119 protein-coding genes (2 of these 119 only partly in view) are annotated in these 115,343 nt (G+C 33.1%); 71 read left to right on the forward strand and 48 right to left on the reverse strand.

From position 1 onward, the window contains the following. Positions 1 to 5, forward strand: the 3' end of a protein-coding gene (locus tag OZP15_RS08595; RefSeq protein ID WP_281335871.1) for a DEAD/DEAH box helicase. It extends 2,995 nt beyond the left edge of the window; the window shows 5 of its 3,000 coding nt (coding positions 2,996–3,000); the start codon falls outside the window, past its left edge; its stop codon occupies positions 3 to 5. An 88-nt stretch (positions 6 to 93) separates the two neighbouring features. Here OZP15_RS08595 and OZP15_RS08600 read toward each other — a convergent pair whose 3' ends face one another. The 5 genes from OZP15_RS08600 to OZP15_RS08620 form a co-directional block, all read right to left on the reverse strand. After that, positions 94 to 255 carry a hypothetical protein gene (locus OZP15_RS08600; RefSeq protein ID WP_269225076.1) on the reverse strand — a complete coding sequence of 54 codons (162 nt, stop codon included), beginning with the start codon at positions 253 to 255 and terminating at the stop codon, positions 94 to 96. A gap of 75 nt (positions 256 to 330) precedes the next feature. Further along, positions 331 to 504, reverse strand: coding sequence for a hypothetical protein (locus OZP15_RS08605; protein WP_086440623.1), 174 nt, complete (start codon positions 502 to 504; stop codon positions 331 to 333). 168 nt (positions 505 to 672) lie between these two features. After that, positions 673 to 1,200, reverse strand: coding sequence for a PIN domain-containing protein (locus OZP15_RS08610; protein ID WP_269225077.1), 528 nt, complete (start codon positions 1,198 to 1,200; stop codon positions 673 to 675). After that, positions 1,184 to 1,927 (reverse strand): ImmA/IrrE family metallo-endopeptidase, encoded by a 744-nt coding sequence (locus OZP15_RS08615; RefSeq protein WP_281335872.1) that lies wholly within the window; start codon positions 1,925 to 1,927, stop codon positions 1,184 to 1,186. Before OZP15_RS08615 ends, OZP15_RS08610 begins: the two co-directional genes overlap by 17 nt. Next, complete coding sequence (locus OZP15_RS08620) at positions 1,914 to 2,255, reverse strand: helix-turn-helix domain-containing protein (RefSeq protein ID WP_269225079.1); 342 nt, start codon at positions 2,253 to 2,255, stop codon at positions 1,914 to 1,916. Before OZP15_RS08620 ends, OZP15_RS08615 begins: the two co-directional genes overlap by 14 nt. Positions 2,256 to 3,829: 1,574 nt before the next feature. Here OZP15_RS08620 and OZP15_RS08625 point away from each other — a divergent pair. Continuing rightward, positions 3,830 to 4,252 (forward strand): DUF6943 family protein, encoded by a 423-nt coding sequence (locus OZP15_RS08625; RefSeq protein ID WP_281335873.1) that lies wholly within the window; start codon positions 3,830 to 3,832, stop codon positions 4,250 to 4,252. Between the two features lie 22 nt (positions 4,253 to 4,274). Then, positions 4,275 to 4,454 carry a hypothetical protein gene (locus tag OZP15_RS08630; RefSeq protein ID WP_103725652.1) on the forward strand — a complete coding sequence of 60 codons (180 nt, stop codon included), beginning with the start codon at positions 4,275 to 4,277 and terminating at the stop codon, positions 4,452 to 4,454. Between the two features lie 246 nt (positions 4,455 to 4,700). On the opposite strand, the gene OZP15_RS08635 is transcribed toward OZP15_RS08630, so the two are convergent. Genes OZP15_RS08635 through OZP15_RS08645 form a run of 3 tightly spaced genes read right to left on the reverse strand, consistent with a single transcriptional unit; the run spans position 4,701 to position 6,085 of the window. Then, positions 4,701 to 4,919 carry a hypothetical protein gene (locus OZP15_RS08635; protein WP_269225082.1) on the reverse strand — a complete coding sequence of 73 codons (219 nt, stop codon included), beginning with the start codon at positions 4,917 to 4,919 and terminating at the stop codon, positions 4,701 to 4,703. Between the two features lie 12 nt (positions 4,920 to 4,931). Then, complete coding sequence (locus OZP15_RS08640; protein ID WP_269225083.1) at positions 4,932 to 5,327, reverse strand: DUF5675 family protein; 396 nt, start codon at positions 5,325 to 5,327, stop codon at positions 4,932 to 4,934. Next, the gene (locus OZP15_RS08645; RefSeq protein WP_269225084.1) at positions 5,327 to 6,085 is read right to left on the reverse strand and encodes a hypothetical protein; all 759 of its coding nucleotides are present in this window, start codon (positions 6,083 to 6,085) and stop codon (positions 5,327 to 5,329) included. Before OZP15_RS08645 ends, OZP15_RS08640 begins: the two co-directional genes overlap by 1 nt. A gap of 267 nt (positions 6,086 to 6,352) precedes the next feature. Between OZP15_RS08645 and OZP15_RS08650 the strand changes: the two genes are divergently transcribed. Both OZP15_RS08650 and OZP15_RS08655 read left to right on the forward strand, forming a co-directional pair. Continuing rightward, complete coding sequence (locus OZP15_RS08650) at positions 6,353 to 6,556, forward strand: hypothetical protein (RefSeq protein ID WP_269225085.1); 204 nt, start codon at positions 6,353 to 6,355, stop codon at positions 6,554 to 6,556. Between the two features lie 451 nt (positions 6,557 to 7,007). Then, positions 7,008 to 7,442 carry a cupin domain-containing protein gene (locus OZP15_RS08655; protein WP_281335874.1) on the forward strand — a complete coding sequence of 145 codons (435 nt, stop codon included), beginning with the start codon at positions 7,008 to 7,010 and terminating at the stop codon, positions 7,440 to 7,442. 60 nt (positions 7,443 to 7,502) lie between these two features. On the opposite strand, the gene OZP15_RS08660 is transcribed toward OZP15_RS08655, so the two are convergent. From OZP15_RS08660 to OZP15_RS08670, 3 genes are all read right to left on the reverse strand, one after another. After that, a complete protein-coding gene (locus OZP15_RS08660; protein ID WP_269225087.1) occupies positions 7,503 to 8,543 on the reverse strand; it encodes a GMP reductase in 1,041 nt (346 codons plus the stop codon). A 225-nt stretch (positions 8,544 to 8,768) separates the two neighbouring features. Further along, positions 8,769 to 10,001: a BamG family beta-barrel-assembly machinery protein gene (gene bamG / locus OZP15_RS08665; RefSeq protein ID WP_281335875.1), complete on the reverse strand. Its 1,233-nt coding sequence runs from the start codon at positions 9,999 to 10,001 to the stop codon at positions 8,769 to 8,771. A gap of 1 nt (position 10,002) precedes the next feature. Next, entirely contained in the window at positions 10,003 to 11,325 is a 1,323-nt protein-coding gene (locus OZP15_RS08670; protein ID WP_281335876.1) for a DUF4270 family protein, read from the reverse strand. A gap of 227 nt (positions 11,326 to 11,552) precedes the next feature. Between OZP15_RS08670 and OZP15_RS08675 the strand changes: the two genes are divergently transcribed. From OZP15_RS08675 to OZP15_RS08730, 12 genes are all read left to right on the forward strand, one after another. Further along, the gene (locus tag OZP15_RS08675; protein ID WP_281335877.1) at positions 11,553 to 12,368 is read left to right on the forward strand and encodes a DUF6268 family outer membrane beta-barrel protein; all 816 of its coding nucleotides are present in this window, start codon (positions 11,553 to 11,555) and stop codon (positions 12,366 to 12,368) included. Positions 12,369 to 12,379: 11 nt separating this feature from the next. Next, a complete protein-coding gene (locus OZP15_RS08680) occupies positions 12,380 to 13,378 on the forward strand; it encodes a Kelch repeat-containing protein (protein ID WP_281335878.1) in 999 nt (332 codons plus the stop codon). A gap of 106 nt (positions 13,379 to 13,484) precedes the next feature. Further along, on the forward strand, positions 13,485 to 13,775 hold the full coding sequence (locus OZP15_RS08685; RefSeq protein ID WP_269225091.1) for a DUF4907 domain-containing protein: 291 nt from the start codon (positions 13,485 to 13,487) through the stop codon (positions 13,773 to 13,775). A gap of 108 nt (positions 13,776 to 13,883) precedes the next feature. Then, complete coding sequence (locus tag OZP15_RS08690) at positions 13,884 to 14,852, forward strand: sensor histidine kinase (protein ID WP_269225092.1); 969 nt, start codon at positions 13,884 to 13,886, stop codon at positions 14,850 to 14,852. A gap of 1 nt (position 14,853) precedes the next feature. Further along, positions 14,854 to 15,570: a LytR/AlgR family response regulator transcription factor gene (locus OZP15_RS08695; protein ID WP_269225093.1), complete on the forward strand. Its 717-nt coding sequence runs from the start codon at positions 14,854 to 14,856 to the stop codon at positions 15,568 to 15,570. A gap of 85 nt (positions 15,571 to 15,655) precedes the next feature. After that, positions 15,656 to 17,272, forward strand: coding sequence for an ABC-F family ATP-binding cassette domain-containing protein (locus OZP15_RS08700; RefSeq protein WP_281335879.1), 1,617 nt, complete (start codon positions 15,656 to 15,658; stop codon positions 17,270 to 17,272). A gap of 436 nt (positions 17,273 to 17,708) precedes the next feature. Next, positions 17,709 to 18,248, forward strand: a complete 540-nt coding sequence (pyrR, locus tag OZP15_RS08705) for a bifunctional pyr operon transcriptional regulator/uracil phosphoribosyltransferase PyrR (RefSeq protein WP_269225094.1) — start codon at positions 17,709 to 17,711, stop codon at positions 18,246 to 18,248. Between the two features lie 6 nt (positions 18,249 to 18,254). After that, positions 18,255 to 19,181: an aspartate carbamoyltransferase catalytic subunit gene (locus OZP15_RS08710; RefSeq protein WP_281335880.1), complete on the forward strand. Its 927-nt coding sequence runs from the start codon at positions 18,255 to 18,257 to the stop codon at positions 19,179 to 19,181. A 29-nt stretch (positions 19,182 to 19,210) separates the two neighbouring features. Next, the gene (locus OZP15_RS08715; protein ID WP_269225096.1) at positions 19,211 to 19,543 is read left to right on the forward strand and encodes a ribonuclease Z; all 333 of its coding nucleotides are present in this window, start codon (positions 19,211 to 19,213) and stop codon (positions 19,541 to 19,543) included. A gap of 71 nt (positions 19,544 to 19,614) precedes the next feature. Next, positions 19,615 to 20,520, forward strand: a complete 906-nt coding sequence (locus OZP15_RS08720; RefSeq protein ID WP_281335881.1) for a ribonuclease Z — start codon at positions 19,615 to 19,617, stop codon at positions 20,518 to 20,520. A gap of 186 nt (positions 20,521 to 20,706) precedes the next feature. Next, a complete protein-coding gene (gene pdxH / locus OZP15_RS08725) occupies positions 20,707 to 21,351 on the forward strand; it encodes a pyridoxamine 5'-phosphate oxidase (protein WP_269225097.1) in 645 nt (214 codons plus the stop codon). A 428-nt stretch (positions 21,352 to 21,779) separates the two neighbouring features. Beyond that, positions 21,780 to 23,042 (forward strand): nucleoside permease, encoded by a 1,263-nt coding sequence (locus OZP15_RS08730; protein ID WP_281335882.1) that lies wholly within the window; start codon positions 21,780 to 21,782, stop codon positions 23,040 to 23,042. Positions 23,043 to 23,137: 95 nt separating this feature from the next. Here the strand turns inward: OZP15_RS08730 and OZP15_RS08735 are convergent, their stop codons facing one another. From OZP15_RS08735 to OZP15_RS08750, 4 genes are all read right to left on the reverse strand, one after another. Continuing rightward, positions 23,138 to 23,533 carry a four-helix bundle copper-binding protein gene (locus tag OZP15_RS08735; protein WP_269225098.1) on the reverse strand — a complete coding sequence of 132 codons (396 nt, stop codon included), beginning with the start codon at positions 23,531 to 23,533 and terminating at the stop codon, positions 23,138 to 23,140. A 285-nt stretch (positions 23,534 to 23,818) separates the two neighbouring features. Next, entirely contained in the window at positions 23,819 to 24,187 is a 369-nt protein-coding gene (locus tag OZP15_RS08740; RefSeq protein WP_432419387.1) for a DUF1801 domain-containing protein, read from the reverse strand. 54 nt (positions 24,188 to 24,241) lie between these two features. Then, entirely contained in the window at positions 24,242 to 24,493 is a 252-nt protein-coding gene (locus OZP15_RS08745) for a hypothetical protein (protein ID WP_269225100.1), read from the reverse strand. A 289-nt stretch (positions 24,494 to 24,782) separates the two neighbouring features. After that, entirely contained in the window at positions 24,783 to 25,613 is an 831-nt protein-coding gene (locus tag OZP15_RS08750; RefSeq protein WP_281335883.1) for a hypothetical protein, read from the reverse strand. Positions 25,614 to 25,968: 355 nt separating this feature from the next. Here OZP15_RS08750 and rpsA point away from each other — a divergent pair, with 355 nt between their 5' ends. Further along, the gene (gene rpsA, locus OZP15_RS08755) at positions 25,969 to 27,747 is read left to right on the forward strand and encodes a 30S ribosomal protein S1 (protein ID WP_281335884.1); all 1,779 of its coding nucleotides are present in this window, start codon (positions 25,969 to 25,971) and stop codon (positions 27,745 to 27,747) included. A gap of 68 nt (positions 27,748 to 27,815) precedes the next feature. Here rpsA and OZP15_RS08760 read toward each other — a convergent pair whose 3' ends face one another. The 6 genes from OZP15_RS08760 to OZP15_RS08785 all read right to left on the reverse strand — a co-directional run bounded on the left by OZP15_RS08760 (position 27,816) and on the right by OZP15_RS08785 (position 33,975). Beyond that, positions 27,816 to 28,361: a chlorite dismutase family protein gene (locus tag OZP15_RS08760; protein WP_269225104.1), complete on the reverse strand. Its 546-nt coding sequence runs from the start codon at positions 28,359 to 28,361 to the stop codon at positions 27,816 to 27,818. Positions 28,362 to 28,455: 94 nt separating this feature from the next. Beyond that, positions 28,456 to 29,262 (reverse strand): ABC transporter ATP-binding protein, encoded by an 807-nt coding sequence (locus OZP15_RS08765; protein ID WP_281335885.1) that lies wholly within the window; start codon positions 29,260 to 29,262, stop codon positions 28,456 to 28,458. Positions 29,263 to 29,381: 119 nt separating this feature from the next. Then, positions 29,382 to 30,269: a nitrate ABC transporter permease gene (gene ntrB / locus OZP15_RS08770; protein ID WP_281335886.1), complete on the reverse strand. Its 888-nt coding sequence runs from the start codon at positions 30,267 to 30,269 to the stop codon at positions 29,382 to 29,384. 104 nt (positions 30,270 to 30,373) lie between these two features. Next, a complete protein-coding gene (locus OZP15_RS08775) occupies positions 30,374 to 31,594 on the reverse strand; it encodes a CmpA/NrtA family ABC transporter substrate-binding protein (RefSeq protein WP_281335887.1) in 1,221 nt (406 codons plus the stop codon). Between the two features lie 27 nt (positions 31,595 to 31,621). Next, positions 31,622 to 32,890, reverse strand: coding sequence for an alginate export family protein (locus OZP15_RS08780; RefSeq protein WP_269225109.1), 1,269 nt, complete (start codon positions 32,888 to 32,890; stop codon positions 31,622 to 31,624). Positions 32,891 to 33,276: 386 nt separating this feature from the next. Then, positions 33,277 to 33,975, reverse strand: a complete 699-nt coding sequence (locus OZP15_RS08785) for a Crp/Fnr family transcriptional regulator (protein WP_281335888.1) — start codon at positions 33,973 to 33,975, stop codon at positions 33,277 to 33,279. A gap of 176 nt (positions 33,976 to 34,151) precedes the next feature. Between OZP15_RS08785 and OZP15_RS08790 the strand changes: the two genes are divergently transcribed. The 3 genes from OZP15_RS08790 (at position 34,152) to OZP15_RS08800 (ending at position 39,774) form a co-directional block, all read left to right on the forward strand. Further along, a complete protein-coding gene (locus OZP15_RS08790) occupies positions 34,152 to 37,664 on the forward strand; it encodes a nitrate reductase (protein ID WP_281335889.1) in 3,513 nt (1,170 codons plus the stop codon). Positions 37,665 to 37,752: 88 nt separating this feature from the next. Beyond that, positions 37,753 to 39,180, forward strand: a complete 1,428-nt coding sequence (locus tag OZP15_RS08795) for a rubredoxin (protein WP_281335890.1) — start codon at positions 37,753 to 37,755, stop codon at positions 39,178 to 39,180. Positions 39,181 to 39,225: 45 nt separating this feature from the next. Further along, positions 39,226 to 39,774 carry an acyl-CoA thioesterase gene (locus OZP15_RS08800; protein WP_269225111.1) on the forward strand — a complete coding sequence of 183 codons (549 nt, stop codon included), beginning with the start codon at positions 39,226 to 39,228 and terminating at the stop codon, positions 39,772 to 39,774. 83 nt (positions 39,775 to 39,857) lie between these two features. Here OZP15_RS08800 and OZP15_RS08805 read toward each other — a convergent pair whose 3' ends face one another. The 3 genes from OZP15_RS08805 to OZP15_RS08815 form a co-directional block, all read right to left on the reverse strand. After that, positions 39,858 to 40,241, reverse strand: coding sequence for a hypothetical protein (locus OZP15_RS08805; RefSeq protein ID WP_269225112.1), 384 nt, complete (start codon positions 40,239 to 40,241; stop codon positions 39,858 to 39,860). A 91-nt stretch (positions 40,242 to 40,332) separates the two neighbouring features. Continuing rightward, on the reverse strand, positions 40,333 to 40,686 hold the full coding sequence (locus tag OZP15_RS08810; RefSeq protein ID WP_269225113.1) for a hypothetical protein: 354 nt from the start codon (positions 40,684 to 40,686) through the stop codon (positions 40,333 to 40,335). A 108-nt stretch (positions 40,687 to 40,794) separates the two neighbouring features. After that, a complete protein-coding gene (locus OZP15_RS08815; RefSeq protein WP_269225114.1) occupies positions 40,795 to 40,986 on the reverse strand; it encodes a YtxH domain-containing protein in 192 nt (63 codons plus the stop codon). A gap of 403 nt (positions 40,987 to 41,389) precedes the next feature. Between OZP15_RS08815 and OZP15_RS08820 the strand changes: the two genes are divergently transcribed. Together OZP15_RS08820 and OZP15_RS08825 are read left to right on the forward strand one after the other, a co-directional pair. Then, positions 41,390 to 41,935, forward strand: a complete 546-nt coding sequence (locus OZP15_RS08820) for a DUF1697 domain-containing protein (protein ID WP_281335891.1) — start codon at positions 41,390 to 41,392, stop codon at positions 41,933 to 41,935. A gap of 226 nt (positions 41,936 to 42,161) precedes the next feature. Next, the gene (locus tag OZP15_RS08825; RefSeq protein WP_269225115.1) at positions 42,162 to 43,061 is read left to right on the forward strand and encodes a patatin-like phospholipase family protein; all 900 of its coding nucleotides are present in this window, start codon (positions 42,162 to 42,164) and stop codon (positions 43,059 to 43,061) included. A 122-nt stretch (positions 43,062 to 43,183) separates the two neighbouring features. On the opposite strand, the gene OZP15_RS08830 is transcribed toward OZP15_RS08825, so the two are convergent. Further along, on the reverse strand, positions 43,184 to 43,675 hold the full coding sequence (locus OZP15_RS08830) for a phosphoribosylaminoimidazolesuccinocarboxamide synthase (protein WP_269225116.1): 492 nt from the start codon (positions 43,673 to 43,675) through the stop codon (positions 43,184 to 43,186). Positions 43,676 to 43,775: 100 nt separating this feature from the next. After that, a complete protein-coding gene (locus OZP15_RS08835; RefSeq protein WP_269225117.1) occupies positions 43,776 to 44,297 on the reverse strand; it encodes a DUF7935 family protein in 522 nt (173 codons plus the stop codon). Between the two features lie 48 nt (positions 44,298 to 44,345). On the opposite strand from OZP15_RS08835, the gene OZP15_RS08840 reads away from it, so the two are divergent. From OZP15_RS08840 to OZP15_RS08880, 9 genes are all read left to right on the forward strand, one after another. After that, on the forward strand, positions 44,346 to 44,873 hold the full coding sequence (locus OZP15_RS08840) for a DUF6155 family protein (protein ID WP_281335892.1): 528 nt from the start codon (positions 44,346 to 44,348) through the stop codon (positions 44,871 to 44,873). 111 nt (positions 44,874 to 44,984) lie between these two features. Then, positions 44,985 to 46,523 (forward strand): DEAD/DEAH box helicase, encoded by a 1,539-nt coding sequence (locus OZP15_RS08845; RefSeq protein WP_269225118.1) that lies wholly within the window; start codon positions 44,985 to 44,987, stop codon positions 46,521 to 46,523. 363 nt (positions 46,524 to 46,886) lie between these two features. After that, the gene (locus OZP15_RS08850) at positions 46,887 to 48,221 is read left to right on the forward strand and encodes a DEAD/DEAH box helicase (protein ID WP_281335893.1); all 1,335 of its coding nucleotides are present in this window, start codon (positions 46,887 to 46,889) and stop codon (positions 48,219 to 48,221) included. A gap of 80 nt (positions 48,222 to 48,301) precedes the next feature. Next, complete coding sequence (locus tag OZP15_RS08855) at positions 48,302 to 49,573, forward strand: NAD(P)/FAD-dependent oxidoreductase (protein WP_281335894.1); 1,272 nt, start codon at positions 48,302 to 48,304, stop codon at positions 49,571 to 49,573. Positions 49,574 to 49,703: 130 nt separating this feature from the next. After that, the gene (locus OZP15_RS08860) at positions 49,704 to 49,886 is read left to right on the forward strand and encodes a hypothetical protein (RefSeq protein ID WP_269225120.1); all 183 of its coding nucleotides are present in this window, start codon (positions 49,704 to 49,706) and stop codon (positions 49,884 to 49,886) included. A gap of 260 nt (positions 49,887 to 50,146) precedes the next feature. Beyond that, complete coding sequence (locus OZP15_RS08865; protein WP_269225121.1) at positions 50,147 to 50,452, forward strand: hypothetical protein; 306 nt, start codon at positions 50,147 to 50,149, stop codon at positions 50,450 to 50,452. A 3-nt stretch (positions 50,453 to 50,455) separates the two neighbouring features. Further along, on the forward strand, positions 50,456 to 51,229 hold the full coding sequence (locus OZP15_RS08870) for a protein NO VEIN domain-containing protein (protein WP_269225122.1): 774 nt from the start codon (positions 50,456 to 50,458) through the stop codon (positions 51,227 to 51,229). Next, the gene (locus tag OZP15_RS08875; protein ID WP_269225123.1) at positions 51,223 to 51,492 is read left to right on the forward strand and encodes a hypothetical protein; all 270 of its coding nucleotides are present in this window, start codon (positions 51,223 to 51,225) and stop codon (positions 51,490 to 51,492) included. Before OZP15_RS08870 ends, OZP15_RS08875 begins: the two co-directional genes overlap by 7 nt. Positions 51,493 to 51,612: 120 nt before the next feature. Then, complete coding sequence (locus OZP15_RS08880) at positions 51,613 to 52,662, forward strand: phospholipase D-like domain-containing protein (RefSeq protein ID WP_269225124.1); 1,050 nt, start codon at positions 51,613 to 51,615, stop codon at positions 52,660 to 52,662. Positions 52,663 to 52,980: 318 nt separating this feature from the next. On the opposite strand, the gene OZP15_RS08885 is transcribed toward OZP15_RS08880, so the two are convergent. Then, a complete protein-coding gene (locus tag OZP15_RS08885) occupies positions 52,981 to 54,210 on the reverse strand; it encodes a multidrug effflux MFS transporter (RefSeq protein WP_269225125.1) in 1,230 nt (409 codons plus the stop codon). A gap of 257 nt (positions 54,211 to 54,467) precedes the next feature. Further along, positions 54,468 to 55,205, reverse strand: a complete 738-nt coding sequence (locus OZP15_RS08890; protein ID WP_269225126.1) for an NUDIX hydrolase — start codon at positions 55,203 to 55,205, stop codon at positions 54,468 to 54,470. A gap of 347 nt (positions 55,206 to 55,552) precedes the next feature. Between OZP15_RS08890 and OZP15_RS08895 the strand changes: the two genes are divergently transcribed. The 4 genes from OZP15_RS08895 to fucP all read left to right on the forward strand — a co-directional run bounded on the left by OZP15_RS08895 (position 55,553) and on the right by fucP (position 60,175). Further along, positions 55,553 to 56,935 (forward strand): carbohydrate porin, encoded by a 1,383-nt coding sequence (locus OZP15_RS08895; protein ID WP_281335895.1) that lies wholly within the window; start codon positions 55,553 to 55,555, stop codon positions 56,933 to 56,935. Between the two features lie 45 nt (positions 56,936 to 56,980). Beyond that, positions 56,981 to 57,823, forward strand: a complete 843-nt coding sequence (locus tag OZP15_RS08900; protein WP_269225129.1) for a sugar phosphate isomerase/epimerase family protein — start codon at positions 56,981 to 56,983, stop codon at positions 57,821 to 57,823. A gap of 89 nt (positions 57,824 to 57,912) precedes the next feature. Beyond that, a complete protein-coding gene (locus OZP15_RS08905) occupies positions 57,913 to 58,806 on the forward strand; it encodes a carbohydrate kinase family protein (protein ID WP_281335896.1) in 894 nt (297 codons plus the stop codon). A gap of 55 nt (positions 58,807 to 58,861) precedes the next feature. Further along, positions 58,862 to 60,175 carry an L-fucose:H+ symporter permease gene (gene fucP / locus OZP15_RS08910; protein ID WP_269225130.1) on the forward strand — a complete coding sequence of 438 codons (1,314 nt, stop codon included), beginning with the start codon at positions 58,862 to 58,864 and terminating at the stop codon, positions 60,173 to 60,175. A 217-nt stretch (positions 60,176 to 60,392) separates the two neighbouring features. Here the strand turns inward: fucP and OZP15_RS08915 are convergent, their stop codons facing one another. Beyond that, on the reverse strand, positions 60,393 to 60,908 hold the full coding sequence (locus OZP15_RS08915) for a DUF2911 domain-containing protein (protein ID WP_269225131.1): 516 nt from the start codon (positions 60,906 to 60,908) through the stop codon (positions 60,393 to 60,395). Between the two features lie 176 nt (positions 60,909 to 61,084). Here OZP15_RS08915 and OZP15_RS08920 point away from each other — a divergent pair, with 176 nt between their 5' ends. Further along, complete coding sequence (locus OZP15_RS08920; protein ID WP_281335897.1) at positions 61,085 to 63,001, forward strand: DUF294 nucleotidyltransferase-like domain-containing protein; 1,917 nt, start codon at positions 61,085 to 61,087, stop codon at positions 62,999 to 63,001. 3 nt (positions 63,002 to 63,004) lie between these two features. Next, entirely contained in the window at positions 63,005 to 63,601 is a 597-nt protein-coding gene (locus OZP15_RS08925) for a 3'-5' exonuclease (protein WP_281335898.1), read from the forward strand. Positions 63,602 to 63,687: 86 nt separating this feature from the next. Here OZP15_RS08925 and OZP15_RS08930 read toward each other — a convergent pair whose 3' ends face one another. From OZP15_RS08930 to OZP15_RS08960, 7 genes are all read right to left on the reverse strand, one after another. After that, positions 63,688 to 64,695 (reverse strand): virulence RhuM family protein, encoded by a 1,008-nt coding sequence (locus OZP15_RS08930; protein ID WP_281335899.1) that lies wholly within the window; start codon positions 64,693 to 64,695, stop codon positions 63,688 to 63,690. A 574-nt stretch (positions 64,696 to 65,269) separates the two neighbouring features. After that, positions 65,270 to 66,745, reverse strand: a complete 1,476-nt coding sequence (gene ilvC / locus OZP15_RS08935; protein WP_281335900.1) for a ketol-acid reductoisomerase — start codon at positions 66,743 to 66,745, stop codon at positions 65,270 to 65,272. A gap of 50 nt (positions 66,746 to 66,795) precedes the next feature. Further along, on the reverse strand, positions 66,796 to 67,323 hold the full coding sequence (ilvN, locus tag OZP15_RS08940) for an acetolactate synthase small subunit (protein ID WP_269225137.1): 528 nt from the start codon (positions 67,321 to 67,323) through the stop codon (positions 66,796 to 66,798). 6 nt (positions 67,324 to 67,329) lie between these two features. Then, complete coding sequence (gene ilvB / locus OZP15_RS08945; protein WP_281335901.1) at positions 67,330 to 69,018, reverse strand: biosynthetic-type acetolactate synthase large subunit; 1,689 nt, start codon at positions 69,016 to 69,018, stop codon at positions 67,330 to 67,332. A gap of 82 nt (positions 69,019 to 69,100) precedes the next feature. Further along, complete coding sequence (gene ilvD / locus OZP15_RS08950) at positions 69,101 to 70,774, reverse strand: dihydroxy-acid dehydratase (RefSeq protein ID WP_281335902.1); 1,674 nt, start codon at positions 70,772 to 70,774, stop codon at positions 69,101 to 69,103. A 57-nt stretch (positions 70,775 to 70,831) separates the two neighbouring features. After that, positions 70,832 to 71,947 carry a 3-isopropylmalate dehydrogenase gene (gene leuB, locus OZP15_RS08955; RefSeq protein WP_269225139.1) on the reverse strand — a complete coding sequence of 372 codons (1,116 nt, stop codon included), beginning with the start codon at positions 71,945 to 71,947 and terminating at the stop codon, positions 70,832 to 70,834. A 64-nt stretch (positions 71,948 to 72,011) separates the two neighbouring features. Next, entirely contained in the window at positions 72,012 to 73,187 is a 1,176-nt protein-coding gene (locus tag OZP15_RS08960; RefSeq protein WP_281335903.1) for a 2-isopropylmalate synthase, read from the reverse strand. Between the two features lie 154 nt (positions 73,188 to 73,341). Here OZP15_RS08960 and OZP15_RS08965 point away from each other — a divergent pair, with 154 nt between their 5' ends. Together OZP15_RS08965 and OZP15_RS08970 are read left to right on the forward strand one after the other, a co-directional pair. Further along, positions 73,342 to 74,886 (forward strand): hypothetical protein, encoded by a 1,545-nt coding sequence (locus tag OZP15_RS08965; RefSeq protein ID WP_281335904.1) that lies wholly within the window; start codon positions 73,342 to 73,344, stop codon positions 74,884 to 74,886. 49 nt (positions 74,887 to 74,935) lie between these two features. Next, positions 74,936 to 75,505 carry a pentapeptide repeat-containing protein gene (locus OZP15_RS08970; protein ID WP_281335905.1) on the forward strand — a complete coding sequence of 190 codons (570 nt, stop codon included), beginning with the start codon at positions 74,936 to 74,938 and terminating at the stop codon, positions 75,503 to 75,505. 57 nt (positions 75,506 to 75,562) lie between these two features. Here OZP15_RS08970 and ettA read toward each other — a convergent pair whose 3' ends face one another. Genes ettA through OZP15_RS08985 form a run of 3 tightly spaced genes read right to left on the reverse strand, consistent with a single transcriptional unit; the run spans position 75,563 to position 77,842 of the window. Continuing rightward, positions 75,563 to 77,254: an energy-dependent translational throttle protein EttA gene (gene ettA / locus OZP15_RS08975; RefSeq protein WP_269225142.1), complete on the reverse strand. Its 1,692-nt coding sequence runs from the start codon at positions 77,252 to 77,254 to the stop codon at positions 75,563 to 75,565. Between the two features lie 26 nt (positions 77,255 to 77,280). Beyond that, positions 77,281 to 77,574 carry a type II toxin-antitoxin system RelE/ParE family toxin gene (locus tag OZP15_RS08980; protein WP_269225143.1) on the reverse strand — a complete coding sequence of 98 codons (294 nt, stop codon included), beginning with the start codon at positions 77,572 to 77,574 and terminating at the stop codon, positions 77,281 to 77,283. 1 nt (position 77,575) lies between these two features. Beyond that, positions 77,576 to 77,842, reverse strand: coding sequence for a type II toxin-antitoxin system Phd/YefM family antitoxin (locus OZP15_RS08985; RefSeq protein WP_269225144.1), 267 nt, complete (start codon positions 77,840 to 77,842; stop codon positions 77,576 to 77,578). 252 nt (positions 77,843 to 78,094) lie between these two features. Here OZP15_RS08985 and OZP15_RS08990 point away from each other — a divergent pair, with 252 nt between their 5' ends. Genes OZP15_RS08990 through arsB form a run of 4 tightly spaced genes read left to right on the forward strand, consistent with a single transcriptional unit; the run spans position 78,095 to position 80,628 of the window. After that, on the forward strand, positions 78,095 to 78,427 hold the full coding sequence (locus tag OZP15_RS08990) for an ArsR/SmtB family transcription factor (protein ID WP_269225145.1): 333 nt from the start codon (positions 78,095 to 78,097) through the stop codon (positions 78,425 to 78,427). A gap of 19 nt (positions 78,428 to 78,446) precedes the next feature. After that, positions 78,447 to 78,908, forward strand: coding sequence for a DUF6428 family protein (locus OZP15_RS08995; protein WP_269225146.1), 462 nt, complete (start codon positions 78,447 to 78,449; stop codon positions 78,906 to 78,908). A gap of 38 nt (positions 78,909 to 78,946) precedes the next feature. Next, positions 78,947 to 79,561, forward strand: coding sequence for an arsenate-mycothiol transferase ArsC (locus OZP15_RS09000; RefSeq protein WP_269225147.1), 615 nt, complete (start codon positions 78,947 to 78,949; stop codon positions 79,559 to 79,561). A gap of 2 nt (positions 79,562 to 79,563) precedes the next feature. After that, the gene (gene arsB, locus OZP15_RS09005) at positions 79,564 to 80,628 is read left to right on the forward strand and encodes an ACR3 family arsenite efflux transporter (protein WP_281335906.1); all 1,065 of its coding nucleotides are present in this window, start codon (positions 79,564 to 79,566) and stop codon (positions 80,626 to 80,628) included. A 91-nt stretch (positions 80,629 to 80,719) separates the two neighbouring features. On the opposite strand, the gene OZP15_RS09010 is transcribed toward arsB, so the two are convergent. Both OZP15_RS09010 and holA read right to left on the reverse strand, forming a co-directional pair. Next, positions 80,720 to 80,902 carry a CAL67264 family membrane protein gene (locus OZP15_RS09010; protein ID WP_269225148.1) on the reverse strand — a complete coding sequence of 61 codons (183 nt, stop codon included), beginning with the start codon at positions 80,900 to 80,902 and terminating at the stop codon, positions 80,720 to 80,722. Positions 80,903 to 80,930: 28 nt separating this feature from the next. Continuing rightward, positions 80,931 to 81,935, reverse strand: a complete 1,005-nt coding sequence (gene holA / locus OZP15_RS09015) for a DNA polymerase III subunit delta (protein WP_281335907.1) — start codon at positions 81,933 to 81,935, stop codon at positions 80,931 to 80,933. 101 nt (positions 81,936 to 82,036) lie between these two features. Here holA and OZP15_RS09020 point away from each other — a divergent pair, with 101 nt between their 5' ends. The 4 genes from OZP15_RS09020 (at position 82,037) to OZP15_RS09035 (ending at position 85,250) form a co-directional block, all read left to right on the forward strand. Next, a complete protein-coding gene (locus OZP15_RS09020; RefSeq protein ID WP_281335908.1) occupies positions 82,037 to 82,486 on the forward strand; it encodes a type I restriction enzyme HsdR N-terminal domain-containing protein in 450 nt (149 codons plus the stop codon). 45 nt (positions 82,487 to 82,531) lie between these two features. Beyond that, positions 82,532 to 83,317 (forward strand): hypothetical protein, encoded by a 786-nt coding sequence (locus tag OZP15_RS09025; protein ID WP_269225149.1) that lies wholly within the window; start codon positions 82,532 to 82,534, stop codon positions 83,315 to 83,317. A 35-nt stretch (positions 83,318 to 83,352) separates the two neighbouring features. Next, positions 83,353 to 84,339 carry a glycosyltransferase family 2 protein gene (locus OZP15_RS09030; protein WP_281335909.1) on the forward strand — a complete coding sequence of 329 codons (987 nt, stop codon included), beginning with the start codon at positions 83,353 to 83,355 and terminating at the stop codon, positions 84,337 to 84,339. 77 nt (positions 84,340 to 84,416) lie between these two features. Continuing rightward, entirely contained in the window at positions 84,417 to 85,250 is an 834-nt protein-coding gene (locus tag OZP15_RS09035) for an OmpA/MotB family protein (RefSeq protein ID WP_281335910.1), read from the forward strand. Between the two features lie 160 nt (positions 85,251 to 85,410). Here OZP15_RS09035 and OZP15_RS09040 read toward each other — a convergent pair whose 3' ends face one another. Next, positions 85,411 to 85,608 (reverse strand): hypothetical protein, encoded by a 198-nt coding sequence (locus tag OZP15_RS09040; protein ID WP_269225150.1) that lies wholly within the window; start codon positions 85,606 to 85,608, stop codon positions 85,411 to 85,413. Positions 85,609 to 85,722: 114 nt separating this feature from the next. Then, positions 85,723 to 86,385 (reverse strand): tRNA (5-methylaminomethyl-2-thiouridine)(34)-methyltransferase MnmC2, encoded by a 663-nt coding sequence (gene mnmC2, locus OZP15_RS09045; protein WP_281335911.1) that lies wholly within the window; start codon positions 86,383 to 86,385, stop codon positions 85,723 to 85,725. 273 nt (positions 86,386 to 86,658) lie between these two features. Here mnmC2 and OZP15_RS09050 point away from each other — a divergent pair, with 273 nt between their 5' ends. Then, positions 86,659 to 87,723, forward strand: coding sequence for a branched-chain amino acid aminotransferase (locus OZP15_RS09050; RefSeq protein ID WP_269225151.1), 1,065 nt, complete (start codon positions 86,659 to 86,661; stop codon positions 87,721 to 87,723). Between the two features lie 125 nt (positions 87,724 to 87,848). Here OZP15_RS09050 and OZP15_RS09055 read toward each other — a convergent pair whose 3' ends face one another. Both OZP15_RS09055 and OZP15_RS09065 read right to left on the reverse strand, forming a co-directional pair. Further along, positions 87,849 to 88,232, reverse strand: a complete 384-nt coding sequence (locus OZP15_RS09055) for a pyrophosphohydrolase domain-containing protein (RefSeq protein WP_281335912.1) — start codon at positions 88,230 to 88,232, stop codon at positions 87,849 to 87,851. Between the two features lie 324 nt (positions 88,233 to 88,556). After that, positions 88,557 to 90,593, reverse strand: coding sequence for a dipeptidyl-peptidase 3 family protein (locus OZP15_RS09065; protein WP_269225154.1), 2,037 nt, complete (start codon positions 90,591 to 90,593; stop codon positions 88,557 to 88,559). Positions 90,594 to 90,906: 313 nt separating this feature from the next. Between OZP15_RS09065 and OZP15_RS09070 the strand changes: the two genes are divergently transcribed. The 6 genes from OZP15_RS09070 to OZP15_RS09095 all read left to right on the forward strand — a co-directional run bounded on the left by OZP15_RS09070 (position 90,907) and on the right by OZP15_RS09095 (position 96,950). Beyond that, complete coding sequence (locus OZP15_RS09070; RefSeq protein WP_281335913.1) at positions 90,907 to 92,004, forward strand: SRPBCC family protein; 1,098 nt, start codon at positions 90,907 to 90,909, stop codon at positions 92,002 to 92,004. Between the two features lie 63 nt (positions 92,005 to 92,067). Continuing rightward, entirely contained in the window at positions 92,068 to 92,610 is a 543-nt protein-coding gene (locus OZP15_RS09075; protein WP_269225156.1) for an RNA polymerase sigma factor, read from the forward strand. A 33-nt stretch (positions 92,611 to 92,643) separates the two neighbouring features. Beyond that, complete coding sequence (locus tag OZP15_RS09080) at positions 92,644 to 93,057, forward strand: hypothetical protein (protein WP_269225157.1); 414 nt, start codon at positions 92,644 to 92,646, stop codon at positions 93,055 to 93,057. 6 nt (positions 93,058 to 93,063) lie between these two features. After that, positions 93,064 to 93,513, forward strand: a complete 450-nt coding sequence (locus OZP15_RS09085; protein WP_281335914.1) for a sensor of ECF-type sigma factor — start codon at positions 93,064 to 93,066, stop codon at positions 93,511 to 93,513. Positions 93,514 to 93,717: 204 nt separating this feature from the next. After that, positions 93,718 to 94,851, forward strand: a complete 1,134-nt coding sequence (locus tag OZP15_RS09090; protein WP_269225158.1) for a hypothetical protein — start codon at positions 93,718 to 93,720, stop codon at positions 94,849 to 94,851. A 137-nt stretch (positions 94,852 to 94,988) separates the two neighbouring features. Then, positions 94,989 to 96,950 carry a KUP/HAK/KT family potassium transporter gene (locus tag OZP15_RS09095; RefSeq protein WP_281335915.1) on the forward strand — a complete coding sequence of 654 codons (1,962 nt, stop codon included), beginning with the start codon at positions 94,989 to 94,991 and terminating at the stop codon, positions 96,948 to 96,950. A gap of 86 nt (positions 96,951 to 97,036) precedes the next feature. On the opposite strand, the gene OZP15_RS09100 is transcribed toward OZP15_RS09095, so the two are convergent. Both OZP15_RS09100 and glyA read right to left on the reverse strand, forming a co-directional pair. After that, positions 97,037 to 97,534, reverse strand: coding sequence for a GNAT family N-acetyltransferase (locus OZP15_RS09100; RefSeq protein WP_269225159.1), 498 nt, complete (start codon positions 97,532 to 97,534; stop codon positions 97,037 to 97,039). Positions 97,535 to 97,630: 96 nt separating this feature from the next. Further along, positions 97,631 to 98,905, reverse strand: coding sequence for a serine hydroxymethyltransferase (gene glyA, locus OZP15_RS09105; RefSeq protein WP_281335916.1), 1,275 nt, complete (start codon positions 98,903 to 98,905; stop codon positions 97,631 to 97,633). 108 nt (positions 98,906 to 99,013) lie between these two features. On the opposite strand from glyA, the gene fahA reads away from it, so the two are divergent. From fahA to argH, 15 genes are all read left to right on the forward strand, one after another. Further along, a complete protein-coding gene (gene fahA, locus OZP15_RS09110) occupies positions 99,014 to 100,297 on the forward strand; it encodes a fumarylacetoacetase (protein WP_281335917.1) in 1,284 nt (427 codons plus the stop codon). Between the two features lie 132 nt (positions 100,298 to 100,429). Next, positions 100,430 to 101,617 (forward strand): hypothetical protein, encoded by a 1,188-nt coding sequence (locus OZP15_RS09115; protein ID WP_281335918.1) that lies wholly within the window; start codon positions 100,430 to 100,432, stop codon positions 101,615 to 101,617. Between the two features lie 436 nt (positions 101,618 to 102,053). Further along, positions 102,054 to 102,695: a GNAT family N-acetyltransferase gene (locus OZP15_RS09120; protein ID WP_281335919.1), complete on the forward strand. Its 642-nt coding sequence runs from the start codon at positions 102,054 to 102,056 to the stop codon at positions 102,693 to 102,695. Positions 102,696 to 102,744: 49 nt separating this feature from the next. Continuing rightward, positions 102,745 to 103,944, forward strand: coding sequence for an argininosuccinate synthase (locus tag OZP15_RS09125; RefSeq protein WP_281335920.1), 1,200 nt, complete (start codon positions 102,745 to 102,747; stop codon positions 103,942 to 103,944). A 36-nt stretch (positions 103,945 to 103,980) separates the two neighbouring features. Next, positions 103,981 to 104,397: a hypothetical protein gene (locus OZP15_RS09130; RefSeq protein WP_269225160.1), complete on the forward strand. Its 417-nt coding sequence runs from the start codon at positions 103,981 to 103,983 to the stop codon at positions 104,395 to 104,397. A gap of 49 nt (positions 104,398 to 104,446) precedes the next feature. Beyond that, a complete protein-coding gene (gene argC, locus OZP15_RS09135) occupies positions 104,447 to 105,424 on the forward strand; it encodes an N-acetyl-gamma-glutamyl-phosphate reductase (RefSeq protein WP_281335921.1) in 978 nt (325 codons plus the stop codon). 70 nt (positions 105,425 to 105,494) lie between these two features. Next, entirely contained in the window at positions 105,495 to 106,631 is a 1,137-nt protein-coding gene (locus OZP15_RS09140; protein ID WP_269225161.1) for an aspartate aminotransferase family protein, read from the forward strand. Positions 106,632 to 106,770: 139 nt separating this feature from the next. After that, the gene (locus tag OZP15_RS09145; RefSeq protein WP_281335922.1) at positions 106,771 to 106,950 is read left to right on the forward strand and encodes a hypothetical protein; all 180 of its coding nucleotides are present in this window, start codon (positions 106,771 to 106,773) and stop codon (positions 106,948 to 106,950) included. Next, entirely contained in the window at positions 106,947 to 108,143 is a 1,197-nt protein-coding gene (locus OZP15_RS09150) for a glutamate-5-semialdehyde dehydrogenase (protein WP_269225162.1), read from the forward strand. The genes OZP15_RS09145 and OZP15_RS09150 overlap by 4 nt, the downstream gene beginning before the upstream one ends. 211 nt (positions 108,144 to 108,354) lie before the next feature. Next, complete coding sequence (proB, locus tag OZP15_RS09155; RefSeq protein ID WP_281335923.1) at positions 108,355 to 109,116, forward strand: glutamate 5-kinase; 762 nt, start codon at positions 108,355 to 108,357, stop codon at positions 109,114 to 109,116. Between the two features lie 2 nt (positions 109,117 to 109,118). Then, complete coding sequence (locus tag OZP15_RS09160; protein ID WP_281335924.1) at positions 109,119 to 110,069, forward strand: N-acetylornithine carbamoyltransferase; 951 nt, start codon at positions 109,119 to 109,121, stop codon at positions 110,067 to 110,069. After that, positions 110,059 to 110,844 carry an acetylglutamate kinase gene (argB, locus tag OZP15_RS09165; RefSeq protein ID WP_281335925.1) on the forward strand — a complete coding sequence of 262 codons (786 nt, stop codon included), beginning with the start codon at positions 110,059 to 110,061 and terminating at the stop codon, positions 110,842 to 110,844. Before OZP15_RS09160 ends, argB begins: the two co-directional genes overlap by 11 nt. Before the next feature lie 85 nt (positions 110,845 to 110,929). Then, the gene (locus OZP15_RS09170; protein WP_281335926.1) at positions 110,930 to 112,000 is read left to right on the forward strand and encodes a M20 family metallo-hydrolase; all 1,071 of its coding nucleotides are present in this window, start codon (positions 110,930 to 110,932) and stop codon (positions 111,998 to 112,000) included. Positions 112,001 to 112,031: 31 nt separating this feature from the next. Next, on the forward strand, positions 112,032 to 112,409 hold the full coding sequence (locus tag OZP15_RS09175; protein WP_269225163.1) for a VOC family protein: 378 nt from the start codon (positions 112,032 to 112,034) through the stop codon (positions 112,407 to 112,409). Between the two features lie 59 nt (positions 112,410 to 112,468). Further along, on the forward strand, positions 112,469 to 113,749 hold the full coding sequence (argH, locus tag OZP15_RS09180; RefSeq protein ID WP_281335927.1) for an argininosuccinate lyase: 1,281 nt from the start codon (positions 112,469 to 112,471) through the stop codon (positions 113,747 to 113,749). 97 nt (positions 113,750 to 113,846) lie between these two features. Here the strand turns inward: argH and ytxJ are convergent, their stop codons facing one another. Further along, the gene (ytxJ, locus tag OZP15_RS09185) at positions 113,847 to 114,236 is read right to left on the reverse strand and encodes a bacillithiol system redox-active protein YtxJ (protein WP_269225164.1); all 390 of its coding nucleotides are present in this window, start codon (positions 114,234 to 114,236) and stop codon (positions 113,847 to 113,849) included. A 146-nt stretch (positions 114,237 to 114,382) separates the two neighbouring features. Here ytxJ and clpB point away from each other — a divergent pair, with 146 nt between their 5' ends. Next, positions 114,383 to 115,343, forward strand: partial view of an ATP-dependent chaperone ClpB gene (clpB, locus tag OZP15_RS09190; RefSeq protein WP_269225165.1) — the beginning only. The gene runs 1,646 nt beyond the window's last position; 961 of the gene's 2,607 nt are visible here — the first part of the coding sequence; the start codon lies at positions 114,383 to 114,385; the stop codon falls past the right edge of the window.

A 115,343-nucleotide genomic window follows, 5' to 3' on the forward strand; every position in this document is an offset into this window, starting at 1 on the left:
CTTGAGTACTATTATAACTTAATTACAAGCCTAATCTTCATACATTTTATAAAAAAAAGCAGTTTTACTTTGTGTAGAACTGCTTTTTTAAAACTATTTAATTGCTTTAGCAACTAATCCAACGGCAATAAACAAACCTGCTGTGATTGCAATAGCTTCCAAAACTTCTGCAGCTTCATCATAAACTGTAATACAGTTATTTTTGAAACAAACAGTTGCTTTTTTTACAGGTTTAAATCTTATAATGTTTGACATAAAAATTATATTTTATCGATTAAACAAAAGCATAGCACTAATAGTGCTATGCACCTAACTACTCTGGAAAAAGAATTACTTCTCTTTCGTAACACCTTTAAACGGTGTGCCATCCTGCTTAACATCCATAAAACGACCAGTATCAGCATCACGCTTTACCCACTGTTCTGTTTTTGGATTATAAGTCTGGCTACGGTCTTTAACCGCACCATTTCGATGACCATCACCAACTTTACCATTTTTTGCCATTGCATATATGATTTAGTGCAACCAAACAATTTGAAATTGAGGTGTTTGGCTAAAAACCCAAGGAATAATTAGGTAATAAAAAGAATTCTATTACTTTTGCAGAAGAAATCAAATACCCTCCAAAGTTTTAATTTCAACTGACCGAAGCGCTATTCCAGTTTGCTTCGGTTATTTTTTTAATTTTTCATAAGCTGTAATACTATCTATATTACGAATTAGTTTACTGTCTTTTAATTTTACTTCTTTTATAAAATCATCGCATTCTAATTCGCTCATAATCTTTAATTTATAAGCCTCTAACAAAATATCCATTGTGGTCAAGTAAACAATATTATACTCCTCACAATACAGTCTAATATCTTTTAAATTACTACTTGCTATATAATCATTTGTATTTCTTGCAACCGCCATACAAGCAGCTTCTCCATTACCTACAATTTTTTTAAGTCTTGAATATTCTTTAATTATTTCAATTTTATTAGGTATTGGTATCACATCAATTTTTGTGTATTCAATAAAATTACCTACAGGTATTTTATTGCTAGGTCTTGCCATCAATTCTTCAAAAACTTTGTCAAGAATAACAAACCGACCAGGAAATATTTTTGGCAAAAGTAATTGCTTACCTGCTTTTATAAAATGGATAATGACATCACAATCCAATAATATTTTTGGATCATTAGATTTCTTTGTCATCTTCCTTATTATTTAAATTGTCAATATCAATATTAATATCAAACATTAATGAGAGATAATGACTTTCCGAAATCTTATCTTTATCAAACAATTCTTTTGCTTTTATTCCATAATTTCCAACAACTTTAAATTCGTCAGTTTTACTATACAATCTATCCGAATATCCGTGTTCAATAGCACTTTTTTTAACATCATTTTTATAATTAGAATAATCCGTTCGCAGCAAACCTATTTTATCTAATCGTATTAAAAGTGCGGTTCTTGAGACACCAAAGTATTGTTCTAATTTGATAATTGTTGCCAATGAGATTTCTCCACCCCAAGCCAACTCTTCTTCTGGAATTTGTTTTATTATTCCAACTTCCGGCATTAAAAAATAGGAACTAAAAATATCCGCATTATATTCCTCTCTATCTTTCTTATCAAACTTCCCAGTTTTACACATTTTAAAACTAAAACCTTCTTGAATAAATAAATGATACAATTCGTGTCCAATAGTAAAATGCTGTCTACCGATAGGGTTTTTAGTATTAATCATCATAAAATTACTGCTTCGAGTTCGCAATGCCATTCCAGAGAATTCTCCATTCAATGGTTTAAAAACAGTTAGCACATCAAGTGATATTAATAATTTTTCAAAATCAATAGCACTATCATCACTGATACCGCATTGACGCCTAAATTTATTGGCCCTTACTTCTAGTATTTTATCATTAAATGCTACCATACAAATTATTAATCTTCAAATAGTTTTTTACAATTTTACCAAAAGCCGCCATATTATCCATATCATCATTATCCATATCGTCTTTTCTAAAGGCAAAAACAACTTCGGCAAGTGCATCATCAACATTATCAACAAAAAAGACATCTAATTCAACACCAAACAAATCTGATAATCTCTCTAAAACATCAAGTGGAATTTCTCTACTTTCATTTTCATAAAAACTTATCATTTCTCGTTTTATTCCTAAATAATTTGCGACTTTATCTTGTGTGTATCCATATTTTTCTCGCAAACCTTTTATTACTAATCCTGTTGTTGCTTCCACCATTTTTTAAATTATAAGGTTAAGTAATCAGTTTCAATCTTCAAATTATGTTACAAAGATACATATTTTTTTTAAATTACATATAATTGTACAAAAAGTTATTCATTGAAATATTTAAAACTGAATATTTAAAAACAACCCATTATCTCATTCAGCTGCACAAAAATTGCTCCTAGTCCAAATATTCCTAGCGTCAATGCTGCCGCTTGCTTCATTTCACTAATTCCATTTGTAAAAACGAGAATATTCTTTTTTCGTTCGGTTATAAAAAGACGTTTTACATTTCATAAGCCACTCCTTTGCCAACGCTCCAAAAGTTTTTGTACGCCCTAGAACGTTTACGGTTCGAAAGAAAATTTACTGGTAGGGCAACAAAAACTTTCCCCAAGCTGTGTTACATAATTGAGTATTATAATTCATTACAAAGCTTTGTTATTGTTTTTTTGTTTTTGCAATGAAGTTATAATATCATTTATGTAAAACAGCCGCCACACCCAACGCGCAAGGGGTTTGCTCCAGGACAACTTTTTGAGCAGCTCCCATCGCATCACCCAGCCGCTCAAAAAACCGTCCTTCACAAACCCCAATCATCGCTTCGATTCAACTTTATTATTAAAGAGAATATTTTATTTTCATAAGAACGTATCAATAATGGTTTTAGCAACAAACCGCATAAATCGGTAGTGTTTGCATTGCTTTTGTAAGTGCCAAAAATAGCAGTAACTTTTTCTATAATTTACAAATTTTTATTTTGCTATTTTCGGCACCCACAAAACCAAAAATGCCAGCAAGAGTGTGATTTTTTATTTGCCAGAAAATAAGAAGTAATTGTTTTCACGATGGCCAAGATGCCATAGCAATTTCATAGCACATTCTTTGGTAACCGAAAATTTAATTATTCCAAGAACGTTTGTGGCATCAAGCCATCATAAAAACAATCAGAAACACCCCAGTAAGCAAATAAAAAACCACACACTTGCCTGCGCTTCTGCCTCATCGCACTCGGAATTATCTTTTCATTGTTTTTGTAAGTATTGAAAATCACTTGAAACTTTTCGATAAGATTAAAAATATTGGAAAAGTGATTTTCAATACCCACAAAATCAAGTACAAGAAAGAGTATGAAATTTTAAAGCAGAAAAATAATAGGAATGGATTTGATATTTCTTTTTTCTGCTTTAAAATTTCATACCCTTTCTGAAGAACTTCTATCTTCCGAATCAACTTTTTTAGCCCCCATTTCATAAGAAGTTTATCGGTCACGAGGAAAATAAAAAAATAAATAAAAAGAAAGTAAAGGTAAGCTCCAGTTTCAAGAAAAGAAAGTTCAAGCCCTACGGGTTTTCAATAAAATCTCCACCCTACGTTTTCGTTTCGCTTCAACATTTGCTTTAAATCAAATCCACATTTCCGAACAACTTTATCGTAAAAACCCGGGTAGTATTTTTTTGAAAAAACTTGCTTTTCTTGAAACCTCCACTTGTGAGATGACTTTCTTTTTTTTTCTTTTTTTTCTTTTAAAAAATTTCATAAGCTGCTTGTGGTAGCAAGGCGAATCATTTTAAAAAACCGAAAGTATGCTAAATTTTATCATTAAAACACACCAAAAAAATACGCTTTACACCAAACCCCATTTGTTTATACTTAACAAAGGGATGAACAGCGGTAAGCCACAAAAAGAGCCATTTACGAACAGTTTTGTAGTCATTTTTCAAAATGAAGAAGATTGTGAAAGTTTATATTTTGTGGCTTACAGCTTATGGAAAACCAAGTTTTGGCATCCTTTTTTAGTGGGTTCGGTAATTCCATTTTTACGCCTTCCAAATTTTTCAAAAGAATTCAATCTAAAAGCCAGTTTGATGATGCAGGAACACGAAGAACATCAAAAAAATATTGCAGCTCTTAAACTTTTGGAGAGAAAAGAAAAGCAATTTCACGAGAACATCAATCTTATCAATGACTTACGCAAAACCATTTTATACAGGTATTGCAGAAAATAATTATGAACTTAAATCAAAACTTATGAAACTATTTATTTTGTACCAAACCGACAATTGGAAGTCCAAAGCATCAAGAGTGTGTTTTGGAGTTTTCGACACCAGAGCCAAAGCTATTGACAGCGCAAAATGGCAAGAATTATACAATCACAATTCAGAAGTGGTAGTTTTAGAAGTTACGCTTAATCTATTTGAAGAAGTTTAATTTTTAGCCACAAAAAAAGCCCATTCCTTGCGGTTTGGGCTTCAATATGGTCTAATCCAAAGGTCACCACAACTAGAATTAGACTATTTTTTGTGCTTCTTGATTAAAATTTTGAGTACTAAAGATATTGTAAAACTAACAATCGCACCAACAGTAGCTAATACAATTGTTTTCAAAACATCCTCCGAATGTAAATTCGGTAAAACACTCAAAAATGTACCGCCAGCGGTACCAATTACAGTCGAATTACTGTGTTCCATCGGCTTTTTCGGTTGTCAATTGGCTAACTGCCGAAATAACACCTCCAGCAACCGCCAAATAACCTGCTACCGATGTAATAATGACTGGCAACGCAATTGGTGTTGCTAAAACAGTTCCGCCAACGGCGGCCAATGCCAAACCAATATTTCGAAGCACTTTGAAAAATTTTGGAGTTGGAGCTTTCGCTCTTTTTATTACATTCATAAATTAATGAATTTAAGATTTAACAATCAATTCAATACTTTCGCCTTTATCCAAAGCTTTATAAACCAATTCTTTTAATTTAGCAAAAGCTTTTCGAGACATCAGCCCTAAACCTGGTCCAGAAAGTTTCGTTACTGGAGCAATACAACCATTCAATTCTAATAAAGCATTATTGGCAGGATGAAATAGAATTAGACTTCTGTTTTTTACTTTCAAAACCTCCAAATGCCATTGAAATTTCTTGCTGTATCGTTTTTTTATCAAATATTTCCCTTCCGGAATGCAGGAAACTTTCGTTTCGTTATTTTTCCAAGGCAATTCAATGGTATTACAGGTGAATTTACCCTCGCATTCGAGTCTACCATTCGTTCCATCGGGGAAATAAGTTCTAGTTATCGAGAAAACCATTATACACCGCTATCTACTTTCACAATCGATAATGGATTGTAAGAGCCATTTTTTAACGCATACATTTGACCATTTACCTCTTGGTAAAACTCCACTCCCAGAGCCAAAAACAAAGGTTTGGTACTGGCAGGAGTTACAGGATTTGAATGATTAATAGCAACCGAAGGATTGATATCCCAAGGCAAAATAGCCGTTTCTGAATTGGAAGCAACAAAAGTTTCAGCTTCAAAATCAATTTCTGCACCTGCAGAAATAACTTTATAATGAGTAGCTCCACTAGGTGCAGCAATCATATTCAAAGGAACAAACGAAGCTAAATCAACAATAATATCACCCGTTACACGGTTGATAGTTGCCACAAAAGGAGCAAACAAGGTAGTCCCTAGTTTTCCACCAATGTTGAATTCAAAACCTGCTAAAAGTTCGGCTTCGCCATCAATTATATTTCGCAACCCTCTAACACTAGTGGTGTCAGCTTGGATAACTTTAACCATTTGTTGCGTCAAACGACTAACCATTCTACTGTCCGCAGAATTCAAAAGCAAGGCTCTAAATGCTGTTCTCAAAATCTTTCCAGCTTTTCCCGCTCGACCAAATTCAGAACCATTTTCACGTGTTCTTTGAAACGCAGGATCGCTCGCAATTCTGCTCGCATCAATGCCGCCTTTTTCACGTGCCAAATGACCATCTTTGGTTTTGTAAAAAGTAATATCTCCGATAGTACCTTTCAATTTAATTATGCCTTTCTGTCTTGCCATAATTTCTAAAATTTAGATTAATAATTACTCTAAATCATCTTTCTGTTGCAACATCTTCCGATTGATTTCGAAACAAATTTTAAGCTATTTCAGAACAATAAAAAGGGGGAGGTGTCCGATATGTCCTAAAACGACACAAATGACTCAATAGAGCATTAATAATCATTATTGAACGTCTTGAAATAATGATTAAATTGCACTAGTTTTAAAAAGAGACAGCAAGCTATCAGAAGTATAGCATAGCCTACTCAAAGCTATAGATAGAGTATGAAAATACAAATTAAGAGAATATGTATCTATCCAAAAGACATTGAACGCATCACAGGCAAGAGTTACAGACAAAGCGCTCGAATGTTGCAAGCCATCAGAAAGAGCCTGAATAAGCTTGAAAATGAGTTAGTAACCATTGAAGAGTTCTGCCAGTATGCAGGTTTGAAAATTGAACAAGTAGAACCGCTAATTTTTGGATGAAAAGAAGAAACCAAAAAATAGAGAATAAATTTCCCTAGAATACCCAACTAGTTTAATAACTAGTTCATTTTTTAGTATGAATTAATTGTAGATACATTTGGTCAATACCTTATTAATCAGTAAATTTACATTATAAGATTTAGTGATATTTGTATCTGTTTAAGGAGCAAAATCGAGCCCCTTATGTTTTAGACTAATATATTTTGCTATATATCAACGCATTGAGGATTAAGTTCTAATCCCTCATCGCCCACAAAAAACTCCTTAAGCAATTAAGGAGTTTTTTTTTGCTTTTTTTTAATTCCAGTGTTCAAAAAAGGCGATCAATCCTAAAACCTGTGGAGTGATGAAAATTAAGCATAAATATTAGTTAGTTTAAAATGGAAGAGTTCTAATTGGGCAATCCCAAAAAAATCATTTAATTTAGCTTTCTCTATTAAATAATTAAGCCATGAAACTAACTCCAATTATTAAAATTTTATTTCTCTTTTTGATTGTAAATCAATCGGTTTTGTCTCAAGAATTGAATGTTGAAAAAGAAAAATATACTATCGAAAATTGTGTCAATCATTTTGAGTTAGACAAAGCTATAAAAACCAAAGTTGGATACCAATATTGGTTTATTGATAAGAATTTTATTGATGGAAATACTATGAAGTTGAGTGTTGTGGGGCCTGGTTTATCCACACATCCGCCACACAAACACGTTGAAGAGGAGTTCTTTTTTATTATTGAAGGTACCGCTACTTTTTATTTAGACGGAAAAACAGTAACGGCAGGAGCTTACACCAGTTTCTATTGTCCATCGAATGTGGAACATGGAATTAGCAATGCAGGAAATACGGAATTAAAATATTTGGTATTAAAAAAATATGAAAAGAAATAGATAATAGAACTAACACAAATTTTATCAATATTTAGATTGATAAAATTTGTGTTTTGAAATTTATTTATTGAAAATTACATTCTCTTGTTCTAAAACTCGAATAAAAGTAGTTCTCTTGGTAAGTTCTTTTAATTTGGATGCACCAACATAAGTACACGTACTTCTAATGCCGCCCAAAATATCTTTCAAGGTTATACTAACATTGCCTTTATATGGAATCTGAACTGTTTTTCCTTCGCTGGCACGGTATTCAGCCACACCACCAACGTGCTTGTTCATGGCTGTTTCTGAACTCATTCCATAGAATTTTTTATATTTTTCGCCTTCAATTTCAATTAATTCTCCGCCACTTTCGGTATGACCAGCGAGCATTCCGCCCAGCATTACAAAATCGGCTCCTGCTCCAAAAGCTTTGGAAACATCGCCAGGTGTGGTGCATCCACCATCGCTAATGATGTGTCCACCCAAACCGTGAGCGGCATCGGCACATTCGATAATGGCAGAAAGTTGCGGATAGCCCACACCTGTTTTTACCCTAGTAGTACAAACAGATCCTGGACCAATACCTACTTTTACAATATCAGCACCAGCGAGTAATAATTCTTCGACCATTTCGCCAGTGACTACATTTCCGGCAATAATTACTTTGTCGGGATATTGTTTACGGGCTTGTTTTAGAAAAAGCACAAAATGTTCTGAATAGCCATTGGCAACATCAATGCAAATGAATTTCAGTTGTGGATTTTGGTCGAATATTTCGCCCATTTTTTTGAAATCATTTTTGCTAGTTCCTGAACTTACAGCGATGTAATCCTGAATATTTTCGGGAGCATTTTTCATGAAATACGTCCATTGATCTACTGAATAGTGTTTGTGAATGGCTGTGAATAAATTTTCTTTTGACAATGTTAGTGCCATTTCAAAAGTACCAACAGTATCCATATTTGCCGCCATAATGGGAACACCAGACCATGTAACGGAACTATGCAAAAACTTAAACTCTCTGGATAATGAAACTTCCGATCTACTCTTCAAAGTAGAGCGTTTGGGTCTTATCATAACATCTTTAAATCCTAATTTGAGTTCGGTTTCTATTCGCATAATACTATTGTTTTTAATGTCTAACAAATGTATTAATTTAATAAAAATTAGAACAGGAATTATCCTTAAAAGTTTGTTGATTATTTAATTGTTTTTCAATTATAAAACAATTTGATGCGAATAATTTATTTCAATTTAGTTTTTGTTAGTTTTTATAGAAATTAAAAAGAAGGTACGAAAACGAAATTTCAATACTTTTTTATGATTTTGGATTGGATTTATTTCCTATTCGAACTTACGTTTTACAAACCAAATTGCTTCTAGACTTAAATTGATACCAATAGTATGATAATTTTCTTTTATCAAGCTGTTGTTGGTTGTTCCTTTTTGACCATAAGAATAAGTAATATTTAATAACGAATGGGTGTAATCTATAGGTATTCCAACGCCTAAACTGAACGATTTATTGATGATATTGTTATTGTTTATAGAGAGAAATCCATTATCGTAATTGGCTCCTGCAAAATAATGGATTTTGTCACTATAATAGATGCTTTTTTCCTTTTTTACATAAGATAATCCCAAAGCAAATTTGTCTTGATTTTTGAATTCGCCATAGAAATTAGTTTGATTCGTACCGTTCCAAAGGCTTTTTTCATAATCAAAAGTAAGGTTGAATTTTTTGTTGAATCTTTTACTAAAACCTACTCCAAATTCAAAAGGCAAATAATAATCTGTTGCATCATCGGTTACTGCGTCCTCTACATATTGAGTTTCGGTTTGGTTAGAGGTGGTTACTGATTGTGTTTTGGAAGCCGAGATATGGGCAGGTGATTTTAAGGTAATTCCAAGTCTGAAAGTAGAATCGATTTTGATTTGATTGCCTAGTGTAAAACGAACTCCTTTGTAAAAATTCTTTTTGTCAATAGTAGTAATAGATTGTGCAACAGTAAAATCTCGGATGTCATTGATAGTCCCAAAAAATAACGAAGAACTCAATCCTAAAGTAAAATTTTCATGAATTTTATAGCCATACGAAAGATCAAAATTATTCAATCCGCCATTGCTTTTTGCGTCCAACGTATAATATTCATTGCTATTTGCAATAGGAATTTGATAATTTGAAATCAAATAAGTGGCACTCGAATAGGGTTTTAACGAAACACCAATTCCTGATTTTGATGTAATTGGAAAAGCGATAGCAATGTGCGAAAACTGGAAATTATTTCTTTTTTCACTATCCGATTGACTAACATAATTGGTTTGAATTCCTTTCATTCCAATATCAAAAAAGAAGCTATTTTTGCCAATTAAGCCTAAAGATGCTGGGTTTTTGTTATTGATAAAAGAGTCCGAAGGCAAAGCAATTCCTGATGATCCAATGGATGGAAGCGAACCAAAATCAGTTTCATACAAACTTCCTAAACCATAAATAGAATAAGGAGAAGTCGCTACACTTTGAGCCATCAAACTAGCATATGTTGTGAGAAACAGGATAAACCAAAATTTGTTTTTCATGCTAATAGGAGATATAATATATTTTTAATCTAATTTTATTTTCTGGATTTTTCTGATTCCCTAAAACGATTCGGTTTACGCCTTTAGAAATATTAGGAAATGTAAAAATCAAAGACGATTTGGTGCTAGTTGTTTTTTGCATTTCTTTGTATAGAAAAGCTCCTATGTTTATACTGTAACCAATGTTTTCGTTGAATTCGTCGGGTGTATTGTTCAACAAAGCCAATGCTGCAGAACCATCCGATCGGGTTAGGTATTTTGATATTCGATTCAAATTATCACTTTCATACACTTGCAAGGAATCTTTGATGGGAAACAATGCCGATGCACTATTTTTTATAGGTTTGATAATCAATTCAGCATCGACAATGACTCCTTTTTTAGAAATGTATTTCAATTGGTTGAGATACGGAAAATCAATTCGACACGCCAATCCAGTTCCTGATTGGATATAAGAACTATTGTTGGTCAAATTACTACTTAATTTATTTCTAGAATCAGGTAGGTTTTCAATTGCTGTACCAGTTCTATCCAATGTGATATTGTTGAATTGTTTGTCGATACCATTTAAGGTAAAATCCTTGGTCAAGGAATATTTAGAGTCACTATTGGTCTGTTTGTAATACAATCGCATCAAACTAGTTGTGGTATAGCCAATTGCACTGTTTGAATTTGAAGCCGAAGATTTAATCACAATTCCTTTGAAATAATCGTTGAATTCATCGGCATTGGTGATTTGGTTGTTTTTCAGTTTGGTAAACATATTTTTTCCAAAAGTGTCATCAATAGTGATATGAACCGAATCTTTTCCGATAGGTTTTGGATAAAAAGTTTTTGTGCCAATGCTATTGCTGCTGTGAATTAAAGTTGAATTGTTATAAAAACTATCATCATCCGTGTTGGGTTTTACTTTTTGAGTCAATTGATGAATGTTTATCGTTTGTTGCTTGGTCGTGTCACCATAATAATAACGATCGTATTTTAATATTACAGCTATCGAATCAAATACATAGTTATTGGTTTCAGTATCCGAACTGCTCGTTCCTATGTAATAACTATCGGGAGTGAGTTCCATATAACTTTCAGATTTTACTTTTCCTAGAATTGGATCCGTGTAATTGCCAATTAAAACCCGACTTTGACTGGAGGTTACCAAAGAATCAAAATTAATGGTTGACATTTCTACGGTCAAGGTATCAATCAAAATCACTTTGTTATTGACACTCAAATAATCAGAACCCACCACATATTCGCCCTCTAAATTGTCAGTTTGACAAGAGGTAAAAAGGGTTATGAAAAATAATAGGAACAAAATATACTTCATAATTTTTTTTCGCAAATCTATATCCTGAAGCTACATTTCGAACTATAATATATACTAGTGGCAAATATGTATCTACTGAATTGCCTTAAAACACTACAACACTTCAAAACATCTCTATATTTTACTGAACGATGATTTAAGCCCATTCATCTATTGAAACTAGCCAACCATATATATTCTTTTTTTGCGATTAGAAACCTAGATAGATTTGTTCCAATATTGATATAATGAAAATAAGGAATACAATAAAAGGGTTGTTTTTTTGTGTGGTTTTTAATTTGAGTGCTCAAAATAATCTTTCGGTAGCGTTGGGAGTAAATACGCAACCAACCGAAAATATAAAAGTAAACCAAGTCAATTTAGGCGTTGATTATAGTCAAACATTTGGAACAAAGTTTAAGATTGAAAATGAATTAAAATACAATTCAACGAACATCAATTATTTCAACACGGATTTTTATAATTCATCAACTGCTTTGAGTGAGATGAGTAACAGATTAAGGTTTAGTTATTTGAAATCAGATAAAATGAATGTGAATTTTGAAATAGAACCTTTTATCGCTAGTGCGAATAATTTAAAAATTTCGGATATCGATGTATTAGGAGCCTTGAATGTTGATTTGATTTTGAGTGCCAATAAAATCATAACAGTAGGAGCGAGCAGGAACAATATTTTCGGAAAAACACTGATTTTACCAACATTGGCTTATTATTATGAATACAGCAAAAAGTTGAATTTCGTTGTTGGATTTCCAGAAACCAAGATGAGTTATTCTAATAATAGCAGAAATGTCTTTGCTTTAAAAAATGAATTCAACGGAAGTTTGTACCAATGGAATAATTCCTCAAAAGCGAGTTTTTCGCAATTCACAACGACATTAGAATTCGAACGCAATATGGACAAAAATTGGTTTGTAAGTTTCAAAGCAGGCTATGATTTCAATAAAAAATACTTGCTTTTAGACAGCTATAACAATACAACTACTGATTTTAATATCAAAGACGGATACAATTTTGGAATAATAATTAAATATAAACATTAAAACAATACATTATGATTACATTAAAAAAGGCACTGGTATTTTCGATTATTCTTGTTCCGTTTTTATTCTCCAGTTGCACAGAAGATGATGATACCGATGATTTGATTGGAAATTGGATCGAAAAATCTTCCTTTGATGGACCAGCTCGATCCAGTGCGGCTAGTTTTATTATCGGAAATTTTGCTTATGTAGTAACGGGTTATACGGGCGATGTGTATCTAAACGATTTATGGGTTTATGATACTCAAGGCGATTTTTGGGAACAAAAAGCCGATTTTATAGGAGTTAAAAGAAGTTCGGCATCAGGATTTTCATTGGATGGAAAAGGATATGTAGGTCTGGGCTATGACGGAACCAATCGTCTAAAAGATTTTTATGAATACAATCCATCGACTAATACTTGGACTCAAAAAGCTGATTTTGCAGGTTCTGCACGTTATGGAGCAGTAGGTTTTCAGGTGGCGGGCAAAGGCTATTTTGGAACGGGTTATGACGGAAATTATCTAAAAGATTTCTATCAATACATTCCATCAACAGATACTTGGACACTTTCATCAGGTTTTGGAGGAAATAAAAGAAGAAATGCAACCGTTTTTGTAATCAACGACAAAGCGTATATTGCAACAGGAACAAGCAATAATGTCTTGCAAACTGATTTTTGGGAGTTTGATGGAAATACCGAAGTTTGGACTAAAAAACGAGATATTGACAGAGGAGATTCTGGAGAATACAATGAAGATTACGCTTTAACAAGAGCTAATGCAAGTAGTTTTGTAATGAACAATTTAGGATATTTGGCAACTGGAGATAATTCAACATCCGTTTGGCAATACAACCCTGATACTGATTTGTGGTTAGAAAAAACCTCATTGGAAGCTTCGGGAAGGATTGATGCTATTGGTTTTGCCATCAACAATAGAGGTTATATTATGTTGGGTCGTTCAGGAACAAGTTATTTCGACGATTTGCTTGAATTTAAACCTAATGATGAGCAAGTTGATAATGATTAATTAAATGCAGATTTTAGATTTTAGATTGCAGATTCTTCAAAATCAGATAAATTTGTATTTATTAGGCTGTAAATCTAAAATCTACAATCTGAAATATACTATCAAAATGAAATTATTAAAATTAATATTTGTTTTTTTACTTCTAGTTTCTTGCCATCAAAAACCGGTTTATGAGTTAGAATCGTTTCAAGTAGATGAAGGTTGGGGATACACCATTGCGGTTAATCATAAAGTTTTAATCAAGCAAACGGTAATTCCAACGCTCTCCAAACAAGAAAGTTTCAAGAGTAGAACTGATGCTTTGAAAGTGGGAAATTTGGTTCTCGAAAGGATTAAACAAAATTTATCTCCAACGATTGCCAAAAAAGATTTAATTTTATTAGAAATAGCCCTCTAAATGGATGTAACCTCGTTAAAAAATAATTCAAAAAACCAAATACTATTGCACAGTTGTATTTGGTTTTTTTTCATTCTAGCTTCCTTAATGCAGTTTTACGAAAGCCCAATGAAACTCAATAATGATTTCTTTGTCCAATGGTCAACAGGAATATTTTTATTCTATTTAAACTATTTTTATTTAGTACCTAATTTGCTTTTGCAAAAAAAACACCTTCAATTTTTTGCAGTTTTAATTCCTTTGATAACGTTATTTATCGTTTTTAGAACTCAATATTTAATGCCTGATATGCACGAAATGCAACATCCAAAAATGTTTGATGCACTTGGCAAAGAAATAAGATTTTCAAAGAACAAGCCTTTGTTTTTTAGGATAATGCCAGCAGTTTTCTATCTTTTGATTATTGCAATAAGTACGATTATTAGGGTTTTGTCTGAATACTTTAACAACCAACAACACAAATTATTTGTCGAATCCGAAAGAACTACCGCCGAACTGATTTATTTAAGAAAACAAACCAATCCTCATTTTTTATTCAATACCCTGAATAGTATTTATTCATTGGCACACAAAAAATCCGATTTGGTTCCCGAAGCCATTGTTACTTTATCAGAATTAATGCGTTATATGCTCTACGAAACCGATAATAAAACGGTTTTGTTAGAAAAAGAAATCAACTATATTCAGAATTATATTGAGTTGCAAAAATTGCGTTTGAATAATATTGAGAATATCTTTGTCAACATTCACGGTGATACTCGGAATAAATATATCGAACCTTTGTTGTTGATTTCATTTATAGAAAATGCCTTCAAATACGGAACGGATTATAAAGGAAATACCCGTGTGAAGATTAAAATCCAAATCGAAGGAAATAATTTAGATTTTTGGGTCGAAAACCGAATAGAAAAAAATGTCTCAGATCCCGAAAATTCAGGAATTGGAATCAAAAACATCAAAAACCGACTGAAATTATTGTATCCCGATTCGCATGCGCTTACCATTGTCGAAAAATATCAGAACTATTCGGTACATTTAAACCTGAAATTAGATCAAATTCAAACTGCAAATATTTAATATGAAATGTATAATTATTGACGACGAACCATTAGCAGTTGATTTGCTCAAAGATTTTGTGAGTAAAATCGAATCTTTAGAACTGGTCAATACCTTTAACAATGCCATTGATGCTATTGCTTTAATAAATAAAACAGAGGTAGATTTGATTTTTCTGGATATAGAAATGCCACATTTTACAGGAATCGATTTCATTAACGCTATCGATAAAAAACCATTGATTATTTTCACCACGGCTTATTCTAATTATGCTGTAGAAGGATTCGATTTTGGTGCTGTTGATTATTTAATAAAACCCATTCCATTCAACCGATTTTTAAAAGCAGTAGTTCGAGCCGAAAATATTTTTGCTCCTTCAGAACCTGTTCAAAATACAATTTCTCCAACTATTGCCACCGAAGAAACAAACGATTTTATGTTTGTTAGAGCTGAATATGAGAATATCAAAATCAATTATGCCGATATTTTATTCGTCGAAGGCCTGAAAGATTATGTCAAGATTTACACTACCGATGGTAAGTATATTCTAACCTTAATGAGTTTGATTAAGTTAGAAAATGCCTTGGCTAGCAAAGGCTTTTCAAGAATTCACCGTTCGTACATCATCAATTTGAAACACATCAAATCCATTCAAAAAAATAAAGTGTTAATTGCCGATAAACGTTTGCCAATAAGTGAAAGTTATAAAACTACTTTTTTTAATAAAATCAATTTGTAAAAAAATGAAAGAGAAAGCATAAATAAACGCTGTTTTAACAACACTATTTTTGTACTTTTGCACAAAATTTTACAAAAAACAATTTATGTTATCAATAAATAATTTATCAGTACAGTTTGGCAAAAGAATTTTGTTTGACGAAGTAAATACGGTCTTTACTCAAGGAAATATTTACGGTGTTATTGGAGCCAACGGTGCTGGAAAATCAACTTTTCTAAAAATAATTTCGGGCGAAATGGATCCTACTTCGGGACACATTCATTTAGAACCAGGAAAACGTATGTCGGTTTTAAATCAAAACCACAATATGTTTGACGAGCATACTGTACTTGAAACCGTAATGATGGGGAACAAGGTTTTGTATAAAGTAAAAACCGAAATGGATGCCTTATATTTAGATTATACAGATGAAAATGCTGATAGAATAGGAGAGTTGCAAGTACAATTCGAAGAAATGAACGGTTGGAATGCCGATTCGGATGCGGCTTCAATGCTTTCTAATCTTGGAATTACCGAAGACAATCACTATACTTTAATGGCTGATTTGGAAGGGAAAATGAAAGTTCGTGTGCTTTTAGCACAGGCACTTTTTGGAAATCCAGATTTACTGATTATGGATGAGCCTACCAATGACCTGGATTTTGAAACCATTGCTTGGTTGGAGAATTTCTTGGCGAATTATGAAAATACCGTAATTGTAGTTTCTCACGACCGTCACTTTTTGGATGCAGTTTGTACGCATATTTCCGATATTGACTTTGGTAAAATCAATCACTATTCAGGAAACTATACTTTTTGGTATGAGTCTAGCCAATTAGCGGCGAAACAGCGTGCACAACAAAACAAAAAAGCCGAAGAAAAGAAACAGGAATTAGAAGAATTTATTCGTCGTTTTTCTGCGAATGTCGCCAAATCAAAGCAAGCTACTTCTCGTAAAAAAATGATTTCTAAATTGAATATTTCCGAAATCAAACCATCAAGTCGCCGTTATCCAGCAATTATTTTTGACCAAGAGCGTGAGGCTGGAGATCAAATTCTGAATGTTGAGAATTTAAGTGCATCTATTGATGGAGAACTTTTGTTTAAAGGCGTTGATTTGAACATGGCAAAAGGCGATAAAATTGTTCTTTTCTCTAAAGATTCTCGTGCAACAACAGCATTTTATGAAATTTTGAACAACAATCAAACCGCCGATTCAGGTACTTTTGATTGGGGAGTTACTACCAATCAGGCTTATTTGCCAAGTGATAACCATTCTTTTTTTGAAAATGATTATTCTCTGGTAGATTGGTTGCGCCAATGGGTAAAAACCGAAGAAGAACGTGACGAAGTAAACATTCGTAGTTTCCTAGGAAAAATGATTTTCTCTGGAGAAGAAGCTTTAAAAACCTGTAATGTATTATCAGGAGGTGAAAAAGTACGTTGTATGTTGTCTCGAATGATGATGGAAAGAGCCAATGTTTTGATGCTAGACGAACCAACCAACCACTTGGATTTGGAGTCGATTACGGCTTTCAACAACTCCTTGAAAAACTATAAAGGTTCAGTGATTTTCACCACCCACGATCACGAGTTTGCTCAAACTGTTGGTAATAGAGTAGTGGAGTTAACGCCAAACGGAGCTATTGACCGTTATATGACTTTTGATGAATACTTGGATAACGAAGGTGTTCAAGAATTAAGAACCAAGATGTATTCTTAAAAGAATTAAAAATTGAGAGTTAAAAAATAAAAAAATCCGTTGCAATTTGTAACGGAATTTTTTATTTTGTAGAAGTTTTTACTTTCCTTTTATTTTGCTAACTACAAAAATTATAAGAACAATAATTGCTATTACCAGAAATATACCAACACTCATTCCTGCTTGAAATATATCACCAATAAGTTCGCAACTTGTAAATAATATCGAGACTAATGCTAGCATTAGTATTTTGGGTGCATAATGTTTCATAATAGCTGGATTTTAAAGGTTTGAATTAATTATAAATGTAAAATTATAGTAATGTTCAAAAAAGAATGTTACAGAATTCAGGAGTGTTTTTATATAATTTAGATTCTTATTAAAAAAATCTCGACTTTTAATTTATAATTCCTAACTCATAATTCCTATATTTGTATTCCAATTACAACACTTCATTATGAGTCAAAAAGTATTGCTCACTTCCAAAGAAGTCAATATCATTCTGCATCGTTTGGCCTGTCAATTGATTGAAAAACATCTTGATTTTTCGAATACTATTTTAATTGGTATTCAGCCACGTGGTACCTTTTTAGCAGAACGATTGAAAAATTTATTGGTACAAGAATATGGTATTTCTAATATTGCTTTAGGGTATTTGGACATCACTTTCTTTAGAGATGATTTCCGCAGAACCAACAAACCATTAGAGGCCAACAAAACTCAAATTGATTTTATCGTAGAAAATAAAAAAGTAGTTTTTATAGACGATGTTTTATATACTGGTCGAAGTATTCGTTCGGCATTGACTGCTATTCAGTCCTTTGGAAGACCATCAGAAATTGAATTATTAACACTTATTGATCGTCGTTTTAGTCGTCATTTGCCTATTCAACCTGATTATCGAGGTCGTCAGGTGGATGCTATCAATGATGAAAAAGTACAAGTGTGTTGGAAAGAACAAGACGGTGAAGATGCCGTGTATTTAATTAATAAATAATAGAAAATGAGCGAGTTAAGTGTAAATCATTTATTGGGAATTAAATATATCAACCAGAAAGATATTGACCTTATTTTTGAAACCGCCGATCATTTTAAAGAAGTTATTAATCGTCCGATTAAAAAAGTACCTTCACTTCGTGATATTACTATTGCCAACATCTTTTTCGAAAATAGTACCCGAACCAAACTTTCCTTTGAATTGGCTCAAAAACGGTTGTCAGCCGATGTAATTAGTTTTTCGGCAGCGCAATCTTCGGTTAAAAAAGGAGAAACGCTTATTGATACTGTAAACAATATTCTTTCGATGAAAGTAGATATGGTAGTAATGCGACATTCTAGTCCTGGTGCTGCACAATTTTTGTCTCAAAATGTAAAAGCAAGTATCGTGAATGCGGGTGATGGTGCACACGAACATCCAACACAAGCTTTGTTAGATAGTTATTCTATAAGAGAAAAACTAGGCTATGTAGGAGGCAAAAAAGTAGTGATTGTAGGTGATATTTTGCATTCGAGAGTAGCACTTTCTAATATCTATGCTTTGCAAATGCAAGGTGCCGAAGTAAAAGTTTGTGGCCCAAAAACATTAATTCCAAGGCATATTGAATCACTTGGAGTAAAGGTAGAGTCCGATTTGCGTACAGCATTAGAATGGTGTGATGTAGCAAATATGCTTCGAGTTCAAAATGAAAGAATGGATGTGAACTTTTTTCCATCTACACGTGAATATGCACAGCAGTATGGATTAGACAAGACCTTGTTAGATTCTTTAAATAAAGAAATTGTAATTATGCACCCAGGACCTATCAATCGTGGAGTAGAAATCACTTCAGATGTGGCTGATTCTAAACAATCCGTGATTTTGAATCAAGTGGAAAATGGAGTAGCAATTCGCATGGCAGTCATTTATTTGTTGGCATCCAAAATCCAATAATTTTAAACTATTCTTTGTAAATTAGCATAATGAAAGTAGATAAAAAAGGACATACAACCTCTATAAAAGATACTCAAGGCGATTTGGTTTCGTTTTTGGATAAAATAACTCACGAGTATAAAACTTTTGAGAAACAAAACTTAATTATTGACATTCAAGCCTATAAAACGCTTTCTGTCAAAGAAGTAAATAGTTTTTTACCACTTTCGAAAACACATAAAAAAAGCAAAAAATCATTTGTTATTGTAACTCAAGAAATCGATTTTAATGCTATTTCTGATAAATTAGCAGTGGTTCGCTCTTTGCAAGAAGCACACGACATTATTGAAATGGACGAAATAGAACGCGATTTGGGCTTTTAAAAAAAAGTTTATTTGTTTATTCGGTTATTTGTTTAATCGAATAACCGAATAAACAAATAACCGAATAAACTTTGAACTTAACTATCCTTGGCTGTTATGCCGCTACTCCTCGAACTTTTACCAATCCGACTTCACAGGTTTTAGAGATTAGAAATAGATTGTTTCTCATTGATTGTGGCGAAGGAACGCAGGTGCAATTACGCAAAAATAAAATCCGATTTTCAAAAATCAATCACGTATTTATTTCACATTTGCACGGCGATCACTTTTTTGGTTTAATAGGTTTGATTTCTACTTTTGCCTTGCTCAATCGAACAACAGATTTACATATTTATGGGCCAAAAGGCATCAAAGAAATTATCAATTTGCAATTGCGATTGTCTAATTCTTGGACTAAATACGGTTTGTTTTTTCACGAATTAGAATCCAAAGAAAGTGAAATTATTTTTGAGGATGATAAGGTAATAGTGAAAACAATTCCTTTGAATCATAGGGTTTATACCAATGGTTTTTTGTTTCAAGAAAAAATTAGAGAACGCAAACTCAATGTAGAAGCTGTTCAAAACTATGGAATTGAAACCTGTTATTATCAAAATATCAAAAACGGAAAAGACATTACACTAGACAATGGAAATGTTATTGAAAACGATAAATTAACATTCGATTCTGATCCACCAATGAGTTATGCTTTTTGTTCGGATACGGTTTATGACGAAAGTATTATTCCTGTTATAAAAGATGTTGATGTTTTGTATCACGAATCTACTTTCTTGGATTCGGAAGAAGCTTTGGCAGGAAAAACGATGCACTCCACAGCAAAAGAAGCAGCAACAATTGCTTTGAAAGCCAATGCAAAACAATTAATTTTAGGGCATTATTCCACTCGATACGAAAGTATTACCCTTTTTAAAGAACAAGCCGAAACCATCTTTCCGAATGTACTTTTGGCTGATGATGGAAAAAGTTTTGAGCTTTGATTAATAGCAACCCAATTGTTACAATACAAACTACTCTATTTGTCACGCTGTAAGCGTTTCAAAGCACTGTGAGCAATATAATTTAGACGCTTTAAGTGTGCAAATAACAAGAATAATACATTTGTGGGAAACTCTTTATATGAGAATAAGTTTGCTTATTTTTGCAACTTAAAGAAATATAACAATATGGAAGACTTAAGCAACTATAGAAAATCTTATGAAAAAAGCGAACTTTTGGAAACCAATATCCCCGAAGATCCAATTAATTTATTTAATAAATGGTTTCATGAAGTAGAGGATTTTGGTGGAGTAGAAGAGGTGAATGCTATGACGGTTTCTACCATTGGATTAGACGGTTTTCCAAAATCGAGAGTGGTTTTGTTAAAGCAATTCACTTATGAAGGATTTATTTTTTATACCAATTACAATTCCGAAAAAGGTAAAGCCATTGCTAAAAATCCTAATATTTGTTTGTCTTTTTTCTGGCATTCGCTAGAGCGTCAAGTTATTATCAAAGGAATTGCCGAGAAAACTTCTGAAAATATATCAGACGGTTACTTTGAATCCAGACCAGCTGGAAGTAAATTGGGAGCTATTGTTTCTAATCAGAGTGAGATTATTGCTTCGAGAGCTGTATTAGAGGATAATTTGAAACAACTGGAAAATGATTTTGAAAACAAAGATGTTCCAAGACCACAACATTGGGGTGGTTATTTAATCCGTCCTGTTGAAGTGGAGTTTTGGCAAGGAAGACCCAATCGCTTGCACGATAGAATTCGCTATCAATTACAAAAAGATTGTTCTTGGAAAGTAGATAGATTAGCTCCTTAAAGTTTTATTTTGTAAGTTTAATATTTATTAAATTTTAAATTTGTGTATTTCATCGATTTTATTTGTTTTTTAATCGATAAAATACCTATATTTGTCAAAGAAATTAAGAACAGAGATATAAAAGATTTTTGCCCTAAATCTACTTTACACTTGATTTGAAAATTTAAAGAGTTTGCCCCACAATCTACTTTAAACTTAACCTAAAAATTGAAATGTTGTTGAAGATTTAAAAGAGTTTGCCCCACAATCTACTTTAAAACTTAACCGACTAAATTTGAAAAGTAATTTTTTTTAATTTTGTTAATTAGTTAGAAAAACCATCCCGAAAAAGGGGATGGTTTTTTTTTGTTTTTTCATTTGAATATCTGAATTTAATGGTAGATTTACAAACAAGATGAAAAGCACTAAAATAAAGACTAAAAATGGGTATGAATATTAAGATTCGCTTGACAATAATGAATTTTCTCCAATTCTTTGTTTGGGGAATATGGTTGATTTCGCTAGGAGGATATATGGGACAAACTTTTGGTCCAATAGAAGGAGATAGCATTGGATTGTCGATAGGAAGAACGTATGGTTCTATGGGTTGGGCCAGTTTGTTTATGCCTGCCTTATTAGGAATTATTGCCGACAAATATTTTAGCGCACAAAAAGTTTTAGGAATTGCACACATCATTGGAGGAATTGCTATTTTCTTTGCTTCAAAAGCGACGAATTCAACCGAAATGTATTGGGTTATTTTTGCCACCAGTTGCTTTTATATGCCTACTATTGCATTAAACAATTCTGTGAGTTATGCCTTATTGAATAAATTCAGTTTTGACATTCAAAAAACATTTACACCCATTCGGGTTTGGGGAACGGTAGGCTTCATTTTGGCAATGTGGACAACCGATATAACCGATTGGAAATCCAATGCCAATCAATTTGTTTTTGCTGCAGTTGCAATGATAATCACTGGTTTGTTTTGTTTCAGTTTGCCTGATGTGCCAGCTGAAAATAAGAATACCAATCAATCGCTGTCGAGTAAATTTGGGTTGGATAGTTTTGTGCTTTTCAAACAAAAAAAATTAGCTATCTTTTTCGTTTTTGCCATGTTTTTAGGAGCCGCTTTGCAAATTACCAATATGTTTGGTGATACTTTTATTAGAGATTTTGGCTCCAATCCAGAATACCAAGGAACTTTTGGTGTAGAGCATTCTGTCTTTATTATATCGTTGTCTCAAATTTCAGAAACACTATTCATTTTGACCATTCCTTTTTTCCTAAAACGATTCGGAATCAAACAAGTGATGATGTTTAGTATGTTGGCTTGGACGTTGCGTTTCGCTTTGTTTGGTATTGGAAATCCTGGTTCGGGCGTAATTTTCTTGATTTTATCAATGATTGTTTACGGAATGGCATTTGATTTCTTTAATATTTCAGGTTCTTTATTTGTCGAAAAACAAACCGATAGCAAAATGAGAGCCAGTGCTCAAGGATTGTTTATGTTGATGACCAATGGAGTAGGAGCGATACTTGGCGGAGAATTTGCTGGAAGAACTGTGAGTTATTTTACCGTTGAAAACAAGGTGCAATGGCCTAATGTTTGGTTTTCGTTTGCTGGGTATGCCTTTGTAATTTTGATATTATTTGCTATTGTTTTTAAATACAAACATGATCCCGAGGAAGTGGATAAAGTGAGTCATTAAGGTTTTTTTATATTTCAAACCCGACAGGTTTCAAAACTTGTCGGGTTTTTTATTGCTGCATATAATAATGGTAAAAACCAACGTGGATTACTTCGTTAGTTTGCCTCACTCGGGAAGAAATCCACGTTATCGGATTGCAAATTGTTTGTTTCTCCCATTTTGCTGCATTCAACGGCACATTTGCGACAGGCTTCCGCACATTTTTTGCAATGCTCCATATGTGCATGTTTTTCACATTCGTCGGCACAAGCATTGCAAATTTCTGCACACAAGTTGCAAAATTTGTTTACAAAACCGATGGTGTGTTCGTCTGATCTTGCCATAAAAGCAGCCGCCATACGGCACATATCCGCACAATAACGATCCAGTTCAATACACTTGGCTTGCAGGATAGCATTGGGTTCGTTTGAACACGCTGTTGCACAATGTTCGCATTCAGCTGCACAGTCGTTACAGGCATCAATACATACTTTGAATTTTTTGTGACTCATCTTTTCTTGATTTAGTGTTGCAAATTAATTTTTGCAACGTCATAAAGGTGAGTCAATTAATGAGAATGAGTGTTGTACAACTTTAGAAATAACTAGTATTATTTACATATTTAAATTGCGAGTTTATAGCTATTTCAATGATAATCAACACAAGCCGTGAATAGTTTACTAAAATTGTAACGGCATATTGTAGTAGGGGTGTGTTGTAAAGTGGCTAAACTTCGCAGCAGTAAACAAGGTAAAACGGTTTAATGTTTGGTTTTTGTTTTATTGGGTGCTGCCCATTTATTCTTTGAGCTTTATGATGCCATTTCGATATAGGTCTAAAGCTTTTTGCAGAATAGTTTCAATTGTTTCTAGAGGTAAATCTTGGTTGGGATTCACTCTGAAAATCTTCATTCGCGAGCGGTCGCCTTTTTCTAATTTGGGGTGATCCAGATGATTTCCTTCTACCATTAAAATATAGGGTTCAGTTGTTTTTTTGTCTGTCCACAAATAACAAAACATCTTTTTCTTATAACAAAAACAAGGCATTCCGTATTTTTGAGTTTCTGTAATATTGTTGTCTTGAGCTAAAATGATACTACGCAAGGCTAACAAACAACTTTTGTTTGGTTCTTCTTTGTTGATATAAAAGTTGTAAAATTCATTAATCATAAACTTTGGGCTATGTAAAGCTGGCTACTTTGTAATTCTTGATGCCAGCTGTTATTTTGGAAGAAGGCTCTCAAAGTAAGTTTTGATTTTTATATGTGACTGGCTATCAAACTCCAGAAGATCATTTCCTTTACTATCCAAACAAGTTACTGTTACAGCATTCCTACCTAAGTTAGTAGTTGAAAAGAATGTTAAAATGATTTTATTTTCACTCCATTCCGGTTTCTTAAAATTTTTAAAAATGATTGAATTTCGAATTTTTCCTTCGTTTTGGATTTGCTCATTTCCAAGTGATAGCTTCATTTTATTTATGAACACTTCGACATTTCCATCGAATATAATGCTTAAGATTTTTGTAGGTTTTCCATTTACAGATCCAGAAGCTACTTTAATTCCAAATTCAAAAGGGACTAGAGTAGTTGAAGATGTGCTCGAATAAATTGTATTGGTTTGTGCGATACTTAACTGAATCGAAATTATGAATAGAAGTAGGAATAAGTTTTTCACTTGAGTATTTGTTTTGTTTATTGTTTAAGGTTATAGTGGCATATTGTTGTAGTAAGCATTCTAAAGAATCAGTATTAATCAAATTCTAAAATTTCAAAATTTTTGCTGTTTGAATCATTCCTGTTTTTGATGTAATATCCAATTCCATTTTTTTAATTTTCATATTAGCAGACATTTCCATGTCTATTTGATATTTAAGGTTGAAATTATTAATGATATCATAGAGTAACTTTCCTTTTCCTGTACCTGTTGCGTTCATAGGGAATTTACCCGTATTGGTTTTCATCGTAAAAACTTGTGAAATATCAAAATCGGCAATATTTTTTTGGATGCTTTCTAATTTATAAGTCGTGGTAATTGTCATTTCTAATTGCATACCTGCCATTGGGATAGACATTGGAGTATCTATAGAAAAAACGTCACCAACTTTAACGGTTCTTTCAGGAATGTTTATTTGAGAAAAAGTGGCTTGCATAGTTTGGAGCATACTTTTTTTAAATTCTTCGCTCAAACCTGGTGAAACTATAGAGTCTAAAGTAGGCATATTTCCAAGGGTTCCTTTCCCATAAATGATAGTTCCGCTTGGAATTACAATTTTATCATTACTATTTGTGGTCTTAACGAATTCAATTGTTAGAGGAAAATCTTTGTTTTCGGATAATTTTCCTGTTTTAAAAACAGATTCAATGACGGAATTATTATCAGTAATCATAGGGTTTTGCATGCCACTTTCTTTCAGTTTCTGAATAATTTCTGAATCTCCTGAATATTTCATTTCCAAATGGGTTGTTTGATCCATTGTTTGGTCGTATTTTGTCTCCGGATTGTATTGTACTTTTAGTTGAAATTCATTTTTGTTTTGAGCTACAGCTAATTGTGTTGCAACTATTAAAAGCAATAAGATTGTTTTTTTCATTTGTATAATTTGTTATTTGATTTCAAATCTAATAAAAAAAATAGTACAAAATACAGTTGTTTTTATTTGAATTTTGAAAATGTATCTTTTTGTTATTTATAACCTTTTTCAAAGTTTTGAACTTTGACAAAGGTGTGGAAAATTTAGTATTAAACCTTAAAGTATTTCGCTCCTAAAAATCAGTCCATTATCTGCTTATAATTATTTTGCAGTTCAAAATAAAAGAATTACTTTTGCACACCTTTTGGTGAAGAAGAGTTTCCTTTAGGTATCAACTAATTATACAAACAACTTCTGTTGTTTTCTATCACGTTATGAAACTCGAGAAAATGCAGAATACAAATTTTTAATCAGCATGTCTGAAATTTTAAAATCACAAGAAGAGTTTTTAGCAAATTTTAACTGGCACAACTTCGAAGAAGGTATTGATGCAGTAGATGAGAAAAACTTACAAGAATTCGAAGACCTAGTTTCAAAAACTTTTATCGCGACAGATCAAGAAGAAGTAGTTGAAGGTATCGTTGTTAGAATTACTGATAGAGACGTTATCGTTGATATCAACGCAAAATCGGAAGGTGTTATTTCATTGAACGAATTCCGTTACAATCCAGCATTAAAAGTAGGTGACAAAGTAGAAGTATTAATTGACATCCGTGAGGATAAAACAGGTCAATTGGTATTGTCTCACAGAAAAGCACGTACTATCAAATCATGGGATAGAGTTATTTCGGCTAACGAAACAGGAGAAATCGTTAATGGTTTTGTAAAATGCAGAACTAAAGGTGGTATGATCGTTGACGTTTTCGGAATTGAAGCTTTCCTTCCAGGTTCTCAAATTGATGTTAAGCCAATTAGAGACTACGATGTATATGTAAACAAAATGATGGAATTCAAAGTGGTAAAAATCAACCACGAATTCAAAAACGTTGTTGTATCTCACAAAGCGCTTATCGAGGCCGATATTGAAGTACAGAAAAAAGAAATCATCGGAAAATTACAAAAAGGACAAGTATTAGAAGGTGTTGTTAAAAACATCACTTCTTATGGTGTGTTTATTGATTTAGGTGGTGTTGATGGATTAATCCACATTACAGACCTTTCTTGGTCAAGAATCAACCACCCATCTGAAGTTCTTGAATTAGACCAAGTTCTTAACGTGGTAATCCTTGATTTTGATGATGAGAAAACAAGAATCCAATTAGGATTGAAACAATTAAACGCTCACCCATGGGATGCTTTAAATGCTGATTTAACTATTGGTGATAAAGTTTCTGGTAAAGTAGTTGTAATCGCTGATTACGGTGCATTTATCGAAGTTGCTGAAGGTGTTGAAGGTTTGATTCACGTTTCTGAAATGTCATGGTCAACTCATTTACGTTCTGCTCAAGATTTCGTAAAAGTAGGTGATGTTGTTGAGGCTGTTATATTAACTCTTGATAGAGATGACCGTAAAATGTCATTAGGTATCAAACAATTGACTCAAGATCCTTGGACTGATATTACTTCTAAATACCCAGTAGGTTCTAAACATACAGGTATCGTTAGAAACTTTACAAACTTTGGTATTTTCGTAGAATTAGAAGAAGGAATTGATGGATTAATCTACATTTCTGACCTTTCTTGGACGAAAAAAATCAAACACCCTTCTGAATTTGTGAATGTTGGTGAGAAATTAGACGTAGTTGTATTAGAATTAGATGTTGACGGACGTAAATTATCTTTAGGTCACAAACAAACTACTGCTAATCCTTGGGATCAATACGAAGATTCATTCGCAGTGGGAACTATCCACTCTGGAGAAATCTCTGAAATTGTTGACAAAGGAGCTACTGTAGAATTTGGAGATGATATCGTTGCTTTCATTCCTACTCGTCACCTTGAAAAAGAAGACGGAAAGAAATTGAAAAAAGGAGATACTGCTGATTTCAAAGTAATCGAATTCAACAAAGAATTCAAAAGAGTAGTTGCTTCTCACACTGCTATCTTCCGTGAAGAAGAAGAGAAAAACGTGAAAGCTGCTGCTGAAACTACTGCATCTGCATCTACTACAAACGCACCAGCTGCAACTTTAGGAGATAACAATGATGTATTAGCTGCATTGAAAGCTAAAATGGAAAAATCAGAGAAAAAATAATTTCTTGATTTTTTAATATAAAAAAGGCTGTCCGAAAAGACAGCCTTTTTTTGTGCTTAAAAATGAAATTACTTTTTCAATCGAATGTCAATTTCTCTATCGACATATTTCCATTCTTCGGTGTTTCGGAGGGTGTGTAAAAGTTCTTCAAAAGGATCGGCATCATCAGGAGCATACTCAAACCAAGTTAAAAAATCAAAGGGTTCGCCAATGTCTCTCGAATGGAATAACTTTCGAGCAATGGCGGGCAAATATTTCATACCTGTTTGGGTGTGTTGCGATTTGTTTTCCATTATTTTTCGGCGTTCGTCTTGCGCTAGATTCCACCAGTCTTCTGATTTTCGAATCGGAATAAAAGCAGCAAATGTGGCGGTAGGTCTGCCCAAATCTTCCTGAATAGCGACTAATTTTTCTTTTTCTTCTTTTTCGGTGTAGCGCAAATTGCTGACAATTCCTTTGAGTGTCCAGATTCCCGATTGTGATTGAACTAAATCTCCTTTTGTTTTGGTCAAATGAGAAACTGGGGGTAACGAATCTCCTTTTACTGTTTTCATACAGATAACTTCCCACTCACCAGATGTGTCACCAGTGAAATCAAAAATAGTATTCAACATAGATCAAAAATTAAGTTAAACAATATCAAAAATAGAAAACCCCATAATGCCATGTCATTATTGGGGTTTTCAGCTAAACAAAAATAATTAAAAACTAACTTTGATAGACCATTCCCATATCTTCGATAGAGAATTTGTCTGTTAATAGGTGCAATAATCGATCTCTTAACTCAATGTATTCTGGAGTTTTTACGATTTCGATTTTATTTCTTGGTCTTGGTAAATTCACTTCTACAATTTCTCTGATGGTAGAAGCAGGTCCATTATTTAAAACCACAATTCTATCGGATAAAAACAAAGCTTCTTCAATATCGTGTGTAATCATCACGATCGTTTTTTCTCTGTTGTTCAGGTTCCATAATTTCAATACTTCAATCTGCATCGAGCCTTTGGTCAAGGCATCCAAAGCACCAAATGGCTCGTCTAGCAATAATACGCCAGGGTTTATAGCAAATGCTCTGGCAATGGCAACTCTTTGTTTCATACCACCGGATAATTGTCCTGGTAATTTGTCTTTGTGTTCGAAAAGATTAACCATTTTCAGGTTTTTGATTACGATTTCGTGTTTTTCAGCTTTAGAACAATCCATAACTGAATCGACAGCCTGAAAAATATTTTGTTCTACACTCATCCAAGGCAAAAGGGAGTAGTTTTGAAAAACAATTCCTCGATCAGGGCCTGGGCCTTTTATGTTTTTTCCACCTAATTCTACTGATCCTCCTGTTGGAGTTAGCATTCCGCCAATAGCATTCATTATCGTTGATTTTCCGCAACCTGAATGTCCAATTATAGAGATTATTTCACCTTTTTTGATAGATAAATTAATATCTCTTACTGCAATATATTTTCCTTTTGGAGTTGGAAAAGAAATTTCCAAGTCTTTGATTTCTAAATAACTCATAGTTTTTTAATTTAAGATTGTTTAACTTTTAAATTGTTTAAAGTTGTTTAAAATGGTTTAAGATTGTTTAAAGTGAGGCAAACCCTTAAACCTTTAAACAATTTTAAACTTTTAAACCCTTACTTATAGGCAACTTTGTTTTCGATGAAAGTGAATATTCTATCAAATAGCAATCCTACGATACCAATGATGATGATGGCAGAAATTACTTTTTCTAGACTCAAGGCATTCCAGCTGTCCCAAACGAAGAATCCAATTCCAGCTCCTCCAGACAACATTTCACCGGCAACAATAACCAACCAAGCTACACTAATACTTAAACGTAAACCTGTAATAATATGTGGTAAGCTATATGGAATCAATATTTTAGTTACATATCTCATAGTTGAAAAACCAAAAGCTTTAGCAACATTTTTATGATCTTGAGGGATTGATGCAACACCAAAAGAAGTATTGATCAAAGTGGACCATAAAGAGGTAATAAAAACGATAAATACAGTTGCCATTCCGGTATCTTTGAAAACTACCAATCCGATTGGAAACCAAGCCAAAGGCGAAACAGGTTTCAATAATTGTACAATTGGATAAAATAATTGTTTGCAAATAGTACTGGCTCCAATTAAAATTCCTAATGGAATGGCTACTAGCGAACCTAATAAAAATCCAGAAAGTACCGTTTTGATAGAGTTGAATAATTGCAATCCAATTCCTTTGTCATTCGGTCCATAATCGTAGAAAGGGTCACTCAACATTTCTTTTAATACGGTCAATGTTGGTATTGGTCCAGGCAAAGCATCTTCAGTGTAAGCACTTAATGCTGTCCATAATCCGCCAAAAACTACTAATCCAATGATGGCAAAAAAAATGGATTTTGATTTTTCGATAAATGTGTTTAAGGCTAATTTCAGTTTGTAATTTTCTTCACCAGAAGTCTTTACGGTTTCTGTTGAATCATTGATGGATCTATCTAATGCATCCTCAATTGTTAGTGTGTTTTTTTCTGACATGGCAATAAATTTTAATTTAGTTTTTAATCTTTAATCTTTAATTCTGTTGAGTATCATTCGACTCCTCTTCATTAAGAAGAGGAATTCGATTGATATTTTTGTTTTTATTTTACTGTTTTTAAGTAAGCTGCTGGATTTGCTGGATTAAAAACTGTTTTGTCCATGGTAAGTGAAAACGGTTTCATATCGTCAGCAGGTACTTTTACTTTCATACTTGCAGCTACTTGTTTGTATAAATCGGTAAGAATTAATTTGTCGGCAATAGCTTTGTAATCAGGAGCTGTTTTTAAGTATCCAAAACGTACGTATTGTGCCATGGCCCAGATAGCATGTGATTTGCGTGGGAAGTTTACTAAACCACCTTTGTGGAAAGCCATTTGATCTCCTTTGTATATTTTTTTACCTAAATTGCAACCTAAATTGTATTCTCCATTTAATCGGTCTTCGATAACATCGTTGTTGGCATTTACATAAGGTGCTTTGCCAATAATATCAGCCGTTTTTTTACGATTTGCAGGAACGTCTAGCCACATACATGCTTCCATTACAGCTTTCATAACTTTAATCAAATCTGCTTTTCTTTTTGCACTAAAATCTTTGTTTACTACCAATGCTTTTTCTGGGTGATCTTTCCAAATATCTTGAGTTGCAATTTGAGTAAATCCTATTTTTTGCATTGCAGCTACACCTCCCCAAGGTTCTCCTACACAAAATCCGTCCATATTACCTACTTTCATATTAGCAACCATTTGCGGAGGTGGAATGGTGATAATTTTAGAAGTTTTTTGATTGATATTTGCTAATGCTAACCAGTTACGCAACCATAAATCGTGAGTTCCACCTGGAAAAGTCATGGCAAATGTTACTTCTTTTTCGGCTTTTAATTTAGAAGCTACCACAGGACCAGCTTTAGCCATATCTTTAAAACCTACTTTTCCACAAAAATCATTTGATAATGTTATGGCTTGACCATTGGTATTCAACATCATGGCAATTTTCATTTCTGAACCTGCTTTTCCACCAACACCAGTGTACACTGAAAAAGGCATAGAATACAAGCAATGCGCTCCGTCCAATTCGCCGGTCAAGATTTTATCTCTCACATTGGCCCAAGAAGATTCTTTGGTGACAATTACTTCTACACCATATTTTTTGAACAATCCTAATTCTTTTGCCATAACGATTGGCGAACAATCGGTTAGTGGAATAAATCCAAGTTTTATAGGTTCTTGGGCGTTTACTGTCGTGAAAGCTGTGCTCACTGCTACTGCCAAAACCAATACTGATTTTGTTAATGTTGCTATTTGTTTTTGTATCATTTTCATCTGTATAAAATTTAAAAATTTGTAGTATTATTTTTTTGTGGAAAAAACTTGAGGATTGATGTTTATCATCAAATATGCCCAGTTATTTGTACTATCGTTTAATCCTGTTCCTCCTTTTAAGGCAACCATTGAATCTGAAGCAAACATTTGAGAATATCCAGCAATTAAGGTAATGTCTTTGTATGCTTTGTAAACCGCAGTTACATCAATCTCTGTTCCTAGGTATGAATCTTGTTCTACACCAGCAGAAACAATTTTGTTAGGAGCTGAAAAAATGTGAGGAGCAACTGATAAATTCACTTTTTTGATTGGAAAATCTAGTTTTAATGTAATGTCACTCAAACCTACAGAATTAGCATGATTTCCCACATAGAAATAATCCATAAAACCGTTGAAGGCGTGGTTTGTACCAAATAATGGGGCGAAAGATTTTACAACTGTCGATGTTGAATTTTGATCTTTACCTGATAAGAATTCATATCCTAAAGTTGCTTTAAATTTTGGAGTAAATGCGTATCCTAAATTTACAGCTGCTTCCCAAGCTGATACAGTATTTTTGCCTATTTTACCAGTTTGTCCATATAAGCTATAATCAATTCCAAGTTTTTTTCCGTCATATTTAGCATAAGTTCCAAAAGTTTGGAAATAATTCAACCCTATTTCAGTTGGTGTTTTCAAGTATTCTCTTCCTACATTTATGGCTAATAAACTAAAATTTAGTTTTTTGATATTCGAATGATACCAAGCATATTGCATATCCTTAAAAATGTCTGTTGCATAAGGTGTTGCAGCGGCTACTTTGGCTTCTGAATTAGCATTCAATGCAAAACCTAAATCCAATTGACTTTTTGCACCTTTGTATTTGATTAAAGCAGCATCAAAACTACGACCTTGTGTTGCCCAATCTAGTCCACCTATTATTCTTTGGTTGTCATAAGACAAAGTTTGACGACCTAATTTTGTACTCCATTTTTCAGTGAATTTGTATTCTGCATACGCTTCAAAAGCAGCTACTCCATTTTTACTAGCAAGTGGTGTGGTATTTACATCTCCCCAGGTACTGATGTTTTGAAGTGAAAGTTTTACAGTTAATTTGTTGTCACCGTAATTCAAATTTACTCTAGAACGATTTCCTATAAAAGAAGTGTGTTCTGTTGTTGGTGTTATTAATGTACCAAATCCATTGGTGTACTCAAAACGAGGTCTAATTTGAATATCAGCTTTAAAATCCTGTGCCAATACATTTCCAGTGATTAATCCTAATAACGGTAGATAAATTGATTTTGTAATTTTCATAATAGTTCTTGTTTTTGTTTGTAATTGTTTTGATTAAGTATGAAGCAAATTTACGTAAGTATTAATACTTATATACTACGTAAAATACAGGTCAAAACAGTTTTTTAACACTAGAAAAAACGTAAATATGTTGGTTTTTTTTCTGTTTTATGGCAGAATTAAGACGTAAATAGTATTATTTCAGGTATTTACAGAACATAAATACCTAGTAATATATACGTACTAATGAGGGTTGGTTTTAATAAAAACAAAGATTTTAGACTTTAATAATCTAAAAAAATAGAATTATCTTGTAAAAAATAGAAGAATGTAGTCTTTTGGTCTTATAGACTACGTATTTTTTTTGGAAGAAGATGGGTAGAAACAAAGAATTTTGAGCTAGCAAACTATTTATGTTCTCTAATTTCGGCTTTAAGTTTATCTACTTGAAGTAAGCCAATTTTTTTGCCAACAGTTTTGATAAGTGCTTCTTTTTTTAGGCTTGAGAGTACACGTATGACTTGTTCGTCAGTAGTTCCAGCAAAATCAGCAATTTCTTTTCGGGACAAATCAAGCTCGATCACACCATTAGTTTGACCAAATTTTCGATGAATGTATAATAAGGTATCAATTACACGTTCTCTCACATTCATTTGAGCAATTTTTCGAATGTTATTCTCGCTTTTGTTTAATTCCTCAGCGTAAAAAAGCATTAGATCATAAGTAAATTCAGGGACAGTTTTTAAAATCTCGAGCATATCTTCGTTGCTAAAATTACATAACAAAGTGTCTTCCAAGGCATAAGCGCCAATAAGATAACGCTTGCTTGTACCAAAACCTCTAAAACCAACAGTGTCTCCTTCTTTAGTCAATCGAACAATTTGTTCTTTGCCGTGAATACCTGTTTTTACAGTTTTTACTTTTCCTTTAAAGATAAAATATAGTCCTTGAATTGGCGCACCTTCAATAATAAATTGGTGTGTTTTTTTGCAAATAAAACTACGTTTTTTAGCAATGTAAGTTTTCATTTGTTCCAAATGAATGTGTTTTTTGATAAAACAATTTTCGTTGGTACAACTCATGCAATTGGCTTGATCTTCTCTCATCGATAAAAAATTAATAATTTATAACCCGTGATTTACTCTCAAAAATTTATTTTGAACAAATTTATAAAAAAATATTCGTTTTATACGTATTTATACGTAAAAATACTTATTTTTACACTTTCAAAATAAAGTATTTGTCTATAAGTTAGACTTTCATCAATATTAAAGCAATTACAATGCAAAATTCAGAAATCAAATCTACCTGTTCCTATTGTGGTGTAGGATGCGGAATTGTAGTAACTAATGATGCTAAAAATGGAGTTTCCGTAACAGGTGATAAGGACAATCCTGTCAACAGAGGTATGCTTTGTTCAAAAGGAAGAAACCTTCATTATGTGGTAAATGATACTTCGGATAGAATATTGTATCCTGAAATGCGATGGAGTAAATCACATCCCATGGAACGTGTGAGTTGGGATCAAGGATTGGATCGTGCTGCTGCAGTATTTTCTTCAATCATAAAAAAACACGGACCTGATAGCGTCGGTTTTTATATTTCTGGTCAATGTCTTACCGAAGAATATTATCTGGTAAACAAATTAGTAAAAGGATTCTTGAAAACTAATAATATCGATACCAATTCTCGTTTGTGTATGAGTTCGGCGGTGGCGGGTTACAAGAAAACCTTCGGAGAGGATTCTGTGCCTATTGCTTATGACGATATTGAATTGGCCGATACGTTTTTGATTACAGGAGCCAATCCAGCTTGGTGTCACCCGATTTTGTTCAGGAGATTGGAACAGCACAAAGAGAAAAATCCAAAAGTAAAAATCATTGTTGTTGATCCTAGAAAAACCGATTCAGCTTTGGCTGCCGATTTGCATTTGCAAATTATTCCTGGAACTGATATTGTATTGTACCACGCTTTAGCAAAAAGACTAATCGAAAAAGGTTTTTCGGATATGGATTTTGTCGAAAAACATACAGAAAACTTTATTGCATATAAACAATTAGTTTTGGCAAGTTCTTTCGAGAAAGCTTCTAAAATTTGCGGTGTTTCTGTAGATGACATTAAAAATGCAGCAGATATCATTGGAAAAGCCAAAGGATTTATTTCGCTTTGGGCTATGGGATTGAATCAAAGTGCTATTGGTGTTGATAAAAATACTGCTTTACTGAATCTTTCTTTATTGACAGGTCATGTCGGAAAACCAGGTTCTGGTCCTTTTTCTTTAACAGGTCAGCCCAATGCAATGGGTGGTCGTGAAGTAGGAGGAATGGCCAATTTATTGGCGGTTCACAAAGAATTGGCTAATCCAACGCACCGTCAGGAAGTAGCTGAATTTTGGGGAGTGGACGGTATTTCTGAAAAACCGGGTTTAACGGCTACCGAAATGTTCGAAGCTTTGGAATCTGGAAAAATGAAAGCCATTTGGATTATTTGTACCAATCCATTAGTGAGTTTGCCCGATTCCAGAAGAGTAGAAAAAGCTTTATCGAATGCCAAATTCGTTGTCGTTCAAGACATTTCACACAATTCCGATACTTCAAAGTTTGCCGATTTATTATTACCAGCTGCAGGTTGGTTAGAAAAAGAGGGAACAATGACTAATTCCGAAAGAAGAATTTCGTATTTACCAAAAGGAATCAATGCACCAGGAGAAGCACTTTCAGATGTAGATATTTTGATGCGTTTCGCTAAAAAAATGAATTTTTCAGGCTTCAATTTCAATACTACCGAGGATATTTATAAAGAACATTGCTTGATGACTAAAGGAACCAATATAGATATTTCGTATTTGAATTACAGCCGTCTTAAAAACGAAGGTACCTTCCAATGGCCTGTTCCAGATTACGGACATCCCGGAACGCCTCGTTTGTTTGCCGATAAAAAGTTTTTTACTCCTTCGCAAAAAGCGATTTTCAATATTCCAACCGCTATCGAAAATACTTCGCCAGCACCGAATGATGAGTTTCCATTTATTTTGACCACAGGACGTATTCGTGACCAATGGCATACGATGACCAAGACTGGAAAAGTATCCCGATTGATGACACATATTCCGAGTCCTGTTTTGGAAATTAATCCAATTGATGCCTTCAAATCAAAAATTGAAGAAGGTGATATTGTTGTGGTAACTAGTAAAAATGGAACGGTTCAGGTAAAAGCAAAAGTTTCGGATACGATTCGCGAAGGAGTAGTTTTCTTACCGATGCACTGGGGAAAACAATTAGAAAATGATTTGAATCGAACGAACAACTTAACCAATACGATTATTGATCCTGTTTCGAAAGAACCAGATTTTAAATACACAACAGTTTCTGTAGTTAAATATGTTAAACCGTTTGAAAAAATAGCCGTTGTTGGAGCAGGGGCAGCCGCTTTCCGTTTTATTCAAAACTATAGAGAAATTAATAAAACTGATGAAATTATTGTTTTCTCTAACGAGGAAAACCCGTTCTACAATAGGGTTTTATTGCCAGAGTACATGACAGGCGAATTCACTTGGGAGCAATTGATGAAAATTAAAGAAGAAGCACTAGCCAAGTTGAATATTAGCATGTGCTCAAATGTTTCTATTGATAATTTGAATACAAAAGAGAAAACGATTTTGGATAACCAAGGCGTTTTGCACAGTTTCGATTCCTTGATTTTAGCAACTGGAAGCCGTCCATTTGTACCCGAAAACGCACAATTGCACTTACCTGGACGCTTCACCATGCGAAAAAAGAGTGATGCCGATCGATTGAAAGACTATTTGAACAGCACTAATTTACCAACAGAAGAGCAGCACGTAGTAATTGTTGGTGGTGGATTGTTGGGACTAGAATTAGCAGCAGCCTTAAAACATAAAAAAGTAAAAATCACCATAATTCAACGTGCTTCCCGTTTGATGGAACGTCAATTGGATCGAATTTCGAGTAAATTATTGGCCGAGGAAGTACAACTTCGTGATATTGCGATTTACTTTGATAATGAGGTAAGTACAGTATTCGAAACCGATAATGCAAACGAACTAGAAATTGCACTGAAAAGTGGTCGAATTTTGACAGCAAATGCTATTGTTTATACCATTGGGACTATTCCCAACATCGAAATTGCCAAAGAAGCAGGATTGGCTTGCGGACGTGGAGTGAAAGTTAACCAGTATTTACAATCTTCAAATCCTAGTATTTTTGCGATTGGAGAAATTGCGGAATTCAACAATCAGTTGTTCGGAATTACATCAGCTGCCGAGGAACAAGCTGATATTTTGGCTAACTTTATGGCGGGCGACATTAGCAGTTTCTACAAAGGTTCAGTTTTGATGAATATCTTGAAATTAGAAGACATCAATTTGTGTAGTATTGGCGAAATTGAAGCACCACAAAATGATGATTCCTATGAAGAAATTGTATTTTCTGATTTAGGAAAGCGATATTACAAAAAGTGTATCGTTAAAAATGACTTATTAGTTGGAGCAATTTTAATGGGAGATAAAGCCGAATTTGCCGAATTCAAAACTATGATTGAAAGCAAAATCGAATTGTCTGATAAGCGAAACAGTTTGTTAAGAGGCAGCTCTACCGCAAAACCAGTTTTAGGAAAATTAGTGTGTTCTTGTAGCCAAGTAGGTGCAGGAAATATTGAAGAATGTATCAAAGGCGGTGTGACCAACTTCACCGAGTTATGCAAAACAACTGGAGCAGGATTAGGCTGCGGAAGTTGTAAAACCGAAGTAAAAGAAATTTTATCAAAATGTAAATAAATAAAAAAGTGTTCAGTGGTCAGTATTCAGTGTTCAGAGAGCAACTGACCCCTGAATACTGAACATTGAACACTGAACACTATAGACTATGGAATTGACAAGATTAATAGTAAAGGGAGGCGTAATTTCACCAGGTGAATTACGAGAAATTGTAAATATGGCTTTGGATCAAGGATTAAAAGATATTTCTTTTGGTTCCAGACAAGATATTATTTTTCCAAAAGGATTTACAGCTATCGGAAAAGAAAAGGCTGGCAAATATCATTTTGTTTATCCCAATGAAAAAAGTGGAAACAATATTGTAACCTCTTATGTCTCGACAGATATTTTTAGAAATACACCATGGCTAACGGGGAATAAATTCCTATACATCTTGGAACAATTCAAGCAAAATCCTGCATTGAAAGTCAATATTACTGATCCAAATCAGCAGTTAGTACCATTGTTTACAGGACATATCAACTTTATAGCTTCACACCATGAAGATTATTGGTTTGTGTACATTCGTTTGCCAAAATGGGACAAAATGGAAATATATCCAGTCCTAATTTACAGCTGGAATATTGCCGAAGTGTATTATGCAATTGAAAAAGTCCTGCAAGAAGAACCCGATTCTGCAGATATGATTTTCCAATTAGTAAACGATGCTTTGGATACCAATAATAGAACAATTGACAAGCCGTTGAATATTCCGTTTTATCCTTTTCCGTATTATGAAGGAATGAATAGACTGGGAATTGACCAATATTGGTTGGGATTGTATTGGAGAAATAACCTTTACGATTTAGACTTTTTGAAAGAAATGTGCGATTTGTGTTTTGATTGTAAAATTGGTAAAATTTGTATCACACCTTGGAAATCGTTTATAATCAAAGGAATTCCAAAAGACCGAAAATTAGATTGGGAAAAATTTCTAGGCAAACGAGGAATTAACGTGCGCCATTCGTTATTAGAATTGAATTGGCACTTACCAGTAGCCGAAGAATGGGCTTTGAATTTAAAAACTTTTTTAGTGCGAACACTAGATCAGTTTGATATTAGTACTTACGGTTTGACTTTTGGATTATCTGAATATAACCGTGAGGGACATTATTTTACTTCGATTGTGGTAGAAAAAAATGATGCACCAAAAGATTTAGAATCAATAAAAATCAGAGCTACTTACAATGTTTTGTATGCCAAAAATTTTGATCCCAATACCAAAGAATACATCGTTCATGCTCAAGATGTTGATAAATTAGAATTGCCTAATATTTTGATTGAATTGAGTAGAAAATATTTTGAAGATTTAGGAAATTCAACCTTTGAAGTTAGTGCTACAACCATCAAAAAAGAAGCAAAAGAACAAGATATTCATCAATGTCAGGAATGTTTAACGCTTTATAACGCCGAATTTGGCGATGCAACCCAAGGTGTTGAAAAAGGAGTTTTGTTTGCTGATTTGCCAGAAGACTACGAGTGTTCGCTATGTGAATCACCAAAAAGTAATTTTATAAACTATCTAGAAAAAGTGTAGTTTTGTAAGCGCATTATTTTAAGAATTTCGAATAAAGAATCATTTATGAATACAACTTTCAAAACCGTAAGCTCTTCTCATATCACTATTTCCGAGTTAATGTTGCCTTCTCATACCAATTTTAGTGGTAAAATACATGGAGGTTACATATTGTCATTACTAGATCAAATTGCTTTTGCCTGTGCCTCAAAATTCTCTGGAAATTATTGTGTAACAGCTTCTGTAGATACGGTTAACTTTCTGGCTCCCATTGAAGTAGGAGAATTAGTAACCATGAAAGCCAGCGTAAATTACGTAGGAAGAAGCTCTATGATTATTGGCATTCGTGTCGAAGCTGAAAATATTAGAACTGGAGTAGTTAAGCATTGTAATTCCTCTTATTTTACTATGGTTTCTAAAGATAATGATGGTAAAAATGCCATGGTTCCAGGTTTAATTTTAACAACTTTAAAAGAAGTAAGCCGTTTTGAAAATAGCGTAAGACAACTAGATTTGAAAAAAGAACGAGAATACCAAAAAGGAATTGCCACTTTTGGATCAATAGAATCTATTTTGAGTTCTAATTTATATAATGTAAAAGTAGAGTTGGAGTAGTTCTGTTTAAGATTCAAAATCAATTTGTATAAAAAAATCCGTTTCAAAATTTTTGCATTTTGAAACGGATTTTTAATTTTTTTCTATTTCCTTTTTTTGTTCAGAATAAAACCCAATACATTATTTCCAATGGTTTTAATAGTTTGGGTATGATTAGAAACCACATTAGCAATGGCAAACTGAAGTACCGTTCCCAATACCCTTTTGATAGGATTGTGCGAGCTATGAATCAACAGTTTTTTGGAAACAAATCCAGTTGTCATACCAATAACATTGCTAACAATATCACTTTTTATTTCTGGAGAATTACTAACATCATGGACTAAATTTTTGATGATGTTGATAGGCTTTATGCTCTCGTAAGCAAGATTAAATTGTTCTTTCAAAAGCCTTAAATCAGTTTCGTATTGCTGTTCTTGAAGAATAATTAATTCGTTCAAAATATCGGTTTCGTTGGTCTTTTTCATATGTTGCTGTTTATTGTTTTTTATCGGTCATAGGTAATTCGCATATCATATTTAATGGTTGCAACCAATTATCAGTCATGCTCATTTCATATCAAATCTTTTTTGGTTTCATCATTTGTTTGATAATCGAATTGCTTACGGGATATTTTAACCATTGCTCCCTGAAAACACGAAGAATAATCGCCAGCAACAAATAAAAAGCTCCAATAACAAAGAAACCATAAAAGGAATCACCTAATAATTTGCCAATGTATAATGCCAAACCAATACTAATTATTACGACAGACAGTACAACGGTTAAAACAACAACTAATAATGAAAAAAGAGACGAAACTATCTCGGCAGTTTTATCAACCGCATTTAGCTTAAACAATTTTAAGGTTGTTTTACTGTAATCTTTTGCTCTGTCAAAAAGCGTTGCTATTGGTGTTGTATCGTCTGTCATAATGTTTTAATTTAATTGTTTAATGCAGCGTCGTTAATATCGTTTTTTACCTCGTCTAACTTTGCTTTTCCGTTATCGGCTAATTGTTGTGTCTCTGTTTTAAGCGTTTCAATTTTTCCTTTTACGGTCGGTATCAGCAAGATCATTAATTTTTGATTTTAAATCGCTTACACAATCATTTCCTTTGTCACGAATTTGTTGGAGAGTTACCGAACCTTTTTCATGTGCAAATAAAATTCCTAAAATTCCACCTATGGCAAGTCCTGCCACTGTTCCTAAAACTACTTTACCTGTACTCATAATTATTGTTTTTAAATTGTTGTTTGAATATGTAATTTACTATTGTAAAATTTCCTTTTAACTGCATTGACTTAATAATAACCAAATCAGTACAAAAACTAAAATGGTACTAAAGCAACCGCCTCCTAATTTTTTGGCACCATATCCGGCTAATAATCCTTTGAATATATTGTTCATCCTTTTTTGTTTTAAAATTATTGCTCTTTTTTTTATGTTAGTCCCAAATTAATTTCAATACTGTAAAGGTCAGATTCCTTACTGGATTCATACTTACATTACTTTTAAAAAAACTTGTATTATTCCCATGTTTTAGTTTCGGTTGTGTAAAGATTTATTGATCTCGTGTATCATAAAATTGTACAATCAATTATAACTAATATCTTCGCAAAAAAATAGAACAAAAATGACAACTCATCTCGCATTACTTCGTGGTATCAACGTTTCAGGTCATAATATGATAAAAATGGAGGCTTTGAAAACGACTTTAGAAGCTATTGGTTTCGAAAATGTGCAAACCTACATTCAAACCGGAAACGTTTTTGTGGATACTAATGAAGAAAATGCAGCAGCAGTGGGCTTCAAAATAAAACAGGAAATCTTCAAAGTTTTTGGTCATGAAGTTCCCGTAGTAGTCATTGGCAAAGCTGATTTAGAGGCCTGTTTTAAGAACAATCCTTTTTTGAAAGAAAAAGAATTGGATACCAAAAAACTATACGTAGCATTTATTTCTACCAGTTTAAAAAGCGATAGTATCAATGATTTGAAAATGAGTCAAGTCAAGCCTGATGAAGCCAGTATTGACGAAAGTAGAATCTATATTAAATATGCCGTTGGAGCAGGAAAAACAAGATTAGAACAAAAATACATTGAAAAAAAATTGAATGTTACAGCAACAATCCGCAATTGGAATACAGTAACGCAATTATTAAAAATGTATGAAGAACGATAGATTTGTTGTTCAAAATTAGTTCCTAAACAACACCTCTCAAAAAGTCTTTTTTAGAAAAACTGCTGCAAAACAAACTATTTATTTTTTGTCCGATACAATTGTTTGAGTATCATTTTAGGGCAAAAAATATAAATTACCAATCTATATTATTATTTTAGTGAGAAAATCAAATTAAATATTAATTTGCAAGTCAAAAATATTTTCTTGAAATAAAATAAAAACATAAATGAGAGCATTAGTAATTTCTGGAGGAGGAAGCAAAGGCGCATTTGCTGGAGGTGTAGCCCAATTTTTGATAGAAAATAAAAAGTATGAATACGATTTATTTCTAGGCACTTCAACAGGGAGTTTGTTGATTTCTCATTTGGCTTTAGGTAATCTTTCAAAAATCCATGATATTTATACGAATGTCGATATGGGGAAAATTTTCAATGTGAACCCATTTATTATCAAAAAACAAAAAGGAGTCGATATTGTAACCATCAATCACTTTAGTGTTCTCCGACAATTATTCAAAGGAAAAAGAACGTTTGGCGAAAGCAAAAATCTACTGAAATTAATCAAATCGAGTTTGCCTATCGAAGAATTCAATACTTTAAAATTCTCCAATAAAGATGTTGTAGTGACGGTTACCAATATTTCTAACAATGAAACCGAATACAAATCGATCAAGGATTTTACTTATGATGAATTTTGTGAATGGATTTGGATTTCAGGGAATTATGTTCCGTTTATGACCTTGGTTAATAAAAATGGGTATGAATATGGCGATGGTGGTTTTTCGAGTTTAGTGCCTATTCAAGAAGCGATTAATCGTGGCGCTACTGAAATTGATGTGGTGATTCTAGAAACCGAAACCAATATAACCAATAAAGTTATTGGACAAAATCCATTTTCATTGCTCATCGATTTATTTCGAATTACATTAGAACAAGTGGAAAAACAAAATATTACCATCGGAAAACTGTTGGCAAGAAACAAAGAAATTAAGCTAAATCTGTATTACACACCCACAAAATTAACCAATAACGCCTTGATTTTTAATAAACAAAAAATGACCGAATGGTGGGGAGACGGATTCAAATATGCGCAAGAAAGAAGTGATATTATGAGTGAAAATAAGTAGTAGGTTTTTATGTTTGAAGAGGTTAAATAATAAATTAAGACCATTTATTTTGTTTTGCTTATTCTTGATATTCTATTAATTCTAATTAACCAAATATCTTAATAGTTTAGCCTGCGTTATTTTTAAGACGCTAATATTCTTTCACTTTTCATTATAGCCAATGCTTTTTCTGTTTCGTTTGTTCCGTCATTTAATGAACCTGGAAGCATAATCAAACGTTTTTTTAATTTTCCATTTTCGTCTTCAAACGAAATTTCAAATCTTGAACGTGTCAATCCAACTTTTGCATTTATAAATTTCGCTCCTTTTATTTTATTTCTTTCTATTATTGGAGATGCAGAGTTATTTATACTTTTTATGATTCCATAAATTAAGAATGTTGCTAATAAACCAAAGAAAAAAACTGAAACATTTTCTCCTTTTTGAAAACTTGAATATGCTGAATTTAGTAAGAAAATTGAAATTACAGAATAAATTATTAAAGTTCTAGATATTCCATTTCCTACAGTTATTTTTGCAACATTTCCAATTATTCCTTCTCTTGTCAAAATTATTTTGTCTGGTAAAATATGACAAAATCCTGTTTTAGTTCTGAATGTTTTTTCATTTTCCATTTTCTAATTCATTAAAGTATTGCAATTATTATTGTTATTGAAAAATATTAAACTACACTAAAATCAGTATTGTATATTTTCTTTTGATAATTATACCTAACTACCACAATCTACTCACTTCATTTTTAATAAAAGCAAGAGCAGCACTACTTGGCGAAGGTTTTTCTATTAAGTCACTTAAGATCAATTCACGCAACTGGTTGGCGTCATTTACTTTTTCGTTTTTGGCAGCCAAACGAATCATTTGTATCGTAGCATTTTTAGCAGTCGTAATGATAGACCAACATTCATTGGTAACATAAATTTGTTGGGGCAAATTGTGTTCAAACTCCTGATCTACTTGCGCAATCACATAATTAGCATATTCATTTTTATTTTCAGAAATAGGAGTGATGCGAATTAATAAATGACTGGGATTAATGCGTTCCATCAAGAGTGTCATTCGTTCGTAAGCTTGCAATCGCAAGGGTAAAGTGTCTTTTTGATAATCTTTTTGAAGCAACCAACGGCGGGTATTTTGTTGGTCTTTAAAATAGGATTTGAATAAATAATAAGCCACTAATCCTGTAATAATGGCGGGAAATGTATAACTTGCTAATTCAATTAATTTTGTATAATCCATTTGTTATTTTTTTTAAAGCAAATACAAATAAACGAATAAACTTTTAAAATGAGCAAACGCGATTTAAAAAAATATTTAACAGGACTAAACAAACAACAACTTGAAGAACAATTGCTAGAGTTGTATGAAAAGTTCCCTGCCGTAAAAACTTATTATGACTTTGTCTTTAATCCAAAAGAAGATACATTATTACAGGAAAGCAAAATCAAAATTGCTAACGAATATTTCCCTCAAAAAACGGGCATAAAACCCAAAAGACCCAAAATGCGACGTTCCGTGGCTCAAAAATACATCAAGCATTTCATCGTTTTGGGTGTCGATCCTTTCATAATAGGCGATTTGATGTTGTATGCCATCGAAATTGCGCAAACCTTCTCGTCTGAACGTCATGTTCAAACGGAATTATTTTATAAAAGTATGTTCAATTCCTTCAATCAAGCCATTAAATTTATGATTGCCAACGGAATATTAGACGAATTCAAACCCCGAATTAATGCTATAAGCGAAGAAACAAGGCGACAAAAATGGTTCAACAAAGAAGAATTCGATGCCGTTATTGAGCGTTTCGAATATTGAAAAACCAGTTCCTATAATCGATTTTATTTAATCTTTCTACTTTATTTGTCATATAATTTGGTGTGAAAACTCTTTTTTAGGTGTATTTTTGCAAAAATCCAACAAATAACAATGTCTCAAAATACTTTAGAAATAGAATTAGAAGATAAAAAAGAACTGTATTCCTATCAAAAAGGCGATATCGAAGCCATTTTTGAGCGCATCGATAATGCACCAAATAATTATCATTTGTTGTACCAATTGCCAACAGGCGGAGGGAAAACAGTCGTTTTTTCTGAAATTGTTCGTCAATATTTGTCCAAGCACAATATGAAAGTGGTGGTTTTGACACACCGAATTGAATTGTGTAAGCAAACTTCAAAAATGTTGAAAGGCTTTGGTGTGAAAAATAAAATCATCAACAGTAAAGTAAAAGAATTGCCAGACCAAAACGATTATTCTTGTTTTGTGGCAATGGTAGAAACCTTAAAAAACCGTATCAATGACGAAAAATTGCATCTTGACAATATTGGTTTAGTAATTATTGATGAGGCGCATTACAATTCTTTTAGAAAATTATTGAGTTCTTTCAAAAACGCCTTTATCCTTGGGGTTACAGCAACGCCTTTGAGTTCGAATATCAAATTGCCAATGCACGAAAGCTACAACGAATTAATAGTAGGGGATACTATTGAATCCTTGATTGAAAAAGGCTTTTTGGCAAAAGCCATTACCTATAGTTATGACGTAGGTTTGACTTCTTTGAAAGTCGGAATCAACGGGGATTATACCGTAAAATCATCTGATGATTTGTACACCAATTTGGTAATGCAGGAAAAATTATTACACGCTTACACCGAAAAATCATTAGGCAAGAAAACCCTGATTTTTAATAACGGAATCAACACTTCTTTGTATGTTTATGAAACGTTTAGAGAAGCTGGTTACGGAATCCGACATTTGGATAACACTAGTAGCAACGAAGAGCGTAAAGAGATTTTGCATTGGTTCAAGCATACTCCAGATGCTATTTTAACTTCTGTAGGTATCTTGACAACTGGTTTTGACGAACCAACAGTAGAAACTATTATTTTAAACAGAGCAACCAAATCATTGACGTTGTATTTCCAAATGATTGGTCGTGGTTCTCGAAAATTACCTGGAAAAGACGAATTTACCGTTATCGATTTAGGAAATAATGCCGCTCGTTTTGGCTTGTGGAATGAGCCTGTCAATTGGCAACACATCTTCAAATCACCTGAATTTTATTTAGAAAACTTGCGTGACGATACCGAAATCGAATTGTATTTCAAATACACGATGCCACCAGAATTGCGTGCCAAATTTGCTAAAACCAAAGACGTAACTTTTGATGTAGATGAAGAACACAAATTGGCAATTGCTCAAAATTTACGTTCCAAAGTGGTTTTGGATAAATCGTTAGAACAACACGCTGCGATGTGTGTGGATAACACCGAAGAATTGCGTGATGCCAAAGAATTATTCAAGGAATTAGACCCAGACATAGAATGCCGTTTGAAGCGTTATGCCAAATGTTTGAGCCAATGTAGCAAAAACTATCGTGAATGGTTGGTGGACGATTACAAACAAAAACTGCAACTGCTAATTGGGAAGAAGTATCGTGAAAAAATTATGAATGAAGCGGATTAATTAGTGTTCAGTAATCAGTGTTCAGATTTCAGTTAGCACGTCAATTCGAGTGATTTTAAATAGTAATGCGACAGCTTTACTATTTAAAATTGTATCGAGAATCTTTTCAAAAACAACAATTAACCCGTTGGTTGTAATTATTAAAAATGTAAGAATTCCAAAAAGATATAAAATTTAAACACATAGAATCGTAGAAAAAAGAGTTGGATAGCCCAATTGTTGGGTTCACATAGCTATGTTTTTCTTTAAGAAAGTGAAACGCCTTTCAAAATTCACAAAAGCTATGTTTCTATGTGTTTAAAAATCATAAATTTTGAATTACACCCAACAGGTAACAATTTTATCAATTATTAAATCTAAAAAATGTCAAAAAAATTCTCTGATTTAGGAATTCAAGAATCCATTATAAAAGCACTTTCTGATTTGAAAATTGTTGTGCCAACAGAAATTCAACAAAAAGCCATTCCTTTGCTTTTATCCAATACTGATGTGGTTGGACTGGCTAAAACAGGAACAGGAAAGACAGCTGCTTTTGGTTTACCATTACTTCAATTAATCGATACTAAATTAACTACTATTCAGTCTGTTATTCTAGCTCCAACTCGTGAATTAGGACATCAGATTTTTAGTAATTTAGAAGCATTTGCCAAATACAATTCTGAAATTTCTATCGCCGAAACTTGCGGAGGAATTCCCATAAAACCACAAATTGAGCGATTGACTTCGTCAACACATATTGTGGTAGCAACACCCGGAAGATTGATTGATTTGATTCAGCGTAAAGCCATCAATTTAAAAGAAGCCAAATATCTTGTTCTAGACGAAGCGGACGAAATGGTTACCATTCTAAAAGAAGGTTTGGACGAAATCATTGCCGAATTACCAAAAAACCACCGAACATTTCTTTTCTCGGCAACTATGCCCGGAACCATAAAACAACTGATTCAAAACTATTTAAACAAAAATGTAGTTCAGATTAGTGCCAATATGGAAACGGTAGGCAATCAAGGAATTGACCACCAATATATTGTAGTAGATCCAATCGAAAAACTGGATGTTTTAATGCACTTTCTAACTTCGAAAGATGGAGAACGTGGTATTATTTTTTGTAAAACCAAAGCAGCGGTTAATAAATTAGCCAAGAATTTAGCCATCAATAGATTTTCATCTGGAGCTTTGCACGGGAGTTTGTCCCAAGGAATCCGTGACCGAATTATGGAGCAATTCCGTGAAGGACACATCAATATTTTGGTTGCAACCGATTTAGCAGCCAGAGGAATTGACGTAAAGGAAATTTCGTATGTGGTTAATTACCATTTACCAGACGTTTATGAAGTTTATGTGCACCGAAGCGGAAGAACAGCCAGAGCAGGAGCAAAGGGACTTTCGTTAACCGTTTTACAACAAGAAGAAGTCGCTGAAATTACTGATTTTGAAAGAGAATTGGGCATTCAATTTTCCAAATATAAAAAACCATCTTTGGCTAGTATTGAAGAAAACAACACGCTTTTGTGGGCGAAACAAATCTTCAAAACCAAACCTAATCATGAAGTAGATGCGGAATTAAAAACAAAAATCAAAACCATTTTTCATCACTTGACCAAAGATGAATTGATCGAAAAATTGCTAGCCAATCATTTGTTACAGAACAAAACGGAGGTTGCTGAAAAACCTGTTAAAAAATTCAAAAAGGAATAGCTTTTTAGTTTTTGCTCCTAAATTAATATTGTACTTTTATGGAATAGAATTTTGATAATCTTTCTCATAAAAATCTCGATATGCAAATAGTAATAATAGGAGGCGGTTTCGCTGGAATTAATTTAGCCAAAGAACTCGCCAACCACCAAGGAATTGAAGTAACGCTCGTTGACAAAAACAATTACAATTTCTTTCCGCCGCTCATTTATCAGGTTGCGACGGCTTTTTTAGAACCTTCCAGTATCAGTTATCCTTTTCGCAAGTTTTTTGCAGGGAAAAAAAATCTTCAATTTCGTTTGGGCGAATTAGAAAAAGTCATTCCTGCCGAAAACAAAATCATCCTCAATAACGGCGAATTGCAATACGACCATTTAGTTTTTGCCACTGGAGCCGAAACCAGTTATTTCGGAATGGAAAATGTCAAGAAAAATGCCATTCCGATGAAAACCCTCAACGATGCTATTGAAATGCGAAATACGTTGTTGAAAAATCTCGAAAAAGCATCCATAACTAAAGACATTCGTAAAAGAAGAACCTTGTTAACCATTGTTGTTGCTGGCGGAGGACCAACAGGAGTAGAAGTTTCTGGAATGTTTGCCGAAATGCGAAAAAATATTCTCCTCAAAGAATATCCCGAATTAGACACTTCTGTAAGTAATATTTATTTGGTAGATGGTGGCGATGCCTTGTTAGCGCCGATGAGTAAGGAATCGCAAGAAGATACTTTGGAAGCCGTAACCAAATTGGGCGTTATTGTAAAACTAAACACCAGAGTAGTCGATTATAAAGACGATACCGTTTTCTTTGCCGATGGTAAAACCATTCAAACCAAAAACTTAATTTGGGCCGCAGGTGTTTCTGCCAAAGTATTCGAAGGCATTCCTGAAGAAAGTTACGGTCGTGGCAAACGAATGGCAACCGATGCTTACAACAAAGTAAACGGCACGAATAATATCTACGCCATTGGAGATACGAGTATCCAATTGAATGATACTGCATTTCCAGGAGGACATCCACAAGTAGCGCAAGTAGCGATTCAGCAAGGCGTAAATTTAGCCGAAAATTTTAAACGACTACTTCAAAACAAACCCTTGAAAGCCTTTATATACAATGACAAAGGCTCTATGGCGATTATCGGAAAAAACAAAGCCGTGGTCGATTTACCAAAACCTAAAATGCACTTCAAAGGTTTCTTGGCTTGGGCAATTTGGTTGTTTATCCATCTTATTTCTTTAATCACTTATCGCAATAGATTGCAAACTTTTTACAATTGGATGATCGCTTATTTCTCAAAAGATCAATCTTTGAGGATGATTATTAGACCGGAGAAAAGGAATAAAGTGGAGGTTTGATGAGTATTTATGATTGTTTTATGAGCTAACTAATAATCCTAAATCAGGTAGTTTAGTGCTAATTTTTAGTGAATTAATTATAGAAAATGTTGAACGCACCACATAAATAAAACAACTAAATATAGAAATTATGCCAAATACAGGAGATATATTTGTTACTACACTAAAAAAAGCACATTTATTTTGGGGTTCACATAGACACACTAATACTCGTGGAGTAGTTTATGGGGAAGCTTATCTTCATATTCCAATTTCTCAAGCTAGAAGATTGAATATCTACAACGAAAAACAACCAAATAAATATAATTTATAATTGCAATACAAGTGATGGTTTTTTAACAAATTCCATACTCAAATCTTCTGGTAAGAGAAGTGAAAACGATGTATATGCAAAACAATTTCACGGAAACGGAAATTTAAAATTATTAGGAACTTGGTTTAATCACATTAATGCTCAAATTGGAGATAGAATAGAAATTAAATTTACCAGTCCAACTGAAATACTTTTGACTAGGATATAATTTATTTATTAGAATAATTATCATAAATTGCACCTTAATTTTAGATAAAGTAATGAGCGTATTAGAAAAAATAAGTATTGAAGAATTTGATGGTAAAAACTATCAGGTAAAACTTGTTGAACCATACGACAAAGCATTAATTACGCACTATTTACACAATTATCGTAACGGAGTTTCCAAGCATTATAAAAAAGACGCTGTAAAAGTTTTAGACAATTTTGTTGAATACAAACAAGTTGAAGAACAAATAAATATTGTTGCTGAAGATGCTTTACAACAATTACTTTTTGAAGTTGAAAATGTTCCTTTTCCAACACCCGAAAATTATAGTTTACTAATTTATAAATTTGCATCATAGTTTATGGAGCAAAAAGGGAATAAGCACGAAAATTATGAAATTCTAAACCTGTTAGGTTATGGATTATCTAAATTTAATAATGAGTTTATTAAAGAATTTGGTTTTACTAGAAAAACTAATTTCTTTAATTATTTTGTAGAAATTGGAATAGTTGAAACAGGAAGCGTTGTGAAAAATAGAATGGATTTATTTGATCCATTTTTTCCAAATAACGGAAGAAAAGGTTGGTGGCAAAAAGGGGATGCTTACATTCATAGAAAATATTTAATTGATAGTTTATTTGGCAATGAAAATGTAAAAGGATATTCTGACATAGTCAAATTATACTTGAAAGAGAATTACAAAATAAAAGAGCTTTTTGTTGAAGTTAAACCAATTGTAAAATCAAGATTTAAAAAACTTCAAGAAACTGGTTTAGAAGCTGAACTATATTTCATGAATAATTTCAACGAAATTTCTACTTTTAATAATGGAATTTTAGAAGATGCAAGATTATATGGTGATGGTTATGATTTTCAAATTAATGTTAATGAAAGTTCTTTTTTAGCCGAAGTAAAAGGAATTCGAGAGAAGAAGGGTAGATTTAGATTAACTGAAAAAGAGTTTTTAATGGCTTCCGAATATAAGAATGATTATATCGTTACTTTGGTTTTAAACATGAATGATTTACCAACTTTCTTAACTATTGAGAATCCAATCAATAACTTAAAGTTTGAAGAAAGAATAATCAGATCAAAAGAAACTAAAGAATATCATTTATCAAAAGACATATGCTAACTTTTGAAGAAAAAATAATTTATTTAGAAAACAGTTTGAATAAAACTGAAGGAAATTATTATGACAATTTCAAAGAAGATATTGTTATTTACTTTGATGAATTTAATACAAAAAACAAACGCTTAAATTTTTTAAATAATTTTATTTCATTTACTGAAATTGATAATTGGGTTGAAAAAATATCATCAAGAATTGTTTTAAAATTTGATAAAGAGAGTGAACAAATTAATTATTTTATCTATGATTTCATAGAAAATGGTTAGCTCTAGCCCAGATAGAAGTGGAAGTCCTTTTTTGGCGATTTTTCTTTGCCAAAAAAGATTGGAACGTATAGCGGGAAATAGCTCCTAAAAAACTTTTAAGCAGTTTCAAAGCTTTCGGGTTTGTTCAGTGAAAGTGCTGTACCTATCATAAATTATCGTGTTGCCGAAAATATATTTTGCAGAAGTTTCGATACTGGTAATTTATCTCGTTCTGATACTGCTTTTGATGCTAATCATAATTCTGTTGGTGTTGGTTTGAAAACTTTTGTTTGTAACGGTAATTCCAGTACAGAAAAAGTAGCAGAATTTAATTCATTATCAAGAACTTTACGAGATTTTAAAGGTAAAGAATTGGCTTTAAAACTTGGAGAGTTCAGAAACGATAGAATAAATTTAGCAAATCGTGTTTACGATATTCAAGATTCACTTTATCATATTGTTGCTCGAAAAGAAAAGGAATTATTACTTTATGAAACAGACTACAACATCATAGATGTTGCTAATATTCATTCGGTTAAATATAATAAAGCAAGTTTACAATTTGAAGACGGAAATAATTTATATACTTTCAATTATTCAAAAAGTACACTTTTTAGAAAATTTATAATTCCTCAAAATGCTTTTCGTTTACCAATTGATATAATTGAAGACCCATATTCTTTGCTTCTTGAATTATTTGAAGAGAATAAAAATTTAAAAACTGCGACTGACAAACTTGTCAAGGGCGAAAATTATGTGATTTTGCCTCTTTACGGAATTCAGAAAGGAGAAAAGTTTATTTTTGAAAGAAGCGGTTTAAATCAATGGAATGCAAATGGAAGAAAAAGAGATTTTGGCGAAATTTATATTCCAATTCCTGCGGAATTGCACAGAAAATATCCAAATTTCTTTCCAAAACGTGACCAAGATTTTAATTTACAAATTCCGACTGGAGAAATATTTACTGCAAAAGTTTGTCAAGAAAACTCAAAAGCCTTGATGACAAACCCAAATAAAGCTTTGTCTGATTGGTTATTACGCAGAGTTTTACAACTTGCTGAAGGCGAATTGGCTACAATAGAAAAACTTGACAAATTAGGTTTTGATAGTGTTATAATTATGAAAGACGAAAAAGGGGATTTCAAAATTGACATTATGAAAACTAACGCTTATATTGAATTTAATAACTAAGCAGAATTTAGCCCTACATAGATATTCAGCTCATGCCTTTAACTGATGGAGTGTAATACTTTACCACCAATCGGTCACATAAGTCATAATGAAAATTATATATAGTTACCTTAATTATTTAAATTAAGTGTCCTCAAGATTTTTTTGTATTTACTTTTAAGCTTTATACTCCATAATTATTTTTCCTAAACAAAATAAACCTTGCAATTTCACGGTAAATAAATCACAATATTTATCTCAAAATAGTTGTAGATAATTATGAATTATTAGAAGTCAAATCAATCCATTGGCTTTATATATTTGTATAAAAAGCTGGATTTAATGCCCCATCACCATTCCCTCATCTCCCAAATTCACAATCGTTTTTTTGATATTCCGTTTACCAATAACTAAAATCACGAGAGCCAAAATCGTAGTACAAGTCATAATAACGACCATTGGCGTAATGGAATCCTTCACAAAAAGACCAACAGCAAAAGAAGCTAAAGCACCAATCCCTAGTTGAGTAGCTCCCATCAGTGCAGATGCGCTACCCGTATTTTTAGAAAAAGGCGCAAGAGATAATCCTGCTGTATTTGGATTTGAAATTCCTAAACAAGCCAGAAATAAGAATAGCATTCCGATAGTTTCATACAATCCTAAAAGATTGTTTATGGCTAAAACCAGAAAAATGATACTGATAATAGATTGCGAAATCAAAGCGCCAAATATCATTTGTTCGCTAGAAAATCGTTTCAACAAAACTGAATTTAATTGACTTGAACCTATAAAACTAATAGACATCAAGGCAAAAATCCAGCCATAAATTTCGGCATCTACTTTTAAAATATCCATGAAAAGAATAGGAGAGGCGGCAACATAGGTAAACAATCCAGAGAAGGCAACTGCTCCTGTAAAAGCATAAGTGTAAAATTGAGGCACTTTGATGATGGAAATAAAATTAGTAATTATCGGTTTTGGTTTCAAAGAAATCGATAAATCAGGTTTATGAGTACTTGGCAAACCGAGATGAGAAGCTGCTAATACAAAAATCCCCATAACTGTCAAAATTAAAAAAACCGTGTGCCAACCGAAATAAGTCGTTACATAACCACCAATTGTTGGTGCAAGCATTGGCGAAAGCCCCACAACAAGCATTAATTTAGACAAAACATTGGGCGTTTCTTTGGCAGGAAATAAATCCCGAACCATAGCAAGCGAAGCGACTGTAGCGGCACAACTTCCGACAGCTTGAATGAAACGAAAACCAATAAAAGTATTAATATCAGTTACAAAAGCACATCCTAAAGAAGCAAAAACATAAACTAGCAATCCTATAAACAGTGGTTTTTTGCGTCCAAAACGGTCTAATAAAGGACCATACAACAATTGTCCCGCTGAAATTCCGATAAAATAACTAGACAAACTCATAGAAACCTTGGCAACAGTAGTGTTCAAATCGGCTGCAATTCCTGAAAATCCTGGTAAATACATATCGATAGAAAACGGACCAAGTGCGGTCATGGAGCCTAAAATCAGAATTAGTTGGAGGTATTTTGCTTTTGTCATCAGATAGAAATCCTTAATTTTTTTGCAAAAGTAAGTCTTAATAAAGGATTGTAGTGATGCGAACTTTTAAATATTCGTTATTTAACATTCCGTTGGGAATTCATAAAATAATTAATTTAAAGATGACATCAGGATAGAATATCAGTAATTAAAAAGAGTTTTGCCACGAATTACACTAACAGACACGAATTAAAACTAGTTTTTAATTACACGAATAATTGGTGTAATTCGTGGCAAAAATAGATTTATAATTTAGCTTAAATGCTAATCAAATAACTTTCCTTGTATATTTTTTGGTAAATATCTTTGCTAAACATAAACAATTTAGAGGGTTTTTTAGAAACACCCACTTGTTTTTCGTCTAATTCGATTAGGTATTTTTTGGTCAATAATTTTCTTCTGAAATTACGATTGTCAATTTCAATTCCCAAAATACATTCATACGCATCTTGCAATTCCTTTACTGTGAATTTATTAGGCAAAAGTTCAAAAACGATAGGTTCTATCAAGCATTTAGCTTTCAAATCGGAGTATGCTTCTGCAATAATCGCTTTGTGATCAAAACCCAATTCAGGCAAATTATTCACCGGAAACCATTGCGGTTTGTGCGTGTTATTTTCCAAACGAACTTCATGCGATTGTAACAGAAAATAGTACGCAATAGTTATGGTGCGTTCATTAAATTTTTCGTTTTTTATCCAAATCAAATCCTTTTCATTCCTCAAACGATTGGGGTCACCAAAGACTTTAAACTGCTTTTTATACAAATTATCAAGACCTGTCAATTCTTTCAGAACTCGGCTAGCGGTATCATCAATCGTTTCCGTTTCGAGTGTGTGATAACCCGTAAGAACATGATCGTTCACTAATACTTCATCATTTTCAGTTGATTTTAAATACCGCTCGATTAACAAAACATTCAATGATTTGGTGGTAACATCAAAACCAAAAACAACACAGTCAACCGATATATTTGGAATTATTTGGGCTTTCATATACAATAATAAGTAGAAATGATTTAGTAAATCTCAAATGTACAAACAGTTTTCAATAATCAAATCCTAAATCTAAAACTAATTCACTCAAACTCCAATATAATCAAGGATTAGATGAAGTATAGTTTTATTAAATGTCAATATAACATTATATAAAAGAACATTTAATATTAAGTAAATTTATTACATTGTTATTATTAATGCCTAATATTTACATATATTTTAATTTATTTACTCATTTTTTTATTGTTATATAAATATTATTTTTACTTTTGAAAAATAAATAGTCAATATGACGTTTATTAATTAACACGCTATTAATTCAAACCAAAATTAATTTATCATTCATGAAAACTAAAATTTTCTCCATTTTAATACTCATCATTAGTGTTAATAGCCAATCGCAAGTTGTGATAACGAATACTAATTTCTCCATGGGAACAACGGGTAGAATGGGAGTGGGATTGTCGCCAAATGGAGAAGGCAATATGTGGAAACCCTTGAATCTTTCGGGGCAAGGTTCGTTAGGAGGAAGGATGGAACAAGTGGATTATATTGATATTTTGCCAGCGATACATTTCACACCCAAAATTTTAGACAAAGACAGTACTAATGTGACTTTTCAAATGCGTTTGGGAATGTATTCGGCCAACGGACAGTTTGTTGGTAACGTGAGTTCCCGTTCCAATGGCGGATTGACTTTTATTTTGCCTGAAGCCTATGTTGAAGCTCGAAATATTATGGGAAGCAAATGGTCGGCTTGGGCTGGATCTCGTTTCCGTCGTTATGATGACATACACATTAGCGATTACTTTTATTTTGACGATCATTCCGCACAAGGTTTTGGTGTAAGTCACAAAAACACCGAATTGACAATGTTGATGCCAGCTTCTGCCGATTCGACTAATGTCTTTCCTTATAATTATCAAATTACCGTGGCAGGTGCTACGAATCCTGCTATTCGTCAGCGCATGGTTTGGATTGGCGAACACACACTTCATTTAAAAAACAAAAACACCATAAAGTTTTTAGGGGAATTTCATTATGTTTCTCCTAATTCGAAAGATGCTTCAAAAGTGTATCCTGCTGATAATGGCTGGGTTGCTGGAGTTAAATTTAACAGTGCATTCAAAACCAAATTACCTGGTTCTTTCAATCAATTATCTGCTCGTTATGGTGCAGGAATTGCCAATGGTGGCGATAATGGAAACACTTTTACATGGGCTACTTATGGCGCACCTGATGCGGATGGAAAATATAAAAATGCGTATTCTTTTACGATGGTGGAACACTTTTTGTTGAATCTTTCGGACAAAATTAGCCTCAATGGCTATGGTGTTTTTACTAAAAGCAAAGGCGGTTCATCCAGTTCAAACACCGATGAATATTTCAACGGCAATCAATTGTACAATCAGAAAACCGACTTTGTGGTGGGTTTTAGAGGTTTTTATTATGTGACGAAATGGTTGCATCTGATTGAAGAAATTCATTATGCCGTTCGAAAAGACGGTACAAATCCAGAAGCCAATATGTGGAAGTTTTCTTTTGCGCCAACTATTGTACCTTTAGGAAAAAAAGATCCTTGGTCACGTCCACACATCCGATTGATTTACACCTTGGCTCATTATAATGATTATGCTAAAAACAACAATTATTCGCCCTACTTGCAAGTCAATCAAAAAAGTTGGGGATCATTTATAGGAGTAAAAACCGAGTGGTGGCTTTTTTAGAACGAACATAAAAATCTAATTATTCAAATTTAAAATTATACAAATATGCCTATTTTCGGAACCTCTATTTTATCATTTATCCCTTCTTGGAGTCCAGAAGGAGGGAAGTACGCCATTGAAAAAACTGCTGAATACGGTTTTGATATGCTCGAAATTTGTTTACCCGCTTCAATGGATTTTGATGCCAAAACCACCAAGAAACAATTGGACAATAAAGGGATTTTAGGACGCTGCACTTTGAATTTACCAAAATATTGTCATATTCCTTTTTACCCAGAAAAAGCAGTTGCAATTATTAAAGCAGCATTGGATAAAGTAGCGGAAATGGACGGCGATTTTTTAGGAGGCGTTTTGCATTCGGCAATCGGAACTTTTACTGGCAAACCTTTATCGGATGAAGAAAAAGTGATTTTGCATCAAGTTTTTTCTGAAGTGTTGGATTATGCGCAAAAAAGCAATATTACCATTGCTCCAGAACCCATAAATCGTTACGAAAGTTATGTTTATACAGCCGCAGACGAAGTTTTAAATTTGATTGAAAGCCTAAAAAAACCTAATTTAGGATTGCATTTGGATACTTTTCACATGAATATCGAAGAACAAAGTTTCTATGACCCAATTATTAAAGCAGGAAATCATTTGAAACACGTTCATATTACCGAAAGTGATCGTGGTATGACAGGCGAGGGAAATGTACACTGGGATGATTTTTTCAAAGCTTTGGGCGAAATAAAATACGAAGGACCTTTGGTTCTCGAAAATTTTTCTTCAGAAATTAAAGAGTTGGTTGGACCAACATCATTGTGGCGACCTTCCAAATACAATTCAGAAGATTTAGCCAAAGGCAGCTTGGTGTTTATGAAACAAATGGTTGACAAATGGTATTGAATTAATTACGAATTTAAAATTACGAATTATGTCTAAAGTGAATAAGTTAAATTATTGAAATATATTGTTTTACTCAAAATAAATAAAAAATGACAAAGAAATTAAAAGGTGTAAGTTTTGGAGAAATCCTCTTTGATGTTTTCCTAGAACACAAAAAAATTGGTGGCGCACCACTAAATGTAGCGTCAAGATTGAGTTCGCTTGGTGCTGATATTGCTATGATTAGCGGAATTGGAAATGATGAAAACGGAAAAAACCTGGTCGATTATCTGAACAATTCTGGAATTAACACCGAAGCCGTTCAAATCAATGAAACTTATCCAACTGGAATTGTAAATGTGATTTTGAATGAAAAAGGAAACGCTTCTTACGACATAAATTACCCAGCAGCTTGGGACAAAATTGAAACTACAGAACAAAATTTAGCCGTTGTAAAAGAAGCTGATTTTTTTGTTTTTGGGAGTTTGTCTTCTAGGGATTCCGTTTCTAGAAATACATTAAAATCGCTTTTGGAAGTGGCGAAATATAAAATCTTTGATGTCAATTTAAGAACACCTCATTATACAAAATCAAATATTTTAGAATTAATGTATGAATCTGATTTTATTAAGTTTAACGATGATGAGTTAAATGAAATTTGCGAAGATTTGGATTCGGGAAAAAAGTCATTGGAACAAAATATAAAATTCATTTCAGAGAAAACCAATACACCAACCGTTTGTGTAACTCTAGGCCATCATGGAGCCGTTTTGTATTATAAAAATAAATTCTATCACAATTGCGGTTTCAAAGTGCATGTAGTAGATACCGTGGGTTCTGGCGATTCGTTTTTGGCATCCATAATTTATATGCTTTTGACTGGTCAAGATCCTCAATATGCTATTAATTTTGCTAGTGCAGTTGGATCAATTGTAGCTCAAAGCGAAGGAGCAAATCCAGTAATTTCACCATCCGAAATTGATGAATTCTTGTGTGGTTTTTAAGCAAACACAAGTATAACAAACAACTATTTTTAATTTATTTAACAACAAAAAAAAAATGAATTTATCTAAAAAAATTCCTGTAGTTAGTAAGGAATACGCTTTTCAATTTATCATCATTACGATTTTATTTGCCCTTTGGGGAATTGCCAATGAATTAACCGCTCCGATGGTTTCTACTTTCAAAAAAGTAATGCCCGAACTTTCCAATTTGCAAGCTTCATTTGTTCAAATGGCATTCTATTTTGGTTACTTTTTTATGGCTTTTCCAGCGGCACTTTTTATTAGAAAATACAGTTACAAATCAGGAATTATTCTTGGACTTATGCTGTATGCCATTGGAGCTTTCTTGTTTTATCCTGCAGCTCATTATCAAAATTATACTTTTTTCCTAGTTTCTCTTTGGATTATTACTTGTGGTTTGGCTTTTCTGGAAACCACTTCCAATCCGTTGATTTTATTCCTTGGTCACAACGAAACATCCACACAACGATTGAATTTAGCGCAAGCATTTAATCCAATTGGAGCCATAACTGGCTTGGTTTTGGCGCAACAGTTAGTCATTGGAAGCATCAAATCAAACGGTTACACACCAGAAACCCTAAAAGCATTATCATCAGACGAGTTAGCGTCAATTAGAGAACACGATTTGAATTTGATAAGTATTCCTTACATAGGATTAGGAATTTTTGTTTTAGCGATTTTGATTATAATCATTTTTACTAAAATGCCAAAAACTACTTTTGAAGAGAAAATGTCCATTTCTGATTCGTTCAAAAAATTAGGAGCCAATAAAAATTACATCTATGGCGTTGTAGCACAAGCATTTTATGTAGGCGCACAAATCTTATGTTGGACTTTTATGTATCAATATGTGGATAATATTAATGCCACTTATGGCTTGAATATAACGGCAACCAACTATAATATTGGTGCAATGGTGTTGTTTTTAATAGGAAGATGGATTGGTACAGCGATGATGAAAAATACAAATCCGTCAAAAATGTTAGTTTATTTTGGAATTGGTGGAATGATTTGCGCTTTAGGAACTATTGTTTTACAAGGAATGCCAGGATTAATTTCGTTGATTTCTATATCCATTTTCATGTCGATTATGTTTCCAACCATTTACGGAATAGCTTTAAAAGATATGGGTGACGAAGCAAAAATTGGTTCATCTGGTTTAGTTATGGCAATTGTTGGTGGCGCATTGATGCCATTGTTACAAGCTAGTATTTTAGACTGGGGCGGTCACGGTTTTGCAGATCTCAAAATATTAGGTTTCATTCCAGAAATAAATTTTTCTTTTATTTTGCCTTTGATTTGTTTGGGAGTTGTTACTTGGTATGGTAAAATGACTTATAAGAAATAAAAGTATTTCAAAATCTTTAAAACCGATATTATCAGCGACTATTACTGAAATATCGGTTTTTTACATGAATATATTTGAACTATAATTTATATTATGTAAAATAGAATATTTAAAACTTACAATCAATCCTTATTTTATCTACTCTTCATACTTTATTTAAACAAAAAAAAGCATTACCAAAATTGATAATGCTTTTACTATTGAATTCTAAAATGATTTAATTTACAGAAAAAGGAATAATCCATTTTTCCCAACTTAAAGTAACTTCGTTATCAGGTTCGCTAACTGCATAAACTAAACTTTCAACATTAGTTGGATTAGCTTTTTGTTTTACAGTAACTCTAATTTGATCTTCCTTTTCATCATATTTATAAGCACCCCATTGTTTGGCCACTTTATTAAATATCAAAACAGATTCTTTTTCATTAGGAATAACAAAAAAAGAATATTTCCCTGCAGGTAATTTTTTGCCTTCAATGGATAATTCTTTATCTGTTTCAAATGTTGTAGCGTCATTCGCTCCGGCGCGCCAAACTTTATTGAATGGTACTAGTTCTCCCCAAATTTTTCTTCCTTTAACCAATGGACTGTTATAATTGATTGTAATGGTTGCGCCATTTATAACTCCTGTAGCAGTTGCTGGAGGACTTGCAGGTTTTTTATCTTGTGCATTGACCATTGTTATTGTCAAAAATGCAATAAATAATAACTGAATTTTCTTTTGAATTTTCATAATTTGAGTATTTTAGTTTAAGTTTTAAAATTAAAATATCTGAATTAAATTTATCACAATTCATACTAATTTTATGAAAAAATTAAGGAATTTATAAATAAATCGTTTTGCTCGACCAATGGGAGTTTTATGATTATTTATTTATTATTTTTACATCCTTCAATATCAAATTTACTATGAACACAATCGCTGAACACATTGCTGATTTCTTGAAACAATTTCCGCCATTTGATAACTTGTCATTTGAAGAATTGTCTGAAATTGCTAGTAATATTCGTGTTGTTAATTTAGAAAAACACAAAACGTTGTTTCAAATAAACGATGTTTTGCATGATTCTTTTTATGTAGTAGCTTCGGGAGTTATTAATTTATCCGTAATTGCTGATGCCGAAGAAACCTTATTGAATAAATGTGTCGAAGGTGATATTTTTGGTTTACGTCCTTTTTTTGCCAAAAACAATTACATGATGACAGCAAAAGCTCGTGAAGAAAGTATCATATATGCGATTCCAATTACAGTTTTTAGACCTTTTGTGGCTAATAATTCAGAGGTTTTAGATTTTCTATTGCAAAGTTTTGCTACGAATACTAGTAATCCAAGTGATAAAGAAAATTTAGGAGGCAAACTGATTACTGATAGTGTTTACCTCTCAAATCAACAGTCTGAAATGCAGTATTTTCAACTGCTTTCCTATAACAATACACCACTAAAAGTATCTGAAAATAGTGTGGTTCAAGAAGTAGCCAAACTAATGTTGGATGCTTTATCAACTGGCGCTATCGTTGCCAAGAATAACAATCCTATCGGAATAGTTACTCATGGAGAAATGTCTTCAAAAATTGCTACAGGACGTTTTCCTATCACAGCAACCGTTGATAAAATCATGTCTTCGCCAGTAGTGACTGTAGTTGAAAATATTTCTCTTGCAGAAGCACAGTTATTAATGCTCAAAAACAATGTAACCCATTTGTGTGTAACCAGAGATGGTTCGGACAAATCAGATATCAAAGGAATCATATCCGAACACGATTTAATTGTGGCTCAAGCCAATAATCCAGGCGTTTTGATCAAGGAAATCAAGCGTTCGCAAACGCCAAAAGATCTAAAACTAATCCGAGACCGATTGACTAATTTGATTCAAAAATCACTTCAAAAGAATATATCTGTTTCAAATATCAACAACATCGCTAGCGAAATTAATTTAGCCATCATCAAACGTGCCGTTGAATTGTCTATTTTGGATTTAGGCTCCCCTCCTGTTCGATTTTCTTGGTTAAGTATTGGTAGTCAAGGGCGTAAAGAGCAATTATTACTAACCGATCAAGATAGTATTTTAATCTTTGAAGATGTTACTGCAGATAAATATAGAGATGTTAAAGATTACTTTCTTAAATTAGGAAAAAGAACGACTGCTACGCTTGAAAAAATTGGTTTTGAAGCTTGTCCAAACGGACACATGGGAAGCAATATGCTTTGGTGTAAATCATTGACAGACTGGACAAAACAATACAACAACTGGATGAATACTCCAGGAGAAAATAGTAACGAAATTAGTAGTATTTTCTTTGATTTTGAAATAGCTTTCGGTGAACAAAAAATAGAAGAAGCAATCGAAAATATAATTTTTAACAATGCAAAAAACAATGTGCTATTCTTTGATTTCTTGGGGAATGATGCTTTGAGAAAAAATGCTCCTTTAACTTTTTTCAAGAATTTTAATGTTGAAGAGGAAGGACCACACAAAGACAAGTTTGACATCAAAACACGAGCTTTGATGCCTCTTATTGATGGAGCTCGCTTATTTGCCTTGAGCTATAGTATTCGTGGAATTAATAATACTTACCTCCGATTCAAACAATTGGCGATTGTAGATACAAAGAATGCTGAAATTTACCTTAATTGTGCTGAAGCATTTTTAGTATTATCAAAATTCAGAACTCTTGAAGGCTTGAAAAATGACGATTCTGGACAGTATATCAACTTAAAAGAATTGACCAAAGTAGATAGAGAAAATCTAAAGAATGCGTTGGCTCCAATGAGAGAGTTAGAAGAACTAATAAAAACCAAATTTCAACTTACCCAATTTTCATAAATAATGCTGGACTGGATAAAAAATATCAATAAAGAATATCCTGATTTTTGGAAAACTTACCTTTCTAAATTTGAAAAAAAATCGAACCGTTATGTTGTTTTATCAACAGAAACATCAGGTTTGAGTTTGCAAAAGGATGTGATTTTGTCAATAGGTTCTTTTTCGATTATCAACGATAGTATTCATATTGGAGATAATTTTGAAACAATTCTTGCTCAATATAAATTTTTTCATGACAACGGAATTTCCAATGAATTTACTTTGGAAACCAAAATGAAAAAATCGAGTGAAGCTGATGCCATAAAAGATTTTGTAGAATTTATTGGAAATTCTATTTTAGTGGGACATCACATCGATTTTGATGTAGAAATGATTAATATGGCTTTAGAACGATTGGATTGTGGAAGGCTTAAAAATGAAGCTTTGGATATTGATGTTATGTACCGAAAATTGACCGATATCAATAACAAACAATTTTCTCTCGAAGAATTATGTAACATCTACAAAATTCCAAAAAGTGATCGAAACTCATCTTCTGAAGATGCTTATAAAATTGCTCTACTATTTCTAAAATTAAAATCTAGATTGGGATTGAAATAATAAAAAGAGGTGCTTTTTCATTTGAAAACAGGACCTCTTTTTGTAATTGTTATTTAAGAACCATATCTACTTGTTTTATTATAGTTTTATTTTTTTAATCGTTTGATGTCTTCTTCGATTTCCTTTAAACTTTGCTCTTTCTCTATGGCAGCTTGCGATAGTTTGTATTTTTCAAACTCGGCTGACGATTTTTCTAATGCTCTGTCGTGACTTATTTTTCCAGCGTGTGTTAGTAACTCTCTGCCGTTAAGCTGCAAAATACCGTCTAATCTGGAAATCCAATCTTTCATATACATAGGAGTTTGTTGTTGTGCCATAGTTTCGGCAAACGCCAAATATTGCTCTACCAATAGTCCTAGTAATTTCATTTCGTTCTCATCAAGGTAATTTTTAGCAATACTAACTTCTTGTTTGGTTACCGATTTTGCTGCTGCCTTATCATAAGAAAGCATACCCAATACTGGCAAACTAGCATCTACTCTACGATATACTAATTCAGCTGCGGTATTTTGTGAGATAGCCCAAAGTAATTTATTTTGTACAACTTTGAAAAATGCTATTGTTTTTTCGTCTTTGGGATCGTAATCAATACTTGTAGTGTAAATATCCTTTATTTTTTGATAAAAGAATTTTTCAGATAAGCGAATTTCACGAATGCGGCTTTGTAATTCATTAAAATAATTCATTGAATTACCCGATTTGAAACGCTCATCATTCAATGCAAATCCTTTAACAATATACTCTTTTAGTCGTTGTGTAGCCCATATTCTAAACTGTGTTCCTTGTAGTGATTTTACTCTATAGCCAACCGAAATAATTACATCAAGATTATAATACCTTACCTCTTTTTCTTGTGTTTTTCCTTCCATTGCACCGTGTGGTGTGGTTGTTCGGAAATTCCGAACAACCACTTTTTCGTCTAGCTCTCCTTCAAAAAATACATTTTTTAGATGTTCACTAATCGTCGATTTTGATTTTTGAAACATTTCACACAATTGTGCTTGTGACAACCAAACCGTTTCCTCCTCCAGCCGAACATCAATTCTGATTGTACCTTCTTGGTTTTGATAAATAAGTATTTCGCCAGTGCTCATATTTGTTATTTAATTTATTGGTTCAAAACAGCAACATTGAAAAACTTCCAACTGGTTAAATCTATAATTTAAACAATAGGATGTAAATATATAAAAAAGCAAATGAAAGAAAAATGAGGAAAACCGTAAACGGATGAAAAAAAAACAGAAGAATAATGCAAATAATTTTAACTAAGTAGAAAGAAAGAAAGAAAGAAAGAGATATTGTCGTAATTATCAAAAAGAGTTTTTGCCACAGATTTCACAGATTAAAAAGATTTTTAAAGCTAGGTAAACAATTAATCTGTGCTAATCTGTGAAATCTGAAGCAAAGAAATTAGAGCTCTAAAATACGACATCAATTTTTTAGTTATTGCTTAAATGGGCTAGCTACACAAAAAAAGCGAGATAGAAATTTTCTACCTCGCTTTATTAAATTATTTATCGGGACTACAATCACTTAACTTTCAATTTTCTATCCAGTTAAGTGAATGTAAAATGACCTATTCACTGATTCCTTTAATACCTTTTTTACTAATTCAAAATATTGCGAAACTAAAGATACTTGCCAAAATCCCTGTCTTTATTGGATTTATTATCCAACAATTTTTTTCATTGCTGTCATAGATTCTCTCAACCAAGCTCCAACTTCTTCAACTGGGTGGTTTCTGATAATTGAATTTACTTCAATTAATTCTTTGTTATCTACTCCGTTGCTTCCGTCATTGAATGGACGACCTACTAAATTGCTTGGTGCATTTTTCACGTATTCAGCAATTAATGGTTTAGCAGCGTGATCAAACAAATAACATCCGTATTCAGCAGTGTCTGAAATTACACGGTTCATTTCGAACAATTTCTTTCTTGCAATAGTGTTAGCAATAAGTGGCGTTTCGTGTAATGATTCGTAGTAAGCTGATTCTTCGATAATACCTGAATCTGTCATTGCTTCGAAAGCCAATTCAACACCAGCTTTTACCATAGCTACCATTAAGGTTCCATTATCGTAATACTCTTGTTCAGAGATTTCAACATCGCCTGCAGGCGTTTTTTCGAAATTAGTTTCTCCTGTAGCTTTTCTCCAAGTCAATAAGTTAACATCATCATTAGCCCAGTCTTCCATCATTGTTTTTGAGAAATGACCAGAGATAATATCATCCATGTGTTTTTGAAACAAAGGACGCATGATGTCTTTTAACTCTTCAGCAACATTGAAGGCAGCAATTTTAGCAGGATTAGACAATCTGTCCATCATGTTTGTAATTCCTCCGTATTTTAATCCTTCAGTAATAGTTTCCCATCCGTATTGAATTAATTTAGAAGCATATCCAGCATCTACACCTTCGGCAACCATTTTATCAAAACACAAGATAGAACCAGTTTGCAATAATCCACAAAGGATAGTTTGCTCACCCATTAAATCTGATTTTACTTCTGCCACGAAAGAAGAACGCAATACTCCTGCTCTATTTCCTCCTGTTGCAACTGCGTATGCTTTTGCTTGAGCCAAACCAAATCCGTTTGGATCATTTTCAGGGTGAACAGCGATTAATGTTGGTACACCAAATCCTCTTTTGTATTCTTCACGAACTTCAGATCCTGGACATTTCGGAGCACACATAATAACTGTTAAGTCTTTACGAATTTGCATTCCTTCTTCAACGATATTAAAACCGTGAGAATAAGCTAAAGTTGCTCCTTGTTTCATCAAAGGCATAATAGCACTTACAACAGCAGTGTGCTGTTTGTCTGGCGTTAGGTTACAAACCAAATCAGCTGTTGGTATTAATTCTTCATAAGTACCTACTTTGAAACCATTATCAGCAGCATTCATAAAAGAAGCTCTTTTTTGAGCAATTGCTTCAGCACGCAAAGCATAAGAAATATCAAGACCTGAATCTCTCATATTTAAACCTTGGTTTAAACCTTGAGCACCGCAACCTACGATAACTACTTTTTTACCTTTAAGTGCTTCGATTCCATCTGCAAATTCGGATTGATCCATAAATTCGCAAACGCCTAATTGTTCTAATTGTAATCTAAGTGGTAATGAATTGAAATAATTTGCCATTTTTTAATTGTTGTTTAATATTTAATAATTTTTTTAGACTTTTTAAATGTCTAATTCTGTTTTAACTCGTTTAATAATGATGAAATTTCCATTTTTTCTTTTGAAATTGATATTCTTCCTGAACGTGCAAACTGCATAATTCCGAAAGGTTTTAGTTTGTTGTATAATTCTACAATTTCAGCACGTTTACCTGTTTTTGAAATCACAAAAAAGTCTCTTGATACGGTAACAATTTCAGAATGACTTTCTTTGATGATGTTCTGAATTTGTCTTTCATCGAATAATAAAGCCGAGTTAATTTTGAATATAGCACTATCCAAAAAGATAGTTTCTTCATCTGTATGATAAAATGCTTTGATAACTTCGATTTGTTTTTCGATTTGACCTACAATGTTCTGAACCCATTTTTCAGTAGTTTTTACTACGATAATGAAACGGGAAACACCTTCTATTTCCGATTCGGATACATTCAAACTCAATATATTGATGTGACGTTTCAAGAAAATACCTGAAATTCTGTTCAATAAGCCAACATTATTTTCTGAATAGACAGAAATGGTGAATATTTTATTTTCCATAATTTTTTAACTTAATCGGATATCAGAAACCGAAGCTCCTGTTGGAATCATTGGGAATACATTGTTTTCTTTCTCTACCATAACTTCCAGAAAATAAGAGTCTTTAGAAGCCATCATTTCAGCTACTGCTTCATCTAGTTCTTCTCTTTTTGTTACTTTTCTGGATTTGATATAATAGCCTTCAGCAATAGCGCAAAAGTTAGGATTAACCATCACTGTTGAAGCATATCTGTAATCGAAGAATAATTCCTGCCATTGGCGTACCATTCCTAAAAATTCATTATTTAAAACTACAATCTTCACAGGAACTTTCGTTTGATGAATGGTTCCTAATTCCTGAATATTCATTTGAAAACCTCCATCACCAATAATAGCAACCACTTCACGATCTGGTCTTCCCATTTTGGCACCGATAGCTGCTGGCAAAGCAAATCCCATTGTTCCTAAACCTCCAGAAGTAACATTACTTTTAGTAGTATTGAATTTAGCATAACGACAAGCAAACATTTGGTGTTGTCCAACATCTGAAACCATTATCGCATCTGCTTTTGAGTGTTTGTTAATCATTTCGATAGTTTCACCCATCGAAATTCCTTTACCATTTGTAGGAGCTAACTCTTCATCAATAACAGCTTCTAACTCAATTTTATATTTTTCTTTGAATTCATTGTGCCAAGAATCGTGCGATTTTTTGTCAATTAAAGGTGTTATTGCCATTAAAGCTTCTTTTACATCTCCTAAAACTGCAACATCTGCTTTAACATTTTTATCAATTTCGGCTGGGTCAATTTCGAAGTGAATCACTTTAGCTTGTTTAGCATAAGTCGCTAAATTTCCCGTAACACGGTCATCAAAACGCATTCCAAGAGCAATTAAAACATCACATTCGTTAGTCAAAATATTTGGACCATAATTTCCGTGCATCCCTACCATTCCTACGTTCAATGGATGATCTGTTGGCAAAGCCGAAAGTCCTAAAATGGTCCAAGCGGCAGGAATTCCTGACTTTTCAATAAAACGTTTCAATTGCGCTTCAGCTTCGCTCAATATGATTCCTTGACCAAAAACAATAAATGGCTTTTTAGCATTATTGATTATATCTGCTGCGTCCTGGACTTTTTGAAGATTCAAAACTGGCTTTGGATGATAACTTCTAATTCCAGTACATTTTTCATAACTAAACTCGAACTCATCGAATTGAGCGTTTTTAGTAATATCTATTAAAACTGGCCCAGGACGACCTGATCTTGCGATATAAAAAGCTTTGGCAATAATTGCTGGAATTTCGCTCGCTTCTGTAATTTGGTAGTTCCATTTGGTTACTGGAGTTGAAATTCCAATAATATCCGTTTCCTGAAAAGCATCAGAACCCAATAAATGTTTTCCAACTTGACCTGTGATACAAACCAAAGGTGTTGAATCGATTTGAGCATCTGCAATTCCTGTAACTAGATTTGTAGCTCCCGGACCTGAAGTAGCAATAGCCACACCAACTTTTCCTGTAGCTCTTGCAAAACCTTGCGCAGCGTGAGCCGCACCTTGTTCGTGGCGCACCAAAACGTGGTGCAATTGATCTTGAAATTTATATAATTCGTCATAAACTGGCATAATGGCTCCACCTGGATAACCATAAACCAAATCTACTCCTTCGGCTAATAAGCATCTGATAACTGCTTCTGCTCCTGATATTTTCATTGTTTTTCTTTTTTAAATTTTGACAATTTTATTTTAAAATTAGATTGTCATTGCAATTAAATTTTGAAATTATAATTGACGATTATTTGTCAGTAACACATCCTTCAGACGCACTAGATACTGAACGCATGTATTTAAGTAAAACTCCTTGCGTAATTCCATTATTAGGTTGTTTCCAATTGGCTTTACGGTTTGCCAATTCTTCATCAGAAACTTTCATGTTGATGGTATTATTTACCGCATCAATGGTAATAATATCGCCGTTTTCGATTAAAGCAATTCCTCCACCTTCGTAAGCTTCTGGAGTAACGTGACCTACCACAAAACCGTGTGAACCTCCAGAGAAACGTCCGTCAGTAATTAAAGCAACTGAATTTCCTAAACCAGCTCCCATAATAGCGGATGTTGGTTTCAACATTTCAGACATTCCCGGACCACCTTTTGGACCACAGTAACGAATAATTACTACGTTTCCTGGTTTAACTTCTCCTGCTTGGATTCCTCTGATTACATCTTTTTCACCTTCAAAAACAACAGCTGTACCTTCAAAAAATTCTCCTTCTTTACCGCTAATTTTAGCAACACAACCTTCTGTTGCAATGTTTCCGTAAAGAATTTGAATATTTCCAGTTGCTTTTAATGCTTTTTGGATTTCAAAAACTACTTCTTGACCATCGTGCAAATCAGGAACTGAAGCTAAATTCTCTGCTATTGTTTTTCCTGTCACCGTTAAACAATCTCCGTGTAACAAACCTTCTTTTAATAAATATTTCATTACTCCTGGAACACCTCCTACATTGTGTAAATCTTCCATTAAGTATTTTCCACTTGGTTTCAAGTCGGCTAATAATGGTGTTTTATCACTGATGTCTTGGAAATCTTGCAATGTCAATTCGATACCTACAGAGTGAGCCATTGCAATTAAGTGCATTACCGCATTAGTAGAACCTCCTAAAACTGCTACCATTGTAATAGCATTTTCGAAAGCTTTACGAGTCATAATATCTCTAGGCTTAATATCTTTTTCTAATAATATTCTGATTGCTTTACCAGCATCAACACATTCTTGTTTTTTTTCCGGACTTAAAGCAGGATTAGAAGAACTGTAAGGCAAACTCATTCCTAATGCTTCAATCGCTGATGACATGGTGTTAGCAGTGTACATTCCACCACAAGCACCTGCACCGGGACAAGCATTCTGAATAACTCCTTTGAAATCTTCAGGTGTAATTGTGTTTTTGATTTTTTTACCTAAAGCTTCAAAAGCAGAAACAATATTCAAATCTTCTCCTTTCCATTTTCCTGGGTGAATAGATCCTCCGTAAACCATAATAGAAGGGCGATTTACTCTACCCATTGCCATTAAAGCTCCCGGCATATTTTTATCACAACCTGGAACAGCAATCATACCGTCATACCATTGTGCACCCATAACAGTTTCGATAGAATCGGCAATTACATCACGGGAAACCAAAGAAAAACGCATTCCATCATTTCCATTAGAAATTCCATCACTTACACCAATTGTATTAAAAATCAAACCTACTAAATCAGCATCCCAAACCCCTTTCTTAATATCTTTAGCCAAGTCATTTAAGTGCATGTTACAAGGATTTCCGTCATAACCCATACTTACAATTCCTACCTGTGCTTTTTTAAGATCCTCTTCTGTCAGACCAATTCCGTAGAACATGGCTTGAGAAGCTGGTTGTGTTTCGTCTTGCGTGATTGTTTTGCTGTATTTATTTAATTCCATTGTTTAGTTTTATTTTTTTAAGGTTTTTTTATTTATTTGAAACCCTTTATTTTTTAATTATACTATTGTTGATTGTCCTATTTGTACAAAATCTTTTTTGAAATAGGAATCGCCTTCGTTAAGGATATGATTTGAAATAAAATCCCCTACTTCATTCGTTCCGAATTGAGAATCTACTTTCAAATCCACGGTGACGACATTACTAATGATTGCTTTTTCTACTGCTGCAATTACTCTTGTAGCTTCTTGTGTTAAGCCAAAATGCTCTAATAATAACGCTACTGAAAGAATCGATGCAATTGGATTAGCTATATTCTTCCCCTTTGCTTCTGTATAACAACCGTGAATTGGTTCAAACAACGAATGTTTTTCTCCCAAAGATGCAGAAGACATTAATCCTATAGAACCTGAAATTACACTCGCTTCGTCAGACAAAATATCACCAAACAAATTGTCAGTTAACAAAATATCAAACTGTCTTGGATTCACAATAATCTGCATTGCAGCATTGTCAACATATAGACATTCCAAAGTTACATCTGGATATTCTTTGGCAATTTCAGTAACTATTGTTCTCCATAAACGAGAAGTTGCTAATACATTAGCTTTATCAACTAAAGTTACTTTTTTGCGTCTTTGTTGTGCTGCTTTGAATGCCAGATGTGTGATTTTTGAAATCTCATCTGCATTATATTCACACAAATCCGAAGCATAAGTTCCTTCGTCGTTCGTTGTTTTTTCTCCAAAATACATTCCGCCGTTCAGCTCTCTATAAACTACGAAATCAGTTCCTTGCAAAACTTCTTTCTTTATTGGCGAAGAACCCATTAATTTAGGATAAGCTTTTATTGGTCTGATATTAGCGAATAAACCCAATTCTTTTCTTAACTTAAGTAACCCTTGTTCTGGACGTACTTTTGCACTTGGATCGTTATCGTATTTTGGATCACCAATAGCTCCAAACAAAATTGAATCGGTGTTTTTACACAAATTCAAGGTTTGTTGCGGTAGTGGTTTTCCTGTTTTTTCGATAGCAATGGCACCAATATAAGCGTCTTCAAAAATAAATTCGTGATTGTAAACCACAGCAATAGCAGACAAAGCTTTTTTGGCTTGTAATGTTACCTCTGGACCTATTCCATCTCCTGAAAGTACTGCTATTTTTAAATTCATTTTTTTTTAGGCACTAGGCATTAGGCACTAGGCATTATTTTTAGATAATTCTAACGATTGTAAATTAAAGTCTTACTAAATCGCTTCCTAATTTAGAAGCTTCGATGATTTGATGAATATCTTCATCGATTACTTCTTTTTTGATGTCTGCAAATTTCAAGAATTCAATATATACCAAATCCAATTGCGTTTTTGTCAATTCGTAACCTACTTTTTTCGCTCGGTAAGCCAATGCAGCTCTACCACTTCTTGCTGTAAGTATAATAGAAGATTGATTGACACCAACTTCTAAAGGATCCATAATTTCGTAAGTCTCTCTGTTTTTGATAACACCATCTTGATGAATTCCTGAACTGTGTGCAAAAGCATTTGCTCCTACTATAGCCTTGTTTGGCTGAACCATCATTCCCATACTATCCGATACCAAACGGCTCATTGAATTTAATTCCTTTGTTTTAATATCAGTATATAAATTCAAATAAGGATGTTGATTGAAAATCATTACCACTTCTTCCAATGCTGTATTTCCTGCTCTTTCCCCTATTCCATTGATAGTACATTCAATTTGTCTGGCACCATTCATCGCTCCCGCAATCGAATTGGCAGTAGCCATACCTAAATCATTATGGCAGTGACAAGAAATAGTAACGTTTTCGATACCTTTTACGTTTTCTTTCAGGTATTTAATTTTTGCACCATATTCATGTGGCAAACAATATCCAGTGGTATCAGGAATATTCAATACTGTAGCTCCAGATTTGATGACTTCTTCACAAACTTTAGCCAAGAATTCATTGTCCGTTCTACCTGCATCTTCAGCATAAAATTCTACGTCTTCAACAAAAGTTTTAGCATAAGAAACAGCATATTTTGCTCTGGCAATAATATCTTCTCTTGTCGTATTCAGTTTGTATATTATATGAGATTCTGATGTTCCAATTCCTGTATGAATACGAGGTCTTTTAGCGTGCTTTAAAGCAGCAGCAGCTACATCAATATCATTTTTCACCGCTCTGGTAAGTCCACAAACGGTAGCGTTTTTTACAATTTTACTAATTTCTGAAACGGATAAAAAATCTCCGGGACTTGAAACAGGGAAACCAGCCTCAATTACATCCACTCCCATATCGTCTAATCTATTTGCAATGACGAGTTTTTGATTGGTATCTAATTTACATCCTGGAACTTGTTCACCATCTCTTAAAGTGGTATCAAAAATTTGGACTTTCTCTCTATTCATTTTAAAATATTTAATGTAATTTCACATCTTAAAACAAAAGTAGATTTCATTACTGTAATATAAAATTCATTTTTCGTAGATTATACTGTTTATAAAGCGAATAAAAACTTTGTAACTAATTAAAAAACAGTAACTTAAATTACTATATTTTACAATGGCTAACCATCAAAAAGATTCTTTATTTGTATTGATTAAATCACTTTCTAAATCTGAAAAAAGGCAATTCAAGATTTTTGCAAGTCGGCTTGAAACCAGTTCCAATACAAAATTCATAGAATTATTTAATATTTTAGATAAATCGGAATTCTATGATGAGAAAACCATCTTGAAAAGTGGAATTATCAAAAAAGTACAATTATCTAACCTGAAATCGTATTTATACAAACAAATTTTGGTAAGTATTCGATTGAATATTCCCAGTCAAAATATTCGCTATCAATTGAGAGAGCAAATAGATTTTGCCGCCATCCTCTATAACAAAGGTTTGTATAAACAGAGCTTAAAAATTTTGGATAAAACCAAACAGCAAGCTCTAGAAAATGACGAAAAATACATGGCGTATGAGATTGTAGAATTCGAAAAACTAATTGAATCACAATACATTACTCGAAGTATTCAGGGTCGAGCTGACGAACTAGTTATTCAGGCCAAAGAATTGAATTATAAAAACACTATTTCGAGTAAATTATCCAATCTTTCGTTACAATTGTATGGCATAATGCTCAAATCGGGTTATGTAAAAAGCGATGAAGAATACAAATACATTGACGATTATTTTAAAAAGCACATCTCTAAATTAGACGAAAAAAAGTTTGGTTTCCGAGAGAAATACTGGTACTACAATGCTTATTTGTGGCGCAGTTTCTTGGTTCAAGATTTCTTGGCGTGTTATAAATATTCACACAAATGGGTTACACTTTTTTATGACAACAGGAATATGATTTACCTTAATCCTGTATTTTTCTTAAAAGGAAATCATTATTTATTGGAGTCACTATTTATGTTGAAATACAAAACTAATTTCAAGAAATACCTGGAGTTGTTGGAAGAAACCATCAATGACCCTCAATTTCCCATAAACGACAATATCACTTCGTTATCATTTCTTTATTTATACAATAACAAGCTCAATTTTCATATTTTGGAGGGCAGTTTTGCCGAAGCAGAGTATTTAATCCCTGAAATTTTAGATAAAATAAAACTGCATAACGAACATTTAGATGAACATCACGAAATGTTGTTTTATTACAAAATCGCAAGTATTTATTTTGGTAACGAAAAATACAACGAATGTATCTTTTATCTAGAAAAAATCATCAACAACAAGAATCTTTATGTTCGGGAAGATTTGGCTTGTTTTGCCCGTTTGTTGTGTTTGATTGCTCATTATGAATCGGGTAAAGATTTTAATTTAGAAAATCAATTGATTAATACTTATAAATTCTTAATCAAAATGAATGATTTGCATGAAGTCCAAAAAGAAATCATTCGCTTTTTGAAAAAACTGAACACCATTTATCCAAGCGACATCAAAAAGGAATTTATCAAAGTAAAAGAACGTTTTGTTGAACTAGAAAAAAACACTTACGAAAAAAGAGCTTTCCTGTATCTTGATATTATTTCTTGGCTCGAAAGTAAAATCGAAAACCGAAAAATCAGCGATATTATCAAAGAAAAAGCCAAGTTGAGTAATCGATAATTTACAATTGTACTTCTTTGAGTTTTAGCAACAATTTTATTTTCTTTATATGCAAGATTATTTCTTTCAAGTTGAATACAACAGCCATAATTATGGCGAAGAAGAAGTCAATTTACAAGAATTTGAATGCTGCACTTTTAATCATTGTAATTTCTCGCTATGCAATTTTATCGGGGTTGTTTTTATCGATTGTACCTTTAACGATTGTCTTTTTAGCGGAGCCAAAATCAATCATGTTGCTTTAAGAAGCGTAACTTTTAATCGCTGTAAAATGGAAGATGTAAATTTTGCTATGTGTGACAAATTGATTTTTGAAGTTCATTTTAAGCAATGTGTTCTCGATTTTTCTAAATTTTATACCCTGAAAATCAAAGGAACAACATTTACAGATTGCAGTATGGTTGCTATTGACTTTATGAGCACAGATTTGACCGAAGTCCTTTTTGATAATTGTGATTTGTATCGTTCTGAATTTGCAAAAGCCATTGCCAACAAGGCTAATTTCAAAACCAGTTACAACTATACGATTGACCCAACGAAAACCAAACTTAAAAAAGCTGTTTTTTCTTTGAACGAAGTCAAAGGATTATTGTTTAAACATGATATCGTTGTGGAATAAAAAAAGCCTCAAATTACAATTAGAATTTAAGGCTTTCTGTTTATCTAAAATCAATTATTATCTAATCAACTTTCTGTATTTCAAACGTTTTGGAGTCAAGTCGCCACCAAGACGTTTCTTTTTGTTTTCTTCATAATCAGAGAAACTTCCTTCGAAGAAATAGACTTCAGAATCTCCTTCAAAAGCTAGAATGTGTGTACAAATTCTGTCCAAGAACCATCTGTCGTGCGAAATTACTACAGCACAACCTGCGAAATTCTCCAAACCTTCTTCCAATGCACGAAGTGTATTTACATCCAAATCATTCGTTGGCTCATCGAGTAACAATACGTTTCCTTCTTCTTTCAAAGTCATTGCCAAATGCAAACGGTTACGCTCTCCACCAGAAAGCATGGAAACTTTTTTGTTTTGCTCGCCACCGCCAAAATTGAATCTCGACAAATAAGCTCTCGAATTCACTTGTTTTCCGCCCATCATAATCAATTCCTGACCATCGGCAAAGTTTTCCCAGATTGATTTATTTGGATCGATATTAGAATGCGATTGATCTACATAAGCGATTTTAACCGTTTCTCCAACAGAAAATTCTCCACTGTCAGTAGCTTGTTCACCCATAATCATTTTGAAAATGGTAGATTTACCAGCACCGTTTGGTCCGATGATTCCAACAATTCCAGCCTGTGGCAAAGTGAAATTCAAATTATCATACAATAATTTGTCTCCAAAAGCTTTGGCTACATTCTTGGCTTCGATAACATTCGTTCCTAGACGTGGACCATTTGGAATGTAGATTTCCAAGTTTTCGTCTAATTGTTTTTGGTCTTCGTTCAATAATTTATCGTAGTTCTGTAAACGTGCTTTTTGTTTCGTTTGACGACCTTTGGCTCCTTGACGAACCCAGTCCAACTCACGTTCTAACGTTTTCCTTCTTTTCGAAGCTACTTTTTCTTCCTGTGCCATACGGTTTGATTTTTGGTCTAACCAAGAAGAATAATTCCCTTTCCAAGGAATACCTTCTCCTCTATCTAGTTCCAAAATCCAACCTGCAACGTTATCCAAAAAGTATCTATCGTGGGTTACTGCAATTACAGTTCCTGAATATTGCGCTAAATGCTGTTCTAACCAAAGTACCGATTCCGCATCCAAGTGGTTGGTAGGCTCATCCAAAAGCAAAACGTCTGGTTGTTGCAACAACAAACGGCACAAAGCCACACGACGACGCTCACCACCCGAAAGGTTTTTGATTGGCGTATCACCGTCTGGTGTGCGTAAAGCATCCATAGCGATTTCTAATTTGGTATCAATTTCCCAAGCACCAAGCGCATCAATTTTGTCTTGCAAAGCCGCTTGACGATCCATTAACTTGTCCATTTTATCTGGATCAGAATAGTTTTCTTCAAGACCAAACAAATCGTTGATTTGATTGTATTCCTCCAAAACGGCCATAGTTTCGGCAGCACCTTCACGAACAATTTCGATTACGGTTTTCGAGTCATCCAAAATTGGCTCTTGTTCTAAATAACCAACGGTGTAACCCGGTTGAAAAACCACATCTCCCTGATAGTTTTTATCAACTCCTGCAATAATTTTTAAAAGAGAAGATTTTCCAGAACCGTTTAGACCAAGAATACCAATTTTTGCCCCATAAAAGAAACTCAAATAAATGTTCTTCAATACTGGTTTATCTGCTCCTGTATAGGTTTTGCTCAATTTCTGCATAGAGAAAATGACCTTTTTATCGTCTGACATAGTGTTTATTTATTATTAATTTTTATTTACTTTAATTTCAATTTTTCAGGATCTTGATAGTTGTTCCAAAATCGTAGTAAAATAATATTTTCGGCTTCTTTTTTATAGAACAAATTTATTTGTTTTACTATCGGGACTTCTAATACGTCTTTGTATTTTGATTTTTTAAATCTTATGTTTCCATTAGATAGTTTGTCTAAAATTTCATTTGTCTTATCTGAAAACCGTTTCACTTCCTTTTCTGTCCATTCCCTTTCCAAATAATCAATATTATTTAGAACATCATCGATAGCTTCCTCTGACCAAATTATGTTCAACATCTTATTTTAAAAAATCGGAACGTTTGGCATTTATTTTATCTAAAGCCTCTTTATGAGAAAAAACTTTTCCATTGGCAACACTTTCCAATGCTTTATCTATAGCCATTTTTTGTGCAAGATTTAAAACATCTTCTTCCTTTTCTTGGTCTAATGGAACTAATACGAAAGAATTTCCTTTGCTTCTATGTATCACAACTCTTTCTTCTTGGGCAATATCTAAATATCTTTTTATATTGCTTCTGAATTCCGTAACACTTACTGTTTTCATAGATTTATGTATTTGAAACAAATGTACCTATTTCTGTACGTTTGCAAAAATATTTAAGAAAAAAAAAACTTTACAAAATTTTAATGACTTTATATTTATGTTCAAATTTTAAGATTACAAATTCTTTCGAAAAGATTACGCAACATAGTTTCAAAGAAAAAATTAGCATCTTTTCAAATAAATTAAATTTAGCTGGCTTTTTCTTTTTAATTAAAAAACTATATCGTAATATTGCAATATAAATATATAACAATGGGAGCATCAAAAACAGATCATTTCACAAACGGTCAAAATGAACTAGCCATTTTGGCAAAAGCTTTGGGGCATCCTGCTCGAATTGCAATTATAGAATACTTATTAAAAGTAAACACTTGCATTTGTGGCGATATTGTAAACGAGTTGCCATTATCGCAACCCACAGTTTCACAACATCTTAAAGAATTAAAAAATGCCGGTTTGATAAAAGGAAACATAGATGGAAATTCTATTTGTTATTGTATCAACGAGCCAGGATTAGAAAAAATAAAAGGCTTTTTTGAACATATCACCAGCCATCTTCAGAAAAAGAGAAACGAATGTTGTTAATTTTTAAAATATAAACAAAATGAAACTTTCAGAAATTAAAGAAGTATTACATACAGTAGAAGCTGTAAATTTCGAATTACCAAATGGAACATTTGTTCCAGAGAATTTCCATGTTACCGAAGTGGGTTTGATTACTAAAAACTTGATAGATTGTGGCGGAACTGTAAGAAAGGAAAAGGTTGTTAACTTTCAGCTTTGGGATGCCAACGATTACGAACACCGACTAAAACCTCAAAAACTAATCGATATTATTCAACTTTCAGAAAAAGTTTTAGGTATTGATGATTATGAGATTGAAGTGGAATACCAAGACACAACTATTGGTAAATACGATTTAGATTTTAATGGAAAAAACTTTGTGTTAGTAAACAAAATGACAGCTTGCTTGGCTCAAGATCAATGCGGCATTCCTTCAGAGAAGCCAAAAGTTATTCTTTCAAACATAACTAATTCATGCAAACCAGGTTCAGGCTGTTGCTAATCTTTTAAAAAAAATACAAATACAATAAACAAAAAATCATGTTATATCCTGAAATACAAAATACAATTCAATCATTCGATTTTAAACAAATTACAGAAGAACGCAAAAGTATTCTACAGCCTTTAGTTGACTTTATTCAAAACAAAGTAAACCAGCACGAAGCTATTCGATTAAACTTAATTTGCACACACAATTCCAGACGAAGCCATTTGTCACAAGTTTGGGCGCAAACTGCCGCAAAACATTACAATATAAAAAACGTAAATTGCTATTCGGGTGGAACAGAAGCGACTGCTTTATTTCCAGTTGTTGCCGAAACTTTGAGCCTTTCTGGATTTAAAATCAAAACAATTTCTGAAGGTAAAAATCCAATTTATGCCATAAAATTCTCCCCTAATGAACCTCCTATTATTGGTTTTTCTAAAACCTATGATGATGATTTCAATCCCGAAAGTGAATTTGCTGCTATAATGACTTGTTCGCAAGCAGATGGAGGTTGTCCGTTCATTGCTGGTGCGGAAAAACGCATTCCTATTACTTTCGAAGATCCAAAAATTTCGGATGGAACAGCGCAACAAAAACAAATATATCAAGAGCGCAGTCTTCAAATTGGAACAGAATTATTTTATGTTTTTTCACAAATCAAAAAATAAATATGGCTGCAAATAATTGTACTCCTGTAGTAGAACGAAAAAAATTAAGTTTTCTAGACCAATTCTTAACCCTTTGGATTTTTCTAGCTATGGCTTTTGGGGTTGCTGTAGGATACTTTATACCATCCAGTGGTAATTTTATCAATTCTTTTTCTAGCGGAACAACTAATATTCCTTTGGCAATTGGACTGATTTTGATGATGTATCCACCTTTGGCCAAAGTGAAATACGAACAAATGGGAGAGGTGTTTCAAAACACAAAAGTCTTGGGTGCATCTTTATTTCTCAATTGGATTGTTGGTCCTATTTTGATGTTTTTTCTAGCATTATTTTTCCTAAATGGCTATCCCGAATACATGATAGGTGTTATTCTCATTGGCTTGGCACGATGTATTGCAATGGTGGTTGTTTGGAACGATCTTGCCGATGGTAACCGTGAATATGCAGCTGGACTTATTGCATTAAACAGTATTTTTCAGGTTTTGTTATACAGTGTTTATGCTTATTTATTTATCACGATTTTACCACCCTATTTTGGATATAAGGGTTTTGAAGTTAGCATCAGCATTGCTCAAATAGCCGAAAGTGTTGGTATTTATTTAGGAATTCCTTTTGCCCTTGGAATCATCAGCCGTTATGGACTAATTGCGCTTAAAGGTAGCGAGTGGTTTGAAACTAAATATGTGCCTTTTATTTCTCCTATAACATTAATTTCGCTGTTATTTACTATCGTTTTGATGTTCAGTCTAAAAGGCGAATTGATTGTCCAAATTCCGATGGATGTTGTGCGAATTGCTATTCCTTTAGTGATTTATTTTACGATTATGTTCATCATCAGCTTTTTCGTTGGAAAATATTTTGGAGCCGATTATTCTAAAGCAACTGCTATCGCTTTTACCGCTACAGGCAACAATTTTGAATTGGCCATCGCTGTAGCTATTGGTGTATTTGGTATTAATAGTGGTGAAGCTTTTGCAGGAGTTATTGGACCTTTAGTAGAAGTTCCTGCACTTATCGCATTGGTAAACGTAGCTTTTTGGTTCAGAAAAAAATACTATGCCAATTAGGTAATCCTAATAAATTTGATTTCCATAAAAAAACAGAAGCATCTCGATAGATTTGCTTCTGTTTGTAAATTATTTTTTTTTAAGTTATTACTTACACCCTGCCTTTCAACGCATTAAACACCCAAGCATTAGCCAAGAACCCAACACCAACAGCTGCAAATCCATAGCCCGAAACATCTCTGTATTTAAAAACACCAAGTGCTATAAGTAATAATCCCATTACTATCATTATAAAAGTAGCCCATCCTAAAATGGTATTTTTATTCATTCCCATACCTATTCTATTATTTTAAGTTGTTAACTTAATTAAAAATTTTAAATAACATTTCTTTCAACAAATCCGATTGTGGTAAGGCATTCGCCCCTACTCCTTTGCTTTTGACATCCACATCTCTTAATGAAGTAACAATTTGGCTTACTTTTCGCATCGGATAATTTTTAAGTGCAATATCATAATCCTTCAAAAAAAACGGATTCACTCCTAAAACTGAAGCTACATTCTTTGGATTTTTGTCCTTCAATCCGTGGTATTTTAATAATTGTACAAAAAAACTAAAAACCAAACTGGTTGTAACTACAATAGGATTGTCTTTTGGGTTTTGAGCAAAATTATCAGCAATGGTGTAAGCTCTCAATTGGTTTTTATCACCAATGGCTTTTCGTAATTCGAATACATTAAAATCCTTACTGAAACCAATATTTTCCTCAATATGATGTGGCGTAATGGTACTGCCTTTTGGCAAAATTATTTGTAATTTTTCCAGTTCGTTATTGATTTTACTCAAATCTGTTCCCAAAAATTCCACCAACATAGCATTGGCTTTGGGTTCAATCGAATATTTTTTGCCTGCCAAAACACGCTTGATCCAATCGCCTACTTGATTTTCGTAGAGTTTTTTACTTTCAAAAACCACTCCGTTTTTCGACAAAAGTTTGGTTACTTTTTTTCTTTTATCTAATGTTTTGTATTTGTAGCAAAACACCAAAACCGTTGATGGCATTGGGTTTTCGACATAACTTTCGATTTTATCAATAGTTCGAGATAAATCCTGAGCTTCTTTAACAATTACCACTTGACGCTCCGCCATCATTGGGTAGCGTTTGGCAGTCGAAACAATATCTTCTATCGTTACATCACGTCCATACAAAACTGTTTGGTTAAAGCCTTTTTCGTCTTCCGACAATACTTTATCTTCAATATAATCGGATAATTTGTCGATATAATAGGCTTCTTCACCCATCAAAAAATAAATAGGTTTGATGTTGCCCGCCTTGATGTCGTTAACTATTTTTAAAACTTCGTCCATTTTTTAGTGTTCAGTATTCAGTCGCAGTAATCAGTCGTAATGTTATAAATAACCAGAACTTTAAAACTTAAACTTTTAAACTTATTTAATACTTTTGCCTGATGCAAGAACTCAATTTTCCTTCTTATTCTTTTCGTTTCAAAAATAGCGAAAATAAAGTGTCTATTTTCGACGAAATTAGGAAAAAATTCATCATTCTCACGCCCGAAGAATGGGTTCGCCAGCATGTAGTTCGATTTTTATTGGAAGAAAAAAAATATCCAAAATCATTAATCAACGTAGAAAAAGTTTTAAACGTCAACGGATTGCGAAAAAGATACGATGTTGTAGTTTTCAATCCCGATGGTTCTATTTTTATATTAATCGAATGCAAAGCCCCAGAAATTAAAACCGCACAAGCCACTTTTGATCAAATTGCCCGTTACAATATGACTCTCAAAGCCCAATATTTGATGGTGACTAATGGTTTGAATCATTACTTTTGCCAAATGGATTTCGAGAATGAGAAATATGATTTTTTGAGGGAATTGCCGGATTATGAGAAGAGATAAAAGAGTATAGACGGATAGATAATAGACTGCTAAATATAGAAAACCATGAAAAACATTATTTTGGTATTATTTTTCACAAACTCATATCTTGGTTTTTGCCAAAACATTTGTCATAATGATATTTTGAATGGTGAAAAAATTAGTAAAAAAAATGAAGTTGAAAATTTTATAAATAATGATTTTTCTGTTTTATGGACAAAAACGGAAAATAATTTTATTTACGGAATAATTGGCAATGATTATCAAAGGATTAGAATCCAATTTCTATCTGTAATAAAAAACGAAAACAATCCAACGGAGTATTTTATCTATGGAAAATCAAATGTAAAAGAAAATATTTGTGAATTACAAGGTAAGATAATAATTCTCAAAATTCAAGAAACAGAAAGAACCCAATTTGGAGTTGACGATGAATTTAAAAATAGTAGAATTAAAACACAAGGTTTAATTACTGCAAAATATGAGTTTTTTGAAAATAAAAATAAAAATTATACTGGTATATTTTCAGGAGAATTAAAATCAAAATGGTTTTTAGATAAAGACAATCTAATCCAATATGACAATATAAATTCAAATTCCGATGCTTATTTTAACAATTCATTTGTTGGAATATGGAAAATGTATGGTTCTGAAACAGAAAAAATATGCAATTGGGCAGATTACAGAGTTCCGAATATCAATTGTAATTTTGATATTGGTGCTGGAGAGTTTAATGTAAATCAAATTTATGTAAAAAATGGATGGCTAGATATTGCATTAAAAAATAGAATGCCCAATAAAGCAATCATTGAAAATAAATCTAATAAACCAACTAAAAATTGGTGGGAATAATTAATGATTTCCTAATTACAAAATAAAGACACTTAATGAAAATAGCCGTCGTAATCCTCAATTGGAATGGAACAAAATTATTAGAACAATTTCTACCTTCCATCATAAAATATTCTCCCGAAGCTGTTATATATGTTGCTGATAATGCTTCGACAGACGATTCTGTTGCGTTTATAAAAGCGAATTTTCCAACGGTTAAAATCGTGATAAACGAGAGTAATTTTGGCTTTGCCCAAGGCTATAATGAAGCTCTGAAACATATTGATGCCGAGATTTATGCTTTAGTCAATTCAGATGTAGAAGTGACAGAAAATTGGTTGAAACCCATTATAGAAACTTTCGAAAACGAACCTAAAACAGCTATAATTCAACCTAAAATTTTAGATTACAAACGCAAAGAATACTTTGAATATGCAGGTGCAGCAGGCGGATTTATAGACAAATACGGATATCCATTTTGTCGTGGACGTGTTTTCGAAACTTTAGAAAAAGATCATGGACAATACAACGATAATTGTGAAATATTCTGGGCTTCTGGGGCTTGCTTTTTTATTAGAAGCAGCGTTTATAAGGAGTTAAAAGGCTTTGATGCTGATTTTTTTGCCCATCAGGAAGAGATTGATTTATGCTGGCGGGTCTTCAACAAAGGGCATCAAATAAAGTACAATTCGCAATCAGTAATTTACCACGTTGGTGGAGCTACTTTGCAACAAGGTAATCCAAAAAAAACCTTCTTAAATTTCAGAAATTCGTTACTGATGTTGGTCAAAAACCTTCCCAAAAAACAATTGATTCCAGTACTTTTTATTCGACTTATTTTAGACGGAATCGCTGGAATACAATTTCTTTCTCAGGGAAAATTCAAACATTGTTGGGCAATTATAAAAGCACATTTTTCATTTTATGCTCTTTTTTCAATCAATTATAATAAGAGAGCTATTGTTCAATCTGATAAATATTACAAAGTAAAAAGCATCGTTTTTCAGTATTATATCAAAGCTGGCAAGGTTTTTGAAAAATAATTTTAACAAAAGTTTATATTCAAATTCTAATCTTAAAAAACTAACTTTGTAATTCACGTTTAATTAAATTCTATTTTATGAAAAAAATTGTTGTAACCTTATCGCTAGTAATGCTTTTGACTTCCTGCGTTTCCAAAAAACAATACGCTGCTTTAGAAGCTAAAAATAAAGAAACTCAAGATTTATTAAACTCTTGTACAGTAAAATTAAATTCTTGCCTTGAAGAAAAAGCAGGTCTTGCTGCAACAGCCGAAGCGTTGAAAGGGCAAAACCAACATTTGATCAACACTTCAAAAGATATGACGGTCTTGACTGCTAAAGGTGCTGAAAATATTGAAAAAGCATTGGAATCTATCAAAGAAAAAGACTTGAAAATTTCTAGAATGCAAGATGCTCTAACTAAAAAAGATAGTGTTACTCTAGCTGTTGTAACTAGTTTGAAAAGCGCTGTTGGAATTTCGGATCCAGATATTGAAATCAATGTTGAAAAAGGAGTGGTTTTCATCTCAATCGCTGATAAATTATTGTTCAAAAGCGGTAGTTATGATGTAACAGACAAAGCAAAAGGAGTTTTGGCTAAAGTAGCTAAAGTAGTAAACGACAAACCAGATTTTGAATGTATGGTCGAAGGTCATACGGACAATGTTCCTTATGTTGGAAGCGGAGTATTATTGGATAACTGGGATTTGAGTGTAAAACGTTCTACGTCTATCATCCGTGTTTTGACTACTCAATTGGGTGTAAAACCAGAACAGTTAATCGCTGCTGGTAGAAGTTCTTATATTCCTTTAGTAGCCAATGATTCTGCAGAGAATAGAGCTCGTAACAGAAGAACTCGTATTGTAGTATTGCCAAAAATTGATCAATTCTATGATATGATCGAAAAAGAAATGAAAAAACAAGCAAAATAAAATTCAGACTGTTTTCAAAATTAGATATCGTCTAAATTATGTAATTAAAAAGTGAGCTCATTTTGTGGCTCACTTTTTTTATACTTACTTTTTAAACAAAAAAAATACCCTCAAAAACATCTATATTTTGAAGGTATTTTAATTTAAAACAATAGTGAAATTAACGATTTACGATAACTAAATACGGTTTTAATTCTGGTTTTTCGACTGTATAATCCAAAAGCCATTCTTTCAATTGTTCTAATTCGTAGGGCAACAAAGCCTTGATTGCTTTTTCTAATTCTTTGCAAAAAAGTATGGGATGAAAACTAACTCTCTCGAGTACAGATTTTGTATAATCAAACATCAATTTAGACATAATAATAAAATTTAGGGTTAAAAGTTAAATACATAACATTGTAAAAATAGCCCATTATTTTATAATATAAATCGTCTTTAACAACAATTTATGTTCAATTTAACGGTTCTAAAATCACCCTTTTCTGGCTCTGAACATTTCTCGTTTTCCAGGAGCTCCTTTGAGTTTTTCGACTGTGAAGCCTACTTCTATCATACTTCTTTTGATAACAGTTCGGGCTGCATAAGTTACCAAAATGCCTTTTGGTTTTAGTGCATCAAACATTTTCTCAAAGATCTCTGTGCTCCACAATTCGGGTTGTACATCAAAACCGAAAGCATCAAAATAAATCAAATCGAATTTTTCTACATCATCAATGTCTGCAAAAAATTGCTTCCTTTTGGTTAATGAAAAAGTATCGTTCAAGTTGATTTTCTCTTCCCAATGGCATTCGTGCATTTTTTCGAAAATAGACCGTTCGTTTTCGGCATTTAATTCGGCAACGTAATTCATCATCGAAGCTTCTTCTACAGAAACTGGATAGGCCTCTACTCCAACATAATCGATTATTTGATTCGTTTTTTGAGATTCCAAAAAAGTAACCAAAACATTCAAACCGGTTCCAAATCCGATTTCTAAAATAGAAACCGAATTATTTTCAAACAAGGAAAGTCCATTTTTTATAAAAACGTGTTGTGCTTCTTGAATAGCACCAAATCTAGAATGATAACATTCGTCCCATTCCTCAATATGAATCGTTGTAGAGCCGTCACGAGTTTGAATTATATTTCTTTTCAAAGTAATATTAAGATTTTAGAGTACATAAGTGGTCAAATTTAATTAAATACAATTTATGTATAACCATCAAAGTTTCCTATTTTTTATATATTCCACAAAATCAACTACATATTCGTTGTTTTTTTTAGAATATAAATAAATCCTCAATTAATTACAGTAATTAACGATTTTTTGACAACTATTCCAATGGTTTTTATTTAATTTTGCAAAACACATATTTAAAATACAACATATTTTTTTTTATACAATATTTTCAAAATAGAATAACCAATTATGAGTACAACAACCAATAAAATCGAAATCATTAAAGCCACTACTTCAAAAATAAGTTCGGTGGACTTTAATCATCTGAATTTTGGTGAAGTTTTTACCGATCATTTATTTGAATGCAATTTTAAAAATGGCGAATGGCAAAATCCTGTCGTTAAGCCTTATGCACCTATATTGATGGATCCATCTTCAAAAGTATTTCATTATGGTCAGGCTATTTTTGAAGGTATGAAAGCCTATAAAGATGCTAATGATGACATCTGGTTATTTAGACCTGATGAAAATTTCAAACGATTTAACAATTCTGCAAAAAGAATGGCAATGCCAGAAGTTCCAGAAGCTATTTTCATGGACGGCTTGAATGAATTATTGAAAATAGATCAAGAATGGATTCAAAAAGGGAACGGAAGCAGTATGTACATTCGTCCGTTTATGATTGCTACAGGCGCTGGTGTTGTGGCTAATCCTTCTGACGAATATAAATTTATGATTTTGCTTTCTCCTGCACAATCGTATTATGCTGGTGAAGTAAAAGTAATTGTCGCCGAACATTATAGTAGAGCTGCCAATGGTGGAATTGGTGCTGCAAAAGCGGCAGGAAATTACGCAGCGCAGTTTTATCCAACTAATTTGGCAAACAAAGAAGGTTTCCAACAAGTAATCTGGACTGATGATGCCACTCACACCAAATTGGAAGAAGCTGGTACAATGAACGTATTTTTCAGAATAAATGATACTTTATTGACAGCTCCTGTTAGCGAAAGAATTTTGGATGGTATTACCCGAAAAAGTTTAATTGAAATGGCAGAAAAAGAGGGATTAAAAGTAGAAGTTCGTTCGGTATTGGTTTCAGAATTAGTTGAGGCTGCACAAAACGGAGCTTTAAAAGAAATATTTGGAGCGGGAACTGCTGCGGTTGTAAGCGTTATCAAAGGATTCTCTTATCAGGATGTTTATTATGAAATGTCCCCAATTGAAAATTCTTATGCTTCGCTTTTAAAAGAAAAACTAACGAGTCTTCAAAATAAACTTTCTGAAGATCCTTTTGGATGGACAGTAAAAGTTTAGTTAGCAGTGTTCAGTATTCAGTGTTCAGTTACTGTTTACAGTGAAAAAATAAAAAGCGATTTTTCAAGATAGAAAAATCGCTTTTTATTTAGGTTAACCTGCACACTGCTACTGATCACTGAACACTACTTCAGTATTTTAGAAAAATCAGGTTTGAAATAATTAGGCCCTTTCATTACTTTTCCGTCTTCACGATAAATGGGTTGTCCGTCTTCTCCCAATTTGCTCATATTAGAGCGTTGAATTTCGTCGAAAACTTCTTCAATTTTGTGGTGTAAACCGTGTTCTATAATAGTTCCGCAAAGAATATACATCATATCGCCCAAAGCATCGGCAATTTCAATTATATCATTATTTTGAACCGCTTCTAGATATTCTTCGTTTTCTTCTTTCATCAAATTGTAACGAAGTATTTTTTTGCTTTCGCCCAAATCGGCTACTGGATTTTCACTGTGCCCAATTTTGAAAGCGGTATGAAATTCCTTTACGGCATTAATTTGCTTTTGCATAATTTTATTTGATTAAATGAAGTGGCAAATTAGTAACTTTTACTAAACAAAAGCCTAAATTTGCACAAAAAAATTACACTATGTTTAGTCAAGGACAATTACTATTTGCTGGCTGTTTTGCAATCGCTTTTATAATCGCAATGATTTTTGCCTATAGAAAAGATGCCAATTTGCATAAATTATTCTACAAAGGAAACTTCAAAATATTGATTGGGTTTGCGCTTTTTATAGTTTTGTTGTTTGTGATAAAAATATTTTTTAAAAGATAAAAACAAAAAAAAGGATGTCAGTTAAGACATCCTTTTCTATATCAATTCATTAACCTTAATTTTCTAAAGGCAGAAAATTATAGTTTTTAGAATAATACAACATTTGCTCTGCAAAAGTTTTAGGTTGTTTTACTTCTATCGAAATAATTTCTCCTTTGGCATCTAATTTTGGTACTAAAATTGGATTTACAAAACCGCTATAAGGTGCTGCATTGAATTTTTTGTTTCTTTCCAAAACCTCGGCGTGTAACTTCTGATCTACTTTTACACCATAATTTTCAACCAATGCTTTTCCTGCTTCATAATCACCCTCGGATTTGATACGTTGAATTTCACGTAACAATTGTCCAAATAAATCGTGTAATTTTTCATAATTAGTAATGTTGAAATACGTTTTACCATCACGAGTAATTTTTTCGATTACATTATCTGCTTTTCCTTTTTCAAAAGCCCAAGCACTAATGTATTGACGGTTTCTCATGTGTGCCTCTTCAATATCTGCTCCTGGTTCTAAACGCACCAATTGTCCCATCAAACCATTTCTGATATAGGAATCATAAGACTCCATTCCTAGTTTTTTCCAATCGTCAACCAAACCAAGTTCTTGTAGTTTTGGATTGTAAACAAAATACAATCCTACTAAATCGGCTCTTCCCTCTTCAAGGGTTGAAGCATAATTTTTCAAGGTTTTCTCCGGAGTTGCCACACCTGGATTTAATTGTCCTGAAGCGTGACCAATAACTTCATGCAATGCTGTGTGCATTTTATCTCCCAATTCTGCATATTTTTCGGCTAAAGCAATTTCTTCGGCATCATTGGCAAATTCCTGTAACCTTCCTTTTCCTCCTGCTTTGTTATAAGAATCAATAATATTAGCCAACGAAACTGATTTTGAACCGTGTTCCGCACGAATCCAATCGGCATTTGGTAGGTTTACTCCAATTGGTGTTGCAGGAGAAGAATCACCAGATTCACCAGCAACAATTACTGTTTTATACGATACTCCTACTACATTTTTCTTTTTATGAGCGGTCATTATCGTAGAATTATCTTCAAACCATTGTGCGTTTTTAGATACTACTTCCATCTTTTTAGACAAATTAAAATCTTTAATTTGCACAATACTTTCATAAGAACCTTTATTTCCTAAAGGATCATTGTAAACCTCAATAAAACTGTTGATGTAGTCAATGTTTCCTTCTGTAGCTTGCAACCAGGCGATGTTATATTCGTCCCAAGTTTTTAAATCTCCTGTTTTGTAATAACTAATCAGTAATCCTAGAGCATCGGCTTGTTTTTGGTTTTCGGCAACTCCTTTGGCTTTTTCTAACCAATATACTATTTTGTCAATTGCTGATCCGTACATTCCACCACTTTTCCATACTTTTTCTTCTAATTGTCCTTTGGCATTGCGAACTAGTTTAGAATTTAATCCATAAGAATAAGGTCTTTTAGGATCAGGACTTATTTTGCTGGCATAAAAATCTTCTACTTCTTTTGCAGTAATGCCTTTTTCATAGAAATTGATTGCTGAACCTTCTACTAATCCTTTTGAGGTGTCTAAATTTACTTTTTTAGCATCGACATCGTTAAATAGAATATCTACAATTGCTGGAGATAAACTTGTTTTAGTAGCTTTTAATAAACTAGTTAAGTAATTTTTAGAAAAAAGAGGCTTCATTTTATCATTCGAATAATGATGATGAATTCCGTTAGCAAACCAAACTCTTTTTAAATAAATTTCAAAATTTTTCCAATCTGCTGAAGCTTTATCTCCTTTGTAATTTACATAGATATTTTCGAGTGCTTTTCTAATTTTTAGATTGTATTTGTAATGTTGATCATAAGCAATATCTCGTCCTGAATATCCTGCTTGAGTAAGATAATAAACTAATTTTTGCTCTTTTAGGGTCAAATCTTCCCATCCTGGAATTTGATAACGCAATACTTTTACGTCGCCAAATTGTTCGACAACATATTCAAAAGGGTCTTTCTGGATAGTTTTTGCATCTGTAGCTTTTACTGCTTGTGCATTCGACGCAAAAGAAACGCCAACTGTCATAATAACTCCTGCAATTTTAAGTAATTTCATCGATATAAGATTATTTAGTTGTTTTATTTATAACACAATATGGCAAATGTATGTATTTTTTAAACATTTTACAATGCACGCATAATATTTATGCAAAATTTATGAATGAAGCAAAATCTTAACTTTAAAACATTATTCCAATAAAAAAAGGAAGGCTTAAATAAAGAAAATTGAAATGGATTGATATTCAAATTAATGCTATTTTCAAGAAAGATATTTAATAAAAAGATAAAACCCTAATATGGATTATTTTATATATGCTAATAGTATTAATATAATTTCTAACTTTACAACGCAAATTAACCTATCTATTATGAGAATTTTAAAATATCTTTTTCTTTTATTATTACTTAGTTTAGTAACCCTATCTGTTTTTGTTGCGACTCAAAAAGGAAAATTCACCGTTGAAAAAAGCCTAGTTATAAATTCTCCAAAATCAGCTATATACAATTATGTAAACGATGCCAAAAACTGGAAAGAATGGAATTCGTTGGCTGTAGAGGATTCGTTAATGCAAATTGACTATTCTCAAAATACGATAGGATCAGGAAGTTCTTTTTCTTGGGACGGAAAAGAAGGTAATGGTGATTTGCAAACATTATATGTAAAAGAAAACGATAGTATTTCTCAAAAAATGAATTTCAATGGGAATAATGCAACTATTTCGATACATTTTAAAGATACGATTGGAGGAACAAAAGTATCATGGAAAGCAAAAGGTGAAATGGGATTTATGTTTAAAGTTTTGACTTCATTTAATGGTGGCGCTAAAAAAATATTTGAATTAATGTTCGAAAAAAGTTTGGCTAATTTAGATCGAAAACTCGACTACGAAATCAATACCTATTCAATAAAAGTTGATGGTATAGTAAATAAAACCAAAAGCCATTATTTAGCCCAAACTTTTACTTGCGAGTTCTCAAAAGTGAGTAAAAATTCTGGAATTGTTTTTACTAAAATTACTAATTTTTGCAATAATAACAACCTCACAATTAGCGGAAAACCATTTGTGATTTATCATACTTATGACACCTCAAAAGAATTAACCAAACTATCTATTTGCATTCCGATAAAAGATTCGATTCATATATCCGAAGGAAGTGACATAACGTCAAAGACATTAGATGCGTTTCAGGCTTTGAAAACAACTCTGAAAGGAGATTATTCACATAATAAAAAAGCATTAGACAAAGCCACACAATATCTTCGTGAAAAACATCTCATTAGCGATGCTGCTTTTTCGCATTTAGAAATATACACTATTGGCAAAAGCCAAATTAATAATCCATCCAAGTGGGTTACAGAAATTTATTATCCATTGCAACAAAAAGCAGTTGCAAAACCAGTAGTAACTGTACCAAAACCAGCAATTATTTCTCCAGTTACAGAGGAAGAACCATCCGAATTTTAAAAATAATTCGAAACTATTTTAAACCTTTTGAATAAATTCAATTCTAACTGATAAATAGTAGCCTTGCAAGAAGAAAAGGAATTTATTCAAGAATTATTAAATCCGAAAACGCAAAATCAAGCGTTTCAAAAACTCTTGAAAATATATCAAAAACCATTATACAATCATATTCGAAATATTGTTTTGAATCATGACGATGCTGATGATGTTTTGCAAAACACTTTTGTAAAAGTATTTCAAAACCTGATTAAATTTAAAGGCGAAAGCAAACTTTTCTCTTGGATGTATCGCATAGCAACCAATGAAGCATTAACTTTTTTGAGTCAAAAAGCAAAATTAAGTGGTGTTTCATCGGAAACATTACAAAATAAAACCATTGACAATCTCAAATCAGATATTTATTTTGATGGAAATGAAATTCAAATAAAATTGCAAAAAGCCATTGTACAATTGCCTGAAAAACAACAATTGGTTTTCAAAATGAAATATTTTGAAGAATTAAAATACGAAGAAATATCAGAAATACTCGGCACATCAGTAGGTGCTTTGAAAGCATCCTATCATCATGCTGTTAAAAAAATAGAAGCTTTTGTTACGGCAAATTAAACTTTTTGTCCATAATTAAGTCTAATAAATATTATGAAAACATTTAAAATAGAAAACGAACCGAAAGTAGCGTCAGGATTTAAAACTCCAGACCATTATTTTGATACCCTTTCGGCAAGAGTAATGCAACAATTACCAAAAGAAGAACCTCAAACAATTTCGCTGTTTTCCAGAAGAAAAAACTGGATTTATGCTGCAGCTGCTGTATTAGTTACACTATTGAGTATCCCTATTTACAACAATTACTCCAGAAGTTCTTCGGAAATAGATCAAACAACTTTGGAAAATTATATCAGCTATCATTCCAATGTTTCCGATGCCGATTTAGTGAATCTTTTGGACGAAAAAGACATTCAAAAAATTAATATTGATTTGAATATTGATGACAAAACATTGGAAAACGAACTTTCTATAGACAGCAATTTAGAACATTACATATTAAATTAAATGACCATGAAGACAATTAAATTACTACCTATTATACTATTATTATTTAGCATACACTCTTTTGCACAATTAAATGATAAAAAAGATCAAATAGAAGCGCTTAAAGTTGGTTTTATTACCAATGAATTATCTTTAACAACTGAAGAAGCTACTAAATTTTGGCCTTTGTACAATTCCTTTGAAAAAAAACAATTTGAATTGAAAAGCGACAAAATGAGAGTTATAAAGGCTAGGATGAATGATGAAGCTTTAGAAAGAATGAGTGAAAAAGAAGCTGCTGCACTATTAGCCCAAATGGAAAGTAACGAAGCAGAATTGTATCAAATAAAGAAAAAATTTATTGCTAATTTAAAGGCTATTTTACCAGCCACAAAAATCATTAAGTTAAAAAAAGCTGAAGACGATTTCAAAAGAAAATTATTGCAGCAGTACAGAGATAAAGGAAATAGAAAATAACTTAAGCTCCTTTTAAAAAATAAAAAAACCAAGAAATAGTTTGATTTATTTCTTGGTTTTTTTATTTTAAAACAGAAATAAATCATCATTAAGATATTAATTATCAGTTTAATAACAAGCATTTTAAACATTCAGAAGGACATTAAAATTTAATTGGCACAGTAATTGGATAATTAAAATCAAACAACTTAATTTCTTTTAATCATGAAAACTCAAATACTATTATTGACACTGATGACTTCTGTATTTGTATCACAAATGCAAGGACAAAATAGAACAATTGTAAGTGCTACAAATTCTGAAATTAGCGATAATTTAGATTTAAGAGTAGTGGCCTCAATTTTTGGAGATTCTAGAAATCTTCAAGATTTTGAAAGACAATTAAATGATCCAAAACTACAAATCTCTAATCTAGATTTGAATAACGATTATGAAGTCGATTATTTGCGTGTAATAGAGTCGGTAGAAAATAGAACCCATTTAGTTATTATTCAATCGGTACTTGATCGTGATCTTTATCAAGATGTTGCAACTATCGAAGTAGAAAAAGACAGGTACAATCAAGTACAAATACAAGTAGTTGGAAATGCTTATATGTATGGAGATAATTACATTTATGAGCCTGTTTATTACAGAACTCCTCTAATATATGCTTCATTTTGGGTTAATAATTATCGTCCATATTATTCTTCATGGTCTTGGAATATTTACCCAAGTTATTATTATGCTTGGAATCCTTATCCAGTTTTTAGATACCGTCACAATGTAAATAATTGTCTAAATAATTATTACAGCTACAACTCATATAATTATGTAAATCACAGAAGAAGTAGCGTTGCTGTTGGAATATACAGTTCAAGACGATCTAATGGTTATGAAAGACAATATCCAAATTATTCGTTTGCCAGAAGAAATACTACTGTAAACAACCGCTATGAGTTAGATCAAAAAAGAAATAACCGAAATAATAGTTATAGTCAAAACAGAACTCAATCACAAAGAGTAGCAACTCCTCAACGAACAGAATCAAATAGAAACTATTCGCAAAACAGAACTGAAGCACCAAGAGTAACTACTCAACAAAGAACAGAATCAAATAGAAACTATTCGCAAAACAGAACTGAAGCACCAAGAGTAACTACTCAACAAAGAACAGAATCAAGAAACTATTCGCAAAACAGAACTGAAACGCCAAGAGTAGTATCTCAACAAAGAGTTGAAAATCAAAGAGCTAATACTCCACAACGTCCAGAAGTTCGAAATGAAAATTCATCAAGAAATTCTGGTTCGAATAACGCCAATACTAATTCAAGAAGTAATGGCAGGAGATCCTCTTAATAACATTTAATTCATTTACAAAACACGGTTCTAAAAGCCGTGTTTTTTTTTAGTTTTTTTTAAGTTTTTTATATTAAAAAAATAATTATACTTCCAAAAAGAGTAACTTTGCCAAGTTTTTTTATATAATTTATATCATGAGTATATCGCACAAGGACTTGCACAGCAAGTTAACGTTAGGAGGTTTATTAGTTTCATTAGGAATAATTTACGGCGATATTGGAACCTCTCCCTTGTATGTAATGAAAGCTATAATTGGCTTACACACTATTAATGCTGATATCGTTTTAGGAGGAATATCTTGTGTTTTTTGGACACTTACATTACAAACCACCATCAAATATGTACTAATTACTTTAAGTGCAGATAACCACGGCGAAGGAGGAATTTTTGCTTTATATGCTCTGGTCAAGAAAACAAAAATCAAATGGCTGATAGTCCCCGCTATCATTGGAGGAAGTGCCTTGCTTGCGGATGGAATTATTACACCACCTATCTCTGTTTCATCGGCTGTCGAAGGTGTTAAAACCTTTTATCCTGAAATCAACACAGTACCCATCGTAATTGGAATTTTATTTATTCTTTTTACCATTCAGCAATTTGGTTCTAAACTAGTAGGACGCTTTTTTGCACCAATAATGCTACTTTGGTTTGGTATGCTAGGCACTTTAGGTGTAATTCAAATCACAGAACATCCTGAAGTTTTAAAAGCTTTTAATCCCTATTATGCTTATCATTTATTAACCATTCATCCCGAAGGATTTTATGTTTTAGGGTTTGTTTTCCTTTGTACCACTGGAGCCGAAGCCTTATACTCGGACATGGGACATTGTGGACGAAAAAATATCAGAATCAGTTGGATTTTTGTAAAAGCAACTCTTATTTTAAATTACTTCGGACAAGGTGCTTATTTGATTCATCACGAAGGAGAAACACTTAAAAGTTTAGGAGGAGAAAATGGAAATCCGTTCTATTTAATCATGGCCGATTGGTTTCAGCCCATTGGAATTGTAATTGCAACTTTGGCCGCAGTAATTGCTTCTCAAGCTTTAATAAGTGGTTCATTTACATTGATAAATGAAGCCATGAGATTGAACTTTTGGCCAAAAGTAAAAATAAAATACCCATCAGAATTGAAAGGACAATTGTATATTCCTTCGATAAACTGGTTGTTGTTTTTGGGCTGTGTTGGTATTGTTTTACACTTTGAAAAATCTAGTAATATGGAGCATGCTTATGGTTTAGCCATCATTTTGTGCATGATTATGACTACTGTTTTGCTCAATTATTATATGATAATGAAAAGAGTACGATTGTACTTTATGGTGCCATTAATTACTATTTATCTAGTTATCGAATTTGGTTTCTTAATCGCTAATATCACTAAATTTGCAGATGGAGGTTATGTTACTTTAATTATTGCATCAATGCTTATTTCTGTAATGACTATTTGGTATTTTGCTAAAAAAATCAACAAGAGCTATACTAAAATTGTTAAAATTGAAGAATACAAAAAAGTATTGCTAGAATTGAGTGATGACCTGTCCATTCCAAAATATGCTACCCATTTGATTTATATGACCAATGCTGGTAAAATTGATGAAATAGAGGAAAAAGTAATGTATTCTATTTTAAGAAAAAGACCCAAAAGAGCTGACATCTATTGGTTTGTACATGTCAATATTTTAAACGTTCCATATAAAACCGAATACAAAGTAACCGAAATCATTGACGACACCTTGTTTAGAGTTGATTTTAATTTAGGTTTTAGAGAGCCAACAAAAATAAGCCTGATGTTCAAAGAAGTAATTAAGGACATGGTAAGAAAAGGCGAAGTGGATGTTACCAGTCGCTATGAATCATTGAATAAAAACAATATCATTGGCGATTTTAAATTCGTTCTTTCTGAAAAATATTTGTCTAATGATAGTGATTTAACATTCTTTGAAAAAGTAATAATGAATTCGTATTTCTTAATCAAAAAAGCCAGTCTTTCAGAGGAAAGTGCTTTTGGTTTAGACAGCGGTTCTGTTAAAATAGAAAAATTCCCAATGGTACTTCATGCTCCTGAAAATATTGGTTTAACTAGAGTACAATAAAATTATATTTTCAAAATTCACAAAAAACACTGATTAGTTTCAGTGTTTTTTTTTGTTGGTAATCTACTGAAAAATGGTTGGTAAAATCATAGTTTTTTCTCCATCTTATAATCTTCCATCAAATAGCCATCACCGATTGCTAAATCTTCTTCTTCCATAATTTCAAAACCCATTTTTTGATAAAAAGTGTACGCTTTATTGAATCGGTTAACATTCAGTGAAATTCCTTCGGATTTGTTTTCTTTAGCTAAACCTATGATTTTTTCTAATAGCAACTTTCCTAAACCCTTTCCTTGTGTTGCTGGAAGCAAGTACAATTTATGTAGTCTGGTGTAATTCCTATTCAAATAATGATGTTCATAAGATGCAAAACCTTGACAAACTTCATCCTCGACTAGCAGTAAAAAGTGGTGTTCAAGATGAGTCATATTCTCTTTTAAAACAGAATCAGAATACATCTTATCGAGCATATAGACTATTTGTTCTTTCGACAAAATTTCACCATAAGTAACAGGCCAAGTTTGATGCGCAATTGTTTGAATGATTCCTATATCTAGAACTGTAGCGTCAGAAATTGTTATCATAATGTATTGAAAGAGGTTTGCTTAAAAACACGAATTCCACTAATGAGCACAAATAAAGTGAAATTAGTGGAAATCCGTAATTGAAATATATTATTTTTAGAAAACGAAAATAGCTCTTTCGCTCATCATTTCATCTACTTCAGCAGCTACTGCTTCAATAACTTCTTCATTAGTATGATCTGTTAAAACTCTGTCAATCAAATCAACAATAGTTTCCATATCAGCTTCAACAAGACCACGAGTTGTGATTGCAGCTGTACCCACACGAATACCTGAAGTTACAAATGGAGATTTGTCATCAAAAGGAACCATGTTTTTATTTACTGTAATTTCTGCTTTTACCAATGCGTTTTCAGCTTCTTTACCAGAAATATTTTTGTTTCTCAAATCGATCAACATCATGTGATTGTCAGTTCCTCCAGAGATAATATTGTATCCTCTTTTTACAAACGCTTCCGCCATAGCTTTAGCATTTTTCTGCAATTGCATAGCATAAGTAAAGAATTCATCTTGCAATGCTTCGCCAAAAGCTACTGCTTTTGCTGCAATAATGTGCATTAAAGGTCCACCTTGATTTCCAGGAAAAACAGCTAAATCCAATAAAGCAGACATCATTCTGATTTCTCCTTTTGGAGTTTTCAATCCCCAAGGGTTTTCGAAATCTTTCCCCATCAAGATTAAACCACCACGTGGACCACGCAAAGTTTTGTGAGTAGTAGTAGTTACAATATGACAATGAGGAATTGGATCATTCAATAATCCTTTTGCAATTAAACCAGCAGGATGAGAAATATCAGCCATCAAAATAGCACCCACGCTATCAGCAATAACTCTGAAACGCTCAAAATCCATATCACGAGAATAAGCCGAAGCTCCAGCGATGATTAATTTTGGTTGTTCTTTAGTAGCTATTTCTTGAATTTTATCGTAATCTAATCTTCCAGTTTCTTTATCTACACCATAAAAAGTTGGATTGTAAACACGTCCAGAAAAGTTTACTGGAGAACCGTGAGTCAAGTGACCACCATGAGACAAATCGAAACCTAAAATTTTATCTCCAGGTTGTAAACAAGCATGAAACACAGAAGCATTTGCTTGAGAACCAGAGTGTGGTTGAACGTTTGCGTAAGCAGCACCAAACAATTCTTTGGCTCTATCAATAGCAATTTGTTCGATAATATCAACTACTTCGCAACCGCCGTAGTATCTTTTGCCAGGATAACCTTCAGCATATTTATTTGTTAAAACAGAACCAGCTGCTTCAATTACTTCGTCACTTACAAAATTTTCCGAAGCTATAAGTTCTAGTCCGTGAATTTGTCTGTCTTGTTCCTCTAAAATAAGGTCAAAAATTTGTTCGTCGCGTTGCATCTCTTTAGATTTGATTTATATTGTGCAAAAATACAAAAAAACGTTTGGTAAATTGACAGATTATAATACATTTGATAAGTAATTTTCAACAAAATAATTAACAGCACTATGCCTATATCAGCCAATAATACTAATCGAAAGTCTTGGATAACAGTTCCAGAGAACAGTGATTTTCCTATCCAAAACATTCCTTTTGGAGTTTTCATCACTAAAGATGACGTAATTACCATTGGAACCAGAATAGGAGATTCTGCTATAGACATGGGTGCTTTGCAGCAATTGAATTATTTTGAAGGCATCGATTTGACGGATGATATGTTCATGCAAGATACCTTGAACGACTTTATATCCGACGGAAAAAAAACCTGGCGATTGGTTCGAAATCGTCTGGCTGAATTATTTGACGAAACCAATCCTGAACTTCGAGACAACCAAGAACATCGCGAAATTATCATCTTTGATGTCAAAGATATTGAAATGCAATTGCCAGTACTAATTGGTGATTATACTGATTTCTATTCCAATAAAAATCATGCTACAAACATTGGGAAAATGTTCCGTGATCCTGAAAATGCTTTATTGCCAAATTGGTTGCACATTCCTTTAGGATACCACGGCAGAAGCTCTTCGATTATTCCATCAGGAGTTCCTGTGCACAGACCCATGGGGCAAACGTTGCCAAAAGGAGAAACAACTCCTGTTTTCGGGACATCGAGATCAGTAGATTTTGAATTAGAAACGGCTTTTATTACTACCGATGCGAATATTATGGGAGAAAATATTCCGGTAACCGAAGCCGAAGATTATATTTTTGGAATGGTATTAATGAACGATTGGAGTGCCCGTGACATTCAAAAATGGGAATACGAACCCCTTGGACCATTCTTGGCAAAAAACTTTGCTACTTCTATTTCTCCGTGGATTATCACGATGGATGCTTTAGAACCTTTTAGAACTAAAGGTCCTAAACAAGACCCTGCTCCTTTCCCCTATTTGCAACAAAAAGGAAAACACAATTTTGACATTAGCCTAGAAGTGGGTATTCAACCCGAAAATGCAGAAGAAACTATTGTTACACGATCCAATTTTAAATATATGTATTGGTCGATGAGTCAGCAACTAGCACATCATACATCAAACGGTTGCCGTGTAAATTCTGGTGATATGATGGGTTCAGGAACCATTTCGGGGCCAACGCCTGATAGTTTTGGTTCGATGCTAGAACTAACATGGGGCGGAAAAAATCCAATCCAACTCAACGACGGAACAGAACGCAAATTCCTAAATGATGGCGATACCGTAACCTTTAGAGGGCATTGCAAAAACAATGGTGTTCGAATTGGTTTTGGAGAAGTTTGCAATAAATTACTTCCTCCTTTTGTAAGGAAATAAAATCATCTTTACTCGATTTCTAATCCGACATTTTATCAAAAGTGTCGGATTTTTTATAGCATTATTTTAGCCAACTAAAAAATTACAAATCAGTTCAAAAATTATAGTAAATTCGCAGAAATTTTTTTTAAGATGAAAAAACATTCCTTTTTTATATTCGCTTTTATACTACTAACTTCCTGCGGAGTGAAGCAAACTCAAAACTTGTTGAGTGCTGGTAATTATGACGAAGCCATTTATAATTCTATATCGAATTTACGCACCAATAAAGACAAAAAAGGCAATCAAGATTATGTTTATTTGCTAGAAGAAGCTTTCGCCAAAGCCAAAGAGCGCGATTTGAACACCATTAATTTATTAGAAAAAGAAAACAATCCCGCTCATTTTGAGAAAATATACAATACCTATTTGCAATTGAACGATCGCCAAGAGAAGATAAAACCATTGCTTCCCATAAAGTTATTAAACGAAGGCAGAAACGCCATTTTCCCTTTCGATAATTACAATGACAAAATGGTTGCCAGTAAAAACAAACTCTCGGGTTATTTGTATGCCAATGCCAAAGCATTATTAGCATCTAATTCCGATAAAATGAATTTCCGTAAGGCTTTTGACGATTTAACTTATTTGAACGAAATTAATCCCAACTACAAAAACGTTTTGGATTTAATGAACGAAGCCCAAAACAAAGGAACTGACTATGTAAGTGTTTACACAAAAAACGAAACCAATATGATTATTCCAGTTCGCTTGCAAAATGATTTATTAGATTTCAATACGTATGGATTGAACAATAAATGGACTGTTTTTCACGGCAGCAAACAAAAAGGAATCGAGTATGATTACAGTATGTTGATTAGTTTTAGAGAAATACTCATTTCTCCAGAGCAAATAAAAGAGCGAGAATTTGTCAAAGAACGTCAGATTAAAGACGGTCAAAAAAAACTGTTAGATGCCAACGGAAAAGTAGTTTTAGACAATACCGGAAAAGTGATTATGGTAGATAATTTAAGAATTGTAACCGCTAGGATTTTTGAATCCAGACAATTAAAATCCTGCCAAATTCAAGCTAAAGTAGATTATATCAATTTGAAAAACAATCAATTAATCCAATCATTCCCATTAGCCAGCGAATTTATTTTCGAAAATATTTATGCTACCTGCAAAGGCGACAGGCGAGCATCTGATGACAATTATTTTTCTTATTTTGATAGACGAGCCGTTCCGTTTCCAACAAACGAACAAATGGTGTATGATACAGGCGAAGATTTAAAAATGAAATTGAAAAATCTTATTACCAGAAATTCGTTTAGAAATTAACTTTCATAAAATCAATATATTATATAAATGCAATTCATTTTACGGAATCAAACAATTAATTTTGAATTTGTTGCAAAAAAAAATCTGTGTTTTAATAAATAAATTGTAATTTTGCACCAATGAAAAAAGTAAGTGTACATACTATTCCTGTATCACGGATAAACAAACCAACCGCTTCGCCCGAAGTACGGATGCTATAATTATAGCGCCAAATGTGTATTTGTTCTATTTATTCATTTTTCATATCTATCATTTTGAAATTATTAATTGTATCAATCGGATTCTTTCATCCTGAAATCATTATTTTTTTTGGTTTATCCTACGCCCTATTTATAGGAATGATTGGCTATTGCTCTAATTTCAATAAGAATTTGGAATACAAACACTATTTCAGCACTAACAAATTTATTTTTAAACCACAACTTTAACTCTTGAAATGAAAATATCTATAGTTATAGCGCAAGAAGAACATTATAAGTACGCCGAAGAAATTTGCGATACCATAGAAACTTCTGCTTTATTAAGAGGTACTGGAATTGCAAAAAGAACACCAGAATACATTCATAAAAAAATGAAAGCTGGTGATGCTGTTATTGCATTAGACAAAAATAGCGTTTTTGCAGGTTTCTGCTATATCGAAAGTTGGCAACACGGTCAGTATGTAGCCCACTCTGGATTAATCGTGCATCCTGATTTTAGAAATTTAGGCTTGGCAAAAAAGATAAAAACTTTTGTTTTCAATTATTCTTTGGAAAAATACAAAGGTGCCAAGGTTTTTGGAATCACAACAGGTTTGGCTGTAATGAAAATCAATTCCGATTTGGGCTACAAACCAGTTCCGTTTTCCGAATTAACAAACGATCCTAGTTTTTGGAAAGGCTGTCAAACCTGTACCAATTACGAGATTCTGAAAAGCAAAGATAATAAAATGTGTTTGTGTACCGGAATGCTTTATGATCCAGCCGAGAAACCAAAAGATCCACCAAAACATCCATTTAATGTCCGAATTTGGAATCGTTTAAAAGAAATTAAAGCAGCACTTTTCTTGGAAAAAAAAGAAAAAATAAACAGTATTTAAGTAATAAAATGAAATCGGAGTTTTATAAACTCCACAAAAACAATATAAAATGGCAAATAAAAAAGTAGTTTTAGCATATAGCGGAGGATTAGACACATCATACTGTCTAAAATATTTAAAAAACGAAAAAGGCTTTGAAGTTCATACCGTACTAATTAACACAGGCGGTTTTGACGATGCCGAATTACAAGCTATCGAAGACAGGGCATACGAATTAGGAAGTGCACAACACGCAAATTTGACTATACTTGATAAATATTACGACAAAGCAATCAAATATTTGATTTTCGGAAATGTATTAAAAAATAATACTTACCCTTTGTCAGTAAGTGCTGAACGTGTTTTTCAAGCTATCGAAGCAATCAAATATGCTAAATCGGTTGGTGCAACTGCCATCGCTCACGGAAGTACTGGTGCAGGAAACGACCAAATTCGTTTTGATTTGATTTTCCAAACCATCGCTCCCGAAATCGAAATCATCACTCCTATCCGTGACTTAAAATTATCAAGACAGGAAGAAGTGGATTATTTGGCTAAAAACGGAGTGCACTATTCTTGGGAAAAAGCACAATATTCTATCAACAAAGGACTTTGGGGAACCAGTGTTGGAGGAAAAGAAACCTTGACTTCAGGACAGCCATTACCAAGTGAAGCTTACCCATCACAATTGACAAAAGAAGGTGAAGAGAAAGTAACTTTAGAATTCTTAAAAGGGGAGTTAGTTGCTGTAAATGGTAAAAAAGACAAACCTTCAAATAACATTGTTGTTCTTGAAAAACTGGCTAATGCTTATGCTATTGGTAGAGATATTCACGTTGGAGATACTATTATCGGAATCAAAGGAAGAGTTGGATTCGAAGCTGCTGCACCATTAATCATCATCAAAGCACACCATTTGTTAGAGAAACACACTCTTGGAAAGTGGCAACAATACTGGAAAGAACAACTAGGAAACTGGTACGGAATGTTATTTCACGAAGGTCAGTTTTTGGATCCTGTAATGAGAAACATCGAAACTTTCCTGGAAGACACCCAAAAAACTGTAAATGGAACTGTGACCGTTTCTTTGAAACCATACCACTTTTCATTAGACGGAATCGAATCTAAAAATGATTTGATGAACACCGGTTTTGGACAATACGGAGAAATGAATAACGCCTGGACATCAGACGATGCCAAAGGATTTATCAAAATATTGGGTAATGCCCAAAACATATTTTCGTCTGTAAATAATGAAACTTACGAGTAAATTATTGTGATTCTTTGAGAATTTTAATTTAATGTTATGAAAACAAAAGTGTTTCTTTTACTTCCTTTGCTTCTACTCTTTTTTGGATGCTCTGATGATAATAATTCTGAACCTGAAAAAGAAAATTCAAAAAGTATTACTTACGAAGTTTTATTTTTTGAATTTACAGCAGATACTGGTAACAATTCATCTAGGTTAAGATATAATATAAAATACACTAACCCTAACAAAATTGGAGTAAAAGGCACTACTGCGGTAACTTTGAATTATAATGGATTAATATTGACTCCCATTAAAAGAGTTCCTCCCTATATCGAAATTTCGGCAAATTCTTCATATACCGAAAATTATGATGTTGAGTCTCCTCATGATACCCAATTATTAAGCCCTAATCAAATAAAGACATATTACATAAAGTTTGTAACAGCAGAATTTCGTATTGCTACAGATTAATAAATAAAAACGGTTTGATTTTATTTTAACAAATAAATCTAAAATAATTATGATTACTATTGGAATAATTGGCGGTTCAGGTTACACGGCTGGTGAACTCATCAGAATCTTGATGTTTCACCCCAACGCAAAATTGGATTTTGTTTACAGCACGACTAATGCAGGAAAACCACTTTCTATTGCGCATCACGATTTGATGGGTGATATCGAAATGAACTTTACCGATACCATAAATCCGAATGTGGATGTACTTTTCTTGTGTTTAGGACACGGAAAATCGAAATCTTTTTTGGATAATAATTATATTTCAATTAATACTAAAATTATCGATTTAGGAAATGATTTCCGTTTAAACAAAGATAAAAATCACTATGAAAAATCTTTTGTCTATGGATTACCTGAATTAAACAAAACCGATATTCAAAACGCACAATATATTGCCAATCCAGGTTGTTTTGCAACAGCGATTCAATTGGCATTACTTCCTTTGGCTTCAAATGGATTATTGAATGATGACGTTCATATAAACGCTACAACAGGAAGTACAGGTGCCGGAGTAAGCCTTTCTGAAACCTCGCATTTCAGCTGGAGAAACAATAATTTTTCGCACTATAAAGCTTTCGAACACCAACATTTAGGAGAAATTGGCGAAAGTTTACACCAATTACAAGAAGATTATACTAACGAATTGATTTTTATTCCCAACAGAGGTGATTTTCCAAGAGGAATTTTTGCAACCTTGTATACAAAATCGGAAGATAGTTTAGAAGATTTGGTTGCTAAATACGAAGCTTTTTACAAAGACCAACCTTTTGTAACCGTTACTACTACCAACATCAATATGAAACAAGTAGTACAAACGAACAAATGTATCATCAGTTTAATGAAAAAAGGAAACCGGATTTTGATCACTTCGGTGATCGATAATTTAGTAAAAGGAGCTTCAGGACAAGCGATTCAGAACATGAATTTAATGTTTGGACTTGAAGAAACTATAGGGTTGCACCTGAAACCAAGCGGATTCTAAAAAAGTTTAATCGGTGAATCGTTTAATCGATTAACCGAATAAGCAAATAACCAATTAAACAAGAAACAAAATGAACTTATTTGACGTTTACCCATTATATCCTATCACGCCTGTAAAAGCAGTAGACTGCACTATTTACGACGATAAAGGAACAGAATATTTAGATTTATACTCTGGTCATGGAGTAATTTCTATCGGACATACACAGCCTGATTATACAGCCAAAGTGAAAGAACAATTGGATAATTTGAGTTTTTACTCGAATGCCATCCAAAATCCATTGCAAGTGGAATTGGCGGAAAAATTAGGAAAAGCTTCCGGCTTGACTGATTTTAGCTTATTCCTTTGCAGTTCTGGAGCTGAAGCCAATGAAAATGCCCTGAAAGTAGCTTCTTTCCACACGAATAAATCAAGAGTAATTGCTTTTGACAATTCGTTTCACGGAAGAACTTCGGCGGCTGTTGCAGTTACTGATAATAAAAAGATTGTAGCACCATTAAACGCACAACAAGTAGTTACGTTTTTGCCTCTAAATCAAATTGATTTGGTTGAAGCCGAATTGAAAAAAGGAGATGTTTGCGCTGTAATCATCGAACCTATTCAAGGAGTTGGTGGTTTAGACCAAGGAACAACTGAATTTTTTCAAGCTTTGGAAAAAGTTTGTAATGCCAATGAAGTGGTTTTAATTTTAGACGAAGTACAATCTGGATACGGAAGAAGCGGGAAGTTTTTTGCACATCAACACCACGGAATTAATCCTGATATTGTAACCACAGCCAAAGGAATGGGGAACGGTTTCCCGATTGGCGGCGTTTTGATTTCACCCAAATTCAAAGCGAGTTATGGATTATTGGGAACTACTTTTGGCGGAAGTCATTTGGCTTGTGCTGCAGGTATTGCTGTTTTAGATGTTATGGAAGCTAAAAACCTAATCGAAAACACCAATAAAGTATCAGAATACTTTTTTGAAGCGATTAAAGTAATTCCTGAAATCATCAAAGTAAAAGGAAGAGGATTGATGCTCGGCGTAGAATTTAATTTTGACGTGAGTGCCTTGAGAAAGAAAATGATTATCGAGAAACATATTTTCACGGGCGGAGCCAACAATAAAAACTTGTTGAGAATTCTTCCTCCGTTGACGATTACAACTGCTGCTATTGATACATTTATTGTGGCACTGAAAGAAAGTTTGGCAGAATTGAAATAATGATTTCGCTCCGCAAAGTCTCTGACTTTGCGGAAGTGAGAATCGGTCTCTGACCGCATACAAAACTAAGGTTTAAAACCTTCAAACACATCCTCAAAGTCATAGACTTTGCGGAGCATTTTTTTAAAATAAAAGCAAAATGAATAAAAATCATAGATTATTATCCGCGATTGGAGTAACAATAATTGGTTGGTTTTTAATGAGTATAGGTTACACAATCAAAATAGGACATCCCATTAATACTATTTGCTTTTTATTAGGTTTTGTATTGATTATATTAGGAATAATATTTTTTATTAAAATAGTAAAAGAAAAATGAACACATTATTATCCATAGAAAAAAGAAATGCTGTTTTATGCCGAATGGCGGAACTTTTGGAACAAGAAAGAGCCAATCTTAAAAGTATTAATCAACAGGATATGAGCAATTATTCTGGAGATGATTTGGCTATGGAAAAACGCTTGTTGGTAGACGATGCCAAAGTCGATGCAATGATTTTGTCGATGCAGCAATTGGCAAACCAGAATGATCCTGTTGGCGTGGAAAGATCCCATTTTGTTCACGATAACGGAATGAAAGTTATCAACAAAACGGCTGCTTTTGGGACAATAATGATTATTTATGAATCTAGACCTGACGTAACGGTTGAAGCTGGTGGAATTGCATTCAAATCTGGAAACAAAATCTTGCTTAAAGGCGGAAAAGAGTCATTGTTGTCGAATTTGAAAATTGTTTCGCTTTGGCACCAAGCCCTAGAAGAAAACAATATTGCTAAAGACTGGGTGGAATATTTGAATTACAACCGTGCCGAAACCCAAGCTTTCCTGGAAAATCCAACACAAAGAGTCGATTTAATCGTGCCTCGTGGGGGTGAACAGTTGATTGCTTTTACCAAAAAACACGCCACTTGCCCCGTGATCGTAAGTGGTCGTGGTAATAACTTTGTGTATGTAAATCAAGAAGCCGATTTGAAAAAAGCATTAGACATTATAATCAACGGAAAAACCACTAACATAGGTGTTTGTAATGCTTTGGATAAAGTATTAATTGATACAAAATTGCCTAATTGGGAAAGTTTTGCCAAGCAATTGGTTACTGAATTACAAAAATACAATGTGGAAGTTTTAGGCGATACTGCTTTCGCAAATGCAACACAAATACCTTCAATTCAAAATGATGAAATCTGGTACGAAGAATTTTTGAATTACAAAATTGTTATTGGAGTTGTAAATTCTGATGAAGAAGCGATTGCCAAAATCAATAAATATTGTGGCGGTCACTCGGCTTCCATAATTACACAAAATGATGCTACTGCTCAAGAATTTATGGATAGCATTGATTCGGCTGCTGTGTATCAAAATGCTTCTACTCGTTTTACTGATGGAGGACAATTTGGTTTAGGAGGAGAATTAGCTATCAGCACTGATAAATTGCACCAACGAGGACCTATTGGTTTGGAACACCTTGTTACGAATAAATGGTATATTTACGGCGAAGGACAAGTTAGGTAGCAGTGTTCAGTAATCAGTTGTCAGTTCGAGCGCAGTGGAGAACAAAAATGATTTAAGATTTTTGATTGCTGATTTAAAAAGCAAACTATAAAAAATATAAATACTACTTTGTGAACTTTGTTTTGATAAAGTAAATGAGTAAAAAACTTTGTGCACTTTGCTTTTTCTTTGTGTGCTTTGTGGTTAAAAAGATCCCTTTGTGGTTAAAATAATGGCAAAAAAAAGAATATTATTAAAGTTAGGAAGCAACACGCTAACCAAAGAAACCAATCACATTTCGAGAGGAAAGATTGAGGATATTGGAATGCAAATTGCCGCCCTTAAAGACGATTACGAATTTATAATTGTAAGTTCTGGTGCTATTGCGGCAGCAAAGCAATTTGTAAAACTTGACAATCACGACAAAGATGTTTTTGTCAAACAAGCTTTGGCTTCGATTGGACAACCTCATTTGATGCGAATTTACAATGAAAATTTCAGTGATTTAGGTTTGTTTACTTCACAATGTTTGCTTTCGTATTCTGATTTTGAAAAAAAACAAACTAGAGACAATATCGTCAACACCATAAATGTATTGGTCAAAAACCATTATATTCCAATCATCAATGAAAATGACACAGTTGCAACGGACGAAATTAAGTTTGGAGATAATGATAAATTAGCCGCCTTAACAGCCGTTTTATTAAATGTTGACATTTTGATAATTGCAACCAATACCGATGGTTTTTATACCAAAGAATCGATGGATAAAGGAACTCCAGAAACCATTTTGTCTGTGAAAGATTTGAAAGATTTAGAAAAAGAAATTGGAGATTCTAAATCTTCCCACGGAACTGGAGGAATGCAATCCAAAATAGAAGCAGTAGCCATAGCCAAAGAAGCCAATATCGAAACTTGGATTATCAATGGTTTAAAAGATAATTTTATTTTGAAGGCATTAAACAAAGAAATATCATATACGAAAATCATATAACAATGAACTTTATATCCATACAAAACATAGATTCACTAGAAAACTGGGTGAAACAAGCGTTAAAAATCAAAAAAAATCCGCTCAAAAACAAGAAACTGGGCAAAAACAAAACGCTAGGAATGCTATTCTTTAATTCTAGTTTGAGAACCCGTTTGAGTACCCAAAAAGCGGCTATGAATTTGGGAATGAACGTAATTGTAATGAATTTCAATAGCGAAGGATGGACGTTAGAATTTGAAGACGGTGCTGTGATGAATCAAGGTTCGTCAGAACACATCAAAGAAGCGGCAGCTGTTGTTTCCCAATACTGCGATATTATTGCAATCAGAGCCTTTGCAGGATTGGTGGATAAGGAAAAAGACAATGCCGAAACGGTTATTTCTGGTTTCTTGAAATATGCTTCTGTACCTGTTGTAAACATGGAAAGTGCTACAGGACACCCGATGCAATCTCTTGCCGATGCAATTACTATGGCCGAACACAAAACACCACACAGACCAAAAGTAGTGTTGACTTGGGCGCCACATCCTAGAGCTTTGCCACAGGCAGTTCCGAATTCTTTTGTTGAAATGATGCAAAAACAGGAAAACATGGATTTTGTAATCACACATCCAAAAGGATACGAATTGAATCCTGAAATCACCAAAGATTCTAAAATCGAATACGATCAGGATAAAGCTTTTGAAAATGCCGATTTTATTTATGCCAAAAACTGGAGTAATTATAAAGAATATGGTCAGATTACAAATTCTGACCCTAATTGGACAGTTACTGCTGCTAAAATGAAACTAACGAATAATGCAAAATTTATGCACTGTTTGCCCGTTCGTAGAAATGTAATTGTTACAGACGAAGTAATTGACAGCGAAAATTCAGTGGTTATCGAACAAGCCAATAATAGAACCTATTCAGCCCAATTAGTATTGCAAAAAATATTGGAAAATGTCAAATAAGCAGCCTTTATCTATCATAAAAATTGGTGGAAACATCATCGATAATCCAACAGAATTATCTCAATTCTTGGCAGATTTTTCCAAGATTGAAGGAAACAAAATTCTCGTTCACGGTGGCGGAAAATCAGCTACCAAAATGGCACAAAGTATTGGGTTAACTCCTCAAATGATTGACGGACGAAGAATTACCGATCAACCAATGCTAAATGTAGTAGTGATGATTTATGCGGGTGAAATCAACAAAAATATCGTGGCACAATTGCAAGCCAACAACACCAATGCAATGGGATTTTCGGGTGCTGATGGAAATTTAATTCAATCCACCAAAAGAAACCATCCTGCAATCAATTACGGTTTTGTAGGCGATGTTCAAAAAGTAAACACACCATTGTTACAAACTTTAATTAATAGCAGAATTGTCCCTGTTTTCTGTGCCATCACGCACGATAAAAACGGACAATTATTGAATACCAATGCAGATACAATCGCTAGTGAATTAGCCATTGCTGCATCGGAAGTTTTTGAAGTAACCTTGAATTACTGCTTCGAAAAAGCGGGAGTTTTAACGGATGTTGAAGATGAAAATTCAGTTATCCAAAACATCAATTCAGCTCTATACACAAAACTAAAAGAAGAAGGTGCTATCCATTCTGGAATGATTCCGAAATTGGACAACTGTTTTAATAGTTTATCCAAAGGAGTCCAAAAAATAAAAATTGGACATCATCGAATGTTGAAAGATTCGAAGGCAATTTGTACGAGCATAGAATTGTAAAAATTTAAACACAAATTTCACAGATTTGCACAAATTTTTATATTTAATTTTAATAAAATTTGTGAATTCGTGGCTAAAATAAATTATGAAAAACATAGAAAATCTTATACAAGAAGCCATTGCATTATTAAAATCGTTAATCGAAACTCCTTCCTTTTCGAGTGAAGAAGATAAAACAGCGATTTTAATCGAAAATTGGTTTACACAAAACAACATTCCTTTCGAAAGAGAAAACAATAATATTTGGGCATACAACAAAAATTTTGATAAATCCAAACCAACTCTTTTACTGAATTCACACCACGATACTGTAAGACCAAATCAGGGTTATACTAACAATCCATTCGAAGCAATTGTAAAAGATGGAAAATTATTTGGACTTGGAAGTAATGATGCTGGAGGATGTTTGGTTTCATTAATCGCAACCTTTACTCATTTTTATACCGTTGAAAATCTGCCTTACAATATTGTAATTGTGGCTTCAGCAGAAGAAGAAAGCAGCGGAAAAAAAGGGTTGAACAGCGTTTTAAAACATTTGCCAGAATTGGAATGCGCTATCGTTGGCGAGCCTACTTTGATGCAATTGGCAGTAGCCGAAAAAGGATTATTAGTATTGGATGTTGTTGTAAAAGGTACAGCAAGTCACGCCGCCCACAACAATCCAGACAATCCAATTTATAATGCAATGCCTGTAATTGAATGGTTCAAAACCTATCAATTCGAAAAAATATCAGAAGTTTTAGGTCCTGTAAAAATGACTGTAACTCAAGTTACCGCAGGAAAACAGCATAATGTAGTTCCTGCTGAATGTCATTTGGTTGTGGATATTCGGGTGAATGATTGCTACAACAATACCGAAATTTTAGAAACCGTAAGAGCAAACATAAATGCCGAAGTTACACCACGCTCGATGCACTTAAATGCCTCATCTATTCCTATTTCTCACGGATTAGTTCAAGCAGGAATTGCATTAGGAAGAACAACTTATGGTTCGCCAACCCTTTCTGATCAATCCGTTTTGTATTGCAAATCTTTGAAACTAGGACCGGGAGAAAGTTTGCGGTCGCATTCAGCAGACGAATTTATATATGTAAACGAAATAGAAGAAGGAATTCAATTGTATATCAAAATATTGACGGATTTTTTTAAAAATTAAGCTATTTCAATAAAATGTCTATTTAATCAAAATGAATTTAAATCAAATAACAATTCCCGTTTTTAATGTAGAGACATCTATTCGATTTTATAAAAAATTAGGATTAAAGTTGATTGTAGAGGCATTGCCAAATTATGCTAGATTTGAATGTACGGATGGTGGAACTACTTTGTCACTTCATAAAGTAGAAACAAAACCCAAAAATTCGGGAATATGGATATATTTTGAAGTAGAGGATTTGGATCAAAAAGTAAATCAATTAATAAGTCAGGGATTTGAATTTGAAGAATTACCCAACGACAAACCGTGGTTATGGAGAGAAAGCAGATTAAAAGATTTAGATGAAAATCAACTGATTTTATATTATGCTGGAAGTAATCGAATTAATCCACCTTGGAAAATAGAATAGAAACTTTGCGAATCTTTGAGAAAATCTCTGAGCATCTTTGCGAAACAAAAAATAAAAATATGAAACTTTGGGAAAAAGGAATACCAACAGATAAACAAATCGATTTTTTCACTGTTGGCAACGATAGAGAATTAGATTTAATTTTAGCAAAACACGACGTTACAGGAAACATCGCACAGGCAAAAATGCTTGCTAAAATTGGATTGATCACCAATCAGGAATGCGAAGATTTACTTGGTGCTTTAGCCGAAATTCAAGACGATATCACGGCTGGAAACTTTACAATTGAAGATTCATTTGAAGATGTACATTCAAAAGTAGAATATTTATTGACTCAAAAAGTAGGCGAAGCTGGTAAAAAAATTCATACTGCCCGTTCCCGTAATGACCAGGTTTTGGTTGATATGAATTTATACTTAAAAGAAGAAGTCCTACAGCTAAAACAACAAGTAAAATCACTTTTTGATTTGTTAATGACTTCTGCAGAAAAGCACCAAAACGTTTTATTGCCAGGTTATACTCATTTGCAAATTGCTATGCCAAGTTCCTTTGGAATGTGGTTTTCTGCTTATGCCGAAAGTTTGATAGACGATATGAGTATGCTTAATGCAGCTTTAAAAGTAGTTGATCAAAATCCATTAGGTTCAGCGGCAGGATATGGTAGCTCCTTCCCTATTGATAGAAATTTTACTACTGAAGAAATGGGTTTTAGCACATTGAAATACAACTCGGTTGCAGCACAAATGAGCCGTGGAAAATCAGAGAAAACCGTTGCTTTTGCAATGGCAAGCGTAGCAGGTACACTTTCTAAATTTGCTTATGATGTGTGTTTGTATATGAGTCAGAATTTTGATTTTATTGGTTTACCAGCAAATCTAACGACAGGTTCTAGCATTATGCCTCATAAAAAAAACCCTGATGTATTTGAATTAATTCGTGGAAAATGCAACAAAATTCAAGCCCTACCTTATGAATTAACTTTAATTACAAATAACTTACCCAGCGGCTATCACAGAGATTTACAGCTTTTGAAGGAAGGTGTTTTTCCTGCGATTCAAAACCTAAAAGCTTGTTTAGATATAGCTATTTTCTCCATTCCAGATATCAAGGTAAAAGAAAATATTTTAGAAGATAAAAAATACGATTATTTGTTTACCGTAGATACGCTGAACGAAATGGTTTCGGCTGGAATTCCTTTTAGAGATGCTTACAAAGAAGTGGCTTTACAAATTGAAGCTGGAAATTACCAATCGCCAAAAGCAACTCAACACACTCACGAAGGAAGTATCAACAACCTTTGTTTGGAAGAGATTAAGGAAAAAATGAAATTGGCTTTTTAAGGTTTTAAGTTTAAAAACCAAAAAAATAAACCGCAGATTCGCAGATTATACTTTTAATCTGCGAATCTGCGGTTTTAATTTTAATGCCAAAATTTAACTACAACTTCCCTTTTAATTCCCCAGCATCAATAGCATCATGCGAAACATCATAAACTGATTTTCCTTCTTTAATCAACAACAATTGTGGCGATTGATGATACACCCCAAAACGACTTGCAATTTCATTCGAAATGTCTCTATGCTCTAATAAATCTAGAAAATAGGCATCTACCCTATCTTCTAAATCAAAATCCTTTTCAAATTGCTTTAAAGCAAATCGACTAATACTACAACGAGTACTGTGTTTGAAAATTATAGCTGGTTTTTGTTCCGAAAAAGCTACTAATTCATCTAATTGTCCGATGAAATTTAGCGGAATCCAATTGACTTTGCTATTCGATTCTTTTGGATTATCGGAATTACCGAAAATATTTGAAAATAGACTCATTTTGACTTGATTTATGACTTTTTGACATTTTAAAATGATAAATATCATACTTTAAATGCCTTTTTGTCTGTACATTTGATATGGAATATAATTTGTTCGAACTTCTGCAAAGTTAACTAATTCTTTTAACCCAATCTACAAAACAAATGAACATCAATAAATTTACAATCAAATCACAGGAAGCCATTCAGCTTTCACAGCAATTGGCTCAAAGTTTTGGACAACAGCAAATAGAAAACGAACACATTTTCAAGGCTATTTTTGAAGTCGATGAAAATGTAGCACCATTTATTTTAAAAAAACTAAATGTAAATGTTCCGTTGTTCGAACAAATTTTAGACAGTACGATTCAAAGCTTTCCAAAAGTTTCAGGAGGCGAAATTATGCTTTCTAGAACCGCAAATACAACACTGAACGAAGCGGAAATCATTGCTAAAAAAATGAACGATGAATTCGTTTCCATCGAACATTTGATACTGGCAATATTCGATTCTAAAACCAAAGCAGCTCAAATACTGAAAGACCAAGGCGTTACTGGAAAAGGATTAAAAGCCGCTATTGAAGAATTGCGAAAAGGCGAAAGAGTAACTTCTGCTTCTGCAGAGGAAACTTATAATTCCTTGAACAAATACGCCAAAAATCTCAACGAACTAGCTCGAACTGGAAAACTCGATCCTGTTATTGGTCGTGATGAAGAAATTCGTAGAGTGTTGCAAATCTTAACCCGAAGAACCAAAAACAACCCAATGCTTGTCGGAGAGCCTGGAGTGGGTAAAACTGCCATAGCCGAAGGGTTGGCTCATCGAATTGTAGATGGCGACGTTCCTGAAAACCTGAAAGATAAAATTGTTTTTTCACTCGATATGGGAGCATTGATTGCTGGAGCCAAATACAAAGGAGAATTCGAAGAGCGTCTGAAATCAGTCGTGAAAGAAGTGACGGCAGCCGAAGGAGATATTGTGCTGTTTATTGACGAAATCCACACGCTGGTTGGTGCTGGCGGCGGCGAAGGTGCGATGGATGCTGCCAATATCCTGAAACCCGCTTTGGCTCGTGGCGAACTGCGTGCTATTGGGGCAACGACTTTGGACGAATACCAAAAATATT

It is taken from the genome of Flavobacterium eburneipallidum (assembly GCF_027111355.2).
In the GTDB taxonomy this organism is placed as follows: domain Bacteria; phylum Bacteroidota; class Bacteroidia; order Flavobacteriales; family Flavobacteriaceae; genus Flavobacterium; species Flavobacterium eburneipallidum.

Coding starts and splice junctions, on each gene's coding strand:
- OZP15_RS08600 (WP_269225076.1), bottom strand. CDS start 255: ATGTCAAACATTATAAGATTTAAACCTGTAAAAAAAGCAACTGTTTGT.
- OZP15_RS08605 (WP_086440623.1), bottom strand. CDS start 504: ATGGCAAAAAATGGTAAAGTTGGTGATGGTCATCGAAATGGTGCGGTT.
- OZP15_RS08610 (WP_269225077.1), bottom strand. CDS start 1,200: ATGACAAAGAAATCTAATGATCCAAAAATATTATTGGATTGTGATGTC.
- OZP15_RS08615 (WP_281335872.1), bottom strand. CDS start 1,927: ATGGTAGCATTTAATGATAAAATACTAGAAGTAAGGGCCAATAAATTT.
- OZP15_RS08620 (WP_269225079.1), bottom strand. CDS start 2,255: ATGGTGGAAGCAACAACAGGATTAGTAATAAAAGGTTTGCGAGAAAAA.
- OZP15_RS08625 (WP_281335873.1), top strand. CDS start 3,830: ATGCTAAATTTTATCATTAAAACACACCAAAAAAATACGCTTTACACC.
- OZP15_RS08630 (WP_103725652.1), top strand. CDS start 4,275: ATGAAACTATTTATTTTGTACCAAACCGACAATTGGAAGTCCAAAGCA.
- OZP15_RS08635 (WP_269225082.1), bottom strand. CDS start 4,919: ATGAATGTAATAAAAAGAGCGAAAGCTCCAACTCCAAAATTTTTCAAA.
- OZP15_RS08640 (WP_269225083.1), bottom strand. CDS start 5,327: ATGGTTTTCTCGATAACTAGAACTTATTTCCCCGATGGAACGAATGGT.
- OZP15_RS08645 (WP_269225084.1), bottom strand. CDS start 6,085: ATGGCAAGACAGAAAGGCATAATTAAATTGAAAGGTACTATCGGAGAT.
- OZP15_RS08650 (WP_269225085.1), top strand. CDS start 6,353: ATGAAAATACAAATTAAGAGAATATGTATCTATCCAAAAGACATTGAA.
- OZP15_RS08655 (WP_281335874.1), top strand. CDS start 7,008: ATGAAACTAACTCCAATTATTAAAATTTTATTTCTCTTTTTGATTGTA.
- OZP15_RS08660 (WP_269225087.1), bottom strand. CDS start 8,543: ATGCGAATAGAAACCGAACTCAAATTAGGATTTAAAGATGTTATGATA.
- bamG (WP_281335875.1), bottom strand. CDS start 10,001: ATGAAAAACAAATTTTGGTTTATCCTGTTTCTCACAACATATGCTAGT.
- OZP15_RS08670 (WP_281335876.1), bottom strand. CDS start 11,325: ATGAAGTATATTTTGTTCCTATTATTTTTCATAACCCTTTTTACCTCT.
- OZP15_RS08675 (WP_281335877.1), top strand. CDS start 11,553: ATGAAAATAAGGAATACAATAAAAGGGTTGTTTTTTTGTGTGGTTTTT.
- OZP15_RS08680 (WP_281335878.1), top strand. CDS start 12,380: ATGATTACATTAAAAAAGGCACTGGTATTTTCGATTATTCTTGTTCCG.
- OZP15_RS08685 (WP_269225091.1), top strand. CDS start 13,485: ATGAAATTATTAAAATTAATATTTGTTTTTTTACTTCTAGTTTCTTGC.
- OZP15_RS08690 (WP_269225092.1), top strand. CDS start 13,884: ATGAAACTCAATAATGATTTCTTTGTCCAATGGTCAACAGGAATATTT.
- OZP15_RS08695 (WP_269225093.1), top strand. CDS start 14,854: ATGAAATGTATAATTATTGACGACGAACCATTAGCAGTTGATTTGCTC.
- OZP15_RS08700 (WP_281335879.1), top strand. CDS start 15,656: ATGTTATCAATAAATAATTTATCAGTACAGTTTGGCAAAAGAATTTTG.
- pyrR (WP_269225094.1), top strand. CDS start 17,709: ATGAGTCAAAAAGTATTGCTCACTTCCAAAGAAGTCAATATCATTCTG.
- OZP15_RS08710 (WP_281335880.1), top strand. CDS start 18,255: ATGAGCGAGTTAAGTGTAAATCATTTATTGGGAATTAAATATATCAAC.
- OZP15_RS08715 (WP_269225096.1), top strand. CDS start 19,211: ATGAAAGTAGATAAAAAAGGACATACAACCTCTATAAAAGATACTCAA.
- pdxH (WP_269225097.1), top strand. CDS start 20,707: ATGGAAGACTTAAGCAACTATAGAAAATCTTATGAAAAAAGCGAACTT.
- OZP15_RS08730 (WP_281335882.1), top strand. CDS start 21,780: ATGAATATTAAGATTCGCTTGACAATAATGAATTTTCTCCAATTCTTT.
- OZP15_RS08735 (WP_269225098.1), bottom strand. CDS start 23,533: ATGAGTCACAAAAAATTCAAAGTATGTATTGATGCCTGTAACGACTGT.
- OZP15_RS08745 (WP_269225100.1), bottom strand. CDS start 24,493: ATGAAGCTATCACTTGGAAATGAGCAAATCCAAAACGAAGGAAAAATT.
- OZP15_RS08750 (WP_281335883.1), bottom strand. CDS start 25,613: ATGAAAAAAACAATCTTATTGCTTTTAATAGTTGCAACACAATTAGCT.
- rpsA (WP_281335884.1), top strand. CDS start 25,969: ATGTCTGAAATTTTAAAATCACAAGAAGAGTTTTTAGCAAATTTTAAC.
- OZP15_RS08760 (WP_269225104.1), bottom strand. CDS start 28,361: ATGTTGAATACTATTTTTGATTTCACTGGTGACACATCTGGTGAGTGG.
- OZP15_RS08765 (WP_281335885.1), bottom strand. CDS start 29,262: ATGAGTTATTTAGAAATCAAAGACTTGGAAATTTCTTTTCCAACTCCA.
- ntrB (WP_281335886.1), bottom strand. CDS start 30,269: ATGTCAGAAAAAAACACACTAACAATTGAGGATGCATTAGATAGATCC.
- OZP15_RS08775 (WP_281335887.1), bottom strand. CDS start 31,594: ATGAAAATGATACAAAAACAAATAGCAACATTAACAAAATCAGTATTG.
- OZP15_RS08780 (WP_269225109.1), bottom strand. CDS start 32,890: ATGAAAATTACAAAATCAATTTATCTACCGTTATTAGGATTAATCACT.
- OZP15_RS08785 (WP_281335888.1), bottom strand. CDS start 33,975: ATGAGAGAAGATCAAGCCAATTGCATGAGTTGTACCAACGAAAATTGT.
- OZP15_RS08790 (WP_281335889.1), top strand. CDS start 34,152: ATGCAAAATTCAGAAATCAAATCTACCTGTTCCTATTGTGGTGTAGGA.
- OZP15_RS08795 (WP_281335890.1), top strand. CDS start 37,753: ATGGAATTGACAAGATTAATAGTAAAGGGAGGCGTAATTTCACCAGGT.
- OZP15_RS08800 (WP_269225111.1), top strand. CDS start 39,226: ATGAATACAACTTTCAAAACCGTAAGCTCTTCTCATATCACTATTTCC.
- OZP15_RS08805 (WP_269225112.1), bottom strand. CDS start 40,241: ATGAAAAAGACCAACGAAACCGATATTTTGAACGAATTAATTATTCTT.
- OZP15_RS08810 (WP_269225113.1), bottom strand. CDS start 40,686: ATGACAGACGATACAACACCAATAGCAACGCTTTTTGACAGAGCAAAA.
- OZP15_RS08815 (WP_269225114.1), bottom strand. CDS start 40,986: ATGAGTACAGGTAAAGTAGTTTTAGGAACAGTGGCAGGACTTGCCATA.
- OZP15_RS08820 (WP_281335891.1), top strand. CDS start 41,390: ATGACAACTCATCTCGCATTACTTCGTGGTATCAACGTTTCAGGTCAT.
- OZP15_RS08825 (WP_269225115.1), top strand. CDS start 42,162: ATGAGAGCATTAGTAATTTCTGGAGGAGGAAGCAAAGGCGCATTTGCT.
- OZP15_RS08830 (WP_269225116.1), bottom strand. CDS start 43,675: ATGGAAAATGAAAAAACATTCAGAACTAAAACAGGATTTTGTCATATT.
- OZP15_RS08835 (WP_269225117.1), bottom strand. CDS start 44,297: ATGGATTATACAAAATTAATTGAATTAGCAAGTTATACATTTCCCGCC.
- OZP15_RS08840 (WP_281335892.1), top strand. CDS start 44,346: ATGAGCAAACGCGATTTAAAAAAATATTTAACAGGACTAAACAAACAA.
- OZP15_RS08845 (WP_269225118.1), top strand. CDS start 44,985: ATGTCTCAAAATACTTTAGAAATAGAATTAGAAGATAAAAAAGAACTG.
- OZP15_RS08850 (WP_281335893.1), top strand. CDS start 46,887: ATGTCAAAAAAATTCTCTGATTTAGGAATTCAAGAATCCATTATAAAA.
- OZP15_RS08855 (WP_281335894.1), top strand. CDS start 48,302: ATGCAAATAGTAATAATAGGAGGCGGTTTCGCTGGAATTAATTTAGCC.
- OZP15_RS08860 (WP_269225120.1), top strand. CDS start 49,704: ATGCCAAATACAGGAGATATATTTGTTACTACACTAAAAAAAGCACAT.
- OZP15_RS08865 (WP_269225121.1), top strand. CDS start 50,147: ATGAGCGTATTAGAAAAAATAAGTATTGAAGAATTTGATGGTAAAAAC.
- OZP15_RS08870 (WP_269225122.1), top strand. CDS start 50,456: ATGGAGCAAAAAGGGAATAAGCACGAAAATTATGAAATTCTAAACCTG.
- OZP15_RS08875 (WP_269225123.1), top strand. CDS start 51,223: ATGCTAACTTTTGAAGAAAAAATAATTTATTTAGAAAACAGTTTGAAT.
- OZP15_RS08885 (WP_269225125.1), bottom strand. CDS start 54,210: ATGACAAAAGCAAAATACCTCCAACTAATTCTGATTTTAGGCTCCATG.
- OZP15_RS08890 (WP_269225126.1), bottom strand. CDS start 55,205: ATGAAAGCCCAAATAATTCCAAATATATCGGTTGACTGTGTTGTTTTT.
- OZP15_RS08895 (WP_281335895.1), top strand. CDS start 55,553: ATGAAAACTAAAATTTTCTCCATTTTAATACTCATCATTAGTGTTAAT.
- OZP15_RS08900 (WP_269225129.1), top strand. CDS start 56,981: ATGCCTATTTTCGGAACCTCTATTTTATCATTTATCCCTTCTTGGAGT.
- OZP15_RS08905 (WP_281335896.1), top strand. CDS start 57,913: ATGACAAAGAAATTAAAAGGTGTAAGTTTTGGAGAAATCCTCTTTGAT.
- fucP (WP_269225130.1), top strand. CDS start 58,862: ATGAATTTATCTAAAAAAATTCCTGTAGTTAGTAAGGAATACGCTTTT.
- OZP15_RS08915 (WP_269225131.1), bottom strand. CDS start 60,908: ATGAAAATTCAAAAGAAAATTCAGTTATTATTTATTGCATTTTTGACA.
- OZP15_RS08920 (WP_281335897.1), top strand. CDS start 61,085: ATGAACACAATCGCTGAACACATTGCTGATTTCTTGAAACAATTTCCG.
- OZP15_RS08925 (WP_281335898.1), top strand. CDS start 63,005: ATGCTGGACTGGATAAAAAATATCAATAAAGAATATCCTGATTTTTGG.
- OZP15_RS08930 (WP_281335899.1), bottom strand. CDS start 64,695: ATGAGCACTGGCGAAATACTTATTTATCAAAACCAAGAAGGTACAATC.
- ilvC (WP_281335900.1), bottom strand. CDS start 66,745: ATGGCAAATTATTTCAATTCATTACCACTTAGATTACAATTAGAACAA.
- ilvN (WP_269225137.1), bottom strand. CDS start 67,323: ATGGAAAATAAAATATTCACCATTTCTGTCTATTCAGAAAATAATGTT.
- ilvB (WP_281335901.1), bottom strand. CDS start 69,018: ATGAAAATATCAGGAGCAGAAGCAGTTATCAGATGCTTATTAGCCGAA.
- ilvD (WP_281335902.1), bottom strand. CDS start 70,774: ATGGAATTAAATAAATACAGCAAAACAATCACGCAAGACGAAACACAA.
- leuB (WP_269225139.1), bottom strand. CDS start 71,947: ATGAATTTAAAAATAGCAGTACTTTCAGGAGATGGAATAGGTCCAGAG.
- OZP15_RS08960 (WP_281335903.1), bottom strand. CDS start 73,187: ATGAATAGAGAGAAAGTCCAAATTTTTGATACCACTTTAAGAGATGGT.
- OZP15_RS08965 (WP_281335904.1), top strand. CDS start 73,342: ATGGCTAACCATCAAAAAGATTCTTTATTTGTATTGATTAAATCACTT.
- OZP15_RS08970 (WP_281335905.1), top strand. CDS start 74,936: ATGCAAGATTATTTCTTTCAAGTTGAATACAACAGCCATAATTATGGC.
- ettA (WP_269225142.1), bottom strand. CDS start 77,254: ATGTCAGACGATAAAAAGGTCATTTTCTCTATGCAGAAATTGAGCAAA.
- OZP15_RS08980 (WP_269225143.1), bottom strand. CDS start 77,574: ATGTTGAACATAATTTGGTCAGAGGAAGCTATCGATGATGTTCTAAAT.
- OZP15_RS08985 (WP_269225144.1), bottom strand. CDS start 77,842: ATGAAAACAGTAAGTGTTACGGAATTCAGAAGCAATATAAAAAGATAT.
- OZP15_RS08990 (WP_269225145.1), top strand. CDS start 78,095: ATGGGAGCATCAAAAACAGATCATTTCACAAACGGTCAAAATGAACTA.
- OZP15_RS08995 (WP_269225146.1), top strand. CDS start 78,447: ATGAAACTTTCAGAAATTAAAGAAGTATTACATACAGTAGAAGCTGTA.
- OZP15_RS09000 (WP_269225147.1), top strand. CDS start 78,947: ATGTTATATCCTGAAATACAAAATACAATTCAATCATTCGATTTTAAA.
- arsB (WP_281335906.1), top strand. CDS start 79,564: ATGGCTGCAAATAATTGTACTCCTGTAGTAGAACGAAAAAAATTAAGT.
- OZP15_RS09010 (WP_269225148.1), bottom strand. CDS start 80,902: ATGGGAATGAATAAAAATACCATTTTAGGATGGGCTACTTTTATAATG.
- holA (WP_281335907.1), bottom strand. CDS start 81,935: ATGGACGAAGTTTTAAAAATAGTTAACGACATCAAGGCGGGCAACATC.
- OZP15_RS09020 (WP_281335908.1), top strand. CDS start 82,037: ATGCAAGAACTCAATTTTCCTTCTTATTCTTTTCGTTTCAAAAATAGC.
- OZP15_RS09025 (WP_269225149.1), top strand. CDS start 82,532: ATGAAAAACATTATTTTGGTATTATTTTTCACAAACTCATATCTTGGT.
- OZP15_RS09030 (WP_281335909.1), top strand. CDS start 83,353: ATGAAAATAGCCGTCGTAATCCTCAATTGGAATGGAACAAAATTATTA.
- OZP15_RS09035 (WP_281335910.1), top strand. CDS start 84,417: ATGAAAAAAATTGTTGTAACCTTATCGCTAGTAATGCTTTTGACTTCC.
- OZP15_RS09040 (WP_269225150.1), bottom strand. CDS start 85,608: ATGTCTAAATTGATGTTTGATTATACAAAATCTGTACTCGAGAGAGTT.
- OZP15_RS09050 (WP_269225151.1), top strand. CDS start 86,659: ATGAGTACAACAACCAATAAAATCGAAATCATTAAAGCCACTACTTCA.
- OZP15_RS09055 (WP_281335912.1), bottom strand. CDS start 88,232: ATGCAAAAGCAAATTAATGCCGTAAAGGAATTTCATACCGCTTTCAAA.
- OZP15_RS09065 (WP_269225154.1), bottom strand. CDS start 90,593: ATGAAATTACTTAAAATTGCAGGAGTTATTATGACAGTTGGCGTTTCT.
- OZP15_RS09070 (WP_281335913.1), top strand. CDS start 90,907: ATGAGAATTTTAAAATATCTTTTTCTTTTATTATTACTTAGTTTAGTA.
- OZP15_RS09080 (WP_269225157.1), top strand. CDS start 92,644: ATGAAAACATTTAAAATAGAAAACGAACCGAAAGTAGCGTCAGGATTT.
- OZP15_RS09085 (WP_281335914.1), top strand. CDS start 93,064: ATGAAGACAATTAAATTACTACCTATTATACTATTATTATTTAGCATA.
- OZP15_RS09090 (WP_269225158.1), top strand. CDS start 93,718: ATGAAAACTCAAATACTATTATTGACACTGATGACTTCTGTATTTGTA.
- OZP15_RS09095 (WP_281335915.1), top strand. CDS start 94,989: ATGAGTATATCGCACAAGGACTTGCACAGCAAGTTAACGTTAGGAGGT.
- OZP15_RS09100 (WP_269225159.1), bottom strand. CDS start 97,534: ATGATAACAATTTCTGACGCTACAGTTCTAGATATAGGAATCATTCAA.
- glyA (WP_281335916.1), bottom strand. CDS start 98,905: ATGCAACGCGACGAACAAATTTTTGACCTTATTTTAGAGGAACAAGAC.
- fahA (WP_281335917.1), top strand. CDS start 99,014: ATGCCTATATCAGCCAATAATACTAATCGAAAGTCTTGGATAACAGTT.
- OZP15_RS09115 (WP_281335918.1), top strand. CDS start 100,430: ATGAAAAAACATTCCTTTTTTATATTCGCTTTTATACTACTAACTTCC.
- OZP15_RS09120 (WP_281335919.1), top strand. CDS start 102,054: ATGAAAATATCTATAGTTATAGCGCAAGAAGAACATTATAAGTACGCC.
- OZP15_RS09125 (WP_281335920.1), top strand. CDS start 102,745: ATGGCAAATAAAAAAGTAGTTTTAGCATATAGCGGAGGATTAGACACA.
- OZP15_RS09130 (WP_269225160.1), top strand. CDS start 103,981: ATGAAAACAAAAGTGTTTCTTTTACTTCCTTTGCTTCTACTCTTTTTT.
- argC (WP_281335921.1), top strand. CDS start 104,447: ATGATTACTATTGGAATAATTGGCGGTTCAGGTTACACGGCTGGTGAA.
- OZP15_RS09140 (WP_269225161.1), top strand. CDS start 105,495: ATGAACTTATTTGACGTTTACCCATTATATCCTATCACGCCTGTAAAA.
- OZP15_RS09145 (WP_281335922.1), top strand. CDS start 106,771: ATGAATAAAAATCATAGATTATTATCCGCGATTGGAGTAACAATAATT.
- OZP15_RS09150 (WP_269225162.1), top strand. CDS start 106,947: ATGAACACATTATTATCCATAGAAAAAAGAAATGCTGTTTTATGCCGA.
- proB (WP_281335923.1), top strand. CDS start 108,355: ATGGCAAAAAAAAGAATATTATTAAAGTTAGGAAGCAACACGCTAACC.
- OZP15_RS09160 (WP_281335924.1), top strand. CDS start 109,119: ATGAACTTTATATCCATACAAAACATAGATTCACTAGAAAACTGGGTG.
- argB (WP_281335925.1), top strand. CDS start 110,059: ATGTCAAATAAGCAGCCTTTATCTATCATAAAAATTGGTGGAAACATC.
- OZP15_RS09170 (WP_281335926.1), top strand. CDS start 110,930: ATGAAAAACATAGAAAATCTTATACAAGAAGCCATTGCATTATTAAAA.
- OZP15_RS09175 (WP_269225163.1), top strand. CDS start 112,032: ATGAATTTAAATCAAATAACAATTCCCGTTTTTAATGTAGAGACATCT.
- argH (WP_281335927.1), top strand. CDS start 112,469: ATGAAACTTTGGGAAAAAGGAATACCAACAGATAAACAAATCGATTTT.
- ytxJ (WP_269225164.1), bottom strand. CDS start 114,236: ATGAGTCTATTTTCAAATATTTTCGGTAATTCCGATAATCCAAAAGAA.